Origin of the sequence: Streptosporangium sp. NPDC006930, from assembly GCF_040635605.1 — a bacterium.
Taxonomy (GTDB): Bacteria; Actinomycetota; Actinomycetes; order Streptosporangiales; family Streptosporangiaceae; genus Streptosporangium.
This window is the reverse complement of record NZ_JBEYID010000010.1, coordinates 211,180-307,159: the sequence shown is the minus strand read 5'-3', so window position 1 is coordinate 307,159 and position 95,980 is coordinate 211,180. Positions and strand designations below refer to the sequence as shown.

The window sequence follows — 95,980 nt, the reverse complement described above, 5'->3', positions numbered from 1 at the left end:
CGCCTCCTTCTCCGACACGCCCGCCGTCTGGGGGATGCTGTTGGACGCGGGGGGGCTGGCCCGGCGCGGCACCGTGTCCGCCGCGCGGCGGACGCCGGGCCTCGCCGTTTTTACGCCTTCTTGCGCCGTGGGTTGACTTACCCGCAGCCCGGCCCGGGGATGGATCGTCAGATGCCACCGGTCACGGGCCATACGCCTGCCGTCGGACAAACGCATCCAGACGTGGTGTCGCTTGCGAAGTCTCCTGTGGACGAGAAGGAGTGATGCCCATGGCCGCCGTCACACGTGGGACCGACCGGTCCCGTGAGCGGACGGACCCCCATCCGGGACGGAAGGCGACCCCGCCCACCCGTACACAGGCCGACGCGCCGCCGCAGGTCACCGGCGCGGGAGTGACGGGTCCGGCCGTACGGGCGGCCGGCGTACTCGTCGCGGGTGTGGACGGGCCGGCCGGTGAGGGAGACCTGGTGACGAGGAGGGGCGCGTGAGCCCGGTCGTGGTGATCGGCGCCGGTCTCGGAGGTCTCGCCGCCGCGGTCCGGCTCGCCGCCGCCGGGCGGGACGTCACGATCGTGGAGGCGAACGAGGTGCCGGGCGGCTGCTGCGGCACGGCCACCCTCGGCGAGTACCGCTTCGACACCGGCCCCTCGGTGCTGACCATGCCGGAGGTCCTGGCCGACGTCTTCGCCGCCGCCGGACAGGACATGGAGAGCATGCTTCCGCTGCGGCGCCTGGACCCGTACTACCGGCTGCGCTACCACGACGGCTCCCACCTGGACCTGGTGGCCGGGGAGGAGGCGATGACCGAGCGGGTGCGCGCGCTGAGCGGCGCCGCGGAGGCCGCGAGATACCGGCGTTTCCGCGCCAGGCTCGGCGAGCTCTTCGACATCGAGTGGCCCGCGTTCATCGACCGCGACATGACGAGGCTGCGCGACCTCGCCCAGCCCCGCGTCCTGGCGCGCCTCGCGGCCCTGGGCGGCTTCCGCAGCATGGACTCCCTCGTCAGGAGCCACCTCACCGACCACCGGCTGATCAAGGCGCACACCTTCCAGGCCCTGTACGTGGGCCTGCCGCCCCGCCAGGCGCTCGGGATCTACGCGGTCATCGCCCACATGGACACCGTCGGGGGCGTCTTCTTCCCGCGCGACGGCGGGATGCACGCCATCCCGGTCGCCCTGGCGACGCTCGCCGAGAAGGCGGGCGCGCGCATCCGGTACGGGGTCCGCGCCGTGAAGGTCGAGGCAGGATCCTCCGGCGTCCGTGGGGTGAGGCTCGACACCGGAGAGCGCCTCGCGGCCGGGAACGTCGTGGTCGCCTGCGACCTGTCCCGCGCCCACACCGGGCTGCTCCCGAAGGGCGCGGGCGACTGGCGGCTCCGCCGTCCCCGCTACTCGCCCTCCTGCCTGGTCATGCACTTCGGCCTGGACCGCCACCTGGCCGGGCAGGCGCACCACACCCTGCACTTCGGCAGGGAGTGGGAGGCCACCTTCGACGCGCTGCGCGCCGGGAGGCCACAGCCCGACCCGAACCTGCTCGTCACCTACCCCGAGTCCGACACCGGCGCCGCGCCGTCGGGCCACGCCACCCTCACCGTGCTGGAACCGACCGCGAACCTGCGTGGCGGCGCCGACTGGGAGCGGCTCACCCCGAAACTGGAGGACCGGCTGTTCGGCAGGCTCGCCGACCTCGGTTACGGCGATCTGTCCGCCGCGCCGAGGCTCACCATCGACCCGCCCGCCTGGGCGCGGCTCGGCCACTCGGCGGGCACCCCGTTCGCGCTGGACCACCGCTTCGCCCAGACGGCCTGGTTCCGGCCGGCCGGGGCGGCCAGGCGCGTCCCTGGACTGCACTTCGCCGGAATGTACACCGCGCCGGGGGTCGGGGTGCCACCGGTGCTGATCTCCGGCAGGCTCGCCGCGGAACGCGTACTGGAGACCCCCCGATGACCCTGACCGCCAGTTACGAACTCTGCCGCAGGCTCAACGCCCGGCACGGCCGCTCCTACTACCTGGCGACCCTGCTGCTGCCCAGCTGGAAACGCCCGCACGTGCACGCCCTGTACGGCTTCGCGCGCTACGCCGACGAGATCGTGGACTCCTTCACGATGACCGGCGACAGGGCGCGGGCACTCGACGACCTGTCCGCCCGGCTCACCGAGGCCCTGGCGGGCGAGACCACCGGCGACCCGGTGCTCCCCGCGTTCGCGCAGACCGTGCGCTCCTTCGACATCGACCACCGCGACATCGACGCGTTCCTGAGCTCGATGCGGGCCGATCTGACCGTCACCCGCTACCCGACCTACGACGACCTGCTCGTCTACATGGAGGGCTCGGCCGCGGTGATCGGCACCATGATGCTGCCCGTTCTCGAACCGCTGCCCGGCATGGAGGAGAAGGCCCGCGAACCGGCTCGCCAGCTGGGGCTGGCCTTCCAGCTGACCAACTTCCTGCGTGACGTCGCCGAGGACCTGGAACGCGGCCGGGTCTACCTTCCACTGGAGGACCTGGACCGGTTCGGGGTGAAGGTCGCCGATCTGGAGGGCGGCGTCACCACCCCCGAACTGCGCGAGCTGATCGCCTTCCAGGCTCGGCGGACCAGGGACCACTACGCGCGGGCCGAGGAGGGGTTCGCCATGCTGACCCCCTCCTCCCGGCCGTGCATCCGAGCGGCCTTCGAGCTGTACGGAGGCATCCTCGACCGGATCGAGGCCGCCCGCTACGACGTCCTCGGCGCGAGGATCGTCGTACCCCGGCGACGACGACTGTCGATCTTCGCGCGGTACCTGCTCGCGGCGTCCGCGGCCGACCGCGCCGAACGCCGCGTGATCGTCGAGATTCCTTGAACCGGCCGGGCGGACGTGTCGCGAGGTTTCGGGTCGTGAGGTCATTCGATGAGAGGCCGCCGAAGGCGAGGGGAGTGGGTGCGGGTGTGGGACCGCCGGGCGCGGGGTCGTCCGGTGAGAGACCGTTCGACACCGTCTTCTGTGTCGCTGTTGTCGTTGTCGTGGGGAGAGTGTGATGGCAGAGCCTGTGGTCGTTGACGCGATGGGCGGAGACCACGGACCGATCGAGACGGTCGCCGGGGCGGTGGCCGCCCATCGCGAGCTGGGGGTCCCCGTGCTGCTGGTGGGCAGGGCGGGGGTCATCCGTGCCGAGCTCGACCGCCACGGCGCCGTCTCCGAGATCGGCGTGGTGCACGCCGAGGACGTCGTCCCGATGGCCGAACGGGGCGCGGGAGCGGTCTCCTCCACCACGACGAGCCTCACGGTCGGCTGTGATCTCGTACGGCGAGGAGCGGCCTCGGCCTTCGTGTCGGCCGGATCCACGGGCGCGGTCGTCTCATGTGCCATCCGTGGCATCGGCCGTGCCCCGGGCGTCCTGCGGCCGGCCCTGGCGATCGCGCTGCCCTCGGTCACCGGTGGCGCCACCGTGCTGATCGACGCGGGAGCCACCTCCGACCCCACACCGGAGATGATCGCCCAGTTCGCGTTGCTCGGAGCCTCCTACGCGCAACTCGTGCTCGGCGTCGCCGACCCGTCGGTGGGCCTGCTGTCGATCGGCTCGGAGCCCGGCAAGGGCAACCGGCTGACTCGCAGGGCCGGTGAGCTGCTTCCCGAACTGCCGTTCCGCTTCCACGGCAACGTGGAGGGCCACGACGTGCTCGCGGGCACCGTCGACGTGATCGCCACCGACGGCTTCACCGGCAATGTGGTGCTCAAGAACGTGGAGGGTTCGGTACGGGCCGCGCTGACGCTGGTGGCGCGCTCGGGGATCGCCGGGGCCGAGGAACTGAAAACGGTGGCCGACCGCTACGATCCCGAGACCCACGGCGGGGCGGCGCTGCTCGGGCTGAGCGGTACCGTCGTCGTCGCGCACGGCTCCTCGCGGGCGGCGACGATCGCGCGTGCCTGCGCGGTGGCCCACGACCTCGCCGAGGGCGGGGTCGTCACCCGCTTCGGCGACCATCTCACCGCGGGACCCGCTCGGTGAACGGGGGCGGGCGGCCGGGTGCTCCCGCGTTCCCGGACGCGGGGCGGGCGTCTCACCACGGCGTCCGCCCGTTGGGCGGAGGTGCTCCCGTGCTCGCGGTGCGCGCGTTTCACGGTGGTATCCGCGTGTCGGGCGGGGGCGGGACCCCGGCCCCGGGACAGGACGGACCGGGGTGGGTCAGGCCAGGGGGTCGGCGCCGTCCCAGGTGCCCTCACTCGCGTAGGGGGAGAACCGGGCGAACAGCTCCTCGGAGTACCAGTTCTCCTCGCGTGTCCTGCCGATCACGCGCCGGTGTGCCGCCCCCTTGTGGGCGAAGTCCCGCACCGCCGCGGCGTCGCGCCACACCGAGAACGTGCCCTGCCTGGCCAGCGGCCACTCGCCGACGCCGACCGAGGCGAGGCAGCCGTCCTGCTCCGCCAGCAGGCGGTCCACCCCGGGAACCGAGCGATAGAACGCCACCAGCCGGGAGGGCCGGATCGACGCGCGGGTCAGCACGACGACGGGCCCGCCGGGATCGATCCCGGGCGTGCTCGCGGGAAGCGGGCCGAACGGCTCCACCCCGTTCCAGCTGCCACGTGAGGCGACGGGAGCGAGCCGCACCTGCCAGGACTCCCGCGCTTCACGCCGCCAGCGCGCCACCACCGGCGACTCGTCCAGGAAGCGGTCCAGGGCCCGCTCGTCGCGCCACACCGCGAGCAGGGCCCAGCGGCGCAGGTCCGCGCCCATGCCCGTCGACGCTCCGCGCCCTGAGCCGAGCAGCCGCCAGAACACCAGCCCCGGCGTGTTTCTCAGCACCGGCCGGTCGAACGCCATGTAGCGCATAGCCCTTAGATCCGCGTATCTCGTGAGATGGAAGGAAACGATGGTTCCGCTGCTCGTCTCGGTCATCGGCGGCTACCTTCTCGGGTCCGTACCGGTCGCCGTGCTGGTCGCCCGCGCGTACGGGTTCGACCCCCGAGAGGTCGGCGACCGCAACCCCGGCTTCTGGAACGTCAGGGAGCGGCTCGGCTGGCGGGCCGCCGTGCCGGTCTTCGCGGGCGACATGCTCAAGGGCACGTTCGCGGGGCTGCTCGCCCTGTGGGTCAGTGGCACGCACCTCACCTGGCCCGGCGGGGTGAGCGGCGACAGCACGGTGCCGGTGTATCTCGCGGTGGCCGCGGCCATGGCCGGGCACGCCTGGCCGGTCTTCGCCGGGTTCAGGGGCGGTCGCTCGATTCTCACCTTCGCGGGCGGCTTCGCCGTCATCTGCCCGCCGGGTTTCCTGCTCGGCGTGGCCGCCCTGATCGTGGCCGCCCTGGTGACGCGGTCGTTCGCGATCGGGGCGCGCGTCGGTGTCTTCGGCCTCCCGCTGCTGCAACTGCTCTTCGCGCCGGTCGCGTACGTGGCCGGGACAGGGCTGCTCATGTGCCTCATCGGGCTGCGCTTCGGTCAGGCGGCGCGGAACTCCCGCCCCTCGTGACCCGGCCCGGCCACGTGGTCGTCGGACCCGGCCGGGAACGCGTGGCCGTCGTGACCCGCTCCGGCGACATGGTCGTCGTGTCCGGTCCTGGACGTCCGCCCGTCGTGACCTGCCCCGGCGGCGTACCCGTCGTGACCTGGCCGAGGCGGGAGACCGTCGTGGTCGCCGGGTAGGTACGGCCCCGCCAGCTGCGCACCGGGCGCAACGTGGCCTGCGTCAGCCGCAGGGCCGCCAGCGGATCCAGCAGCGGGGAGAGCAGCACGCCCAGCCCCGGCCGCGTGTAGCTGCCGCGCAGCGCGCCGGCGAGCAGCGACCGTACGGTCAGCAGGGCCAGGTCGAGCCGGGTGGGACGGCCGGTCACCAGCCGCAGCACGGGCAGTGCGGCGGTGAGCCAGACCACGGCCAGGTCGGCGGCCTGCCAGCCGGGCGCGGTGACGTCGCGCAGCGACAGCGACCGCCCCCACTCCCGCCACACCTCGGCGGCGGAATCGTGCATGTCGACCTCCAGCAGTCCTCCCGCGTCCAGGAATCCCACGGACCATCCGTCCGCCGCGAGGGTCCTGGCCAGTGCCACGTCGTCGGCCATGTGCCCGCGTACCCGCGCGAATCCCCGGGCGTCCAGCATCGCCGTGCGGTGGAAGGCCGTGCACTGGCCGTTGGCCACCGTGCGGTGCGGGGCCGGGGGAGCCGAAGGACCGATCGGGCCGAAGCGGTAGACGAGCGTCGCGAGGAACGACGCGTGCAGCGCCTGCTCGGCCACCCCCTCGCACACGAACCTGGGTCCCGCGCTCACCAGGTCGTACTCTCCCAGGGTCGCGGTGAGCGCGCCGATGAGCCCCGGCGCGGGTCTGGCGTCGGCGTCCAGGGTCACCACGACGTCGCCTCCGGCGGCCTCGACCCCCTGCTTCAGCGCCCACTGCTTGCCCACCCAGCCCTCGGGCAGCGGCGCTCCCGCGATGACCTTCGCGCCGAGTTCGGCCGCGAGGAGCGCGGTGCCGTCGCGTGACTCGTCGTCGACGACGACGATCTCCGCGACGTCCGGATCGGCGAGCAGCGCCGACAGGCACGGGCCGATGCGGGCCTCCTCGTCGCGGGCGGGGATCACCACCGAGACGCGCGGCGGCGCCGTCCGGGCGGGAACCGGCACGGGCGGACGGTCTCGCGCCGTCCGGGCGGGAGTCGGCGCGGGCAGGTGGTGGTCTCGCGCGACGGTGAGCGGGGGCAGGCGGTTTCGCCCCCTGGCCAGCCGTACCGCCACGACGAGCGCGGCGGCGGCCTGCAGAGCGGTGAGGACTCTCATCGTCAGGCCTCCACGCCGGGATGTCCCGGAGAACCGGAGGGGAAGTCCTCCCGTACGAGCGAGGCGACGATGCGGGCGCCCATCGCGACCAGCGGCAGCCCGCCGCCGGGATGCGCCGAGCCGCCCACCAGGTACAGGCCGCGCAGGGGACCCCGGTTGCCCGGGCGGCGGAAGGGCGCGAGCCTGCCCGAGTAGGCGCCGCCGTAGATCGAGCCGCCCCACGAGCCGTACCGGTCGCGCAGGTCGGCGGGGGTGAACAGGTCCACGAAACGCAACCGCCCCGACAGGTCGTGACCCCTGCTCGCCAGGCGTTCGAGCACCAGGTCCCGGTACGCCTCGGGGGACATCGGCCACCGGCCGGGGTCGCGGGCGGGGACGTTGACCAGCATGACCCAGTTCTCCGTGCCCGGCGGGGCCTGCGAGGGGTCGTCCACGACCGAGCAGCCGATGTAGACGGTCGGGTCCTCCGGTGGCCTGCGCCGCCGGAAGATGTCACCGAACTCCCGCTCGTAGTCGCCGGAGAAGACGATCGAGTGGTGGCCGAGCCCTTCTGTCCTGCCCTCCACCCCGGCCAGCAGCAGGAACGCCGAGGAGGAGGTGCCGAGCGCGGCGATGCGCCGCAGCCGCCGCCGGTCGGGCAACAGCTGCCCGTACAGCGCGGCGGCGTCGGTGTTGGCGACCACGATGTCGGCGCGCTCACGCTCGCCCGAGGCGAGCCGCACCCCCGTGACCCGTTCGCCGTCGGTGAGCACCCGGGTCACCTCCGCGCCCAGGACGACCTCCACCCCGGCCTTCTCCAGCAGCGGGACCAGGGCGTCGGCGATGCGGGGAAGCCCTCCGGGGACGTACCAGCCGCCCTCGCCGTGCTCGATCGCCGGGACGCACCCCAGCGCGGCCGGGGCGCGGTACGGGTCGGAGCCCGCGTAGGTCGCGTAACGGCCGACGTACTGGCGCAGGCGCGGGTCGGTGAAGAAACGGCGGGCCAGGCCGTCGAGGGTCCGGCCAGGCGCCACCGCGAGCAGGTCCGACAGGCGGGCCTCGGTGGGCGGCCGGGTGAGCGGTCCGCTGAAGAAGGTGCGACGCGAGGCGTCGAAACAGCCCCGCGCCCAGTCGTGGAAGGCGAGCCAGGCGCGGCCCTCGCCGGGCGCGAGCCGGTCGACCTCGGCGGCCATCCGCACCGGGTCGCGGTACGCCGCGAGCGTCGAGCCGTCGGCGAAGCGGTAGCGGCACAGCTCGTCGAGCTCCACCAGGTCGAGCTGCAGCCCGAGGTCGGTGAAGACGCCGGGCAGGGTGAGCAGGGAGGGGCCGATGGAGAAGGTGAAGCCGTCCCTGGTGTGCTCGGCGAGCTTGCCGCCCAGCCGGGGGAGCCGCTCGTACAGGCGCACCCGATGCCCCTGCCCGGCCAGCAGCAGCGCGGAGACCATGCCACCGACGCCGCCGCCTATCACCGTTGTCTCAGGCATCCGCGCCCCCTTCCGACGAGTTCGACGAGTCTGGTGAATCCGATGGGTTCGATGGGTGAGGTGTCACGCCCGGCCCGCCTCGGGATCCGGCCGTCCACGGCGTCCGCGCCTCCAGGCGAGCAGGGTGAACAGGCCCATCGAGAGCCCTCCGGCCGTGGCCACCAGCGGGTCCGTCGGGTCGAAGACGAACGCGAAGCCGATGGTCTCCATGACCGCCATCACCGTGTAGACCGACACCAGCCCGGCGTTCCACGTCGCGGGCTCGGTGAGTACGCCCTCCAGCAGGGCCATGACCAGCAGGGAGACGACGAGCCAACCCGCGAAGTTGCCGAGGGGGACGTCCCGGTAGGGGCCGGGGTCGTGCCAGACCCACAGGTCCAGCCGCATCATCTGCGGGTCCAGGAACAGGTCCCAGGCGGTGAGGGCGAGCGCCCCCGTGACGATCCGCGCGGCCCTGCTCCCCGGCGCGATGGCGGCGGCCACGGCGTGGGCCGCGAGCCCCATGCCGCCCCACGCCACCGCCACGATCACCGGCACCCCGCCGAGCGCGGGCTGGAGAACATCGGTGTAGTGGTAGGCGCCGAACGGCACGCCCGTCCTGATCCCGATCCACTCGGCGGCGTACCCGGTCGCGACCACGGCCGCGAACGCCGCGAAGACCTTGGCGGGGGAGTGGGTCGCGCAGGCGAAGGCGAGCGCGCTCGCCGCGAGCAGCAGGACGACGACGCTGGTCAGCAGGATCGGCCGGGCCTGCAGTCCCGTGGCGACCTGCGCGACGACCATCGCGCCCAGCAGCACCGTGCCGAGCACGCTCGTCGCGCCCGCTCGCGCTCTCACCGGCGAAGGCCGCTCCCGCACCGCGTCGTGCCCGGATCGTCCGCTGCTCATCTGATGGCTGTGCCCCATGGACGGTCATTCGATCGGTCGGGCGCGGTCAGATTCACTTTGAGGTCACGATTCCGACCGGGTTTCCGAGAAGCCGGATTTCCGGGAGCTCGCCCGGGGCGCCCCCACCGGATGTCGACGACCGGCGGCCGGTGGGGCGGGATCTCTGATGATTCTCTGATCTGCGCTGTCTAGCTTCGTGATGGGCGGCATGCCGACCGTACACGGCATGCCGCCCAGGCGGGTCCCATAGCCGCCGCAGGGACCCACGAGGGTCCAGGAAACGCCCCCGGAAGAACCCCGGCGAAGACCCCGGAGAGATCCGGAATCGCGAAGACGCCGCGGTGACCCGAGTGAGACCAGAGGAGCCGAGCATGAGTGTTCCCGCCGAGCCGCCGTTCCCGCACCCCCTTCTCGAAGCGCTGCGGAACTCGCCCGGCGCCCCGGCCTTCGAGCAGGGGGACAGGGTCGTCTCGCGAGGTGAGCTACTGGAGATCATCTGGCGGCTGGCGGGGGCGATGCTCGACGCCGGGCTGGGCCCCGGCAGGGCCGTCGCCGTCAACACGGGCGTCACCCCCGAGGCGTTCGCCGCCCACATCGCCGCCTACACCCTGGGCTGCCGGGTCGTGGGAGTCCGGCCCGGCTACCCGGCGGCCCAGCTCGCCCATGTGCTCGGGATGGGAGTCGACGCCCTCCTCGTCGACCGGTCCACCGTGACGCCGGAGCTGCTCGGGGCCGCCGGCCCCATCACGCTGCTCTCGCTCGGGCCGTGCCCCCAGCCCGACGGCCGTTCTGTCCTCGCGGCGGTCGACCTGCTCGCCGACACCGGTGCCGACGAGCAGCGGCCCCTCGTCGCCGCGGCCCGTCCGGACGACGTGGCCGCCCTGAGTTTCACCAGCGGCAGCACCGGCCGCCCCAAAGGCTGCGCGATCACCTACCGCGCGCTCGGCGAGCACTGGTCGTGGCAGCCCCGCGTGTGGTCCCCGCTCACGAACGAGCTCGCGGGAGCCTTCGAGCGCTACATGCTGTTCGGCACCCTGTCCAGCATGGTGGTCCTGGACTTCCTGGGGCTGTGCCTGCTGGGAGGGGGCACCGCGGTGATCCCCGAGGAGGACGGTAAGCCCCTGTTCCCGTACGCGATCGAACGCCACCGGATCACCGGCTCCATCATTACCGTGCCCCGGCTGTACCAGATGCTCGACCTGCTCCGGGACGAGCCGGTCGACGTCGGCTGCCTGCGCGCGCTGGTGGTGGCCGGATCACCGATCGGTCCGGGGCGTCTGGCGGAGGCGGGGGACCGGCTCGGGCCCGTGGTCTACCAGGGGTACGGGCAGACCGAGGTGGGCCTGATCTCGGTGCTCACTCCCGCGGACATCGCCGCGTTCCCGGCCCACGCCCTGCCCTCGGTCGGCCGACCGTACTCGGGTGTCGAGATCAGCGTGCGCGACGAGGAGGACCATGAGGTGGCCGTAGGGCGCACCGGTGAGATCTACGTGCGCACCCCGTACCTGATGTCGGGTTACTGGGGGGATCCGAAGGAGACCGGCGAGACCCTGCGGGACGGCTGGGTGCGCACCCGGGACCTCGGCCACCTGGACGAGAAGGGTTTCCTGCACCTTGTCGGCCGCACCCGTGACGTGATCATGGTCAACGCGATGGTGGTGTACGCGGGGCCCATCGAGCGGGTGCTGGCCGGCCATCCCGACGTCGCCGAGGCGTACGTGGCCGGGGCACCGGACGAGCTGACGGGAGAGGCCGTCCACGCGTTCGTCGTACCGGCCGAGGGCAGGACCCTCGACTGCGACGCGCTGGCCGCGCTGGTGGGCGACGAACTCGGCGAGAGCAGCGTCCCCTGGACGATCACGACGCTGTCCTCCGTCCCGGTCGCCGCGAGCGGCAAGCCCGACAAGCGCGCTCTGCTGGACCTGCTCGACCGGCGGGCTCTCTGATCCTTCTCTGAGAATTGCCCGCCAACACTGATGGCGTCCGTTCGACCAGATCGCTGTGACGGAGGTTGTACGTGCCGGACAATGCCCTGGACTACGTGGTGATCGGTGCAGGACCCGCGGGTCTGCAACTGGGATACCTTCTCGCCAAGGCGGGACGGAGCTATCTGATCCTGGAGGCGGGCCCCGCGGCGGGCGCGTTCTTCCAGACCTTCCCGCGCCACCGCCAGCTCATCTCGATCAACAAGAAGTACACCGGTTCCGACGATCCCGAGCTCAACCTCCGGATGGACTGGAACTCGCTGCTGTCGGACGACCCCGACCTGCTGTTCACCCGCTACAGCGACCGCTACTTCCCCCACGCCGACGACATGGTCCGCTATCTCGCCGACTTCGCCGCCGCCTGCGACCTGCGCGTCACCTACGACGCCCGCGTCACCCAGGTCACCCGTGCCTCCGGCAACGGCCACTTCCTGGTGACCGACGAGCGCGGCCGGACCTACGAGGCGAGACGGCTGGTCGTCGCGACCGGGGTCAGCCGGCCCAACATCCCGCCGATACCGGGCATCGAGACGGCCGAACCCTACGGCACCGTCTCCACCGACCCGTCCGAATACGTGAACCAGCGGGTGCTCATCATCGGCAAGGGCAACTCGGCGTTCGAGACGGCCGACAGCCTGGTCGAGACGGCCGCGGTGATCCACGTCTCCGGGCCGAACTCCGTCCGGATGGCGTGGCGCACCCACTTCGTCGGAAACCTGCGCGCGGTCAACAACAACTTCCTCGACACCTACCAGCTCAAGTCCCAGAACGCGCTGCTCGACGGCGACGTCAAGCGGATCGAGCGCCAGGCCGACGGCTCGTACCTGGTGACGGTGAGCTTCGTCCGCGCCGACGAGGTCACCAAGGACATCCCCTACGACAGGGTCATCGTCTGCACCGGCTTCCGGATCGACGCCTCGATCTTCTCCGACGAGTGCCGCCCGGACCTGATGATCAACGACAGGTTCCCCGCGCTCACCCCCGCCTACGAGTCGGTCAACGTGCCCGACCTCTACTTCGCGGGAACCCTGACGCAGTCCCGCGACTTCAAGCGCGGCACCAGCGGGTTCATCCACGGTTTCCGGTACGGCACCCGGGCGCTGCACCGCGTCCTGGAGAACAGGTACCACGACGCCCCGTGGCCCGGCCGTGAGCTCCCGGCCGAGCCGGAGGCGCTCGCGGAGGCGGTGCTCGAACGGGTCAACCGCAGTTCGGCACTGTGGCAGCAGTTCGGGCTGCTGGGCGACGTCATCGTCCTCGACGGCCACGGCGGGGCGCGCTATATGGAGGAGCTGCCGGTCGACCTGGAAGGTCCGCCGATCGGCGACGGCGGCCACTTCACGATCACCTTGGAGTACGGACCCGAGCACGACAAGGTCGATCCGTTCGACATCGGGGTGGGCCGGATCCGGCAGAACGACGCCGAACGCGCCGCCGAGGGCCATTATCTGCACCCGGTCGTGCGCCACCACCGGGCCGGCGCGCCGCCGGCCGTCCACCACGTCACCGAGAACCTGGAGAACGAGTGGACCTCCCGGGAGGTCCACGTCGAACCGCTCCGCGCGTTCTTCGCCCGCCAGACCGCCTCGGTACCGGCGTGACGGACGTGAGGACGCCGGACATGGTCCCGCACCTGATGGGCGTGGGGAGGACGGGCGTGGCGGGTGATCCCTTCCCACACCTGGCGGACGTGCCGGACATGGTCCCGCACGCGGTGGACGCGAGGATGCCGGACGCGGCGGATGAGCGTCTCCCGCACCTGGCGGACGCGAGCACACGGGCGACTGTGACCCCGACGCCCCCGACGCCCCCGGCCGCGCAGCCGGCCCCGGCGGGCCCGTGGACCCCGCGCGAGTTCGAGGCCGCGGCCCGTGCGCGCCTCGCCCCCGAGCACTACGACTACTTCGCGGGCGGTGCGGGGGAGGAGGTCACCGTACGGGCGAACGAGGCCGCGTTCGAGAGGCTCTCCCTGGTGCCTCGGGTGCTGCGAGGCGCGGGGAGACCCCGGACCGACGTCACCCTGCCCGGCGGCCGGGCGGCGATGCCCGTGCTGGTGGCGCCGACCGCCTTCCACCGGCTCGCCGACCCCGAGGGCGAGCGGGCCACCGCGCGGGCGGCGGCCCGCGCGGGGACGATCATGATCGTGAGCATGGCGTCCACCGTCGCCGTCGGGGACGTGGCCGCAGCGGCGCCCGAGGCCACCCTGTGGTTCCAGCTCTACGTCCAGCCGGACATGGCCTTCACCGAGACGCTCGTGCGGCGCGCCGAGGCGGCCGGGTGCCGGGCGCTGGTCGTCACGGTGGACTCACCGGCCCATGGCCTGCGGGACCGGGAACGGCAGCACGGCTTCCACGACCTGCCGAAGGGGATGGCCTGCGAGAACCTGCGCGACGGCGGGCGGGTACGGCCGATCGTCATGTCGCCGGAGATCTCCTGGGAGCACATCGACCGGCTCAGGGAGACGACGGCGCTCCCGATCATCCTCAAGGGCGTCGCGCATCCCGCCGACGCGCGCCTCGCGCTCGACCACGGGGTCTCGGGGCTGATGGTGTCCAACCACGGCGGCCGCCAGCTCGACACGGTCCCGGCCGCCGTCGACCTGCTGCCGGAGATCGTGGCCGCCGTCGGCGGTGCCGTCCCGGTGCTGATGGACGGAGGCGTACGGCGCGGTACCGACGTGCTGAAGGCGATGGCGCTGGGCGCCGACGCGGTCGCGGTCGGCCGTCCGGTGATCTGGGGTCTGGCCGCGGACGGCGAGCGCGGCGTGACCCGCGTGCTCGACCTGCTCCGTGCGGAGGTCGAGCACGCGCTCACCCTGTGCGGCTGCGCGTCGGTCCACGACCTCGATCCGGGCATGGTGCGGCGGTCATGCCGGTGACCGCGCCGGTCAGGGCGGCGGTGATAGCGGCCGGTGCCGTCGCCGTGCTCAGCCTGCCTCGATGGCTCCCGGCCAAGGTCGTGGCGCTGCGGACGCGGGTCTTCGCCCGGATCAACGGGGAGGAGGGGATCACCGTCCCCGGAGACCTGATCGGCGTCGAGAGGTTCAGGGAGATCTACTCCCACCCGGCTGTGAACGGCCGCAGCCGGGGGGCCGCGCTGTCGGACCTGTTCTGGTACTGGCTCTCGCCCGGCGCCGAGCTGCACCAGGAACACCTCGAGGTGGGAGAGCGGTACGATGCGGTCGCCCGTGCCACGCGCGGCTTCCTCTCCGTACCGCGCGTGGAGGCCGAGGAGCTCACCCGCCGCTGCGTCGCCCGGACGCTGCGGGACGCGGGTGGGCTGGTCCGGCTGCGCGACCTGATGATGCCGGTCTGGGCGGAGTTCTACTACGAACTCGTCTTCGGCGAGCCGTGTCCGCCGACGGCGCGCGACCTGATCGTGGCCAACGCGGACGACGTCGTCACCGCGCTCAAGTGCTGCGGGCTGCGGCACATGGACCGGCGCGACCGGCTGACCCGGTATCTCGCCGGCCTGCTGCCCCGGGTGCGAGACCGGCTCCCCGCGGGGCTGTCGGCCAGGGAGCAGGCCCTCTATCTGCAGGGGACCTTCTTCAACACCGCGGTCGTCCAGATGTCGGAGGCGACGGCCCACCTGCTGATGGTCCTCGCCCAGCACCCGGAGACTCAGGCCGAGGTGCTCGCGGGCGACGATCGCCACCTCGACCGCGTCATCTCCGAGACGCTGCGGCTCTACCCGCTCTTCGGCATCGCCCACCGTGTCACCACCGGCGACATCTCCCTCGACGAGCACACGACGATCCCGGCCGGCTCGGTACTGTGCTTCGACTATCCCGCCTTCCACCGCGAGGGCTTCTCCGATCCCGGCCGTTTCGACCCCGGCCGTTTCGCCACGGACCGCTCGCACGCGAACTACTCGCACCTGGACCGCTCAAGCCAGGCCCCTCCGGAACCGGACCGCTCGGGCCGAGGAGGTCGGACGGGCCGCTCGGGGCGGGGCGACCGGCCGGACCACTCAGGCCAGAGCGGTCCCGCCCCGGACCGCCCGGCCCCCGGCTGTCCCGTCTCGGGCCGTCCTCGCCCGGACCGGCCCGCGGTCCGGGAACTCAACCACATCCCGTTCGGCATCGCCGCGAACCGTCCCTGCCCCGCCTGGCGGCTGGCGCCGATCACCATGCGGGTGGCGGTGCGGGAGGTCCTGCGCGCGTACGCCCTCGACACCTCCGCCTCCCACACCCGCTCGATGCCCAACCGGGGACCGTGCCTGCTCGTTCCGAGGGGCGCCCGAAGGGGGGCGGCCCATCGGGCGACGTTGGTGTTCGTGCGGTTCCGCGACCGCTGGGAGGACGTCTGGCGCAGCCTGGTGCAACTCGTCCTCGGCACCTACATGGTCTGGGACGCGCGCGAGCAACGGCTGTGTGAGCGCCATTTCGCGGAGGCCGATCGCCTGGCCGCCACAAAGAGCAGATGATCACCCGGACCACGAGCGGAGAAACGGTATGCCCACCCTGGCACAGGTCGCCGCCGGTGACCCGAACCTCGAACTGATCCTCAAGGTCCTGCCCGCCCTGGTCGTCATTCTGCTGGCCGCGGCGATATGCGGCCGGCTGGCGCTCATGATGATGCAGCCGCGCGTCCTCGGCGAGATGGTCGCCGGTGTCCTCCTCGGTCCGACGCTGTTCGGCCAACTGTTCCCCGAGGCGCAGGCGGCCGTGTTCCCCGCCGAGGTCAGGCCGGTCCTGTACGTGTTGAGCACCATCGGGCTGACGCTGTACATGTTCCTGGTGGGGGCCGGGCTCGGGCACGGCGTGGAGGAGCCCGGCCAGGGCCGTCGGGCGGCGACGCTGGCGCTCGCCGGCATCGTCCCCGCCCTCATCCTCGGCTCCTGCGTCGGCCTGCTCCTGTGGGAGATGCTCTCGCGCCCCGACGTCAGCCGGTGGGAGTTCGCCCTGTTCGTGGGGGGAGCGCTCTCGCTGACCGCGTTCCCCATGCTGGCCAGGATCCTGTACGAGCGAGGGCTGGAGAACTCCCCCCTCGGAAGACTCACCCTGGTGGCGGCCTCCATCGACGACGCCCTCGCCTGGTGCATCCTCGCCGTGCTGTCGGCGATGCACCTCAACGCGGGGACCGGCGACGCGGTGCGCACCATCGCCTTGGCGGCGCTGTTCGCGGTGGTGATGCTGAAGGTGGTCGCGCCGCTGCTGCGGCCCCTGGGCGAGAGCGTCGCGCGGACCGGAAAGATCGGCCCCGGCGCGATGTACGTCGTCGTCCTCGTCCCTCTCACCGCCGGCTGGCTCACCGACTGGATCGGGGTCTACGCGGTCTTCGGCGGTTTCATCGCCGGGCTGGCGATGCCCCGCGACCCGGCGTTCCGCCAGGCGCTGCACGGCCGCATGATGGACGTCGTCTCGACGTTGCTGCTGCCGGTCTTCTTCGCCTTCTCGGGGCTGAACACCCACCTCGACGGCATCGCCGGCGGTCCCATGCTCCTGGCGTTCGCCGCGATCCTCGCCGCGGGTTTCTGCGGGAAGTACTTCGGCTGCTCGTTGTCGATGAGGGCCCTGGGATTCGGCTGGCGCGAGTCCTACGCGGTGGGGGCGCTCATGAACGCGCGAGGGCTGATGATCCTCATCTTCATCAACATCGGCCTGGCGCAGGGCATGATCACCCAGGAGCTCTTCGCCATTCTCGTGCTGGTGGCCATCGTCACCACCGCGGGAGCCCTGCCGCTGTACAAACTGGCGCTGCCGGAGCGCCACGAACGCGCCCACGGATCCGTGTCCGCCGACCGGGGTCCGCGCTCCTCGGAGGAACAGGTCGAGAAATCTCTTTCCTCGTGACCGTCCGAATAGCTCAGATGCGTTGAATGCCCCAAATGCATGATAAATATCGCTTTGTGATCATCTGAACACGCTGTGGACATTGTCATGTAAGTTTCAACAATTTCGGGAAAACTGGTAATTCGGTGGGAGGAATGTCTACGGTTGCTTCGTGGCTGCGACATCGGCGATATCCAGCCCGTCCGCTGGCCGGTTGCTCCTCGTCGAGGACGACCGCGAGCTCGGGTCCATGCTGTTCGGATTGTTCACCGAGCAGGGATACAGGGTCGACCTGGCCCGGGAGGGACAGCGCGGCCTGCACCTGGGCCTGAGCCGTCCCTACGACGTGATGATCGTCGACCGGGGCCTGCCGGCGGTCGACGGCATCGAGTTGCTGACCCGGCTGCGACGGCGGGCCGTCACCGTGCCGGTGCTCGTGCTGAGCGCCTTCGGCACGGTCGCCGACCGGGTCACCGGGCTCGACGCGGGCGCCGAGGACTACCTGGTCAAACCATTCGAGATCGAGGAGCTGCTGGCGAGGGTGCGGGCACTGCATCGCAGGAACCTCGACCAGGCCAGGCTGCTGCCGCTCGGCGCGGGCTGGCTGGACCCCGAGTCCCACGTCGTGGAGCTGCCGACCGGTGAGCAGGTGACGCTGTCGGGGCAGGAGTGCCGGCTGCTGTGCGCGCTGGCGACCCGGCCGCGGCAGGTGCACACGCGCGCCTCGCTGCGCCATCGCGTCTTCGACGGCGCCCGGACGGAGTCGATCGTGGACACCTACGTCTACTATCTGCGCGCCAAGCTGGGGGCGGACGTCGTACGCACCGTGCGAGGTGTTGGATACCGCCTGGGCGGGCTGTGAGAAGGCGTCCGCCCCACGAGCCGGAGCGCCACCTGCTGGCCCGTGCCCGCCGCCGGATCACCACGCAGGTGGCGGGCGCGATCTCCGTGATGCTCGTGCTCGTCGGATGGCTGGCGTACTGCGTCATCGTGAGCGACCAGGAGGCCTCCGCGCGGCGTGATCTCACCGTCGCGGCCCAGCGCGCCCCCCTGTCGCAGCCCCCGCCCTGCGTCTGGCTGTTCGAACTGCGGGACGGCGCCGTGCTCAGCTCTCCCGGCGCACCCGTGGCGCTGCCGGTGCGCACCGCGCTGCGCCAGGTCGCGGCCGGACACGAGCCCCAGGTCGCCCAGGTCGAGATCGCCGGGCAGTCCTATCTCATCCGCACCCAGCGGCGTGGTGACGTGACGGTCCAGGCGGCGATGGACCTTCGCTACCAGGCCGCGGAGCGGCGCCGGTTGCTGCGCACGCTCGCCGTCGCCGAGCTCACCGGCCTGCTGGCCGCACTGATGATCGGTCAGGTCGTCGCCCGAAGGGCGATCGCGCCGCTGGGCGAGGCGCTGGCCCGCCAGCGCCGGTTCGCCGCGGACGTCAGTCACGAGCTGCGTACCCCGCTCACCCGCCTGCACGTCCGCGCCCAGATCGTCGCCCGCGGGTTGCGGCGGGAGACCGACCCGCTCCTCGCCGCGGCCGAGGTCGACCAGTTGGTGAACGGCACCCGGCAGCTGGGCGACGTGGTCGAGGACCTGCTGCTGACGGCCCAGTTCGGGCAGCTGCGCAAACCGTTCGGTCCGGTCGACCTCGCCGCGCTGGCCGAGGAGCTCGTCCTGGCCGAGACGGCCCGAGCCCAGGTACGCGGCGTGACGATCGAGGTACGGTGCCAGGGGCCGGGCGGCCACGTCGTGCGCGGGGCGCAGTCCGCGCTGCGCAGGGTGATCTCCGCGCTCCTCGAAAACGCGCTCACCCACACCCGGGTGGGCGGCCACATCTGGGTGGTCCTCTCCGGTGACCCGGAGACGGTCCGGCTCGACGTCCGCGACGACGGCGTGGGTCTCGACCCCCGCGACGCCGAACGTCTCTTCACCCGGTTCGTCGGCGGATCCCGCAGCGGGGGCCTGGGCCTCGGTCTCGCCCTCGTCCGCGAGGTGGTGGACGGCCACGGCGGGACCGTCACCGCGGACGGGTGTCCGGGAGCCGGGGCGGTGTTCACCGTCCGGCTTCCCGCGGACCCCGTACCGACCGACAAGGAGGTGGGGCTGGGGGGTCCGGGCACGTCACGCGTGGGCGTGTGATTGGCTGTGACCCCGTGGACATGGCCGAGATGCTGGGACTGTTGGGCGCCGGGACGCTGGCCGGGGTGGTCGGCACGGTGGTGAGCCTGGCGTCGATCGTCTCCTACCCGGCGCTGCTCGCGTTCGGCCTGCCGCCGCTGACCGCGAACGTCACGAACACGGTGGCGCTCACGTTCCACGGTGTGGGTGCGGCGTTCGGGTCGCGGCCCGAGCTCGCCGGGCAGGGCGGCAGGGTCCTGCGGCTCGGCGTGATGACCCTGATCGGCGGGGCAGTGGGGTCGGCGCTGCTGCTGATGACCCCTTCCGACACGTTCGAGGCGATCGCGCCGTGGCTGATCGCGGTCGCCTCGCTGCTGCTGGTCCGCCCGCCCAGAGCGGAGGGAGGCTTCGGAGACGAGAACGGGTGGACGGCGCGCGCCGCGCTCTTCGCCGTCGCGGTCTACATCGGCTACTTCGGTGCCGCGGGCGGGATCCTCATGTTCGCGGTGCTCTCGGCCGTGCTCGACCAGGCGCCCGTCAGGGTCAACGCGATCAAGTCCGTCGTGTCCTCGCTGGCGAACGCGGTGGCCTCGATCGGCTTCGCCCTCTTCGGCCCGGTGCAGTGGTCGGCGGTGGCGCCGCTCGCGCTGGGATTCTTCCTGGGCGGCCTGCTCGGACCGCCGCTCGCCCGCCGCCTGCCCGGCCGCGCGCTCCGGCTCGGCACCGCCACCTGCGGCCTGATCGTCGCGATCAAACTCGGCCTCGACGCCTACGCGTGAGCCCGCCGCGTGACGGCGGCGCGACGGGCCGGTCACCAGGGTGAACCCGTCGGCCGAAGCTCTCGGATGACCCTTGACATCGGGATTCCCTGAGGTCACGCTGTTGCGTATAGCGCTGCTTGTTCCGCCTTACGAAACCGGGGTTTGTTGCGATGATCCCTGTCTGTCCCCTCGCGGCTCTTCCACCGGGTGAGGCCCACCGGCTCGACGTCGACCCGCCGATCGCCGTCTTCCACACCGAGGACGGTGAGATCTACGCCGTGGACGACACCTGCACCCACCAGGACGCCTCCCTGTCCGACGGGTGGCTGGAGGGCTGCGAGATCGAGTGCCCCCTGCACTCGTCGAGTTTCGACCTGAGGACGGGACGGCCGAACTCTCCTCCCGCCAAGCTGCCCCTGCGCACCCACCGAGTGGTGGTCGAGGACGACACCGTCTACGTCATCCCATCCTCCGAGCCCCCGAACCTGCCGCCCGGCGTCCGCACGAGCACCGCGTAAAGACGTCCTCCGAGCGGCGCGTGAAAGCCGTGTGAGAACGCGAGCACCGCGCAGGCCAGGCGAGCACCGCGCAGGCCCGAGCACCGGGTAAGCCCGGCGAGCACCGCGCAGGCCCGGGTGCCGCGCAGAAGAAGCGAGCACCGTGAAGACGCGAGCACCGCGTGAAGAGGAGCGATCGTGACCGCGAGAAGCCTGCCCCCCAGCGTGATCGCCACCCTGCCGGGCGGCTACTACACCGACGAGAACATCTTCGCCTCAGAGCAGGCCCGCGTCTTCGAGAAGATGTGGTTCTGCGTCGCCCGCGCGTCCGACCTCGGCAAACCCGGAGCCTTCAGGACCGTCCAGGTGGGTCGCGAGAGCGTCCTCGTCACCCGGGCCAGGGACGGCTCGATCCGGGCCTTCCTCAACGTGTGCCGCCACCGGGGCGCCCGGATACGCACCGAGGAGTCCGGCGAGGTCAAACGGTCCTTCCAGTGCCCGTACCACGCGTGGACCTACGACCTCGAAGGCAAGCTGATCGCCGCGCCGAACCTCACCAAAATGCCCGACATCGACCGGGTGGAGTACGGGCTGATCAACGTGCACGTGCGCGAGTGGATCGGGTACGTGTGGGTGTGCCTGGCCGACGAGCCTCCGTCGTTCGAGGCGGACGTGATCGCCGAGGCGACGCACAGACTGGGCGACGAGAGGTCCATCGAGAACTACGACATCGCCAACCTCCGGGTGGGCCGCAGGATCGTCTACGACGTGAAGGCGAACTGGAAGCTCATCGTCGAGAACTTCATGGAGTGCTACCACTGCGCCACCATCCACCCCGAGCTCACCGAGGTGCTTCCGGAGTTCGCCGACGGGTACGCGGCGCAGTCCTTCGTCGGGCACGGCGCCGAGTTCGGCGAGGAGATCCGGGGGTTCACCGTCGACGGCTCCGAGGGCGTCGACCGCATCCCGGGGATCGGCGAGGACCAGGACCGCCGCTACTACGCGATCACCATCAAACCGCAGGTCTTCGTCAACCTCGTGCCCGACCACGTGATCCTGCACCGGATGTTCCCGCTGGCGGCCGACCGGACGATCGTGGAGTGCGACTGGCTCTTCCTCGGCGACGTCGTCGACTCGGGCAGGGATCTGGGCCCGTCCGTCGAGCTCTTCCACCGCGTCAACGTGCAGGACTTCGAGGCCTGCGAGCGCTGCCAGCCCGCGATGAACTCCCGGGCGTACGCTCAAGGTGGGGTCCTGGTGCCCAGCGAGCACCACATCGGGGCCTTCCACGACTGGGTGCTCGACAGACTGGGGACCCGGCCCGGCCAGGGGGCGGGCGAGCGCCTATAGTGTGCTGACCGGCCGGAAGGAGGCGCGAGGATGGCCAGGAAGGCTCCGCGCGACGACGTCAACGAGGACGCCATCGAGGTCGGCCCACCCAAGGAGTGGGCCGCCGGCATCCCAGGGGTGACCCGGTCACTGCGGGCCGCGAACGCCCAGATGGGCGTCGGCCGCACCCTGCGCACCCTCGCCGTGATCAACCAGAAGGACGGCTTCGACTGCCCCGGCTGCGCCTGGCCCGAGGGCGGGCACCGCAGCCCCGCCGAGTTCTGCGAGAACGGCGCCAAAGCGGTGGCCGAGGAGGCCACCGTCCGCAGGGTCACCCGCGACTTCTTCGCCAGGCACACCGTGGACGACCTGGCCCGGCACACCGACTACTGGCTCGGCCAGCAGGGACGGCTCACCGAGCCGATGCACCGCCCCGAGGGCTCCGACCACTACGTGCCGGTGACCTGGGATGACGCGTTCGCCATCGTCGCCCGCGAGCTGCGTGCCCTCGACAGTCCCGACGAGGCGCTGTTCTACACCTCGGGCCGCACCTCGAACGAGGCCGCGTTCGCCTACCAGCTCCTGGTGCGCAGGTTCGGCACCAACAACCTGCCCGACTGCTCCAACATGTGCCACGAGTCCAGCGGCTCGGCGCTCAACGAGACCCTCGGCATCGGCAAGGGCACGGTCTCGCTGGAGGACCTGCACCGGGCCGACCTCGTCTTCGTGGTGGGCCAGAACCCCGGCACCAACCACCCGCGCATGCTGTCGGCGCTGGAGCGGGCCAAGCGCGGCGGCGCCAGGATCATCGCGGTCAACCCGCTGCCCGAGGCCGGGCTGCTCCGCTTCAAGAACCCGCAGCGGGCCTCCGGGCTGGTGGGCAAGGGCACCACGCTGGCCGACCGGTTCCTGCAGATCCGCCTCAACGGCGACCTCGCGCTCTTCCAGGCGATGTCGCTGCTCCTGCTCGAAGCCGAGGACGCCGCCCCCGGCACCGTGGTCGACCGCGACTTCGTCGAGGCCCACACCCACGGCTTCGACAAGTGGGCCGAGGATCTGCGCTCCCTGGACTGGGCCGAGGTCGAGGAGGCGACCGGGCTGGACCGCCCGGCCGTCGAGGACGCCGTACGGGAGGTGCTCGGCGCGAAGTCGGTCATCGTCTGCTGGGCGATGGGGCTCACCCAGCACAAGAACTCCGTCGCCACCATCAGGGAGGTCGTCAACTTCCTGCTGCTGCGCGGCAACGTGGGCCGCCCGGGAGCGGGTGTGTGCCCGGTCCGGGGCCACTCCAACGTCCAGGGCGACCGCACCATGGGCATCAACGAGAAACCTCCGGCGTGGTTCCTCGACGCCCTGCGCGACGAGTTCGGCTTCGAGCCGCCCCGCGAGCACGGCTTCGACACCGTGGAGGCGATCCGCGCCCTGCGCTCCGAACAGGCGAAGGTCTTCGTCGCGATGGGCGGCAACTTCGTGGCCGCGACCCCCGACACGGCGGTGACCGAGGAGGCGATGCGCCGGGCCCGGCTCACGGTGCAGGTGTCGACCAAGCTCAACCGATCCCACGCGGTGTGCGGGCGGGAGGCGCTCATCCTGCCCACCCTGGGACGCACCGAACGCGACGCCGCGCCCGACGGCGGCGCCGGCCGCTTCGTCACGGTCGAGGACTCCATGGGCCTCGTCCACGCCTCGCGGGGCAACCTGCCGCCCGCCTCCGGCGACCTGCTCTCCGAGGTCGACATCGTCTGCCGCCTGGCGAAGGAGCTGTTCGGCGCCGACCCGCAGGTGCCCTGGGAGCGGTTCGCGGCCGACTACGACGTGATCCGCCAGCACATCTCCCGGGTGATCCCCGGCTTCGAGGACTTCAACGCGCGCGCCCGCCTCCCGGACGGCTTCGCCCTGCCCAACGCGCCCCGCGACGAGCGCCGCTTCCCGACCGCGACGGGAAAGGCGAACTTCACCGTCAACCCCCTGGAGGTGCTGCGGGTCCCGCCGGGGCGGCTGCTGCTGCAGACGGTCCGCAGCCACGACCAGTACAACACCACGATCTACGGCATGGACGACCGCTACCGGGGCATCCGCAACGGCCGCCGGGTCGTCTTCGTCCACGCCGACGACCTCGCCGAGCGGGGCCTGGCCGACGGCGACATGGTGGACCTGGTCAGCGAGTGGCCCGACGGCGAACGCAGGGCCGAAGGCTTCCGCGCCGTCGCCTACCCCACCGCCCGAGGCTGCTGCGCCGCCTACTTCCCCGAGACCAACGTCCTGGTGCCCCTGGACTCGGTCGCGGAGACCTCCAACACCCCCACCTCCAAAAGCGTCGTCATCAGACTTCTCCGCCGCTCCCCGTCCCCGGACGGCTCCTGACACACGACCTCAGCCGATGGTGAGCCTGTCGGCTTTCAGGTGGTTGAGGAAGGTGGTCCATGTGGTGGGGGTGAGGAGGAGTTTGGGGCCGTCGGGGTCTTTGGAGTCGCGTACGGCGATCAGGTGGGGGTGGTTGGCGTTGTCTTCGAGCCTCGCGACCTCGACGCAGTTTCCGCCGTTGTCTCCTGAGAGGCTTGATTTGACCCACGTGGCGTTGCTCAGGTCCATTTTTCCGACACCGCTTTCTGGAGGCCTCACTTTGATGTGAGGCACATGTGATCGGTGCAACAACGGAGGGCGTCTTCTCGCAGTCGCTCGTACGAGCGATGAAGGCCCACAGGCCTCGATGTCAGGCCCATCGTCGTGGCCTGGCCGAGGACCTCCGGTGCGTCGGACTCCCGATAGCGGCGGCCCGATCCGCTGACCTCTCGCATGAGCACTCGCTTGGGATCGGCCAGCCGTCCGGTGTCTTTGCCACGATGGCGGATGGGCACTGACCAGGCGCCGCAGACGGCGGTGAGCGCGTCAGGAAACAACAGCAGCCAGGACTCGATCTCCGCTACGGCCAGCGCGTAGTGCGCCGTCCCCAGGGCGGCCTCCAACGCCTTCTCCACCCGCAGACGAATGGCCGGATAACGCTCGTCGTCGACCGCGTCGAGATCCTCGTGTACGAACACGCACGCCACCGTCGTGTCATCACGTACGGCTCTCGCGCGGACCTTGCGTGCGAGAGTCTCCGCGCGGGCAGCGAGGTTCGCTCCCGTGGCTTGATGTAGTCGTACTGGATCGCCGATCTCCACGATCCGTCCACGCATCTCCGGGCAGAACTCTTCCAGGAGGATCCGAAGGCTGAGCCGGTCGTTTCGATCCTCACCGGCGACAACCACGATCGGTTTCCTGGTCGGCCGGATGCGGGTTCCCCCGCGTCTGTTCACAGATCGCCTCCCAGTGCGCCGGAGAACCACAGCTCTCCCAGGGGCATCCCCTCGCTGGCTCGTACGATCTTCTCGACCTGGGCGGTCGATACCGCCGGGATCGTGGAGGAACCGTCCTCCGCTCGTTCGCAAACGATGAGTTCCTCCGGCTTGAGCCGGTCGGCGAGGGCCGGCGAATGTGTGGCGATGATGAACTGTGTTCTGTCGCTCGCCTCCCGGACTCGCTCGACGAGGATCTCCAACGCCTGCGGATGCAGACCGTGGTCGATCTCTTCGACGCAGGTGAGCGCCGGCGGATTGGGGTCGTAGAGCATCGCGAGAAGACCCAGCAGGCGGATCGTGCCGTAGGAGGCGTCGAGCAGTGAAGTGGGTTCGCGCAGCCCGCGCTCCCTGAGGACCACGACGACGGAACGAGCGCCCCCGGACGGATAGTCGAAATCGAGTGCTTCGAGCTGGGGGAGGACCTCTATGGCGTCGGCCTGGAGTCGCTCCCACGCCTCTTCATCGGTATCGCGCAGAGTCAACAGGAACCTCGCCAGATTGGAGGCGTCGTCCGCGATGGCCTCATATCCGCTCCGGGAAACGCGCGAGGGCATGCGCGCACGGGGGACGTCTACGTCGAAGACGCGGAAGGTGGTGAGAAAGTCGGCCAGGGCCACCACCTCTCGCCCGCCGAAACTCTCTGACAGGCGGGGCAGAGTGGACAGGCCGGTGCTGAACGGCTGGATCCCGACCTCCATTACTGCGGTGCGCCGCTCGGACTCGTCATCCGATATCACCTCGTCGGCCCCGTACTGTGAACTCGCAGCTCTCTCACCGGACACTTCGATCCGGTTCCGCCACCCGCCGGCACGGCTGAGGTGGAAGATCTCCTCGCGCGCCGGAGGGCTACCGTTGATCTTCAAGCGGTACATGTCAAGCGGGCATCCGGATGTCTCGGGCACAGACCAGTGCCCCTTCAACCCGATCTGAATATGGTCTGGCCGCAGGTCGCCACCCCGGAACACCAGCTCGTCAAAGCCTCCCCGGTCCTCCAGCGCGGGCCCCAGATCGGTCCGTACGATGTCGGCCAAGAAGTCGAACACCCGTAGCACGTTCGTCTTGCCTGCACCGTTGGGCCCCACCAGCACGTTGACCGGTCCCAGTGGCAACGACACCTCCCGCAAGCTACGGAAGTTTTCCACTTCCAGCTCAACCAGCCGCCCAGCCATCATCCCCACCTCTTCCTGTTCCTGCCCGGTGCCCATGAGAGGCGTCCGGCGAGCAGCTTCTCCGAGCTCACGGGATCATCTTGCCTGTTCCGGGCGGTCGGTGCTCCGACGAATGGGGAGTAGCCCTCAGCCGATGTTGAGCCTGTTGGTTTTCAGGTGGTTGAGGAAGGTGGTCCATGTGGTGTGGGTGAGGAGGAGTTTGGGGCCGTGGGGGTCTTTGGAGTCGCGTACGGCGATCAGGTGGGGGCGGCCGGTGGTGTCTTCGACCGTGGCGACCTCGACACAGTTTCCACCGTTGCTGCCGGTAAGGCTTGACTTTTTCCACTTAGCGTCACTCAGGTCCATTTTTCCTCTGTTATTCTTCTGATGAGATCGATCGACATGCGCAAAGGCAGTGCCTCTATGCGAATCGCCTCGAATTTTTCTACGGCTGTCCTTACATCTTCCTGATCGCTGGTGACCAGTCCGCGAACAGCCGTATCGAAATAAGCTATCTCGCCTCCGTCTTCCAGAGTAGCGATTACGAACCCGGCTTCAAGGCCCGCCCGCATGCCGCCGAAAGGAACGACCTGCACGCTGAAGCGAGGAGTGATGATCGACGTCAGGTGTTCCAGTTGTTCACGCATGGTCTTGGGAGTGCCGATCAGGTGATGCAACACCGCCTCGTCGATCACGCAGCGAAGTAGTGGTGGCGCTGGATCTTCTCGTTCGAACACCTTCTGCCGCTCCAGGCGAGCCTGTACGGCTGTCTCGTCTCCGTAGAGGACCTCAAGGGCGTAATCAGAGGTTTGGAGCAGACCGGGAATCAGGATCGGTTCGTAGGTGCGCAGCACCGTCGCTGCCTGTTCCCTGTCCGGCCAACTCTCGAACCAGGAAGGGAAGACCTGTCCTTTGCGCCAGTCGAGGAGGCGGGACAGGAGGCCGCCTGTTTCGAGGAGTTCGTCGCAGCGCTCGGCGAAATCCGGGCAGGACGGGATCTGGCCTGTCTCGATTCCGCTGATCAGGGACTCGCTGTAGTGGATCCGCTCGGCGAGCTGGCTCTGGGTGAGGCCCGCGGCCTTGCGGTGGTGCCGCAGCTCTCTGCCCCAGATCGCCTGAGGCGTATAGAGATTGGGGATGATGCCCTCCTTGTCGGAGTTCAACAAAGGGCCGATGAACTCCAGCTCGCAGACTTGGTAACCGTTCGGCTACCAAGAGTAGTCACGTCTCGGCAGGCTGAACATACGAAATCCGAGACGGAGAGAGAAAATCATGGAAGAGGTCCTCAAGGCGAGTGCGGCGCTGACCGAATATCGCTACGCGATGAATCCCGGACTTTCTCCGCTGGGGGAGAAGTGGATACCGCGCGAACCGTCGAGTGTCGCGTCCGCCCGCCGGTTCGTGCGCGATGTCGCCACCGATTGGAAGGCGGCCGGAGAAATCCCGGAAATCGCCGAACTCCTCGCCTCGGAACTCGTCACCAACGCGCTGGCGTACGGCTCGTCGGACGTTTCTCCCATGAGTCCTGTACGCGTCACGGTCGGCAGGGAGAAAGAGTTGCTGACCGTGGACGTCTACGACGCGTGCATCGCGATTCCGCGCCTGAGGCGGGCCGGCGACCTGGAGGTCTCGGGCCGTGGTCTCGCCATCGTCCAGGACCTCTCCCACAACTGGGGCTGGACCCTCAACCCGTACGGCAAGTCGGTCTGGTTCCAGTTGGCCGCCTGGCCGTAGGGCGGAAGTGAGTCCGGTTTCGTGCGCGTTGTTCGACGGGCTGGCGGAACTCCAACCTGCCCGCGCCGTGGATTACCGCGATGAACCGTCGGTCGCCGATCGACCGGTCCCAACGGTGATGCCGCCGACGATCAGGTCGGTGAGTGCGGTGACAGCGTCGGTGGCGGTGGTCCGTCCCCGGTTCAGCTCCGCGGCGATCGCCTCGGCCGCGCCCAGCGCGCCGACGCAGCGCAACCAAAGGGCCTCCGGTGTGAGGTCGGAGTACGGCGTCAACGCCGAGGCCATCAGGTCGGTGAAGCTGTCGAACATCTCGCGCTCGATCGCCTCCATCCGCGGGTTCCCCCTCAGCGCGGCGGAGACGGCGTTCCACTCCGGCATGTCGGTGGAGCACACGAAGTACGCGTCGCTCAGGACGCGCGCCGTCTCGCGAAGGGTGGCCTCGGCCTCCCGCAACGCCTGCTCCGACGCGGTCCTGTGGCGTTCGTCGAGCCGCTGGTAGAGCGCGAGCAGCAGGCCGGGGCGGGTGCCGAAGTGGTCGTAGACGATCGGCCTGCTCACTCCGGCGGCCTCCGCGAGGGTGAGCAGGGTGAGGCCGTCGGCGCCCTGGTCGCGCACGATCGTCAGGGCGGTGTCGAGCAGCTGCTCCCGCCTGGCCTGCTTGGACAGGCGGGTCGATACCGGGGCCATCGTCCTCCCTTGCGTTGCCGCCCAGCCTAGGCTACAAAATGTAGGTTACAAAATGTAGGTTAGTGGGGACGTGAGAGGAGAACGCGATGGAACACGCGAAATCGGTACTGATCATGGGAGGGTCCGGTCAGACGGGCGCGGGGATCGCGGCCATCCTGCGCCGCTGGTATCCGACGCTGCCGCTCACGATCGCGGGCCGCGATCTGGAGCGCGCGCGGCGCGTCGCCGACGACCTCGGCGACGCGACAGCGGTGACCGTCGATCTGCGCCGCGACGACCTTGGCCTCCCCGCAGGCCATGAACACTCGGCGGTCGTCGCGGCACTGTGGGACAGCCACCTGAACGGACTGCGCTACGCCCAGGACCGAGGGCTGCCGTACGTCAGCCTCTCCAGCGGCCTGACGGACATCGCCCCCGAAGTCGTCGCGGGCGGCCGGCGGGCCGGTGCCGCGCCGATCCTGCTGGCCAGCCACTGGTACGCCGGTCTCGTCACCCTCGCGACACTGGAGCTCGCCAGGGAGTTCGGCCGGATCGACACCATCCGGGTCGGCGCCGTGCTGGACGAGCCGGACATCGGCGGGCCGGCGGCGGCGGCGGACATGGAACGCCTGACGGCCGCCACCTCGGCGGGTCTCGTCCGTCGCGACGGCGTCTTCAGTTGGGTCGACGGCCCCGACGCGCGGGTGGAGGTCTTCGGGGCCGACGGCGCCGTCCTGCCCGGTCAGCTCATGGCCGCCCTCGACGTTCCGAGCCTCGCCCTCGCGACGGGCGCACCAAACGTCCGCTTCGCGTTCGCGGTCGGTGTGTCCGCCGAGGACAGGCGCCGAGGTGAGCCCGCCTCCAGCGTGGTCGGGATCGATCTCGAAGGAGAGGATCACCGGGGTGCGCCGCTCAGGAGGAGACGCCACCTCCGCCACCCGGAGGGGCAGCGCGACCTGACCGCGCTCGCCGTCGCCCTCGGTGTCGAACGACTGCTCGGCCTGCGCGGCGAAACCGTGGCACCGGGCCTCCACACCCCCGAGGCGTTGATCGACCCCGCCTACGCGGTCGAGCGGATGACGGAGATCGGTGCCACGTTCGTCGAAGCGCCGGGTGATCGATGAAAAGCCTCTGCGCGTCCCGGCTCATCGGGGACCGGGCAACGGGGGAGCCCCTCCACCGGTGCCGGTGGAGGGGCTCCGTGTCAGGGATGCCGGGTCAGGGGGTCAGCCCGGTGGGAAGTTGCCGTTCTTGGCGACGGGCAGGGCGATCTGGCTGGCGCCGCTGAGCACCGCCTGCTCGGCCGGGAGACCGGCGAGGACGGGGTTGATGTGCCGCAGGGTCAGCGACACCGTGGGCAGGGCGGGGGTGACGAGGTCGAACTTCTCCAGGTCGATCCACCGGACGATGTTGAGCACTTCGCTCGGGATGTTGTCCCCGGCCTTCTGCACCGGGACGCACAGCTGGCGGGCGTTGAGGATCTGAGCGCCGTGTGTGGGGATGATCGGGGTCAGGACGGGGTTGAGCTGGCGCAGGGACAGCTGCTGGTTCAGCGAGACGTTGGGGGTGATGGCGTAGCACTTGAGGTCGATGTGACGGACGAGCGCCAGGATCTCCGCGGGTGGGACCACGTTGTTCTTGATGACCGGTACGCACAGCTGCTGTGGGGTGGTCATGGAGATCTGCGTGCGCGGCAGGCCCTGGAACAGCGGGTTGAGGTGACTGAGCACGAGGCCCGTGTTCACGGTGATGCCGGAGATCTTGTAGCAGGCCAGGTCGATGAACCTGATGAAGTCGAGCGCGGGCGACGGCGGCGCCTGGTTGTTCTTGGCGACCGGGACGCACAACTGCTCACGCTGGCCGAGGGTGACGGTCTCGGTCGGCAGGTTGCTGAGCACCGGGTTGAGGTGCCGCAGCGTGAGCGTGGTGGTGGGCGGCTGGTACGGGCTGGTCTTGAAGCATTCGAGGTCGAGGAAGGCGGTCAGATCCTTCGGTGTCGGCAGCGAGGCGGCGCTGGCGGACGGCACACAGAGGAACGCCACGGCGAGCGTCGCGACGACGGCGGATGTGAGGCGCCGGAGCGTCGTTTTTCTACGCCCGTGAATTCCGGTTACGGCTCGGTCCATTGAGGCTCCAAAAGCTGGGGGGTGGGCCTTCTCAACGCCGAGTGTGTGCCGTCGTGGACTGACTTTCAATATTAATGACACTTTTTATTGCATGTAAAATTCGGGTCGACGGGCCGAGGATTTGTCATCGACCATAAAAGCGTTGTGAGCTCTCCGTTAACCGGCGTGCGGTGGTTTTGTCGAGTCTCTGCCAACTTAATGGCATAGGTCACGAGAAATGCGCATTAGACGGGTTGACCTGGGGATGGGATCGCGGTAAAGGAGGCGGTCCGCCCACCCTGATGTCCTGGCCGGGGAAGCTCGTCTCTCACCGTGATCCCGCCTGCGAATAGCCGGAGTCGAGGGGGGACATGGGCGACCCTTTCCGGAATGTAACCCTTCCCGATGGAGTTCGTGGGCCGAGGTCGGCTCGGAAAGTCGGTAGTTGTTACTTCTTCCCCGGACTAAATCAGGATTTACGTCAGGTTCGAACTTCGGGGTGGCGTGCAGGGTTCTTTTTCGCCGCGGGGCCGGATAGGACGGGTGTTTCGCGTATCGTTTCCGGCCTCATATCCACCGCTCCTGACTTCCCGGGAAGCGAATCATTCGATCTGGGAAAGAGGGGGGTGCTCCGGCTCTCCGGCTCCCCGCGGGGAGCCGGAGAACGCGGGGGAGCCGGGCCTCCTGCCTGACACCTGCGAGGCGGGGTTCCGCGAAGTGCGCGCTCCGCCCCGGTGGGCTCACAGGTGCGTGTGCAGCTTTGTTGCAGGTTTCACCGTCGCCATTGACGCCTTTTGACGGCCGACGTTATCGTGCAAGCGATGGGAAAGCGCTTTCCGTATCGACCTGTATGGATTCGCGGGCCCCCTACCCGGCGACGAAAGTGAGACGAGGATGAGACGAGCAGTCGCGTTGCGACTCCAGGCGGCGCTGGCCGCGGCGGCCACCGTGGCCGCGGTCGGTGTGGTTCTGCCGACGTTCCAGGCGTCGGCGGCGGTCGGCAACGCCACCGGTTACGCGACCGCCAACGGCGGGACCACCGGAGGCGCGGGCGGGCAGACGGTGCGGGCCACCACGGGGACCGCGATCCACGCCGCCCTGTGCGGCCGGGCCAGCAGCAGCACCCCGATCACCATCCAGGTCGAGGGGACCATCAACCACGGCAACACCACCAAGGTGTCGGGTGGAAGCTGCAACACCGCCGCCGGTGTGATCGAGCTCAAGCAGATCAGCAACGTCACGATCATCGGGGTCGGCAACGGTGCCGTCTTCGACCAGCTGGGCATCCACATCCGCGAGGCCCGCAACATCATCATCCAGAACGTCACCATCCGGAACGTGAAGAAGTCGGGCTCGCCCACGTCCAACGGCGGTGACGCCATCGGCATGGAGAGCGGCGTACGCAACGTCTGGGTCGATCACGTCACCCTGGAGGCGTCGGGCGGGGAGTCGGAGGGCTTCGACGGCCTCTTCGACATGAAGGACGACACCCAGTACGTCACCCTGTCCTACAGCACCCTGCGCAACTCCGGCCGCGGCGGGCTCATCGGGTCCAGTGAGAGCGACCGTTCAAACGGTTTCATCACCTTCCATCACAATCTGTACGAGAACATCGACTCCCGCACGCCCCTGCTGCGTGGCGGCGTGGCCCACATCTACAACAACTCCTACGTGAACCTCCGTGAGTCCGGCATCAACTCCCGGGCCGGGGCCCGCGCGAAGGTGGAGAACAACTACTTCAGGAACTCCAAGGACGTCCTGGGCACCTTCTACACCAGCGAGGCCGGCTACTGGCAGGTCGCGGGCAACATCTTCGACAACGTGACCTGGTCCAGCCGCAGCGGCGACAACAACCCCGCGGGTCCCAACCCGCAGTCCAACACCACCGTCAGCGTCCCGTACTCCTACACCCTCGACGGGGCGAGCTGCGTGCCGAACATCGTCAGCCAGACGGCGGGCGCCAACAAGGGAATAAAGGTGTCGAACGGCAGCTGCTCACCGCAGACGCCGCCGCCGAGCACCAGCCCCACGCCCACCGTCACGCCGTCGACCCCTCCGTCCGGCGGGACCAACCTCAGCATCGGGGCCGATTCCGACGGCTCCAGCAAGGGCGGCGGGACCAGCTACGGCAACGTGCGCGATGGCAACCTGAGCACCTACTGGTCGCCGTCCGGATCGACCGGTGACATCTCGATCAAGTGGAGTTCCGCCAAGACGATCTCCAGGATCGTCATCCGTGAGGCGTCGGGCGCCACGGGCGCCATCGGGGCCTGGCAGGTCGTCAACCCCGCCAACGGCGCCGTCCTGAAGTCCGGCAGCGGGGCGGGCACCATCACCTTCACCGCCACCTCGCTGAGCAAGATCACCTTCAGGATCACCGGCGCGACCGCCACGCCGCAGGTCGCGGAGTTCGAGACCTACGCCGCGTAAAGAACCGCTCGCACCGCCCACCACCGATCACCCGAGCCGAGGAGCGGGGCCTTCAGATCGAAGGCCCCGCTTTTCGGCGCGATCATTTCGTGGGCCGGTGTGCCTGTCTTGCCTCGCGAGTGAGCGCCCAGGCATCTGCCACCGGGCCCATGTGTCCGAGCTTGTCGGGATTGATCACCGAACGGATCGTCTGAATACGCCCGTCGAGCATGTCGAGGACCAGGGTGTAGAGCACCTTGCCGTCCCGGTCGTGGAAGATCGCGCCAGGCTCGCCGTTGACCTCGTGCGGCTCGAACGTCACGTCGATCCGGACCAGCTTGAGGGAGAGGGAGGCGAGCAGCCGGGCCACGGACTCGGCGCCGATGACCGCCCTGGCCAGCTGCGGGGCCTTGCCGCCGCCGTCGCCGACCATCGAGACGTCGGCGGCGAGCAGTTCACGCAGACCGGCGACGTCACCTTCGCGGAAGGCGCCGAAGAACCGTGAAGCCAGCTCCTCCCGCTCCGCGCGGACCGCCTCGAAGCGCGGACGCCCGGCCTCCATGTGGCGTCGTGCCCGCACCAGCAGTTGCCGGCACGCCGCCTCCGAGCGGCCCACCGCCGTGGCGACCTCGTCGAACCCGAAGCCGAACACCTCCCGCAGCACGAAGACCGCCCGCTCCAGCGGGCTGAGCCGCTCCAGCAGCAGCAACGCCGCCATCGACACCGAGTCGGCCAGCTCCGCCGCCCGCGCCGGATCCTGATACGGGTCGCTCAGCAGCGGCTCGGGCAACCACGGGCCCACGTACTCCTCCCGCCGCACCCGCGCCGAGCGCAGCACGTCGATGGAGATCCGCGTGACCGTGGCCGACAGAAAGGCCTTGGCCGACGTGGGCCGGGTCGCCGAGCCGTCGAAGCGCAGCCACGTCTCCTGCACCGCGTCCTCGGCCTCGCCGACACTGCCCAGGATCCGATAGGCGATCGAGAACAGCAGCGGCCGCAGCTCCTCGAACTCCTCGACCTCGCTCACACCTGATCCCCGCCCTCTCAGTGGAACCGGCCGGGCTCGTAGTCGCCGGCCGGCTGCCGGCTGATGACGTTCAGCCGGTTCGCCGCGTTCATGAAGGAGACCATGAGCACCAGGGCGGTGAGCTGCTCACTGTCGTAGTGCTTGGCGGCGTACGCCCACACCTCGTCGCCGACCCCACCGGCCGCGTCCGCGATCCGGGTACCCTCCTCCGCCAGCTCCAGCGCGGCACGTTCGGCCTCGGTGAAGACCGTGGCCTCCCGCCACGCCGCGACCAGGTTCAGCCGGACCGAGGTCTCGCCTGCGGCGGTGGCGTCCTTGGTGTGCATGTCGACGCAGACGGCGCAGCCGTTGATCTGGCTCACGCGAAGCGCCACCAGCTCCTGCGTGGCGGCCGGCAGCGGCGATTCCTTGAGCGCCCTGCCCGCCGCCATGAAGTGCTTGAGGATCTTTCCTGCGGTCGGGTCGGCGAAGTAGTCGAGTCGCGCGTCCATGGTGTGCCCCTTCGTGGTCGTCGATGGCTACACCTCCTGAGACGAGGCAGGTCGACTCCCTGTGACATCGGACGAACGTGACCTGGGTCTCCCGGCGGCCCCGGCGTCGAGCCGCCGGGGCCGGTCACGCCGCCGGCGGGGGCGACACGCTGAACTCGTTGCCATCGGGGTCGGCCATCAGCACCTGGCCGGTCCCGCGGGGACCGCTCTCGATCAGGGTCGCGCCAAGGGAGACGAGACGCTCGACCTCCGCCTGATGATCACCGTTCGCGGGTGGGGCGAGGTCGAAGTGCAGCCTGTTCTTTCCGGTCTTCGGCGCCACCGGGGGACCGCCCCACGTGATCTTCGGTCCGCCGTGCGGCGAGCGGATCGCGGTCTCCTGGTCCTGGTCCCAGACCAGCGGCCAGCCCAGCGCCTCGCTCCAGAAGTATCCGACCTCCTGCGAACCGTCGCACGCGAGCGCTCCGACGAATCCGCAGTCGGCGAGGAAGCTGTTGCCCGGCCCGATGACGCAGAACTCGTTGCCCTCGGGGTCGGCGAGCACCACATGCCCCTCCTCGAGGCGTTGCCCGATGTCGATGTGCCGCGCGCCGAGTTCGAGTGATCTGGCCACCGTGCGCCGCTGGTCCTCAAGGGAGGTGCTCGTCAGATCGAAGTGCATCTGATTCTGGCGGGTCTTCTTCTCCGGGGTCGGCAGACATCGGATCCGGAACCCGGTGTCGTCGCTCGGCAGGAGGGTGATGTCGTCGTGGGCGTCGCCGGCCGTCTCCCAGCCCAGGACTCCGGCCCAGAAGCGCGCGAGACGGAGCGGGTCGTTCGCGTCGAAGCAGAGCGCTACGAGCTGAGCGGTCATGTGGCTTCTCCAGTTCGCCGGCTCGCGGGCGCGGGGCGGGGCGCGTCCTCCCGCGCGTGAGGGAGGCCAACGCTAGTCCGCCCAAGGAGCGCGAGGCGAACGCTTTTGGGCCGGGGGACGGCGCTTACGGCGCACGATCCGCGATCGGCGCGGGGCCGCCGGTCGCCGCGTACGAGGCCGGGGTCGTTGCGGCGAGGACTGTGGCGCTCAGGTCCGGTCGGTGTGGCCGAGGCGGTGGCTGATGTCCAGGGCTCCGGCGATCACTACCGGCGCCAGCTCGTGCAGTCGCTCCTCACCGAAGCGGTAGGCCGGGCCGGACGCGCTGACGGCGGCGACGATCTCGCCGTCGTGGGAGCGGATGGGCGCGGCGACGGCGTTCAGGCCGATCTCGTACTCCTCGACGGTGACGGCGTAACCTCGCTCGCGGGCCTGGAGAAGCTGTTTCTCCAGCGTGTCGGCCGAGGTGATCGTGTTCGGGGTGTACGTCTTCAGCCCGCTCGCGGCGACCAGCCGGACCCGGTGCAGGTCGTCGAGGTGGGCGAGCAGGATCTTGCCGCTGGAGGTGGCGTGCAGCGGGGTGAGCTCGCCGACCCAGTTGTGGGTGGTGACCGCCGCCGGGCCGCGTACCTGGTCGAGGTTGACCGCGTAGTGGGAGCGCAGGACGGCGATGTTGACCGTCTCGCCGATCTCCTCGGCGAGGCGGCGGCAGACGGGGCGGCTCTGCTGGGTGAGGTCGAGCCGGGAGGCGACCCCGCCCGCGAGGCGGATGATCCCGAAGCTGAGGCGGTACTTTCCCCGCTCTTCGGCCTGCTCGACCAGGCCGCGCGACTCCAGCGCCCCCAGCAACCGGAACGCCGTCGACTTGTGGACCGATATCTCCTGGGCTATCTCGCTCACCCCGGCCTCGCGGCGCTCGGAGAGGATCTCCAGGATGGTGATGGCCCGGTCGACGGACTGGACTCCGCCACTGCTGTCGGCGGTACGGCCGCCGAGGGGATCGTTGCCCATAGCCAGGGACTTTAGGCGCTGGGGGCAATGAATGCCATTGGCGGAACAATCGTCGTTGCGAATGGTGCAGCCCATTGCGCTATTCGCTACAATTTTGGGCATTACCTCCAGCTTGAGCGAGGCGAGGCAGACATGTACGACTTCGTCATCGTCGGGGGCGGTTCTGCGGGAAGCGCCCTCGCGAACCGGCTGTCGGCCGACCCCGCCAACCGGGTGCTGGTGCTGGAGGCGGGCCGCCCGGACTACCCGTGGGACGTCTTCATCCACATGCCCGCCGCGCTGCCCTTCCCCATCGGGAACCGCTTCTACGACTGGAAGTACGAGTCGGAGCCCGAGCCGCACATGAACGGCCGCCGGATCTACCACGCCAGAGGCAAGGTGCTCGGCGGCTCCAGCAGCATCAATGGGATGATCTTCCAGCGCGGCAACCCCATGGACTACGAGCGCTGGGGCGCCGACGAGGGCATGAAGACCTGGGACTTCGCCCACTGCCTGCCCTATTTCAAGCGCATGGAGAACTGCCTGGCCGCCGACCCCGCCGACTCCTGGCGGGGGAGGGGCGGCCCCCTGGTGCTGGAGCGCGGGCCGGTGCGCAACCCGCTGTTCGGCGCCTTCTTCGAGGCGGTGCAGCAGGCCGGATACCCGTTGACCGACGACGTCAACGGCTACCGCCAGGAGGGTTTCGCCCGCTTCGACCGCAACATCAGCAGGGGGCGCCGCCTGTCGGCCGCCCGCGCCTACCTGCACCCCGTCATGAACCGCCCCAACCTGGAGGTCAGGACGCGGGCGCACGTCACCCGGATCCTCTTCGAGGGCGGGCGCGCGGTCGGCGTCGAGTACGACGGCCGGACGGTCCACGCGGGCGAGGTGATCCTGTGCGGCGGCGCGATCAACTCCCCGCAACTGCTCCAGCTCTCCGGGGTGGGCAACGCCGCCGAGCTGGACGCCCTCGGTGTCGAGGTCGTGCACGACCTGCCGGGCGTCGGCGAGAACCTCCAGGACCACCTGGAGGTCTACATCCAGTACGGCTGCAAGCAGCCGGTGTCGATGCAGCCCGCGATGAAGTGGCGCAACCGGCCGCTCATCGGCGCGCGGTGGCTCTTCCTGCGCAGCGGGCCCGGTGCGACCAACCACTTCGAGGCGGGCGGCTTCACCCGGAGCAACGACGACGTCGACTACCCCAACCTGATGTTCCACTTCCTGCCCATCGCGGTCCGCTACGACGGCTCGGCGCCCGCGGGCGGGCACGGCTACCAGGTGCACATCGGGCCGATGTACTCCGACTCGCGCGGCTCGGTGAAGATCAAGAGCACCGATCCCCGGGTCCACCCGGCGCTGCGCTTCAACTACCTGTCCACCCAGCAGGACCGGCGCGAGTGGGTGGAGGCCGTCCGGGTCGCCCGCGACATCCTGAACCAGCCCGCGATGGACGCGTTCAACGCCGGTGAGCTGTCGCCGGGCCCCGGGGTCGAGACCGACGAGGAGATCCTCGACTGGGTGGCGAGGGACGGCGAGACCGCGCTGCACCCCTCCTGCACCGCCAGGATGGGCGTCGACGCCATGTCGGTGGTGGACCCGCTGTCCATGCGGGTCCACGGCCTCGACGGGTTGCGCGTGGTGGACGCCTCGGTGATGCCGTACGTGACCAACGGCAACATCTACGCGCCGGTCATGATGGTGGCGGAGAAGGCGGCCGACCTGATTCTGGACAACACCCCGCTCGCCGCAGAGCACGCCGACTTCTACCGGCACCGCGACGGCTCCCCTCGCTGATCGCGCGCCCGCCGGCCGTGCGCCGCTGACCGTGCCCGCCCGCTGACCGTGCCTGCCCGCTCACCGTGCCCGCCCGTCCGCCGCGTCTCGCGCGGTCTCCGGCATGGACGGAGGCCAACTTCGCCGAGGTCTTCTCCCGTGGACAGTGGGGTCTCTTGGAGGCCGGGTCTGTGCGTGATCCGCTTACAGTTGTGTCATGAGCAACGAGCTGGAGAGAGATGGCGCTGCGGTGCAGTCCGTCGACCGCGCGCTGTCCGTCCTGCGGCTGCTCGCCCGCCACGGTGACCTCGGCGTCAGCGAGATCGCCGCGGAGCTGGGGGTTCACCGCTCCACCGCGTTCCGTCTCGTCATGACGCTGGAGCTGCACGAGCTCGTCGAGCAGACCGCCGACCGGGGGAAGTACCGGCTGGGGGTGGGAATCGTCCGGCTCGCGGGCGCCGCGACCGTGAGGCTCGACGTGGTGCGGGAGAGCCGTGCCAGCGGCGAGCGGCTCGCGGCGGCGGTCGGCGAGACCGTGAACGTGGCGATCCTCGATCGCGACGAGGCCCTGTACGTCGACCAGATGGCGGGGCCCTCGGCCCTGCAGGCCTACAACTGGGCGGGGCGGCGGGTGGCGCTGCACGCGACGTCCAACGGCAAGGTGCTGCTCGCCCACGCTCCGGAAGAGCGGTTCGAGCGGCTCGTCGCCGGGCCGCTGCGCCCGTTCACCGACCTGACCGTGACCGACGCCGGGCTGCTGCGCGAGGAACTCGACACCGTACGCAGGCGCGGCTACGCCACCGCCGCCGACGAACTGGAGATCGGCCTGACCGCGGTGGCGGCGCCGATCTTCAACGTCGAAGGGGCGGTCGTCGCCTCGATGAGCGTGTCCGGGCCGACCTTCCGGCTGCCGCCCGAGCGCCTCCCCGAGGTGGCCGAGCAGGTGATGGCGGCCGTGGCCGAGGTCTCCTCACGATTGGGCTGGCACGGGAATGAAGACCGCAAGCCCTTGACTGGGTGAACAAAAAAGGACGATTCTGTTCCTCGTTAAGCATTCCGATGCGTCATACGCAACTGCGTTATGCGCAGCGGATCATGCGGTAGCGGAAGGACGGCCGTTCGTGCTGCTGCAGGCCTGGTGGAAGGTGAACGGGCGGCTCCGGCGCGGGATCGTCCGGATCGACTACCGTCCCTACATCCTCCAGGCGGAGCGGGGCGGTTTCAGGCGGTCGGGGATCGGCCGCGAGCCGGGCCAGGCGGACCCGGCCGAGTATCGGGAGACCAAGCACGTGTGGCGGAACGTCCGCCCCCGCCCGCAGCGGTGGTTCCGCGGCTGACGGACCGACCCTCGTCCCCAGACGACCCGTGAGGTGGTCACGACCATGACGTCACCGACCCAGCAGGTGCGGCCGGAGGCCGCCGCGCGACGCGAGGACCGGGCCGTCCTCGACGTGCGAGGTCTCTGGAAGGTCTTCGGCCCGCGTCCGGACCGGGTCGTCGGGACCCCGCTCGCGGAGCTCTCGCGAAGCGAGCTGAGGGCGAGGACGGGCTGCGTGACCGCCGTCCGCGACGTCTCCTTCACCGTGCGGTCCCAGGAGGTCTTCGTCGTGATGGGCCTGTCCGGCTCCGGCAAGTCCACCCTCGTCCGCTGCCTGACGCGGCTCGTCGAGCCGACGGCGGGACAGGTGCTGTTCGACGGCGAGGACATCCGCGAGGCGGGCGACAGGCGGTTGCGCGAGCTGCGCCGCCACCGTTTCGCGATGGTCTTCCAGAACTTCGGGTTGCTGCCGCACCGGCGGGTGCTGGACAACGTGGCCTACGGGCTGGAGATCCGCGGCATGAGGAAGGAGGCCCGCTACGAGCGGGCCAGGGAGATGGTCGAGCTCGTCGGCCTGTCGGGCTCGGAGGACTCCTACCCCGACCAGCTGTCAGGCGGTATGCAACAGCGCGTCGGGCTGGCCAGGGCACTCGCGGTGGACCCGGACGTGCTCTTCTTCGACGAGCCTTTCTCCGCTCTCGACCCGCTGATCAGGCGGGACATGCAGAACGAGGTCATCCGCCTGCACCGTGAGGTCGGGAAGACGATGATCTTCATCACGCACGACCTGAGCGAGGCGCTCAAGCTCGGCGACCGCATCCTGATCATGCGTGACGGCGAGCTCGTCCAGATGGGCACGCCGGACGAGGTCGTCGGGGCACCGGTGGACGACTACGTGCGCGAGTTCGTCAGCGACGTGCCCCGCTCGAACGTGCTCACCACCCGCTGGATCATGCGCCCGCCCCGGCCTGACGAACCGCTGGACGGCCCGGAGGCCGGCCCCGACGTCGTCGTACGCGATGTCGTGCACACGGTCCTGCGCGCGACACGCCCGGTCAAGGTCGTCGAGGACGGCGAGCTGCTGGGGGTCGTCACCGCCGAGGAGGTCCTCGGGGTGCTCGCCGAGCCGTCTCCCGAGGGAACCACCGCCAAACCGGCCACACCCGCAGAACCCGCCGGAGCCGCCGGGCCGCCTCCGGACAGAGTCTCCACCGAGCCGGCGGAGCCCGGTGAGCCCGTCGCCGGGCCAGGTAGGCCAGGGGAGCAGGGCTGATGGCCACCGGGGCCACCTCGGCCGGTGGCCTGCGGCTCCTGCCCGCCTGGCCCCGCCGCTATCTGATCGCCGCCGTCGTCGCGGCCTGGGTGCTGCTCTGGGTCTTCCTCCAGGGCCGCGACACCTTCCAGCTCGGCGGCGCGGAACTGACCCCGCTGCACGTACGGGTCAACGAGGCGAGCGAGGTCATCGACAACAGCAGGAACGAGAACCCGTTCTTCCTGTACTTCATCAACTACATCCGGCTCTTCCTCGATGAGTTCGTCACGTTCGTCCAGGCACTGATCAGTCAGCCGTCCTTCGGGCGCCCGCTGCCGGTCGTCGGCTGGCTGGGCGTGGTCGCCGTCGCCACGGCGATCGCGCTGCTGTGGGGCAACCTCAGGGTCGCCCTGCTGACCGCGATCGGTTTCGCCTCCTTCGGCCTGCTGGGGCTGTGGGAGGAGAGCATGGACACCCTCGCCCTCACCCTGGCCGCCGTCGCGATCTCGCTGCTCATCGGCATCCCGCTCGGTGTCTGGGCCGGGGTGAACGACCGGTTCAACCGCCTGGTCACCCCGCTGCTCGACTTCATGCAGACGATGCCGACGTTCGTCTACCTCGCGCCGCTCACCCTGTTCTTCCTCATCGGCCCGGCGAGCGCGACCGTGGCGACCGTCATCTACGCCGTCCCGCCCACGATCCGCATCACCGCGCACGGCATCCGCGAGGTGCGGCCCGCGACGCTGGAGGCGAGCACCTCCCTCGGCGCGACCGCCTGGCAGTCCCTGAGGAAGGTACGGATCCCGCTGGCCAAGCGGACCATCATCGTCGGTGTCAACCAGACCATCATGGCCGCATTGTGCATGGTCACCATCGCCGCGCTGATCGACGCCCCCGGCCTGGGCAAGACGGTCGTCAAGGCGCTGGAGACCCTCGACGTCGGCGGCGCCTTCAACGCGGGCCTGGCGATCGTCGTGATGGCCATCGTGCTCGACCGGGTCACCTCCGCCGCGGGACGCCGCGTCGAGACCCGCGACCGGGCCGGACTCTCGCGCGGGGCGGGCCGCCGCCGCGCGGAGATCGGCGCGGTCCTCGCGGTCACCGGCGTGCTGGTCTACCTCTCCCATATCTACGTGTGGGCCGCGGAGTTCCCGGGCGAGGCGAACGTAGGACGGTACGTCCGCCAGGGCGTCGACGCGGCCACCCTGTGGGCGCAGGACAACCTCGCGGTCTACACCGGCGCCTTCAGGAACGCTGTCTCCTACGGCCTGCTCAACCCGTTCGAGGCGTTGCTCACCGACTCGCCGTGGTGGCTGGTCGGCGCGGTGCTGATCGCGTTCGCCGCGATCCTGACGAATGTCAGGGTCGTGTTCGTCACCGCGGTCTGCGTCGCCCTGCTCGTCGTGCTCGGCCTGTGGCAGGACAGCATGGTGACACTCGCCTCGACGCTGGTGGCCACCGTCCTGGTGATGGGCCTCGGGGTGGTGTTCGGCGTCTGGATGGGACGCAGCGACCGCGTCGACCAACTGGTGCGGCCGGTCCTCGACGCGGGGCAGACCATGCCGCCGTTCGTCTACCTGGTGCCGATCCTCGGCCTGTTCGGCGCCACCAGGATCACCGCGATCATCGCCGCGGTCGTCTACGCGGCGCCGGTGGCGGTCAAGCTCACCGCGGACGGCATCCGCGGCGTGGCGCCGAGCGCGGTGGAGGCCGCCACGGCCGCGGGTTCCAGCACCTGGCAGCTCATCACCAAGGTGCAGCTGCCGATGGCGCGCGGCGCGCTCACCCTCGCCGCCGGCCAGGGGCTCATCTACGTGCTCGCCATGGTCGTCGTCGGCGGCCTCGTCGGCGCCGGAGCGCTCGGCTACGACGTGGTGGCGGGCTTCTCCCAGCTTCAGCTGCGGGGCAAGGGGCTCGCCGCGGGCGTGGCGATCGTCGTACTCGGGATCATGCTGGAGCGCATCACCAGGGCGGCGGCACGGCGGGCCGACGCCGAGGCGCACGGCCTCCGGTGAGGAGCGGGAAGAGACGAGACAGCGAGGGACCGGGCGCGGCCTGACACCACGAACACGGCACACGAAACCCAATACAGGAGGACCTGGTGACAGTTTCGAGGATCGGGCGACCGCGGGCGATGGCGCTCCTGGTCGCGACCGGCCTCCTCGTCTCCGCGTGCGGCGGGGCGAAGGTCGGCGAGAGCGACACAGGAGCCGCTCCGGCCGCCTCGGGCGCGGACGGCAGGAAGGCGTGCGGCGCGGTCAACATCGCGATCAACCCGTGGGTCGGGTACGAGGCGACCGCGGCGGTCATCGCCCACGTGGCGGAGAAGGATCTCGGCTGCTCGGTCACGAAGAAGGACCTCAAGGAGGAGGTCGCCTGGCAGGGCTTCGCCACCGGCCAGGTCGACGCGATCGTGGAGAACTGGGCTCACGACGACCTGAAGAAGAAGTACATCGACGACCAGAAGGTCGCCGTCTCGGCGGGGTCGACGGGTAACAAGGGTGTGATCGGCTGGTACGTGCCGCCGTGGATGGCCGAGAAGTACCCCGACATCACCGACTGGAAGAACCTCAACAAGTACGCCGACCTGTTCAAGACCTCCGAGTCGGGAGGCAAGGGGCAGCTGCTCGACGGCGACCCGTCCTTCGTGACCAACGACGCCGCCCTGGTGAAGAACCTGAAGCTGGACTACAAGGTCGTCTACGCGGGCAGCGAGGCGGCGCTCATCACCGGGTTCAGGCAGGCGGAGAAGCAGAAGACCCCGATGCTCGGCTACTTCTACGAGCCGCAGTGGTTCCTGTCGGAGGTCAAGCTCGTCAAGATCAAGCTACCCGAGTACACCGAGGGCTGCGACGCCGACGCAGAGAAGGTGGCCTGCGACTACCCGCTCTACGACCTCGACAAGATCGTGAGCAAGAAGTTCGCCGACTCCGGCAGTCCGGCGTACGACCTGATCAAGAACTTCACCTGGACGAACGAGGACCAGAACCTCGTGGCCAAGTACATCTCCGAGGACAAGATGACGGCCGAGGAGGCCGCGGAGAAGTGGGTCGGCGACAACCCCGACAAGGTGAAGGCCTGGCTTCCCGCCTCCTGAGAGCGATCCTCCCGCCGCACCGGAGGGCATCTTCCTCGTGCCCGGCGGCACGTCCCACGGGACGAGCCGCCGGGCATTCCGTGCCACGTCCGCGATGAGATCCCGTGCCGCGTCCGGCGCCGGGTCCGGCCACTTCTCCGCCAGGTCCGGCCACCTGCCCGGCGAGGCGGCCCGTCCTTGACAGCTCTCCCCGCAGGAGGACAATCTGTTGCGAGAAGCGCACCATGTTTCGGACTGCGCAACGACGGAGGTGGGTATGGCGGGCCGACGCGTCGTCATCATCGGAGCCGGGGTCGTCGGGGCGGCCCTCGCCGACGAGCTCTCGGCCAAGGGCTGGGACGCCATCACCGTCGTCGACCAGGGCACCGTGCCCGCCACCGGGGGATCGTCATCCCATGCTCCGGGCCTGGTCTTCCAGACCAACCCTTCCAAGACCATGGCGGAACTCGCCCGCTACACCGTAGAGAAGCTCGTCGACCTCGACTGCTTCCTGCAGGTGGGCGGCCTGGAGGTGGCCACCACGCCCGAGCGGCTCGCCGAGCTGCACCGGCGCCACGGCTGGGCGACCTCCTGGGGGATCGAGGCGAGCGTGCTCACTCCCGAGGAGTGCGTGGAGCGTCACTCCCTGCTGGACCGGGACAGGGTCCTCGGAGGGCTGTTCGTCCCCACCGACGGCCTGGCCAAAGCCGTGCGCGCCGTCGAGGTCCAGCTCGCGCGCGCCCGGGAACGCGGTGTCCGCGTCCTCGACCGGCACGAGGTGCTGGACATCCGCGTCGAGGACGACCGGGTCGCCGCCGTCGTCACCGACCGGGGTGAGATCCTCGCCGACCTCGTGGTCTGCTGCGCCGGGATCTGGGGTCCCAAAATCGCGGGCATGGTCGGCATGACGCTGCCGCTCACCCCCCTCGCCCACCAGCTCGCCTGGACCGGGCCCGTCCCCGCGCTCGCCGGACAGGCCGGCGAGGCCGTCCGGCCGATCCTGCGCCACCAGGACTCCGACCTGTACTACCGGGAGCGCTTCGACCGGATCGGCATCGGCTACTACGGCCACCGCCCGATGCCGATCACCGCCGAGGAGATCCTCCCGCTCGCCGACGCCGAGGTCATGCCCTCGGTGCTGGCGTTCACCGGCGACGACTTCGCCCCCGCCTGGGCCGAGACGAAGGCGCTGCTGCCCGCCACGAGGGAGGCCGAGCTCGAAGCGGGCATCAACGGCCTGTTCTCCTTCACCACCGACAACATGCCGCTGCTCGGACAGTCACGCGAGGTGGAGGGCTTCTGGGTGGCCGAGGCCGTGTGGGTCACCCACTCGGCGGGGGTGGGCCGCGCCATGGCCGAGTGGCTGGCCGACGGCCACTGCTCCTCCTTCGACCTGCACGAGTGCGACGTCAACCGGTTCGAGGCCCACCAGCTCGCCCCCGAGTACGTCCGCACCCGCGACTGCCAGAACTTCGTGGAGGTCTACGACATCATCCACCCGCTCCAACCGGCGGAGAACCTGCGCCCGCTGCGCACCAGTCCCTTCCACGCCCGCCAGCGCGAGCTGGACGCCTACTTCCTTGAGGCAGTCGGCTGGGAGCGCCCCCAGTGGTACGGGGCGAACGCGCCCCTGCTCGACGGCCGTGACATCCCCCGCCCCAACGACTGGGCCGCCCGCCACTGGTCGCCGATCGTCGGCGCGGAGGCCCAGGTCTCGCGCGAGGCCGTCGCCCTCTACGACATGAGCGCGCTCAAGCGGATCGAGGTCGCGGGCCGCGGTGCCGCCGCCTTCCTGCGGCGGATGTCCACGGGCGACGTCGACAAGTCCGTCGGCTCGGTCACGTACTGCCTGCTGCTCGACCACGACGGCGGCATCCGCAGCGACATCACCGTCGCCAGGCTGGGCCGCGACCTGTTCCAGATCGGCGCCAACGGCAACCTCGACCTCGACTGGCTGCACCGTCACCTTCCGGCCGACGGGTCGGTCACCGTCACCGACATCACACCGGGAACCTGCTGCGTCGGCGTCTGGGGCCCCCGGGCCCGCGAGGTCGTCGCCCCGCTCGCCGGACCCGCCTTCGGTCCCGGCGGTTTCCGCTACTTCCGCGCCGTGCGGGCGTACGTCGGCGCCGTGCCCGTCACCGCGCTGCGGCTCTCCTACATCGGGGAGCTGGGCTGGGAGCTCTACACGACGGCCGACATGGGCGCGAAGCTGTGGGACACCCTCTGGGAGGCGGGCCAGGAGCACGGGATCATCGCCGGAGGCCGCGGCGCCTTCAACAGCCTGCGGCTGGAGAAGGGCTACCGCTCCTTCGGCACCGACATGACCTACGAGCACGACCCGTACGAGGCGGGCCTCGGCTTCGCCGTGCGCAAGGCCGACCGGGGCGACTTCATCGGCCGCGCGGCCCTCGCCGAGCGCGGCACGACCCCCCGGCGCAGGCTGACCTGCCTCACCGTCGACGACCCCGCCGCCGTCGTGATGGGCAAGGAGCCGGTGTACGACGGTGAGTCCCGCGCCGGATACGTCACCAGCGCCGCCTACGGTCACACGATCGGCAAGAACATCGCCTACGCCTGGCTGCCCGCCGAGCTGTCCGTGCCAGGGCGAAAGCTGCACATCGGCTACTTCGACGAGCGGGTGGCCGCCGTCGTCGCCGAGGAGCCGCTCTACGACCCGGCGATGGAGCGCCTGCGTGGCTAGCCGGGCGCCGGGGACGAAGAGGATGCCCGTGAACTCCGCGAGGCCCGAACCCGCCCGCGTGTGGGCTCGCCCACGGGACCGAGAAGGGACGACGTCGACTTCCTTCCCACATCTGAAGGCCGAGGTCTCCACGCCGAAAGGAAAACGATGAGCACCGAGGAGCTCCCCGAGCATCCCGACCGGCTGTGGAGTGCTCCCGAACCGAAGTCCTCCTACGACGTGGTGATCGTCGGCGGCGGAGGCCACGGCCTGGCCACCGCCTACTACCTGGCCAGGAACCACGGGATCACGAACGTGGCCGTGCTGGAGAAGGGCTGGCTGGCCGGCGGCAACATGGCCCGCAACACCACCATCATCCGGTCCAACTACCTGTGGGACGAGAGCGCGGGCATCTACGAGCACTCGCTCAAGCTGTGGGAAGGGCTGGAGGAGGACCTCGGCTACCCCCTCCTGTTCAGCCAGCGCGGCGTGCTCAACCTCGCGCACAGCCTGCAGGACGTCAGGGAGGGCGTCCGCCGGGTCAACGCCAACCGTCTCAACGGCGTCGACGCCGAATGGCTCGGCCCCGAGGAGGTGAAGGAGGTCTGCCCGATCGTCGACGTCTCGCCCGACACCCGCTACCCGGTCCTCGGCGCCACCTACCAGCCGCGCGCGGGAATCGCCAAGCACGACTACGTGGCCTGGGGGTTCGCCCGCGCCGCCGCCGCGATGGGCGTCGACCTGATCGAGCACTGCGAGGTCACCGGCATCGACGTCGTGAACGGGCGCGTGGAGGCCGTACGCACCACCAGGGGCCGCATCGCCGCGGGCAGGGTCGCGATGTGCGCGGCGGGGCACTCCTCGGTCGTCGGCAGGATGGCGGGGGTGGAGCTGCCGGTGCAGAGCCATCCGCTGCAGGCACTGGTCTCGGAACTGCTGGAGCCCGTACACCCCACGGTGGTCATGTCCAACGCGGTGCACGTCTACGTCAGCCAGGCGCACAAGGGCGAGCTGGTCATGGGGGCGGGCATCGACGCCTACAACTCCTACCGGCAGCGCGGCGCGTTCCACATCATCGAGCGGCAGATGGCGGCGGCGCTCGAGCTGTTCCCCGTCTTCGCGCGGGCCCACGTGCTGCGTACCTGGGGAGGGATCGTCGACGTCACCCCCGACGCCTCGCCCGTCGTCGGGCTCACCCCCGTCGACCGTCTCTACGTCAACTGCGGATGGGGGACCGGCGGTTTCAAGGCCACCCCGGGCGTCGGATGGTGCTACGCGCACACGATCGCCCACGACGAGCCGCACCCCCTCAACGCCGCCTTCACGCTCGAACGATTCACCACCGGCGCGCTCGTGGACGAGCACGGCGCCGCCGCGGTGGCCCACTGAAGGAGCCCGACCGATGCTGCTGATCCCCTGTCCGTGGTGCGGACCACGGGACGAGGCCGAGTTCCACTACGGCGGGCAGGCCCACGTCGTCTACCCCGACGACCCCGCCGCGCTCTCCGACGAGGAGTGGGCGAGGTACCTGTTCTTCCGCGACAACCCCAAGGGGCCCTTCGCCGAGCGCTGGTACCACGTGGCCGGATGCCGCCGCTGGTTCAACGCGGTCCGCGACACCGCCACCAACGAGTTCCACGCCGTCTACCGGGTGGGCGAGCCGGGGCCGGTGAGCCGGTGAGCGAGCAGCCGTTCCGCCGGGCGGGCCATCGCGGGGAGACACTGCCGTTCCGGTTCGACGGCCGCGACTACGAGGGGTACCGGGGCGACACGCTCGCCTCCGCGCTGCTCGCCAACGGCGTCCGTACGGTCGCGACGAGCGTCGCGCTCGGCCGTCCCCGCGGGATCTTCGCCGCCTGGACCGAGGAGCCCAACGCCGTCGTCCAGATCGAGCATCCCTTCCCCGAGCCGATGCTCCAGGCCACCGTCGTCGAGCTGTACGCGGGACTGGTGGCCACCGGCCTGCCGGGCAGGGGCAGGCTCGCCGCCGAACCCGACCCGGCGCGCTACGACGGCGTGTACGCGCACTGTGACGTCATGGTGGTCGGCGCGGGACCGGCGGGCCTCGCGGCGGCGACCGCGGCGGCCACCTCGGGCGCCCGGGTGATCCTCGCCGACGACCGTCCCTCGCCGGGTGGAAGCCTGCCCGACACCGGCGAGAGCGTCGACGGCCTCCCCGGCTCGACCTGGGCCGCCACCGCGCTGGCCGCGCTGGAGACCCGTCCCGAGGTGCGGGTGCTCACCCGTACCAGCGTGTTCGGCTACTACGACGACAACTACCTGGTCGCCGTGGAACGCAGGGGGGAGAACGCCTCCTCCAGGACGCGCGTCTGGCGCGTCCGGGCACACCGCGTCGTGCTCGCCACGGGCGCGCACGAGCGTTCGATCGCCTTCGCGGGCAACGACCTGCCGGGTGTCATGCTCGCCGGTTCGGCGCGCGCCTACGTCAACCGGTACGGGGTCCTGCCCGGCCGCCGCGCGGTGGTGTTCACCACCGGGGACAGCGCCTACGCCGCGGCCCGCGACCTGGCCGCCGCGGGCGTCGAGATCGCCGCCGTCGTGGACACGCGCCTCGCCGCCGACCTGAGCCGGAACGGCCCCGGCGGGGCGGCGGGCCGGGAGGGCCCGGATGGTCCGGGCGGCCCAGGTGACGTGAACGGCACGGACGACACGGAGGGCCTCGCCGGGGGCCTCGCCGGGGGCCTCGGAGGTGCCGAGGTGCTCACCGGTCACGTCGTCACCCGCGTGAACGGCGAACACGGCGTCACCTCCGTGACCGTCTCGAAAAGACCCGCCGAGGACGGCACACCTTCCGGAGCCGCTTCCGGGACGAACACGTCGGGGGCCGTCGCCTCAGGGATCGCCGCACCCGGGTCCGTCGCCTCAGAGGCGGCCGCTTCCGGGACGCCCGTTTCCGAGACGAACGCGTCTGGGACGAATGCGTCCGGGACGAACGCCTCCGAGGCGGACACCTCCGGCGGACGCGAGATCGAAGCCGACCTGTTGCTCGTCTCTGGCGGATGGAACCCCGCCGTCCACCTGTTCAGCCAGGCATCAGGGACACTTCGCTACGACGAGGCGCTCGGCTCCTTCGTCCCCGGGACCTGCCGTCAGGCCGTCGAGGTCGCCGGAGCCGCCCGAGGGCTCCGCACCCTCGCCTCCTGCCTGGAGGACGGCGCCGCCGCCGGAGCGCGGGCCGCCGAGGCGGCCGGTTTCGGTGCCCTCCCGACCGCCCCCCACTCGTCCGTCCAGGAGGCGACGGAGACCTCGGGGGCCGGGGGAGCGGACACGGAGGCGGTCTCGAACCTCCGGGAGACAGCTGACGAAACCATGGGCGGAGCCCTTTCCGAGCACGTGTGGCTCGTCCCCGCCGACGACTACCGGACTCACTTCGTCGACCTGCAGCGCGACGTCACCGTCGCCGACATCATGCGCGCCACCGGGGCCGGGCTCCGTTCGGTCGAGCACGTCAAGCGTTACACCACCGCGGGGACCGCACACGACCAGGGAAAGACCTCCGGGGTGCTCACCAGCGGCGTCGTCGCCCACCTCCTCGGCGTGGACGTCTCCGAACTGGGCACCACCACCTTCCGCGCACCCTATGTGCCCGTCTCCTTCGCGACCCTCGCCGGGCGCGACAGGGGAGCGCTGCACGATCCCGTCCGGGTCACCGCGCTGCACGAGTGGCACGTGGCCCACGGAGCGCCGTTCGAGAACGTCGGCCAGTGGAAGCGGCCCTGGTACTACCCCCGCGAGGGCGAGGACATGGAGGCCGCCGTCCTGCGCGAGTGCCGGGCCGTGCGGGAGACGGCCGGAGCGATGGACGCCTCCACACTCGGCAAGATCGACATTCAGGGGCCGGACGCCGCGCAGTTGCTCGACCGGCTCTACACCAACATGATGAGCACCCTCAAGGTCGGCTCGATCCGCTACGGCGTGATGTGCCGCCCCGACGGGATGGTCTTCGACGACGGCACGGTGATCCGCCTGGCCGAGAACCGTTTCCTGGTGACGATCACCACCGGCAACGCCGCGGCCGTCCTCGACTGGATGGAGGAGTGGCTGCAGACGGAATGGCCCTCGCTGCGGGTCTACTGCACCTCGGTCACCGAGCAGTGGGCGACGGTCGCGCTCGCCGGGCCGCGCTCCCGCGAGGTGCTCGCCGCACTCGCCCCCGACCTGGCCGTGGACAACGCGAGCTTTCCGTTCATGACGTGGCGTGACGGCCGGGTGGCGGGCCTGGACGCGCGGGTGTGCCGGATCAGCTTCTCGGGTGAGCTGGCGTACGAGATCAATGTCAGCGCCTGGGACGGGCTCGCCCTGTGGGAGGCACTCCAGGCCACCGGGGCGGTCACCCCGTACGGGACCGAGACGATGCACGTGCTGCGGGCCGAGAAGGGCTACCCCATCGTGGGACAGGACACCGACGGCACGGTCACCCCCGCCGACCTCGGCATGGAGTGGGTGGTGTCCAAGAAGAAGGCCGACTTCATCGGGAAGCGTTCCTTCTCCCGCGCCGACACCGCCAGGCCCGACCGCAAGCACCTGGTCGGCCTGCTGCCGATCGACCGGGACCTCCTGCTGCCCGAGGGCTCCCACCTGGTGGCCTTCGACCGGCTGCCCGAGCCGCCGGTGCCCACGCTCGGCCACGTCACCTCCAGTTACCGCAGTGCCGCGCTCGGCAGGACCTTCGCCCTCGCCCTCGTCAGCGGGGGGCGCGAACGCGTCGGCGAGCGGCTGTACGTGCCCGTCGCAGGGGAACTGCTGCCCGTCACCGTCACCCACCACGTCCTCTACGACCCCGAGGGAGCGCGCCGCGATGGCTGAGCCGCCGACCGGGCGGTTGAGCCCGCTCGCCCGGCTGGAACCGGTGTCGAGCCAGAACCTCCGCATCGCGGAGCTGCCTTTCCTCACCCAGATCGGCCTGCGGGTGGAGCCGGGGAGCGGCACCGCGACCGACGTCGCCGGCGCCCTCGGCGTCCCGCTCCCCGTCGAGCCGGGCACCTTCGCGAGCACCGGCCACGATGTGCCGCAGTCCGGTAGGGCCGAGAGCGACACCCTGGTGTTGTGGCTCGGTCCCGACGAGTGGCTCGTCGTCGGGCCCGCGGGCGACACGGGACTGGAGACCCGCCTGCGAGCCGCGGCCGGGACCGGTCACGCCGCGGTCACCGACGTCTCCGCCCAGCGGACCGTACTGCTCGTGGCCGGTCCCAGGGCCCGCGACCTGCTCTCCCACGGCTGCGCCCTCGACCTGCACCCTCGCGTGTTCGGCCCCGGCCGCTGTGCCCAGACCATGCTCGCCCGAGCCCAGGTCGTCCTCGCCGCACGCGGAGGCGACGAGTTCCACATCTTCGTACGCCCGTCCTTCGCGGCCTACCTCGCGGCGTGGCTCCTTGATGCGGCGGGGGAGTACCTGGGCGACTGAGGCGGTCGCGGGGAGCCCGAGCGGACATGGGGAGAGGGCCGGTCCCGGTGTGTGCCGGGACCGGCCCTCTCTCCGTGAAGGCCCGCTGAAGACCCGCCGAAGACTAGGCGCCGGCCACGGAGGCGGACCTGGCCTCCGGGACGGAAGCCGCAGGAGCGGCGGGAGCCGGCTTGCGTACCGCCGGAAGAACGGTCGCGGAGATGATCACGATCACCACGGAGAGCGCGGTGGAGAGCCAGAACGCCGTCTGGATCCCGTCGATGGTGATGCCCTGTCCCGTCCCACCGACGAGCGAGGCCACCGCCACCGCGACGCCGAGGCACAGCCCGACCCCGAGCTGGCGGTTCGAGTTGTAGAGACCCGACGCGAGGCCCATCTGGGCACCGGCCACACCGGACGTGGCCGCCACCGCGGTGCTGATCATCATGACCGTCACACCGACGCCGAGCAGGACGCCTCCGGGCAGCACGTTCAGCAGGAACGAGCCGTTGGCGGGCGCGAGCGCCAGCACCAGCGAGCCGACGACCAGGAAGAGGGCGCCGACGACCAGCACCGGACGGGCCCCGATCCGCGCGGTCGTCTTCGCCACCGGCAGCGACGCCAGCACGACCACGAGGGCCTGCGGGAAGAACGCGAGCCCGGTGAGGATGGCCGAGAAGCCCAGGACCTGCTGCATGTAGAGCGTGATGAAGAACGTCGAGATGGACATGACGCCACCCGACAGGAACGCGACCAGGTTGCCGCCCGTCACCCCGCGGTTACGGAAGATCGAGAGCGGCACCAGCGGGGCGGACACGCGGGTCTGCACGAACAGGAACACGACGAGCAGCGCGGCTCCCGCGATCAGCGGGGTCAGCACACCGGCGCTGCCCCAGCCCTCGTCGGAGGCGATCGTGAGGGCGTAGGCGATCGAGCACATGCTCGCGGTCACCAGGATGGCGCCGGGGACGTCGATGCGCGAGGAGCGCCTCGACACGCTGTCGTCGTCGAGGCGGATCGCGGCGCGCACGACCATCACGATGCCGACCGGGACGTTGATGAACATGACGGCACGCCAGCCGAAGATCTCGGTCAGCACGCCGCCGGCGAGCACGCCACCGGCGAAGCCCACCGAGGACACGGCGCCGAACACGCCCATGGCCTTGGCCCGCGCCTCCCCCTCGGGGAAGCCCGCACCGATCATCGCCAGCACGGCCGGAGCCACCGCCGCGGCCGAGAAGCCCTGCAGGGCACGGGCGACGATGAGCACGACGGAGGAGGTCGCGAAGCCGCCCACCAGGGAGGCGATCGTGAAGATCGCGAGGCCCCACACGAACATGCGCTTGCGGCCGATGATGTCGCCCACGCGCCCGCCGAGCAGCAGGAAGCCGCCGTAGAACAGCGCGTACGCTCCGACGACCCAGGGCAGGGCGCCGGAGGTGAAGGACAGGTCGGTCTTGATCCATGGCAGAGCGACGTTCACGATCGCGAAATCGAGCGTCAGCATGAACTGGGCGAGGCACAACAGAAGCAGTGGTGGTGGCTTCTTAACCTGAGAGTCCATGGTTTCTTTCTCCTGTCTCCTGGCACGGATTAAGCTATTCTCGGCGTCGATTTAAGCCCGGATGTTCTGGTGACGACCGATGACCCGAGTGGCTGTTTCTGGCACAACCGTCTCAATGGCGTGCGGCCGGGCCAACCGCTGTTGGCGCTCAGCAGCCGTCCGTGGATCGTGGGCGAATACGAACGCCTGTCGACAGGAGAAGCATGGTCTTGGCCGACAATTTTCACTCCCCTTGGCGTCGACATAATCGTTCCTGGTGTAAATCAATTATGTGGTCGCAGGCCAAGGGCGGCCAGAGCGTCAATCATCAAAAGCGCGTGCATCTTTCATGCCGGTCAAGATGAATAATTCAGCAATCGGACGCCGCGGTATGAACTGCCTGCCGAGTGCGGGCGGGGCGACGAGGTCGGCGGGTGGGACGACCCCGTGCGGCACGGGGTCGTCCGGTGAGAGGGCGGGTCCTTGTCGTGCGGCGAAGGTCCGCCCGGAGAGGCGGTCAGCCGTTCAGGGGAGTGTGACAAACCTCTTGAGGAAACTCCGGGCCGCCGGGGTGTCCAGACGGTAGTCGTAGTTGATCTTCTTGCACGCCTCGTCCTCCCCGCTGATGGTCGTGGCCACGAGCAGGTCCGAGGTGGGTCCCCCCAGGAAGTTCGGGCCGCCCGAGTCGCCGAAGCAGGTGCTGCCGTCGCCCTTGGAGGGGTCCAGCGACAGTTTGAGCCAGTCGCGGGTGAGAGCCTCGAAGGAGATGGACGCCTGGTGGCGGGTGTCGGTATAGGTCAGCCGCGTCCTGTGCTTGACCTTGACCGAGGCCATGGCGCCGTACCCGACCGGGGTGAATCTCGCCGTCTTGAGGGTCTTGTCGGCCTTAAGGCGGTCGAGCAGGCCCTCGGTGGGCAACCTGGCGGGCGTGATGCCGGGGATCGCCGCGTCGAAGAGGACGACGGCCATGTCATGAAGATCGGACTCGTCCCTGTAGCGCGAGTCGCGGACGTAGCGACCGGTGTAGATCTTGTCTCCCGGCCGGTAGCGGCTGGAGAAGGAGACCTGGGCGGTCTTCTGCCCCGGTTCCGCGCAGTGGGCGGCGGTGAGGAAGACGGTCGGCGAGATGAGCGTGCCGGTGCAGTAGGACCATGTGCCGTCATCGTTGGGCGTGTCGCCGATGATCGCTCCCACCTGCGGGTGAACGGTCAGGTCGGGCGAACCATTCATGATCGCCTGTGCCGGGGAGGCGGTGATCGTCGCGAGGGTGGCAGAAATCATGACAAAAGGGATGAAACGCACGCGGGAACTGTAGCCGTCCGAGGGTTACATTTGGCATACGGCGCAGAAAGATCTACTCGTTGCTTGCCGGGTCCGCAGGCGAAGGGCTCAAGGGAAGGCGCCGGTCACGGTGGCCGGGCCGATCGGAGTCGCGTCGCGACTCTCCGGGCTCGGCGGCGTTCCGGCCGGATCCTTCGGCGCGCACCGGGGCGGGCTTCGCCGCGACCGGCGGACGGTCGCGGCGAAGCGCACGGGAATCAGGCCGGCGACCGTCACACGTTCGTGATGGTCCACTGGTTGTTGGTGCTGTTGTTGGGGGCCCACATGGCCACGGTGGAGCCGGCGGTGCTGTTGCCCATGCCGTCGAGGGCGGTGTTGGTGCCGCGGTTGATGATCTGCTGGCGGCCGTTGCCCACGCTGTTGAGACGCCACTGCTGGTTGTTGCCACCGCTCCAGGCGGCCTGTCTGGCGTTGGCGCCGTTGGCGGTGTTGCCCCAGCTGTCGATGACCATGCCGTTGGTGCGGTTGACGATGCGGTACCAGCCGCCGCCCAGGTCGACCAGCTGCCACTGCAGGTTGGTGCTGCCGTCGGAGGCGTTCCACTGCTTGAGGTTCGATCCGGAGGCGACGTTGCCGCCGCTGTCCAGTGCCAGGCCGGTGGTGCCGTTGGTGATCCGCACATAGCCCGTCGGCTGCTGCGGCGTGCCTGACGCCGTCACCCGGTAGGTGCGACCGGCCTGGCCGGTCAGCCTGATGACGCCGGCCTCCGGGCTGGTGACGGTGACGGCACCGTTGGTCGCGGTGTCGACCACCTGGTAGGTCCCGGTGAGCGACTGGCTGCGCACGTTCACCGTGCCGTCGCGGTCGAACTTGACGAGGATCTCGCCGGCCAGGCCGGAGGCCCAGGTGATGTCCACGGTGTAGCCGCCGCGCCCCCGAAGCCCCTGCACCTTCCCGCTCGGCCAGGCCGAGGGCAGTGCCGGCAGCACGTGCAGCTCGCCGTTGTGGCTCTGCAGCAGCATCTCGGCGATGCCGGAGGTGGCGCCGAAGTTGCCGTCGATCTGGAACGGCGGGTGCAGGTCGAACATGTTCGGCGCGAGCCTGGCCGGCGTCACCAGCAGGCGGATCAGGTTCTGCGCCCGGTTGCCCTCCTCCATCCGCGCCCAGTAGTTGATCTTCCAGGCGAGCGACCAGCCGGTCCCGTCGTCACCGCGCAGTTCGAGGGTCCGCCGCGCGGCGGTGTACAGGGAAGGGGTGCCGCGCTTGGTGATCTGGTTGCTGGGGTGCAGGCCGTACAGGTGGGAGACGTGCCGGTGGTTGGGCTCGGTCTCGACCCAGTCGTACAGCCACTCCTGGATGTTGCCGCGCGAGCCGACCTTCATCGGAGGGAGCCGGTCCCTGGTCGCCAGGACCCGCGTACGGAAGTCGGCGTCGACGCCCAGCACCTGGCTCGCCTTGGCACAGCCGTCGAACAGGTCACGCAGGATCTGGTTGTCCATCGTGGGGCCCGCGCACACGCTGACGCCCGAGTGGTGGGCCAGTTCCGGGGAGTTCGACGGGTTGGTGACCAGATACCTGAGGGCCGGCTCCTCCACGAGGGTGTCGAGGAAGAACTGGGCGGCCCCCTTCATCGCCGGGTAGTACTCCCGCAGGAAGTCGACGTCGCCGGTGAAGTTGTAGTGGTCCCAGATCATGGTGGCCAGCCACGCGCCGCCGGTCTGCCACATGCCCCAGAACGCGCCGTCGACCACCGACGCGCCCCGCCACCCGTCGGTGTTGTGGTGGGTCACCCAGCCGCCGGCGTTGTACTGCACCCGGGCCGTGCGGGCGCCGGTGACCGTGAGGTCGTTGATCATCTTGAACACCGGCTCGTAGCACTCCGACAGGTTCGTGCTGTCGGCCGGCCAGTAGTTCATCGGCAGGTTGGCGTTGATGGTGTACTTGGAATCCCATGACGGGCTCAGCGAGTCGTTCCAGATGCCCTGCAGGTTGGCCGGCTGGGTGCCCGGACGCGAGGAGGAGATCAGCAGATATCGGCCGAACTGGAACAGCAGGGCCGACAGCTGCGGGTCGTTGGTGTTCGCGTGCTGCGAGATCCGCACGTCGGTCGGCTGGTCGGCCGCCGAGGTGCGGCCGAGGTCGAGCGTCGTGCGCGAGAACAGCCGCTGGTAGTCGGCGACGTGCCGGCTGCGCAGGTCGCTGTAGGACCTGGGGACGGCCGCGTCGAGGTGCCGCCGTGCGATGCCCTGGTAGTCGCCGCCGACGTTCTGGTAGTTGACGTAGCTGGTGCCGATGGAGATCAGCACCGTCACGCTGTTGGCCCCGGTCACCTGCAGCGTGCCGCCGCTGCTGGTGACGGTGCCGCCTTCGGCGACGGCGCGGGCCAGCCCGAGGAACCGGACCGCGCCGGTCTTGCCCTCCATGTTGCCCGAGATGCCGTCGAGCCCCACGGACGTGCCGTCCGGGCTGGTGCGCGTCGTGCGCTGAGGGCTGTCGAACGTCGCGGAGAACGTGATCGAGCCGGGCCTGTCGGCGGTGAGGCGCAGGGCGATGACCTGGTCGGGTGCGCTCGCGAACGTCTCGCGCTGGTAGCGGATGCCGCCTTTCAGGTACGACACCATGGTGGTGGCCGTGGTCAGGTCCAGGTAGCGGTTGTACTCGGAGACCCCGCTCGTGTTGCCGAAGGTGAGCCGCAGGTTGCCGGCGAGCTGGTAGGCGAGCTGACCCGCGGGGCTGCCCAGCATGTTCTGGTCGATCAGGGTCTGCGCCTGGCTCCACTGGTTCTGGAAGACCAGCTGCCTGATCTGCGCCAGCGCCGCCGCGCCTCTGGTGTTGCTCTGGTCGTAGGGGCCACCGGCCCAGATGGTGTCCTCGTTGAGCTGCAGACGCTCGACGTCGACGTTGCCGAACACCATCGCGCCCAGGCGCCCGTTGCCGATCGGGAGCGCGCGGAGCCAGTCGGTGCCGGCGCTCTGGTTGTACCAGAGCGCCATGTCGTTCGCGGCGACCACCGCCGGGGGCGGGGCCGAGGCGGCTTGGGCGGCCGCCGTCCACGGCATCGGTAACAGCATGGAGCCTGCTCCGACCGTTCCGATCTGCATCAGTCGTCTGCGTGTCAGGGGGTGCTCGGACATTTCGTTCCAATCGGTAGGGGGTGTGGCGCCCGGGAGGGCGCCGTGGCGGAGGAACGTGAAAGAGGTACCTGAGACGAGCTAGTCCTGGACTTTGCCTCCCGTGAGACGGGAGAGGATGAGGGCGATGAGGATGATGGCGCCGTTGAGAGCCTGGATCCACTGGGCCGGCACGCCGGCCAGGGTGAGGACGTTCTGGATCATGTAGAGCAGGAGGATGCCGGTGAAGGCGCCGAACATCGTGCCCTTGCCGCCGTTGAGGCTGACGCCGCCGATCACGGCCGCGGCGAACACGGTGAAGATGGCGCCGTCGCCCTGCGCGGCGGCCACCGAGGCGAGGCGCCCCGACAGCAGCAGGCCTCCGAGCGCGGCGAGCAGGCTGGCGCCCACCAGGGCGGTCCACAGCACCCGGTCGGTGCGGATGCCGGCCGCCTTGGCCGCGTCCACGTTCCCGCCGAGGGCGTACAGGGCGCGGCCGTAGCGGGTGAAGCCGAGCAGCACGATGCCGACGGCGAACAACAGCAGGCACAGCCAGATCGAGGCGGGCACCCCGAACCACAGGGCCGAGCCGAGGTAGAGCATCGACGGCGGCAGGTTGAAGAAGGTCTGGCCGCCGGAGATGCCGGTGAGCAGGCCGCGCAGCACGATCAGCATGCCGAGGGTGACGATGAAGCCGTTGAGCCCGAACCGCACGATGAGCAGGGCGTTGATCGCGCCGATCAGCACACCGACGGCGAGGGTGATCGGGATCGACCAGGCGCCCGACAGCACGCCGAGCCCGGCGCCCGAGCCGACCGCGACGGTGAGCCAGGCGGCCACGCCCGGCGCGAGACCGAACGTCGACTCCAGCGAGAGGTCCATCTTGCCGGCGACCAGGACGAGTGTCTGCGCCATGACCAGCAGCGAGATCTCCGACATGGTCTGCAGGATGTTGATCAGGTTGTCGCCCTGCAGGAAGATCGGGTGAACGATCTGGCCGACAACGGCGATCACGATGATCGCGGGGATCAGCGCGAGGTCGCGCAGCCTGGCGAGCCGCACCCGGGGGCGTTCCCGCTGGGGGGCGGCGCTCTCCGGTGCGGGCGTGCGGGTTTTCTCAGGCGTCGAGGGCATCGAGCCGGACTCCTTCCATGGCCGCCACCACGTCGTGGTCGTGCCATCCGGAGGCCATCTCCGCGACGAGACGGCCCTGGAACATCACCAGCAGCCGGTCGCACAGCCGCAGGTCGTCGAGTTCGTCGGAGGCGATCACCACACCGCTCCCTTTCTCGGCGGTCTCCTCGACCTTGCCGAGCAGGAACTCCTTGGACTTCACGTCCACCCCCGCGGTAGGGGTGATCAGCACGAGCACCCGGGGGTCGGAGGCGAGCGCCCTGGCCATCACGACCTTCTGCTGGTTGCCGCCCGACAGGCCCATCACGGGCAGGTCGGGGCCGGGCGTCTTGATCGCCAAGTTGTCGATCAGGACCCTGGCGAGCCGGTCGCGCCGCCTGCCGCTGATCAGACCGGCCTCGCCGAGCTGTTCGGGGACGGTCATGGTGGCGTTGTCGGCGATCGACATCATCGCGACGAACCCCTGGTGATGCCGGTCACGGGGGACGAAGCCGACGCCCGCGGCGAGCGCGTCGGGCACGCTGCCGGGACGGGGACGACGTCCGGCGATCTCGATCGTGCCCGAATCGGCCGCGCGCAGCCCGGCGACGGTCTCGGCCAGTTCGGTCCGGCCGCTGCCGGCCGCGCCGGCCAGGCCGACGATCTCGCCGGCCCGGACCTGGAAGTCGATCTCCCGGTAGGCGTCGCCGTAGGACAGGTCGTGCACGTCGAGCGCGACACCGGCGTCGGCGGGCACGGCCGCCCTGGGCGCTGCCGTGGTCAGGCCGGTCGCCTCTCCCGCCATCGCCGCCACCAGTTCGGTGTGCGTCAGGTCGGCCACCGTGGTGGTCAGGATGTGCCGGGCGTCGCGGAAGACCGTGACCGTGTCGCAGATCTCGTAGATCTCCTGCAGGTGGTGGCTGATGAACAGGAAGGTCACCCCCTGTTCCTGCAGGGCGCGGATACGGGTGAACAACCGGGCGATGGCGGCGGCGTCGAGCTGGGCGGTCGGTTCGTCCAGAATGATGAACCGGGCGCCGAAGGACAGCGCACGGGCGATCTCCACGAACTGCCGCTGCTCGACGTCCAGCTCGCCGGCCGGCAGGCGCACGTCGACGTCCACCGACCAGGTGGCGAGCAGCGTGGCCGCCTTACGCCGCAGCGCGTCCCAGCGGACCAGCCCGAACCTGTTCAGGTCATGACGGTTCAGGTAGAGGTTCTCCGCCACGGTCAGCTCGGGGATGATCGTGGACTTCTGGTAGACGCAGGCCACCCGCTGCCGCCAGGCGTCACGGTCGGCGAGGCGCGGGGCGGGTTCGCCGCCGAACCGTACCTCGCCCTCGTCGGGGGGCTGGAGTCCGGTGAGGATCGAGACCAGGGTGGACTTCCCGGCCCCGTTGCGGCCGACCAGCGCGTGGGTCCGGCCGGGCATGATCCGGATCCCGGCACGGTCGAGCGCGACGGTCTCGCCGTACCTCTTGGTGACGCCCACCGCCTCGACGAGGGGTGTGGTCGTCTGGTCAGCCGCCAAGGTTGTTGCCCCATAGCGAGGAGTCGTCCGACTTGACGCTCGGGACGTCTCCGTAGGTGCCGCCGTCGGCGGTGACCAGGGGTGCCGACAGCTGGTCCTCCAGCAGGCCGGGGCGCACCTGGATGATGTTGCTGTCGTGGTCGGTCGGGCCGGGCTGGAAGGTCTTGCCCTCGATTGCGGCCTTGGTGTACTCCAGCGCGTACTTGGCGTACTGGTCGGCCGGCTGTGAGACGGTCGCGTCGATGTTGCCGGCGGCGATCTCCTTCAGCTCCTGGGGGATGCCGTCGTTGGAGACGACGAAGACGTGCTTGGGGTCGCTCGGGGGGACGAGCAGGTTGCGCTGCTTGAGCAGCTGGAGGGTGCCCGCCAGGGCGAAGCTCGACTGCATGTAGACGCCCCTGATGTCGGGGTTGGCGGTGAGCTGCGTCTGGAGCTTCTGCGAGGCGATGGCGCCGTCCCAGTTGGTGGCCTCACCGAACACCGTGATGCCGGGGTAGTCGGCCTTCATGCAGTCGTTGAACGCCTCGGTGCGGTCGCGGCCGTTGATGGAGGCGAGGTCGCCCTGGAGCATCACGACCTTGCCCTTGCCCGACAGCTTCTCGCCGAGGAACTTGCACGCCTTCTCCCCGTACGCCCGGTTGTCGGCACGCACCACCATGTAGGCGTCACCCTGCTCGGGGCGGGTGTCGACCATGACGACGGGGATCTTCTTGGCGGTGAGCTGCTGGAGGGTGGGGGCCACGGCCGCGGTGTCCTGCGGCGCGAGCACCAGGCCCTTGACGCCCTGGCTGACGAGGCTCTGCACGTTGGAGGTGAGCTTGGCGATGTCGTTCTGCGAGTTGGAGGTCTTCAGGTCGAGGCCGTTCTCGGCGCCGAACTGGGGGACGTACTTGATGAAGGAGTTCCAGAAGTCGGTGTCGGAGCGAGGGTAGTCCACCCCGACGACCGGCTTGCTCTCTCCCGGGGCGGCCGCTGTCGTGCCGGTGCCCGCGTCGCCCCCGCACGCGCCGGTCAGGCCGGCCGCGAGGGCGATGGCCGTTCCCAGAGCGAGTCCTCGTCTCATGGTTGTTCCTTTCCTGTGCTGGGTCGCGGCCGGAGTTCGTCCATGTCGTCCGCGACCAGGTCGGTGCCGGTGGCCGAAGCCGTGAAAAAGTCGAAGGCACCCATTACGCCGTCCCCGTGGCGTCGGCCGCCCACTGGGGGCCGTGCGGGTAGGCGTACTCGGCGCGGGAGGCCGGACGCATCTCGGCGCCCCCGCCCGGCTTGACGGGGACGACGTATCGGCCCTCTTTGATCACCACCGGGTCGGTGAAGTGCTCGTGGAGGTGGTCGATGTACTCGATGACGCGGTCCCCGATGGCGCCGCTGACGGCTACGTAGTCGAACATCGACAGGTGCTGGACCATCTCGCACAGGCCGACGCCGCCCGCGTGCGGGCACACCGGCACCCCGAACTTGGCGGCGAGCAGCAGGATGGCGATGTTCTCGTTGACCCCGGCGACCCTGGCCGCGTCGAGCTGCAGGATGTCGATCGCGCCCGCCTGCAGGAACTGCTTGAACATCACCCGGTTGTGGCCGTGCTCGCCGGTGGCGACCTTGACGGGCGCGACCCGCTCCCGGATGGCGGCGTGGCCGAGCACGTCGTCGGGGGAGGTGGGCTCCTCGATCCAGTACAGGTCGAACTCGGCGAGGGCGGCCATGCGCTCGATCGCCTGGCCGACGTTCCACGCCTGGTTGGCGTCCACGGCGATGCGCACGTCGGGGCCGACCGCCTCGCGGGCCAGCCGTACGCGCCGGACGTCCTCGGCGGGGTCGGCGCCGACCTTCAGCTTGATCAGGCCGAACCCGTCGGCGACCGCCTCCTTGGACAGCCGGACCAGCTTGTCGTCGGTGTAGCCGAGCCAGCCCGGAGTGGTGGTGTAGGCCGGGTAGCCCTCGGCGAGCAGGTGCGCCTGGCGCTCGGCGCGGCCGGGCTCGGCGGCGCGCAGGATGGCCAGCGCCTCCTCGCGGGTGAGCGCGTCCTCCAGGTAGCGGAAGTCGACGACGTCGACGATCTCCTCGGGGGACAGTTCCGCCAGCAGCCGCCACAGCGGCTTGCCCTCCCTGCGCGCCCGAAGGTCCCACAGAGCGTTGAGCACGGCCCCGGCCGCCATGTGGATGACGCCCTTCTCCGGGCCGAGCCAGCGCAGCTGGCTGTCGCCGGTGAGCCGGCGCGACACCCCGCCGAGATCGCCGAGCACCTCGGAGACCGGCCGTCCGGTGACCAGTGGCGCCAGCGACTCCACGGAGGCGACGGCGATCTCGTTGCCGCGTCCGACGGTGAAGGCGAGCGCGTGCCCCTCCTGCCCGCCGTCGGTCCGCACGATCACGTAGGCGGCGGAGTAGTCGGGCTCGGGGTTCATGGCGTCGGAACCGTCGAGGTGCCGAGAGGTGGGGAAGCGGATGTCGTGGGCCTCGACCGCGGTGATCAGCTCCGTCACAGGGTCCCACTCCGGTGATGCGTGCGCACGAAGGTCTACCTCCAGTGGATGTTTCCGGAAGATGAAGAGATCTTCACCACATGGACATGGGATGTCTTTGTAATCCTCCTGACGTGATGTGTCTAGACCCTCCGACGAAATACTATGAAAGTTGCACAGAAGTCGGATATTTAGCGTCTTTATCGCGCGCCATACAGCCCATGTTTACTCCCCGGCGAGTCGGGCTCTCGCGCGGACATGGGATGTCTGTTATGTTCCGGCGGTGACCCGCGTATCGATCGTGCGACTCCACAACCGGAGGTCGAGGCCGTGTCCCTGACCGACGAGGCGATCTCCCGCATCCGGGCGCTCGTCCAGTCGGGGGAGCTGCCCCCTGGGTCGCGGCTCCCCCCAGAACACCAGCTCGCCGCCCACCTCGGCGTCTCCCGCAACCCGTTGCGCGAGGCGGTCAAGGCACTCGTCGTGGCCAGGGTGCTCGACGTGCGGCGCGGCGACGGCACCTACGTCACCAGCCTGGAGCCGAGGCTGCTGCTGGAAGGGCTGGGACTCGCCGTCGAGTTGCTGCGCGACGACACCCTGCTGGAGATCGTCCAGGTGCGGCGAATGCTGGAGCCCGCGGCGACCGCACTGGCCGCGTCCAGGATCTCCGCCGCCCAGCTCGCCGAGATCGGCGAGCACCTGGCCGCGATGCGCGAGGCGAGCGACGACGTGGAGAAGCTGATCCACCACGACGCCGCCTTCCACCGCGCCGTGGTGCGGGCGACAGGCAACGAGACGCTCTCCACCCTGCTCGACGGGATCTCCGGCCACACCCTGCGGATGCGGGTGTGGCGCGGCACGGTCGAGGCCGGCAGCTCGCACAAGACCATCGCCGAGCACGAGGCGATCTACAACGCCCTCGCCGCCGGCGACGCGACGCTCGCCCAGGCGGCGGCGCTGATGCACATCGGCACGACCGAGACGTGGATCCGCTCGGTGCTCGAAGACGTCGAGAACTCCCCGAGCGAGGCCGACGGTGATCAGACCCCGCCCGGCACCGGCCTCGCCGACGGGCTCTGGCAGGATCTCGGGGGAGACTCGGGGGAGAGGGAGACGAGGGAGACACGGTGAAGATACGCCTGGCCTACGGGGAGACCGGCCTCACGGTCGAGCTGCCGGACACGGCCACCACGGTGGTCACCCCCGTACACCACGAGGCCGCGCCCGACCAGATGGGCGTGCTGCGGGCGGCCCTGCGCGACCCGGTGTCCGGGCCGCCGCTGCGCGAGAGGGTACGGCCCGGACAGACCGTCGCCATCTCGGCCTGCGACGGCACCCGCCCCCAGCCGCGGCACCTGATGATCCCGGCGATCCTCGACGAACTCGACGGCGTCGTCGACCTCGACGACGTGACCATCCTCGTCGCGACCGGCACCCATCGCGGCAACACCGAGGCCGAACTGCGCGCGATGTTCGGCGACGCGGTCGTGGACTCCGTGCGGATCGTCAACCACGACGCCCGCGACCCGGGCTCGCTCACCTACCTCGGCCGCTTCGGCAAGGACGTACCGGTATGGCTGAACACCGCCTGGGTCGAGGCCGATGTGCGGATCACCACCGGTTTCGTGGAACCACACTTCTTCGCGGGCTTCTCCGGCGGCCCCAAACTCGTCGCCCCCGGCCTGGCCGCGCTGGAGACCGTCCTCACCCTGCACGACGCCGCGCGCATCGGCGACCCCCGGGCCACCTGGGGGGTGATCGAGGGCAATCCCGTGCACGACGACGTGCGGGCGATCGCCGAGGCCACCGGGGTGACCTTCGCCCTCGACGTGATCCTCAACCGGGACAAGGACATCGCGGCGGCGTTCGGCGGCGACATCCTGCCCATGCACGCCGCCGCCACCGCGGCCGCCCGCCGGGTCGCGATGCGAGAGGTCGAGGCGCCCTTCGACGTGGTGGTCACCACCAACTCCGGCTACCCCCTCGACCAGAACCTCTACCAGGCGGTCAAGGGCATGTCGGCGGCGTTCCAGGTGGTCAGGCCGGGCGGCGTGATCGTCTGCGCGGCCGAGTGCCGCGACGGCTTCCCCGACCACGGCTCCTACCGCGAGGTGCTCGCCTCCGAGCCCTCCCCGCAGGCGCTGCTCGACGCGATCGCCGCCAGGCCGGTGACCGTCCCCGACCAGTGGCAGGTGCAGATCCAGGCGCGCATCCAGGCCGGCGCCCGGGTGGTGATGCACACCTCCTACCTCGGCGACGCCGACCTGGCGACCGCCCACCTGGAACAGACCGACGACATCGCGGCCACGGTGAACGAGGCGCTGGCCGCCGCCGGCCCCGGCGCCCGCGTGTGCGTGCTGCCGGAGGGGCCGCAGACCATCCCGTACCTGTCCGGTGGCCGGGCGTGAGCGAACGCGTGGTGGACCTGGGGTTCGCCAGGGTCGACGTGGACCGGGAGGCCCGCCAGGGGGCGCCGGAGGTCGTCTACGGGCCCGGCAAGACCGCCGGGGAGATCGCCGCCATCGCGTCCGCCCTGCTCGCCCGCAACACCGGCCCGGTGCTGGCCACCCGGGTCGAGGAGGCCGACGCCCAGAGCGTCCTCGCGGCCGTGCCCGGCGGGTCCTACGACCAGGCGGCGCGGCTGCTGGCATGGCGGCCGGCCGCGAGTGGACCCTTCGCGGTCGCGGTCGTCACGGCGGGCACCTCCGACGGTCCGGTGGCGGCCGAGGCCGCGGCCGTGGCCCGGGCGCTCGGGCTCGCCGTCACCGTGATCCGCGACGTGGGCGTCGCGGGAATCCACCGGCTGCTGGCCGAGACCGAGCGGCTCCGCGCGGCCGACGCGGTGATCGTCGTGGCGGGCATGGAGGGCGCGCTGGCCAGCGCCGTCGGAGGTCTCGTGGCGGCGCCGGTGATCGCCGTGCCCACCTCCGTCGGGTACGGCGCGGCCTTGGAGGGCGTCACCGCCCTGCTGGCGATGCTGTCCTCGTGCGCCGCCGGCCTCACCGTGGTCAACATCGACTCCGGCTTCGGCGCCGCCATGGCGGCCCACCGCCTCGCCCACACCGCCACCCGCCGCACCCTCTCACCACCCCCGCCCACCCCGGCCGGCGCGGAGGCGGCGCGGCCCGGAGGACGGCCGTGATCTGCTGGGTCAACCCGTTCACGGGGCTCGCCGGGGACATGCTGCTGGCGGCGCTCATCGACGCCGGGGCACCGCTGGAGGGCATCCGCGCGGCGGTGGGATCGACCGGCCTCACCGGCTGGGAGCTGACGGCCGAGCGGGCACTCAGCCACGGCCTGGCGGTGACCCGGGTACGAGTCGCGGTCACCGACACGGCGACCGAGCGGCGGGCCGCCGAGCTGATCGCGATGGCCGGGGCCGCCCGGCCCGAACCGGTCGCCGCCCTCGCCGTCGACGCGCTGCGGGCGATCGCGGAGGCGGAGGGCCGTATCCACGGCACCGACCCCGGCCAGGTGCACCTGCACGAGCTGGGCGGCCACGACGCGCTCGTGGACATCGTCGGCGTGGCCGCCGCGCTGCACCTGCTCGGCGTCGGTGCCGTGCACTGCGCCCCGATCCCGCTGGGCACCGGTACGGTGACCACCCGCCACGGCGTACTGCCCGTACCGGCCCCCGCGACCGCCGCCCTGCTGCGAGGGGCGCTGGTGACCGGCAGCGACCTGCCGGGCGAGACCGTGACCCCCACGGGGGCGGCGCTGCTGCGCGCCATGCGAGCGCGATACACCCCGCCGCCGGCGATGACCCCGGTGGCGACCGGCTACGGCGCGGGTACCAGGGAGCTCCCCGACCGCCCCAATGTTGTCGCCGTCACCGTCGCCGAGCCCGCCCGCGACGCCGGCACCGAACCCCTCGTCGTCCTGGAGACCAACCTGGACGACGTCACCGGCGAGGTGCTCGGGCACACGATCGCGCGAGCCCTCGACGCCGGCGCCCTGGACGCCTGGGCCACCCCGGCCACGATGAAGAAGGGACGACCGGCGCACGTACTGCACCTACTGTGCCGCCGTCCCGCCGTCCCCGCCCTGCGCGAACTGATCCTCGCCGAGACCGGCGCGCTCGGTGTGCGCGAGGTCGCGGTCGAGCGCACGGCCCTGCCCCGGCACATCACCGAGGTCGACCTGGAGGGCCATCGCGTACGGGTCAAGCACGGACCCCACTCGGCCAAACCCGAACACGACGACGTGGCCGCGGCCTCGGCCGCCCTCGGCCTGTCCCTGCGCGAGACGGCCGCCAGGGCGCTGCGGCTGACCCACGAGCGGCCCCCCACGCACGAGAGCCCAGGTTGACCTCCGCACCGCACCTCAAGGCGGGGGTCTCCACGCGGAAAGGAACACGATGACGGCCCTCGACGCCAAGATCACCGCACTGCTCGACCGGCTGGCGGCCCTGCCCTCGCTCGCCGTCGCCTTCTCCGGCGGGGTCGACTCCGCGCTGGTGCTGGCGGCGGCGGTCCGCTCGGTCGGGGCCGGCCGGGTCCTGGCGGTGACGGCGGTCTCCGACAGCCTCGCGGCCGAGGAACTCGACGCGGCACGGCGGTTCGCGCTCTCGCTCGGCGTGCGGCACCTGCTGCCCGGCACCGCCGAGACGGCGAACCCCGGCTACCGGGCGAACGGCCGCGACCGCTGCTACTTCTGCAAGTCGGAGGTGCTCGACGTGATCGGCCGGGTGGCGGCCGATCACGGCTTCGCGCACGTCGCCACCGGCACCAACGCCGACGACGCCGCCGACCCGTTCCGGCCGGGGATCAGGGCCGCCGACGAGCGCGGGGTGCTCGCCCCGCTGCGGGACGCCGGCCTGACCAAGGCCGAGGTACGGCGGGCCGGCAAGGCGTGGGACCTGACCGTCTGGGACAAGCCGGCCGCGCCCTGCCTGGCCAGCCGGGTGGCCTACGGGGTGGAGGTGACGCCGGCCAGGCTGCACCGCGTCGAGACGGCCGAGCGGGCGGTGCGCCGCCTGCTGGCCGGAGCCGGCCTGACGGTCACCGACCTGCGGGTGCGCGACCTCGGCGACCGGGCGCGGGTGGAGCTGGACGCCGACCTGTTGCCCCGGGCCTCCGGCCTGCCGGGCCTGGTTCCCGCCGTACGCGAGGCGGGTTTCCACGGCGCCCAGGTCGACGTGGCGGTCTTCCGCTCCGGAGTGTTGAACATCGAGCCGCTCCACCCCTGAGCGGCCACGCGGGCGCCCTGTGCGGGCGGGGGCGCCCGCGCGTGGCCCCGGCCGGAAAGACCTCACCTCGGGCCCGAGGTTCACCGAACCCGGGCCCGTCAACGGTGGGCCGCCGAACCCCGGATCGGTCCGGCCCGGCGACGTCAGGCCGGCGTTTCGTCTCCTCGCGATGGGGCGGGCACGCTCAGCGTGAGCGACCTGTCCAGGGCGTACTCGGCTTCGTCGGCCCGGAAGGTCACCGACGCCCTGACCCGCGCGCGGTCGAACGGGGGCGCGAACGACTCGGGCGCCGTGACCTTCCAGGTCTCGGCGGCCGAGGCGCCGGGGGCGAGCACGTCCCTCACCGGTTCGCCGGCGCGTTCGGCCCTCCAGCCCCGGGGGGCGGCGACCGAGACGGCCAGGCCGGTGGCCGGACGCTCGCCCAGGTTCTTCACCGTGACGGTGACGAGGGTCGAATCACCGGCACCCACGGTGACCGGATCGGCCGAGAGGAAGGCGCCGGCCGGGGGGCGCCGCGGGTCGGGGGCGCCGCGGTACGGCCCGGCGGGACCCGCCTCGTAGATCACCCGGCTGGCCTCGATCGGGAGGTTGCCACCGGTGACGACGACGTTCCCGCGGACGACGTTGCCGCGGCCGCCGTCGGCGATGCCGGTGATGGCGGGGTTGGTGGTGTAGTTCCCGGTCAGGGTGAGGTCGCCGGTGTGGTTGCCGACGCCGTTGTTGGCGTGCGCCCACTGCTCCGCGGTGTCGACGAACACGTTGCGGCGCACACTCAGGTACCGGGCACCCTCGTCGAAGTACAGGCCGAACTGACCGCTGTTCTCGCAGAAGTTCTCCTCGACGCGGCTGCGGGGTATCGCCGAGAGCGTGTAGATGCAGCCGGCCGCGTACATCGTCCGCACGACGTCGCGCACGTGGTTGCCCACGACGTGGACGTCGCTCAGAGTCGTCGGCGTGTCGTGGATCGGCTGGAAGTCGTAAAGCCCGCGATCGACGTAGTCGGGGCTGCCTCCCGCGTCGTTGGCGCCCCAGCCGTAACCGACGCCGATGCCTATGTAGGGCATGTCGGAGACGTGGTTGTGCTCGATGGTCAGCCGCGTGACGTAGGTGGCGAGAATCGCGGCCTGGTCCAGGTATTCGAGCGCGGTCGCGTAGACGCGGTTGTCGCTGAGCACGATGTCGCTGTTGACCATACGGGGATCGGACGGATGGTGCGCGTCGGGGCGCACGCCGCCGACCACGATCCCGCCGCCGGAACTCGCGGTGAACGTGCTCCCCACGACCGAGACCCGGTGTGCGCCCAGCCCCACGCCGGTGGCATGGGCGCCCGCGTCGTTGCCGATGCCGAGCCCGACGGAACCGAGGTTGACAAAGGTGCTGTCGAGGAATCCGATGTCGTCCGCCGCCGACACCTGCACCGCCGCGGGCGCCTGCGCCCAGTCGTTACGAGACGCCTCAAGCCCTGTGCAGCCGACGGAGCACGAGGTGAACGCGTCGGCCGGTCGACGGGGCTGGACGCCGCTGATGAACACGCCGGTCTGCTGGTTGGCGTATCCGTCGGACGAACCGGGGTGCAGCCACGTGGTGCCGGTGAAGGTGAGGCCCTCGAATCGCAGGTTGCGGGCGGGCTCGTCGTAGGTACCGCCGACCTGGAGCAGCGATTCCAACCGCGGTAGCTCCACCCGCGCGCGCGAGATGTCCTGCCCCGGGAGCGGTTTGTAGTAGAGCGTCCCCGACGCCGGGTCCAGATACCACTCGCCGGGCTCGGTCAGGAAACTCCTGGAGTTGAGCAGGAAGAACGTCGGGGTGCGGAACGGAGCCTGGACGGTGTCGTAGCCGTAGGTGTTGTTGTCCCAGGCCGGCTGTTGCATGACGACCGTCGATCCGGAGACGCTCCGCAGCGGCGCGAACCGGTTGGTGAACGTCAACATCGCCTGCAGTTCGATGCGTCCCTGGTCGGGCAGGGTGGCCAGGTAGGCGAGATCGGGGTTGTCGATGGTGAAACCGGTCGCGGTCGGCGTGATGTCGCCGGGTGCCAGCCTGATCCGCGCGCGTCGCGCGGGAACTCCGTCGACGTAGAGCTGCCGGGTGTCGAATCCGGTGCCGACTCGGGCCCGGTAGACGCCCGTGGCGGCGTCGTCGGGTTCCCAGCCGGTGACGGGCCGGGCGCCGCTCAGTACGGGTCTGGCCCCGCGCGCCGCCTTCCAGGTCACGGTGTGCCCGTCGCGCCCGGAGTCGGCGGCGTCGAGGCGCAGCGGTGAGAGCAGCCGGTGGATCCCGTCCAGGAGCAGGACGACGACGTCGCGGTCGCCCTCGGCAGCCGCCTCGCGTGCCCGCCGCCGTGCCTCCCACAGGGTCGCCAGTGGCCGACCCGTGGTGCCGGGGCCGCTGTCGTCGGCGTTCTCGGCCCCGGTGGGCGCGACCACGATCGTGTGGCCCGCCCGGGAGGCTTCCGCCGGGGCCGTGGCCGGTGTGCGTCTGTGCGGCACGAACGACGAACGCACGCGCGTTCCTTTCTTCCGGCCCGGGACGCTCATCCGGCCCGGGGATACGGCGTGGGCTGTCGGTGTCGAACGGTGAGGGCTACCTCGGCGCTCGGTCGCGCAGTTCCACGGCCAGGGGGGCGAGCAGGCGCTGCTGCGCGACCTGATCGTGATCGATCACCGAGAGCAGTCGGCGTCCGGCCTGCTCAGGACGGACGCCGGGGCCGTCGGCCGTCAGGGTGCCCGGCCGGCGGGTGAACCCCCTGATGACGTCCTCGTCGACCGTGACGCCCAGGCCGGGCGAGTCCCCGAGGTGGAACGCGCCGTCCTCGACGTGCAGGTCGACGGACACCCCCAGTGGCGGACGCAGGTCCTGCAACTCGCTGGCGATGTGGTTCGGCACCGAGGTCGCGGCGTGCAGCAGGCCGATCGGGATGTTGCCGATCGGGCTGACCGGCAGATCGTGGGCGTGAGCCAGGGCCGACACCCGCAGGAAATGGGAGACACCCCAGACCGCGGCCATCTGGACGATGTCGACGGCCCCCGCGGCCAGCAGCGGACGATACTGCTCAAGGCCGGTGAGGTTCTCCCCGGTGGCGACCGACGCGCGGATCCCGCGGCCGACGGCGGCGTGGCCTTCGGCGTCCCACCGCCGGACGGGCTCCTCGATCCAGGTGAGATCCAGGGTGCGCTCCAGTTCGCAGATGTGCCGGATCGCCTGCTTGCGCGACCACGACTCGTTCACGTCGAGCATCAGGCCCGGCCGCCTCCCGTGCCCGGCCGCGGTCAGGACCTCCTGCACCAGCGTCAGGCGCTGCATGTCCCGCTCGATGTCGAGGCCGCCCTTGATCTTGGCCGCCCGCAGGCCGTACCGGGCGTAGACCTCGTAGGCCGAGACGAGTTCGTCGTCGGTCAGGCCGATGTCCAGGCCGGAGGCGTAGGCGGGGACCCGCCTGTCACGCCCGCCCAGCAGACGCCAGAGCGGTTCACCGGCGATCTTCGCCTTGATGTCCCACAGGGCGGTGTCCAGGGCGCCGATGGTCCCGAACACCGCGCCCGCGTGGCCCGCCTTGAAGGTCTGCCGCAGCATGCGGTCGTACAGCGCCGCCACGCCGCGCGGATCCTCGCCCTCGATGGCGGCGAAGACGCCGTCGATCTCCACGTGGGGCCCGATGCCGACACCGGTGATCCCCTCGTCGGTGTCCACCATGACGATGGACACCGGAACGACCCCGTCGGCGTAGACGCCGTTGGAATCACCGACAGGACGGTCCCATTCCTGGACCGTCGTCAAAGTGCGATACCCCGAAATACGCATGTCAGCCCTTCGTGGAACCGGCGGTGACCCCGTCGGCGATCTGGCGCTGGAGAAAGAGATAGATCATCAACATGGGTACGGCGGCGATCAGCACCCCGGAGGCGAAGGTGGGGATGTTGTCGGAGTACTGTCCACGCAGCGAGGTGACCCCGACCATGAGGGTGCGGTGGTCGGCCGACGGCATCATCAGCAGGGCGATGAGCACGTCGTTCCAGCAGAACAGCGTGTTGAGAATGCCGACCGACAGCAGCGCCGGAGTGCCCATCGGCAGCATGATCCGCCGGTAGACGCCGTACGTGGTGTTCCCGTCGATCCTCGCCGCGTCGACGATCTCCGCCGGGATGGTCTTGTAGTAACTCGTCATCAGGAAGATGGTGAACGGCAGGAACTGCGCGACGTAGGCCAGGATCAGCCCCGGGTAGGTGTCGATGAGGCCGCTGTCGGCCATGACCCGCGCGAGCGGCACCATGATCACCTGAAACGGGATGAGCAGCGCCGCGAGACAGCCGAGGAAAAGCACCTTGGAACCGCGAAACCGCAGCTGGCTCAGCGCGAAGCCCGCCATCGACCCGAAGAGGAGCAGCAGGACCACCGAGATCGTCACCACGATGAGCGAGTTGGCGAAGTATCGGGCCATGCCGACGCTGGTCCACGCCGTGAGGATGTTCTCCCACTGCAGGGAGGTCGTCAGGGCGAAGCGGTCGAGGACGTACTCGCGCCGGGTCTTCAGGGCGACGTTGACGGTGAATATGAGGGGGTAGATCGTCGCCAGCGCGAGGAGCGCCATCGGGACGGCGAGCACCCACCTGAGCAGTCTCTTGCCGAGCATCAGTCCTGCCTCCCCGCGCGGCGGAGCACGCTGATCTGCAGGAGCCCCACCACGAGCATGATGAGGAAGAGGACCGTCGACGCGGCCGAGGCGAGCGCGGGGCGGTTCATCTGTCCCTGCTGGATCCAGACGTAGTACTCCGGCAGGTAGGTGGACCCCTCCGGGCCGCCGCTGGTCATGACGTACAGCAGGCCGAACATGGATGTCAGCATCCCGATCATCGTGGTCACGAAGACGAACTGAATGGTGCGGGTCAGGCCCGGGATGATCACGTGCCAGATGGTCTGGGGGAGCGACGCGCCGTCCATCCTGGCCGCGTCCAGGAGCGCGGAGTCCAGGGTGGCGAATCCGGCGAGGAACACCACCAGGGCCATCCCGAACGTCGCCCAGATCTGCACGCCGACCACCGCGAACATGGCGACATCCGGATCACCGAGCCAGTCGACGGGACCGAGGCCGATCGTCGCGAGGACGGAGTTCAACGGGCCGTCGAAGGCGAGCATCAGGTTGAAGATCGCACCGACGATCACCGGCGAGAGCACGGCCGGGAAGAAGTAGACGCTGCGGAAGACCCGGTGCCCGGGAACACGCAGGTAGATGAACGTCGCGAGCAGCCCGGGGATGGCCACCGCCAGCGGAAGCAGCAGCACCAGCAGCAAGACGTTGCGCAGCGCGCTCTGGAACGTCGCGTCCTGGAACATCTCCAGGTAGTTGTCGAAGCCGACCATCGCCCCGTTGCGCTCACCGTCGCCGGTGAAGGAGAAGTTGACGCCCAGCAGCAGCGGCCACAGCCGCAGGACCACGATGATCAGTAGGGCCGGAGCCACCAGAACGTAAGGCGCGAGGCGCTCGGAACGCAAGGAGCGGGAGGGCGGCCGGGAAACGATCCCGGTGTCGGCACGGCGTACCCGCTGCCCTGCTTCCTTCGTTCCTCCCGCACCGCCTGCACCGCCTGCCCGCCCGGAACCGACCGGGCGGGCAGACGGTGACGAATCTCTGACCGGCACGAGATCAGCTCGCCCGATCCGAGGCGGCCAGCTGCTCCACTACCTCGTCGACGGTCGCCGAGCCGCTCAGGAGCTGCTGGGAAAGCCTTCCCATCAGGTCCAGGGTCTTGGAGGACAACGCGACATGCAGTGCGGGCTTGCCTTCCTTGAGCTGGGAGACGAGCGTGCCGACGGCCGCGGGGGCCTGCGAGACATCGATCGTGGTGTCGGACGCGATCGCGCCGGCGTCGGAGTAGAAGGCGGTGAGGGCGTCGGTGGTGGTCAGTGACCGCACCAGGTCGGCGGCGAGCTTGGGGTCCTTCGCCCACTTCGCGACGCCGTAGCCGATGCCGCCGTCGTAGGCGAGGCTCGGGGTCACCCCGTCGGTGACGACCGGAGCCGGCATGACGCCGAGCTTGTCGGCCCCCAGGAACTCGCTGAAGTCCTTCCAGTGGCCGATGTCGGACATCAGTCCGATGATGTGGGCGGCCTTACCGGAGTTGAAGATCGTGAAGGCGTCGTTGAACATCGCGGTCGAGTTGGCCCCGTCGTTGTTCAGCTTCGCGTCGCCGGTGTCCTTCCACAACTTGAAGATCTTCTTCACGTTGGGGGAGTCCCAGACGCGCTTCCCGGCGATCCAGTCGTCGTACTCCTGTGCCGTCAGGATGCCCGAGCCGAGGCCCGACATGAAGAACTGGATGCCGGCGCCCTCCTTGTTGCCGAGCGCGAAGCACTTGGCCCCGGTCGCCTTCTTGATGGTGGCGCAGTCTTCGAGGAACTTGTCCCAGGTGGTGGCGGGGCTCGCCGGGTCGAGTCCCGCCTTCTCGTACAGCGTCTTGTTGTAGTAGATCGGGTGGCCCTGCAACGTCAACGGAGCGGCGTAGATCTTGCCGCCCTCGCTGAACGCGTCCCAGCCCGCCAGGCGCTGCTTGTCCTCGGCCATGTACTGGTCGAGTGGGAGGAGCGCGTCCACGCGGTCGCGGATCTGGCCGCCTCCGTTGAAGAGCATGACGTCGGGCCCCGCGCTGGACTGGATCGCCGAGCCCAGCAGGGTGTAGTACTGGTCGAAGGGCTGGGCCACGAACTCGACCGTGACGTCCGGATGCTTCTTGGCGAAGTCGTCCTTCGCCTTCTGGATGTAGTTGGCGGCGGACGCCTCACCCGATTTCCAGTCCCAGACCACGAGTTTCGTGACCTTGCCGGAGTCGCTCGGCGACGACGTGGGTCGCGTGGCGCTTCCGCAGCCGGTCAAGACCAGCCCCGCGGCCAGGACGGCCGACCAGAGTGCTCGCTGCTTCATTGCTGTTCACTCTCCAGAGGGTGGCCGGGCTCGCCCGGCCTTCGTTTGAGGCGAAACGTAATTCGTATGACGTCTGACGTCAATATGCGTGACATATACTGATGTTGAAATGTGGCGCCGCCCGCGGCACCGGAGGAGATATGACGGCATCACAGGAGTCGCCCCTGAGCTTGGCGTCCCCTCCGGCGTGGGTGCGACGGCCGACGAACCTCGCCAGGGCGGTCACGGCGGAGCTGGTGGAGCGCATCGTTCGCGGAGCGCACCCGCCCGGCACACCGCTGCCCGCCGAGCCGGTCCTCTGCGAGACCTTCTCGGTGAGCCGGACCGTCATCCGTGAGGCAGTGAAGATCCTTCAGGAGAAGGGGCTGGTGCAGGTCCGCCAGGGCAGCGGCACCATAGTCACCTCGCCGACGATGTGGGACATGCTCGATGAGCTCGTCCTCGCGGCGACCATCGCCGAGGACGAGAGCCTGGCGATCCTCGACGACCTCGTCGTCACGCGGCGCGTGCTGGAGTCCGACATGGCGAATCTCGCCGCCCGCCTCGCGGACCAGGAGACCATCGATCGGCTGCGTGCGCTGGTCGACCGGATGGACGAGCTCGTGGACGATCACGTCACGTACGCCGACCACGACCGCGCCTTCCACGACACGATCATGCAGGCGTCCGGAAACCGCATCGCCCGCGGCGTGGTGCGGGCACTGGAGAGCCAGGTCATCAACACCGCCCGCTACCTGGGCCAGCCCCAGCGGGCCCTGTGCGTGGCGTCCAACCTCGGTCATCGCCGTATTTACGAGCACATCGCCGCCCACGACCCCGGCGGTGCCGCCGGGGCGATGTTCACGCACATCACCGAAGCCTGGCTCGTTCGTCGCGGCGGGCCGAGCGATCCCGTGCGCCTGGAGCGCTGAGGGCCGGCGGCGGCCTACGGACACGCGTTCCCTCGCGCGGGGCCGCCGGGAAGGTCCGAGGGCTCGTTGGAGGGAGCCGGCCCGGTCAGGCCCAGGGCGGTGACGCGCCGTACCAGGGACTCGCGCCGCACCCGAATCTGCCGGCCGTTGTCGTGGCCGGCGAGGGTCGCGGCGCGCACCTCGGCGATGACGTGGGAGTGCGGGACGTTGAGCACCGCGGCCGCCGTGGCGACGCTCACCAGGGGCTCGTCGGGCAGCATCGCGAGCCGTTCGGCGATCATGCGCTCGCGGAACTCGGCGGCGAACCACACGGTGGCGTCACCGATGCCGTGATGAAGGACGAGACCTTCGCGTTCCAGATACCGCAGGAGGTCGTCGATGTCGCCCGGCGTGCTCATGTGGTGCTTTCCCTCGTGTTCGGTGGTGTGGGCGGGATGGGGGCCTGCGTTCCGGCGACGGTGCCCCCCGGAGCGTCCCGGGCGGGTGGGTCCGTCCGCGCCCGCCCCCGGCCACGCCTTCGCCGGGGCGGTGGGCCGCCCCGGCGAAGGCGTGAGACGGCCGGATCAGTTGCGCAGGCTCCAGCGCTGGTTGGCGCCGCCGTTACAGGCCCAGAGGTTGAGCTTGGTGCCGTTGGCGGTGGCGTTGCTGGGCGCGTCCAGGCACAGCCCCGACTGCACGCCCGTGATGGTGCCGTTGGCGTTGACGTTCCACTGCTGGTTGGTGCCGCCGTTGCAGTCCCAGATGATCACCTGGGTGCCGTTGGCGGTCCCCTGGCCGTAGGCGTCCAGGCACTTGTTGCCGTACACCTGCAGCTGCTTGCCCGCGGTGTGGGTCCAGCGCTGGCTGGTGGCGCTGCCGCAGTCCCAGAGATGTGCCTGGGCTCCGTTGGCGGTGCTGTTGCCGGTCACGTCGACGCAGCGGTTCGACTGGGCTCCGACGATCTGCGCGCTCTGCTGTGGGTTACCGCCTGTCTGGGGGCCGGCGGCGGCCATCACGGCCTGGGCTCCCGAGGGCCAGTTGCCGTTGGTGACCGTGACGTTGCCGTTGACGACGTTGCCCCGGTCGCCGTTGGTCACGTTGGTGCTGCCGTTGGTCGACCAGTTGTTGGTGACGGTGAAGTTCCCCATGTTCTCGGCGTACCAGTAGTTGGCGGTGGCCCAGGTGCCGGTGGAGGAGAAGACGTTGTTGCGAGCGGTGTAGTAGCGCGAGCCCTCGTCGAAGTAGAGCCCGAAGTAGCCGTTGGTCCGCAGGCAGTAGTTGTCGCTGATCACCGCGTTCGGGTTCGCCGACAGCGTGTAGATGCATCCGCCGTCGTTCATCTGCTGCATGACGTCGTGCACGTAGTTGCCGGTGAGCCGGTTGTTGGACGCGGTGGTGGCCGTGGTGTACCTCGGCTGGTAGTTGTACAGGCCGCGACCGGCGTAGTGCTCACTGCCGCCGGCGTCGTTGGCGCCCCAGCCGTACCCGATCGACATGCCGGTGTACGGCATGTTGTAGACCTCGTTGTTGGAGACGGTGGTGGTGTTGACGTAGGTGGTCAGGACCGACACGATGCCCCGGTACTCCACGCCGAGGTCGTGGATGCGGTTGTTGCTGACGGTGATGTTCCGGTTCACCATCCGCTGGTCGCCGGGGTGGTGCGCGTCGGCGCGCACGCCGCCGACCACGATGCCGCCGGCCGAGGTGCGGGCGATCTCGGACCGGGTGACGGTGATGTTGCTCGCGCCCAGGCCGACACCGCTGGTGTGGCCGTTGGCGTCGTTGCCGATGCCCACGGCCGTCTGGCCGAGGTTGAAGAACTGCGAGTCGCTGAAGGTGATGTTGTTGGCGGCGGACACCTGCACCGCGGCGGGCATCTGGTACCAGTTCGGCCGGGTGGCCTCGAACTGCGGGCAGCCGTTGTGGCAGGAGGAGAAGCCGGGCCAGCTCCAGTTGCCGGCCATGTAGACGCCGGTCTGCTGGTCCACGTAGCCCTGGTTGCTGCTGGGGCCCATCCAGGTCGTGCCGGTGAAGGTGATTCCGGTGAACGCGATGTGGTGGGCGGGCGCGTCGTAGGTGCCCCCGATGTTCACCAGGGACTGCAGCACCGGCAGCTCCACGCTGACGTTGCTCATGTTCTGCCCGGCGAGCGGGATGTAGGAGAGCTGGCCGGTCCCGGGGTTGAGGTGCCACTCGCCCGGTGAGTCGAGGAACTCGTAGGCGTTGGCCAGGTAGAGCGGACCCGCCCGGTGCGGGCTGGTGAAGGTGTCGTACCCGAAGTTGTTGTTGCTCCAGCCGGGCTGCTGCATCGTGATGAAGTTCCCGGTGATGTTCTGCACCCTCACGTACCGGTCGGTGAACGAGCCGACGCTCTCCATCTCGACCTGGTTCTTGTTGGCGAGGTTGTTCAGATAGCTCAGGGCGCCGTTGGTGAAGGAGAGACCACTGCTGTTGGCGGTGAAGTCCGACCGGTTCACGGTGGTACGCGCACGCGTGGCGATGGCACCGTTGACGTAGAGCTGCCGGGAGTCGACCCCGGTGCCGACGTTGGCCCGCCAGATGTTCTTCCCGGAGTCGGCGAGCGACCAGCCGGTGACCGCCCTCGCGCCGCTGATCACGGGGCGTGCCGACGGGGCGGCCCGCCATATCACCTGGTACCCGTTGTTGCCGGAGTCGGCGGCGGTGAGCCGTAGCGGCGCGGAGAGCCGGTACACCCCGTCGGCCAGTTCCACGACGATGTCACCGGACATCGCGCCGGTGAGCGCCCGCACCGCGGTCTGCGCGGCCGGCAACGAGCACGGCTGGGCGCTGGAGCAGCTGCTGCCGCTGCCGGAGGGGGAGGCGTAGAGAGTCGTGGTGGCCGCGAGGGCGGGGGAGACCGGCGCCACCAGAGCGGCCGCGGCGGTCAATCCGATCGCGGCCGCTCCGGCCAGCATCAGTCTCCGTATCGCGGAGTACGAGAGTTCGAACACGGCACTTCCTTACGTGGGGGGGTGGTGGGAGGGCGGTTGGCGTGCCGCTCTCCCACGGCGGGCACCCGAAGGTGCCCCGCCGTGGGCGGAATCCCCCGCCGGGAGGTCGTTCTTCCCGGCGGGGGATTCCGAAGGTGTCTCAGAGATGGTCAGGCAAGAGGATCAGATCCGGGTCCAGCGCTGGTTGCCTCCGCCGTTGCAGGACCAGATGACGAGCTTGGTGCCGTTGGCGCTGGCGTTGTTGGGCACGTCCAGGCACTTGTTCGAGCCGAGGGCGGTGATGCTGCCGTCGGAGTTGAGGCGCCACTTCTGGTTGTTCTGGCCGTTGCAGTCCCAGATCTGCACCGCGGCGCCGTCGGCGCTGCTCTGGTTGCTCACGTCCAGGCACTTGTTACCGTAGACCCGCAGCTCATTCGCGCCGTTCGACGTCCACTGCTGGTTGCTCTGGCCGTTGCAGTCCCAGATCTGCGCCAGAGCGCCGTTGGCCTGGGAGGCGCCGGTCACGTCGAGGCACTTGCCCGAGGCCGTGCCCCGGAGCGGGCTCGTCTGCGTTCCCGGGTTCGCGGTCGGGGTCGGGGTCGGGGTGGGGTTGGGGTTGGGGTCGCTTCCGAACTGCGAGAAGAACCTCCACACCTCGCCCTTGGTCCAGGTGGTGATGCCGCTCTCGGCGTAGGTCCCGTCCACCGGACCCGGCATGTGACCGTTGTCGAAGGCGGCCCACACGACCGGGTAGCCCGCGCGGCAGCCCGAGTAGGTGGTGGTGATGTGCGTCCTGCTGCCAGAGCCCGGCTCGGGCGGGTTCTGGGCGGTGCAGCCGTTGTTCCTGACGAACCTGTCACGCAGTGACCGGCCCTGGGAGATGTTCAGCACCGAGTCGCCGATGCCGTGCAGTCCCATGTACGCGATGGGCTGGCTGCCGTCGCTGCATCCGCTGAGCTGGGCGCCGGCGTAGACCGCGACCGCGCGGAAGACATTCGCCCGGCTGCAGGCGAGCGAGTAGCTCATACCGCCGCCGTAGCTGAAGCCCATGGCGAAGCGCTGCGAGGTGTCGACGCACAGGGCCGCGTCGATCCGCCTGATCAGGTCGTCGACGAGGACCACGTCCTCGTTGCCGGAGTTGGCCCAGCCGTTGCCGATGCCCTGGGGTGCGACGAAGATCGCGTTGTTGTTCGACATCTGCCGCATGCCGTAGAAGGACCACGGGTAACCGCTGGTGCCGCCGGAGTCGACGTCGTTCATGGTGCCGCCCCGCCAGTGGAATCCGAAGAACAACCGGTAGGGGGTGTTGTTGTTGTAGTTGTCGGGGAGTCTCAGGATGAAGGAGCGGGTCTTGCCGCCGCTCTGGATCGTCTGCGTACCGCTGTTCAGCGCCGGGGCCTTGCCGCACCCGGCGGTCGGCGCGAGGGCGCGGGCCCCCGCCACCGACGACGCGGTAGCGCTGGAGCTGCTGCTCAGTGCCGCATGTGCCGAGGACACGACGAGAAGGGCCGCGACCGCGATCGCTCCGAAGAGGGATTTCCGCTTCACCATCAGGTGACCTCCCCCGCGGTTCGAATCTCGACATGTCTTGGTGGGCAGACCACTTGCTTCTCCTTCATGTGGGGGGTGAGGAGTTTCAGCCGGCCGGTGTGGCGGCTCGACGCCGTTTTGTTTTCGCCCGCGCCGAACAGCACGCCTGGCCGGTTCTTGCAGGTGTCGCCGAACAACCGCGCCCTGGTCCGAGGTGGTTGGAACCGTTCGCGTTGCCGTCGTGGACGGCGATGTCCGTCCTTGTCGCCGGTGGCTTCCCCTCCGCTCCAGATGTGGTCCGGCCAAAGGGGGGCCCTCCGACAGGAGGCGTCCCGGAGACTTAGCTACTAATTACGTTCCTCGCGCTGAGTCGCGTCAAGACCTTAAGCCCACTTATTTCTGACTCCTCACAGGGGTTCCTTTGTCAAAGTTGGCGCTCTTTTCAAGATAAGTGCAGGTAGATGGCTTACTTCTTCCTTCCTCTCCGTCGTGGATCCGAGCTCGAGCAGGATGTGTAGCACTTAATCTCAGGTAGGTTGAGAGGGATTGATGCTGATCCGTGCCTCAGTTGGTCGTACTCTTGAGGAGGTGGTGGCAGGGAGAGGGCGGGTAGCGTGATCGATAATCCGCGCGTGGAAGGCGCATACCGGCCGGGCTACGAGGTGGCCGCGGAGCAGGTGCTGGAGTTGATCACCAGGCTGCACCTGCGGCCGGGTGACCGCATGCCCACCGAGAACGAGCTGGCCCAGCAACTGGGCACGAGCCGGACCGTGGTCCGCGAGGCGGTGAAGATACTCTCCGCGCTCGGCAGGATACGCGCCCAGAAAGGGCGCGGCCTCTACGTGGCCGACGACGAGGGGATGCTCGGCACCGGACGATGGGCGTCCTTCTTCCTGCCCACCGACCTGGACCACATCTACATGCTGTTCGAGTTCCGCCGGGCCCAGGAGATGGAGACCAGCCGGCTGGCCGCCCGCCGCGCCACCCCGGCGGAACTGGGAGACATCGAGAAGTGGGCCGGGGTGTGCCGCTACGGGTTCGACACCGGACGCGAGGATCTGTTCAACGAGGGCGACGACGCCTTCCACACCGCCATCGCGACGGCCTCGCACAACATGTTCCTCCAGATAGCGGTGCGGGAGGCCCGCCGGCTGCAGGCGCAGTCCAACCTCATCGGACTGCGAGGCTCGGTGGGCGGGCACGCGGCGAAGGCCGTCGAGGAACACGACGCCATCTACCAGGCCATCCGCGCCGGTGATCCCGAGGCGGCGGCCCAGGCGGCGGCGACACACATCGACAACACGCTGGACGACTACCGCAGGGAGATCCAGCAACGCATCTTCTCGCCGACCGACTGACTCCCCGCGGGCGGGCGACGCGGACGGCAGGTGCGCGGCGCCGTCGGAACCCGCCCGGCCCGGTCGCGCCGGGCGGGTCGGCCGTGAGGTCAGGTCCGGGTCCGGCGCTGGTTGTTCTGGCCGTTGCAGTCCCAGATCTGTACCGCGGCGCCGTTGGCCTGGGAGGCGCCGGTCACGTCGAGGCGCCTGCCCGAGCCGCCCCCCCTGATCGCGCTCCCGGTCGCGGGAGTGGGCGTGATCGTGGGGGTGGGCGTGGGGGTCGTGCCGCCGTCGAGGCCGAGGAAGGTGATGGCGTGGGGGAACACGCCGTCCAGCGGCAGGGAGTGGCCGTAACCGGCGAAGCTGAACGCCTCCACGGGAGGCTGGGTCGTGGTGGCGCCGTACCTCGTCCGGGTCACGCCCGATCGAGGGCGGTGTTGGTGCCGCGGTCGATGATCTGCTGGCGGCCGTTGCCCACGCTGTTGAGACGCCACTGCTGGTTGTTGCCGCCGCTCCAGGCGGCCTGTCTGGCGTTGGCGTCGTTGGCGGTGTTGCCCCAGCTGTCGATGACCATGCCGTTGGTGCGGTTGACCATGCGGTACCAGCCGCCGCCCATCTGCGTGGGGCCTTCGCCGAAGGCCGTCCAGACCCGGGTGGAGTAGATCGACTCGCCGAAGCGTCGCAGGTGGTCCCCGATGCCCAGCAGGATCGTCCGCTGCCCGGACGGGATGGTGCCGTCAGCCATCGGGGCGATGTTCCAGGCGATGGCCTGGTTGTAGTAGGCGAGGAAGTTCAGCCGTTGCGCCTCGGTGATCTGGGGGAGGTTGAAGTCCTGCCAGATGACGTCGGGCTGGTAGCCGTCGATGACCTCCTTGAGCTTGTCGTACCAGAGCTGGTTCTCCGCGGTCCTGTCCAGCTGGCCGTACAGCTTTCCGAGGGAGGCGGTGGACTGCTCGGGGCGTTGGCCGCCCACGCGGGACGTGATCCCAGCAGGCCGGCCGCGGCGCCTCCGGCTCCGGTGAGCAGCGCGCGGCGGCTGAACGGTGACGAGGAGGATGAGGACATGAGCGGAAACCTCTCGGAGTGGGGGATTCTCCTGGCCGTTCCGCAGGTGGGATGAACTCCGTGGTCGACGGCCCCCGCCGCGCACCACCGACTTGGCATAGGGGCCGTCTCGGGGACTCAGTGTGGAAAGTATTACAAAATGTGTCAAGCTCGTGCGGTAAGGCTCTGTCTCACCGCGTACCGCACACGTGATGGACCCGCTTCGACGTCTGCCGGTCCTTGCGGGGCGTGGTGCCCTCCTCCGGGACGAGACGCTGGCGGTGAAATTTTCATCACATCACCACGGCCCGTTCGGTGCGGTGACCTGTGAAACGCCAGATGGAGCCGTCTCCGGCTTCCGCTCCTGTTCGTCTCGCCGTGTTTCCGGCTCTTGACAGCCTCTCCTCGCCTCGTGTTTGCTCCGCTGCACCACCACAATCATTCGACGCTGGAAGAGGCCGCGACCGGCAGAAAAATGTTAGCGCTCACATCTCCCCACCCCCCAAAAGACACACTCGGCGACCGTGAATCCCGGCCACACACCACATCCGCGATTCTCTCCCACGGTCACCGATTTCTCGACAGGAGGATTCTCCGCACGGCGAAAGCCGGACCGACCCGATCCATCGGACCTCGCAGCCCTGTGACCGGCGGGCACCCGCGAGGTGCCCCGAGCCGCCGCTCCCGCCGCCACATGACATTCGTTGGAAAGTGCTTCGAATACAGACCGTCAGCGCTACACGAGCTGTCAGCAGTAACTGCTCTCGGCTTTCGGAAAGAGGTTGAGCATGCGTAGGTGGAGACGGTGGTTCACCGCGGCGCTTCTGGCTGTGGTCGTGGTCGCGATGGGCGCGGTGACGCGGACGAGCGTCGCCGGCGCGGAGTCCAACGGCGGCGTACGGGTCATGCCACTGGGCGACTCGATCACCGAGGGTACGCAGGTGCCGGGCGGATACCGCATCGGCCTGTGGCAGCGGCTGGTCTCCGGCCGGTACACGGTGGATTTCGTCGGGTCACAGTTCAACGGGCCGGCCTCCCTGGGGGACCACGACCACCAGGGGCACCCCGGCTGGCGCATCGACCAGATCGACGCGAACATCACGAACTGGGCGCGCACCCAGAATCCGCGCACGGTGCTGCTGCACATCGGCACCAACGACATCCTGCAGAACTACAACGTGGGCGGTGCGCCCCAGCGGCTCTCCACCCTGATCGACCGCATCACCGCGACCGTGCCTGACGCGGACGTGTTCGTCGCCACCATCATCCCGCTGTCCAACTCCGGGCAGGAGTCCGCCGCCCGCACCTTCAACGCGGCCATCCCCGGCATCGTGCAGAACAAGGTGAACAGCGGCAAGCGCGTCCACCTGGTCGACATGCACAGCAAGCTGACCACCTCCGACCTGATCGACGGCATCCACCCCACCGCCGGCGGCTACGACAAGATGGCCGCCGCCTGGTACGCGGCCCTCCAGTCGGTCTCCGGCAGCATCGGTCAGCCCGGCGACCCCGGTTCGACGCCCTCGCCCTCGCCGACGAGCGCGATCAGGGGGGTCGGCTCGGGCAGGTGCCTGGACGTCGCCAACGTCTCGCAGGCCAACGGTGCCGCGGTGCAGATCTGGGACTGCAACGGCCAGAACAACCAGCGCTGGGCGCTGACCGGCGCGAGTGAGTTGCGGGTCTACGGCAACAAGTGCCTGGACGTGAGCAACCAGAGCAACGCCAACGGCGCGCAGCTCCAGATCTGGGACTGCAACGGCCAGAACAACCAGAAGTGGCGTTTCAACTCCGACGGCAGCATCACCGCCATCGGCGCGAACAAGTGCCTGGACGTGTCCAACAACTCCACCGCCAACGGTGCCAGACTCCAGATCTGGGACTGCAACGGACAGGGCAACCAGCGCTGGACCCGCGTCTGATCCGCACCCCCCAAACGGCGCGTGGGCCTGTACCCCCCAGGCAGGCCCACCCCGCCGACCGGTCCGGCTACCGGCGCGTGGGCCTGATCGTTCAGGTCCACCCGCCCCGCCGGACCGGCCCGGTGCTCCCGCCCCACGGCGGGAGCACCGGGCGGCGCGTGGTCATGGGAGCGGCCCCGCGTCGCTCTCGGCCACGGAGGCGTTCACCCCGTCGATGGTGAGTTCGAGGACCGGCGCGTTCGTCCCGCCGAAACCGGCCCTCGCCTCCGTGGCCGGGATCCGCATCGGATCCTCGCCGCCCGTGGACGGGTAGTTGAGGAAGCTCACCACCCGGAGATCGGGCAGCACCAACCAGGCGTACGCCTGATCGGGCTCGCTCTCGGGGTTGCGGACCACCAGCCCGGAGCCGTTCAGCGGCTCGTACGGTCCGGTGAGGCTCGGGGCCACGAAGCCGTACAGGCCGGTGGGCGCCGACCTCGGGGGGTGGAACGAATGCCGGTGCGTGCAGAAGAAAAGGTAGTACGAGGACCCGTACGCGACGATGTGCGGTCGTTCGATCTCGTGATTGATCCCGTCGGCCACCAGCAGTGGCGGCTGGAGCGACCAGCCGTCAGGCTCCGCGCCGGCGAGGGCCACCGCGCCCGTGAAGCGATCCTCCCAGGCGACGGAGGCGGCGACGAGAAGGTGCTCACGCCCGTCGGCGGGATCACGGAACCAGCCCGGATCGCGAAAGGCCCGAATCTTCCCCGGGCCACCCTCGACATCGTCGGCGGGCAGATACGTCCGGCCGTCCGAGCTCAGGATCTCGCGGTGCTCGGCGTGCGGTTCCAGCACGATCCGGTCGCCGTCGGCGACCAGCCTGGCACGTGCCTCCACGACACGCTGGACGAACGTCGGGCGCGCCTCGCCTCGCCTGCCGGCGGCCGTGTAGAACACCGACACCGTGCCGTCGGGCCTGCGGACCGCCGACCCCGACCACTCGCGGCTGCCCGGCGAGGCACCGTCGGCGAACGCGTGCCCCAAGTCCTTCCAGTCGTCGCCGTCCTTCGCGAGCAACCGGACGCGAGCGTGGTCATGACGGTCCTCGGGGTGACCGGTGGCGGGTGCCGACAGGCCCATCCACAGCTCGTGGCCGAGAACCGTGGAGGTCGAGCCGTCCTCCTCCTGGATCGGCCACAGGTCCCAGACGTCGTCGTGCGGCAGCACGCGCGGCAGGGCCACGGGACCGACGGCCGGCGCCGTCGTCGCGGGGGTGTCGGTGAGCAGGGCGAGATGGCGCCGGTCCCACCGCGCCGGCCGGCCGCCGTGTCCAGGCGATCCCGTCTCGGTATCCGTGCCGAGCAACGACATGACGTGTGTCATCCCTTCAGGGAGCCCTGGAGCAGAGCCGTGACGAACCGGCGCTGGAAGATGAGAAAGATCAGCAGCGTGGGAGCCAGGATGAGCAGCGACCCCGCGCACAGCAGCGGGATGTCGGTGCCCCACTGTCCCTGGAAGGCGCCCAGCGCGCCGGACATGGTGCGCTGCAGTGGGTCGTCGACCAGGACGATGGCGAGCAGGAACTGGTTCCAGGTCCACAGGAACAACAGGATGGCGAGCGACGAGATCGCCGGCATGGCGAGCGGGACGTGGACGCGCCAGAACAGCTGCCACACGTTCGCCCCGTCGATCCGCGCGCTCTCCGACAGTTCCGCGGGCATGTTCACGAAGTGCGCGCGCATCCAGTAGACGGAGAACGGCATGAACAGCCCGATGAGCGGAAGGATGATCGCCCACCTGGTGTTCAGCAGGCCCATGTCGCGCACCTGGTAGTACAGCGGGGTGATGATGCCCTCGAAAGGCAGCGTCAGCCCGAACACGAACGCGAGGAACACGACGTGCTGTCCGGGGATCCGCAGGTGGCCGATGGCGAATCCCGCCATCGTCGCGATGATGAGCGCGAGGGGGACCACTCCGAGCACGATGAGCGTGCTCGACTTCAGCAGCTCGCCCATCCGCGCCACCTGGAAGGCCTGGACGAAGTTGCCCCACTGCGGGTCGCTCGGCCAGGAGAGTCCGAGCGGGTAGGTGCCCGACGGGTGCAGCGCCGTGACGAACAGGCTGACGAACGGCAGAAGGGTGACCGTCATCAGCAGGACGAGCAGCACCCTTCCCGTCCACGCCTCTCGGTATCCGGTGATCATGTGGACCTGTTCCTGGTGAGCCACTGGATGGGAAGGGCGAAGACGAGCACGAGCAGCATCAGCACGACGGCGAGTGCCGAGGCCGTTCCCACCTGCCGGTCGGAGAAGGCCAGGTAGTAGATCTCCAGGCCGGGGACCATGGTGGCGTTCCCCGGCCCGCCCTGGGTCGAGATGTAGATGATGTCGAAGCTGGCGAGGGCGGCGATCACGGTCACCGTGACGCAGACGCCGATCTCCTGCCGCAGGCTGGGCACCGTGATCGAGAGGAACTCCCGAAGCGGCCCTGCCCCGTCCAGCCGGGCGGCCTCGTACAGCGCTATGTCGATCTTGCTCATGCCCGCCAGGAACAGCAGGGTGCACAGGCCGAGGAGCACCCACGCGCCGATCACCCCGACCGCGGGCAGCGCGGTGGAGAAGTCACCCAGCCAGGCGCGGGTCACGCCGCCGAGACCGGCGTAGGTGAGGAGCTGGTTGATCAGACCGGTCGACGACAGCAGCCAGCTCCAGGCGATGCCGGCGGCGACGAGCGGGATGACCTGCGGCAGGAAGATCACCGTTCTCGCCACGAGCGCGAGCCGGCTCGTGGCGATCCGCCGGATCGTCGAGGCGATCACCAGGCCCAGTACGACCGGGATCGCGCTGAAGAACACGATCAGCTCGAAGGCGTTCACGATGGAGGCGAACAGGTCGGGATCGAGGAAGACCTTCGCGTAGTTGTTCAGGCCCGCCCAGGTGGACGAGCCGATGCCGTCCCAGGTGTACAGCGAGTACTGGAACGTCAGGAGGATCGGCCGCAGGACGAAGACCACGTAGAAGGCGAGCGCTGGAACGACGAACAGCCAGCCGATCCAGTGCGGCGTGCGGAGCCCCGCCGATCGGGCGGGGCTCCTCCTCCTCGTCACGGCCTTCGGCCCGGACCGGGTCGCGGCGAGATCGACCGCCGCGTCGGGAGTCGGCCGTGCCATGGCGTGCTCAGCTCCCCTCGACCTGACTCTGGTAGTCGCTCTGCACCGACTTCAGCAGGCCTTCGGGGGTCTGCTGCCCGCCGACCAGCTTCTGCAGCTGCGGGGTCCAGCTCTTGGCGTAGATCGCACCGGTGGCGTTGGCGATGAAGTCCATCGCGCCGTTGTCCTCACCGATCTTCGCTCCGGCCGCGAGCGTGCTCGCCGTCACCGTGTCCTGGGCGAGGGGCGGCATATGAGCGTCGGCGGGACCCATGGGGTGCGATCCTCCGACCTCAACGGCGATGTCGCGCGCCTTCTGATCGCTCGCCACCCAGTTGAGGAAGAACGCGGCGCAGTCGGCGTTCTTGGCCTGGGCGCCGATGCCGAAGGTGAGGGGAGCCGACATCGCGGCCAGCTTGCCGCCCTCCTGCGCGGACGGCATCAGGAAGAAGCCCACGTCGCCCGGCATCTGCTTGTCGAGGTTGCCGGACTCCCAGTCACCGTTGAACATGAACAGGCCGTCACCGCCGATGAAGCGGCTCATCATCGTCGCGTAGTCGACGGCGTTGACGTCCTTCCAGAAGGTTCCGGCCTTGATCCAGCGCTCCAGGTGCTGCGCGGCCTGGAGGTTCGTCGGCGTGTCGATCGTGGCGTTCGGCTTCTGGAAGATCCAGTCGTTGATCGGCCCGGCCGTGCCGTAGGCGGCCATCAGACCTTGCAGGGGGAACGCCAGCCCGCCGGTGGCTCCTCCGTTGAACTGGGCGATCGGGGTGACGCCGGCCTTCTTGGCCTTCGAGATCGCGTCGTCGAGCTCGGCCAGGGTGGTCGGCGGGGACGACATCCCGATCTTCTCGGCGAGCTTCTTGTTGTAGAAGACGCCGGTCATGCTGAAGTTGAGCCCCATCGCGTACAGCGACCCCTCGCCTCGGGTCTTGCCCCCGGGGCCGAGGCGCAGCTGCGCGAGCTGGGACTCGGGCCAGGCGTCCCAGCCGAAGACCTTCGCGTAGTCGTCGAGGTTCTTCAGCAGGTTGTTCTTGACGAGTTCGGAGACCTGGGGGAGTCGCATGAGGTCCGGCGGGTCGTCCGCGAGGACACGCGGGGCGTTCTGCGTGATCACCGCGAACTGGTCCTCGCGGATGTTCCACGTGACGTTCTTGTGCTGCGCGGAGAACTCGGTGGTGAGCGCCTTCGGCAGGGGGAAACCGGTCTCGAAGTAGGCGTTGAGCGTGATCGGGTCGGTCCCGCAGGTCGGTGCGGCCGACAGCGGGGTGCTGCTGCCGGCGGCCTCCGGCTGCGGTGCGTTGTTGTTGCCCGGTGCGGCGCAACCGGCGGCCAGCGTCCCCCCCAGGACGACCATGAGCACCGCCCGGCGATGAGGGCTGAATCGACGCGACATCTGCGTCTCCTTGGTTGATCGGGAACTCGCCGGCGAGTAGCCGGATGTCCTGGGAACTCATTTGCTAAATCGGATTAGCAATGCGGTAGTCTCACCATACGTATAGCTGGCTGTCAACCCTCACAACGTGGGAGGTCTCTCGGTGAGCCCAAAGCGGGTCACGCTGGCCGATGTCGCCAAGATAGCCGCTGTCTCCACCACCACGGCATCGCTCGTCCTGTCCGGCCGAGGCCGTGAGCTGCGCATTTCCCAGGACGTCGAGCAACGAGTCCTGAAGGCCGCCGAGGAGTTGCAGTATCGGCCCAACATCGTTTCCGTGGGACTGCGCACGGGCACCACGCGGACCATCGCCTTCGTGTCCGACACGATCGCCACCTCACGGCTCGCCGGCGACATGATCAAGGGATCTCTCGAGGCCGCCCGGGAACGCGGTGTGATGCTGTTCATCGGTGAGACGGAGGGAGACCCCGAGCTCGAACGCGCCCTGCTGCAGGCCATGCAGGACCGTCAGGTCGACGGGATCATCCTGGCCTCGATGTTCACGAGGACCATCAAGGTGCCGAAAACGATAACGGCCGTTCCCGCGGTCCTGCTCAACGCGCTTCCCAGGCAGCCCTCCCCGCTTTCCTCGATCGTCCCCGACGAGGTCGAGGCCGGCCGCACCGCCGCCCGCCTGCTGCTCAAGGCCAGCCATCGCGAAGGCATCCACCTGGTCGGCGCCGGCCCCGGGATGCGCAATGTGCCCGCGGGAAGTGTCGCGGCCGTGGAACGGCTCGCCGGCATCCGAGAGGTGCTGGGCGAGGCGGGCGTCAAGATCGCGAGTGGGCGGGTCTGCCCTGACTGGCAGCCGGAGTACGGCCTCGACGCCACCCGCGCGATCCTGGAGAAGGGGCGCCCGCGCGCGTTGATCTGTTTCAACGACAGGATCGCGCTCGGCGCGTACCAGGCGCTCAGCGACCACGGGCTGAGAATCCCGCAGGACGTCTCGGTGATCTCGTTCGACGACCACCCCCTCGCCTCGTGGATGCGGCCCAAACTCACCACGGTGGCCCTCCCGCACTACGATCTCGGCCGCAGGGCGGTGGACGTGCTGTTCGCGGAGATCGGCCACCACCGTGACGGCGGGGCCGGCAGGGAGAGCGAGACGCACCGGGTCCCGATGCCGCTGCGCGACCGCGAGTCCGTCGCGCCACCGGCGGTCTGAATCGCGCGAACCCGCGGTGCCGCGTCCTCGAGGTGCGGGCGAGGTGAGGCCCGTGACACGCCGGGATGACGCGTCACGGGCCCCGGGCGATGGCGAGTCGTCCGGGCGCGTGTTCCTAGACGGCGCGGGCGACGGCGATCGTCGAACCGCCGCGCCGGCCGGCCTCGTAGAACATGTAGGCCACGCCGCCGTCGGTGCCGAAGGAGGGCGCGGCGCTACGGCCGTTGTCGGGGGCCCCGGTCAGGGGACGGTGGAAGACGCCGAGGTGCACCTCACGGTCGAAGGCGTTGCCCACCTCGGTGAGGAACACGTTTCCGCTGTTGCCGTGATAGGCGACATAGGTGGTGTTGTTCCGCTTGAGCAGGGACGGTCCGGACAGGTCGCTCTGCCCGTCGGGGCCGGGCGACACCAGCGGGGTCGGGTCGAACCGCCAGTCCATGCCGTTGGACGACCAGCCCCAGAAGATCTTGCGGGAGCCGCCGGTGACGCCCATGAAGACCATGACGTACTTGTTGCCCAGCCCCGGGACCGCGTGCTCGAAGACCCGGGCGTAGGAGGTCTCCGTCGAGCCGGGGATCATCGCGGTGGTCAGCACCGTGCCGTGGTAGGTGAAGCGCACGCCGTCGGTCGACCAGGCCATCCGGGTGGTGTTGTTCTCGCCGTGGAAGTACATGTAGAACCGCCGGTCGGCGGCGTTCCAGATGATGTGCGGCGAGGAGATGTGGCTCACCGAGTAGTGCGGTGACCAGGTCCTGGGGATGATCGGGTTGCTCGGATACTCGGTGAACGGGCCGCCGAGCGAGTTGCCGTAGGCGAGGCAGATGCCGCCGGGCGCGTCGTGGGGGGCGTAGTAGAGGTAGTAGCGCCCCAGCGGGCTCGCGATCTTGTCGTACATGCCCCGGATGCAGGGGAAGATCAGCTCGTTGGTCGGGTTGTAGCGCAGGCTCGCCTTGTTGAACGCCGTGCCGATGTAGCGGTACGTGGGAAATCCGGCGGGCCCCAGCGCCGCGGTCGTACCGGCCCGTACGGGCGCCTGCGCGATCGCCGCCGTGGCCGTCCCGGGAAGGGCGAGCCCGAGACCGCCGGCCACGCCGGCGCCGACCGCCGCGCGCAGGAGTCCGCGGCGGTCCAGGAGGGGTTCAGACATGGAACGTCCCTTCGCGACAACTTTCACCGTGAGTGATGGTGAGAAACTTCTCCCTGATCGCAAAGATTCGGCCAGGCGTGCCCGCCCGTCAAGGTGCTAATACGGATTATCACCGGCGAAATTTCCAGGACAAGATCCTGGAGCCCGGCTCTTGACAGGATCCGCCGCTGATTGCAGGATGACGTCCCAACTTCGCTAATGCGCATTATCAGCAGATGGGACGCTACGAATCGTGACCGCCCCCGGCCGCCGGCTCACCCAGCAGGACATCGCCCGCATCGCGGGGGTGAGCCAGACGACGGTCTCGCTCGTCCTCAACAACCGGATCGACGCCGAGGTGCGCATCGCCCCGGAGACGCGCGAGCGGGTGCTGAGGGTGATCAGGGAGACCGGATACGTCGCGGACCCGGTCGCCCGGCGGCTCGCCGAGCGGCGCAACCGCATCCTGGGCGTCTTCACCTACGAGGCGGTCTTCCCGACCGCGAGCGCGGACTTCTACCACCCCTTCCTGCTCGGCATCGAGGAGTGCGCCGAGGAGATGGGCTGCGACCTGCTGCTGTTCACCAGTGCCAGGGCCGCGGGGGAGCGGCGCCGCATCTTCAACGAGGACAGCCGGGTACGGCTGGCGGACGGCTGCGTGCTCCTCGGGCGCGCCGTCGACCGCGACGACCTGGCCCGGCTGCTGACCGAGGGGATCCCCTTCGTCTCCATCGGCCGCCGCGACGACGCGGGAGCCCCGGTGCCGTACGTGGGCGCCGACTACTCGCCCGCGGTACGCGCCCTGGTCGACCGGGCGGCGGGACTCGGCCACCGGCGGCTCGCCTACGTCGGCACCGGGGCCGGTGCCGAGTCGCCGGCCGACCGCATGCGCGGTTTCCGCGAGGCGGTGGCCGCCGTCGGAGCCGAGGGAGTGCACGTGCCGGTCGTCGGCAGGACCCCCGAGGAGATGCTGGACGAGCTGTCGGCCGCGGGAGTGACGGCGGTCTTCGCCGAGGAGCCCGCCGACGCCGTGGCGATCATGCACGCGGCGGGCGAGCGGGGTCTTGAGATCCCCGGTGACCTGTCGTTCATCGCGCTGGGCGCCCCGACCAGGCCCGTCCGCGTCGATGTGGACCTCACCGGGTTCCGCATCCCGCGGCGGGAGATGGGCCGCAGGGCCGTCGAGCTGCTGGCGCGGCTGCTGGAGCGCGGCGGGGGAACGCCACAGGAACTACTGGCCTGCGAGCTGGTCGAGGGATCCACGCTCGCGCCGGTCCGGAGCTGACCGGACGGTGCGGAGCGCCGGGAACGCCAGGAGCGCCGAGAAGGCGAAGAACGCCGGGAACGGCGAGAAGGCGGAGAGAACGACGATGATGGGAGAGAACCCCGACGTGGTTGAGATATCGGCGGACGCGGTGGTCGTCGGCGGAGGACTGGGCGGCGTCGCCGCCGCCCTGGCGCTGCTGCGAGCCGGGCGCACCGTGATCCTGACCGAGGAGTACGACTGGCTCGGCGGCCAGCTGACCAGCCAGGCCGTGCCGCCCGACGAGCACTCCTGGGTGGAGCGGTTCGGTGTCACGGCCTCCTACCGGGCGCTGCGCGACGGCATCCGCCGCTACTACCGCGACCACTACCCGCTCACCGCGCGGTCGCGGGCCTGGCGGGAGCTGAACCCGGGCGCCGGGCACGTGAGCCGCCTGTGCCACGAGCCGCGCGTCGCGGTCGCGGTGATCGAGGCCATGCTCGCGCCGTACCGGGGCTCCGGCCGGCTGCGCGTGCTGCAGCCGTACCGGCCGGTCGGCGCCGAGGTCGACGGCGACCGGGTGCGGGCCGTGCGCCTGGAGCACCGCGACGGGAAAGGTGAGGTCACGGCCGTCGCGCCGTACGTGCTGGACGCCACGGAGACGGGTGAGCTGCTGCCGCTGACCGGCACCGAGTACGTGACGGGGTTCGAGTCGCAGGGCGACACCGGAGAGCCGAGCGCGCCCGCGGAGGCCCAGCCGATGAACATGCAGGCCGTCTCGGTGTGCTTCGCGATCGACCACGTCGACGGCGACCACACCATCGACAAACCCGCCGCCTACGAGTTCTGGAGAAGCTACCGGCCCGACTTCTGGGGCGACCGGCTGCTGTCCTGGCGCTGCCCGCACCCCAGGACCCTGGAGATCGTGGAACGCTCCTTCACTCCCAACCCCGACGACGACCCGCTGCTGGTGGAGGCCGACCAACGCCTCAACCCCGGTGACGCGAACCTGTGGACGTTCCGCAGGATCGCCGCGCGGCGCAACTTCGTCGACGGCGCCTACGACAGCGACATCACCCTGGTCAACTGGCCGATGATCGACTACCTGGAGGGCCCGGTCATCGACGTGCCGGACGCCGCCGCGCACGTGGCCGCCGCCCGCGAGCTGTCGCGCTCGGTGCTGTACTGGATGCAGACCGAGGCGCCCCGCGCCGACGGCGGGACCGGCTTTCCCGGCCTGCGCCTGCGCGGCGACGTCACCGGCGGCGGCGAGGACGGGCTGGCCCAGGCCCCCTACATCCGCGAGTCGCGTCGCGTCCGCGCCCTGTACACCGTGGCCGAGCAGGATCTGTCGTTCGCGGTGCGCGGAGACAAGGGCGCGGTGAGCTACGCCGACTCCGTCGGGGTGGGGATGTACCGCATCGACCTGCACCCCTCCACCGGGGGCGACAACTACATCGACGTGGCGAGCTCGCCGTTCGAGATCCCCCTCGGCGCGCTCGTGCCGCAGCGGATGACCAACCTGCTGCCCGCGTCCAAGAACATCGGCACCACCCACATCACCAACGGCGCCTACCGGCTGCACCCGGTGGAGTGGAACGTCGGCGAGGCCGCGGGGGCCCTCGCGGCCTTCTGTCTGGACAACGCCACCACCCCGCACGCCGTACGCGAGGACGAGGGACTGCTCGCCGACTTCCAGCGGCGGCTCACCCGAGACGGCGTCGAGCTGCGCTGGCCGCAGGTGACCGGCTACTGACCGGACGAGCGGCACCGGCCGGGCGACCGGTCACCCACCACGACCGCCGGGGGATTCCCAGCAAGGAGATCGGACCATGAGAACATTCGCGAAGCCCGCGGCCGTCGCGCTGGCGGCGCTGCTCACCCTGACGGCGTGCGGCGGGGGAGGCGAGGCCGCCCCCGCCGCGCAGGGCCCGCAGCCGCTGCGCATGACGATCTGGACCTCCAACGAGGCCCACCTGAAGCTGTTCGACGAGATCGCCGCCGAATACCGGAAGACGCGCCCCGACGTCGGCGAGATCAAGTTCGACCCCCTCCCCTTCGAGAACTACACCACGACCCTGACCACCCAGATCGCCGGGGGCAACGCCCCCGACCTGGCCTGGATCCTGGAGAACTCCGCGCCCGACTTCGTCTCCTCCGGCGCGCTGACGCCGCTCGACGACACGCTGCGCAAGGCCGAGGGCTACGAGTTCGACGACCTCACCCCCTCGGCGGTCAAGCTCTGGCAGGCCGAGGGCAAGTTGTACGCCTACCCGTTCTCCACCTCGCCGTTCGGCGTGTTCGTCAACACCGACCTGCTCAAGAAGGCGGGCCAGAAGCCTCCCGCGGAGATGATCGAGGACGGCACGTGGACCTGGGAGAAGGTCGCCGCCCAGAACGCCGCGGTCGCCGCCGAGACCGGCAAGGCGGGCATGGTCGTCCGCGACTTCGACTACAAGGGCTGGGACAACCTCTCCACGGTGTGGGGCGGCTGGGGCGCCCAGGCCTGGAGCGAGGACGGTAAGAGCTGCGGGTTCGACAGCCCCGAGATGGTCGAGGCGATGACGTTCCTGCACAAGTCGATCTTCACCGACAAGGCCTTCCCCGGCCCCGGCACCACGGCCGACTTCTTCGCGGGCGACGCGGCGATGACCATCACCCAGATCTCCCGCGCCTCGCTCCTGCAGGACGCGAAGTTCGGCTGGGACCTCGTGCCGCTGCCCGCCGGGCCCAAGGGCGAGTACTCGGTGATCGGCCAGGCGGGCCTGGGCGTCTTCAAGCAGTCCGCCAACGCGGAGCTGGCGGCAGACTTCCTCGCCTTCTTCACCAACCCCGGCAACTCGGCCAAGCTCGCCGCCTACTTCCCGCCGCCCCGGGCCTCCCAGCTCACCGCCGACACCCTCGCCAAGAGCAACCCGCTGCTCAAGCCCGGCCAGCTGCAGGAGGTCGTGATCGGCGGCATCGAGAAGGGCGTGGTCAAGCCCAACCACACCGGCCAGGCGGAGCTGTCGCAGACCGTACGGGCCGCGCTCGACCCGCTCTGGCAGCCCGGCGCCGACGTCAAGGCCGTGCTGGGCGGCGTGTGCGCCAAGATCCAGCCGATGCTGGGTGCGTGACGTGGCCGCGTCACACCCCCGATCCGCGGTGACCGGCCGGGCCCCCCGCCCGGGGGGCGCCCGCCGGCCGACCCCCCCCCCCGCGGGGGGGGGCCCCGGCGCCCAACGCCCCCCCGGCGGCCCCCCCCCGGCCC

At 70.0% G+C, this 95,980-nt stretch carries 79 protein-coding genes and 1 pseudogene; 42 read left to right on the top strand and 38 right to left on the bottom strand.

What is annotated here, in order from left to right; genetic code table 11:
• Positions 1-269 precede the first annotated feature (269 nt).
• From ABZ664_RS20205 to plsX, 4 genes are all read left to right on the top strand, one after another.
• Entirely contained in the window at positions 270-488 is a 219-nt protein-coding gene (locus tag ABZ664_RS20205; protein WP_362511661.1) for a hypothetical protein, read from the top strand.
• Complete coding sequence (gene crtI, locus ABZ664_RS20200; RefSeq protein WP_362511658.1) at positions 485-1,945, top strand: phytoene desaturase family protein; 1,461 nt, start codon at positions 485-487, stop codon at positions 1,943-1,945. The genes ABZ664_RS20205 and crtI (ABZ664_RS20200) overlap by 4 nt, the downstream gene beginning before the upstream one ends.
• The gene (locus tag ABZ664_RS20195) at positions 1,942-2,841 is read left to right on the top strand and encodes a phytoene/squalene synthase family protein (RefSeq protein ID WP_362511655.1); all 900 of its coding nucleotides are present in this window, start codon (positions 1,942-1,944) and stop codon (positions 2,839-2,841) included. Before crtI (ABZ664_RS20200) ends, ABZ664_RS20195 begins: the two co-directional genes overlap by 4 nt.
• Positions 2,842-3,016: 175 nt before the next feature.
• Positions 3,017-3,988 carry a phosphate acyltransferase PlsX gene (plsX, locus tag ABZ664_RS20190; protein ID WP_362511652.1) on the top strand — a complete coding sequence of 324 codons (972 nt, stop codon included), beginning with the start codon at positions 3,017-3,019 and terminating at the stop codon, positions 3,986-3,988.
• A gap of 177 nt (positions 3,989-4,165) precedes the next feature.
• On the opposite strand, the gene ABZ664_RS20185 is transcribed toward plsX, so the two are convergent.
• Positions 4,166-4,810: a spheroidene monooxygenase gene (locus tag ABZ664_RS20185; protein ID WP_362511649.1), complete on the bottom strand. Its 645-nt coding sequence runs from the start codon at positions 4,808-4,810 to the stop codon at positions 4,166-4,168.
• 40 nt (positions 4,811-4,850) lie between these two features.
• On the opposite strand from ABZ664_RS20185, the gene ABZ664_RS20180 reads away from it, so the two are divergent.
• Positions 4,851-5,447 carry a glycerol-3-phosphate acyltransferase gene (locus ABZ664_RS20180; protein ID WP_362511646.1) on the top strand — a complete coding sequence of 199 codons (597 nt, stop codon included), beginning with the start codon at positions 4,851-4,853 and terminating at the stop codon, positions 5,445-5,447.
• Here the strand turns inward: ABZ664_RS20180 and ABZ664_RS20175 are convergent.
• From ABZ664_RS20175 to ABZ664_RS20165, 3 genes are all read right to left on the bottom strand, one after another.
• Positions 5,398-6,747 carry a glycosyltransferase family 2 protein gene (locus ABZ664_RS20175; RefSeq protein ID WP_362511643.1) on the bottom strand — a complete coding sequence of 450 codons (1,350 nt, stop codon included), beginning with the start codon at positions 6,745-6,747 and terminating at the stop codon, positions 5,398-5,400. The genes ABZ664_RS20180 and ABZ664_RS20175 overlap by 50 nt on opposite strands.
• 2 nt (positions 6,748-6,749) lie before the next feature.
• A complete protein-coding gene (crtI, locus tag ABZ664_RS20170) occupies positions 6,750-8,210 on the bottom strand; it encodes a phytoene desaturase family protein (protein WP_362511640.1) in 1,461 nt (486 codons plus the stop codon).
• Positions 8,211-8,273: 63 nt separating this feature from the next.
• Positions 8,274-9,098, bottom strand: coding sequence for a carotenoid biosynthesis protein (locus tag ABZ664_RS20165; protein WP_362511637.1), 825 nt, complete (start codon positions 9,096-9,098; stop codon positions 8,274-8,276).
• A 371-nt stretch (positions 9,099-9,469) separates the two neighbouring features.
• On the opposite strand from ABZ664_RS20165, the gene ABZ664_RS20160 reads away from it, so the two are divergent.
• The 11 genes from ABZ664_RS20160 (at position 9,470) to ABZ664_RS20110 (ending at position 23,919) form a co-directional block, all read left to right on the top strand.
• Positions 9,470-11,044: an AMP-binding protein gene (locus ABZ664_RS20160; RefSeq protein WP_362511634.1), complete on the top strand. Its 1,575-nt coding sequence runs from the start codon at positions 9,470-9,472 to the stop codon at positions 11,042-11,044.
• 71 nt (positions 11,045-11,115) lie between these two features.
• Positions 11,116-12,684 carry an NAD(P)-binding domain-containing protein gene (locus ABZ664_RS20155; protein WP_362511631.1) on the top strand — a complete coding sequence of 523 codons (1,569 nt, stop codon included), beginning with the start codon at positions 11,116-11,118 and terminating at the stop codon, positions 12,682-12,684.
• Entirely contained in the window at positions 12,681-13,961 is a 1,281-nt protein-coding gene (locus tag ABZ664_RS20150) for an alpha-hydroxy acid oxidase (protein ID WP_362511628.1), read from the top strand. Before ABZ664_RS20155 ends, ABZ664_RS20150 begins: the two co-directional genes overlap by 4 nt.
• On the top strand, positions 13,952-15,511 hold the full coding sequence (locus ABZ664_RS20145) for a cytochrome P450 (RefSeq protein WP_362511626.1): 1,560 nt from the start codon (positions 13,952-13,954) through the stop codon (positions 15,509-15,511). Before ABZ664_RS20150 ends, ABZ664_RS20145 begins: the two co-directional genes overlap by 10 nt.
• 28 nt (positions 15,512-15,539) lie before the next feature.
• Positions 15,540-16,880, top strand: a complete 1,341-nt coding sequence (locus tag ABZ664_RS20140) for a cation:proton antiporter (protein WP_362511623.1) — start codon at positions 15,540-15,542, stop codon at positions 16,878-16,880.
• A 151-nt stretch (positions 16,881-17,031) separates the two neighbouring features.
• Positions 17,032-17,721 carry a response regulator transcription factor gene (locus ABZ664_RS20135; protein WP_362511621.1) on the top strand — a complete coding sequence of 230 codons (690 nt, stop codon included), beginning with the start codon at positions 17,032-17,034 and terminating at the stop codon, positions 17,719-17,721.
• A complete protein-coding gene (locus ABZ664_RS20130; RefSeq protein WP_362511618.1) occupies positions 17,718-18,989 on the top strand; it encodes a HAMP domain-containing sensor histidine kinase in 1,272 nt (423 codons plus the stop codon). The genes ABZ664_RS20135 and ABZ664_RS20130 overlap by 4 nt, the downstream gene beginning before the upstream one ends.
• Before the next feature lie 20 nt (positions 18,990-19,009).
• Positions 19,010-19,747 carry a sulfite exporter TauE/SafE family protein gene (locus ABZ664_RS20125; protein ID WP_362511615.1) on the top strand — a complete coding sequence of 246 codons (738 nt, stop codon included), beginning with the start codon at positions 19,010-19,012 and terminating at the stop codon, positions 19,745-19,747.
• Positions 19,748-19,899: 152 nt separating this feature from the next.
• Entirely contained in the window at positions 19,900-20,247 is a 348-nt protein-coding gene (locus tag ABZ664_RS20120; protein WP_362511612.1) for a bifunctional 3-phenylpropionate/cinnamic acid dioxygenase ferredoxin subunit, read from the top strand.
• 177 nt (positions 20,248-20,424) lie between these two features.
• Positions 20,425-21,576 (top strand): aromatic ring-hydroxylating dioxygenase subunit alpha, encoded by a 1,152-nt coding sequence (locus ABZ664_RS20115; RefSeq protein WP_362511609.1) that lies wholly within the window; start codon positions 20,425-20,427, stop codon positions 21,574-21,576.
• A gap of 30 nt (positions 21,577-21,606) precedes the next feature.
• The gene (locus ABZ664_RS20110; RefSeq protein WP_362511606.1) at positions 21,607-23,919 is read left to right on the top strand and encodes an FdhF/YdeP family oxidoreductase; all 2,313 of its coding nucleotides are present in this window, start codon (positions 21,607-21,609) and stop codon (positions 23,917-23,919) included.
• A 9-nt stretch (positions 23,920-23,928) separates the two neighbouring features.
• On the opposite strand, the gene ABZ664_RS20105 is transcribed toward ABZ664_RS20110, so the two are convergent.
• From ABZ664_RS20105 to ABZ664_RS20085, 5 genes are all read right to left on the bottom strand, one after another.
• Complete coding sequence (locus ABZ664_RS20105; RefSeq protein WP_362511603.1) at positions 23,929-24,147, bottom strand: DUF397 domain-containing protein; 219 nt, start codon at positions 24,145-24,147, stop codon at positions 23,929-23,931.
• Between the two features lie 26 nt (positions 24,148-24,173).
• A complete protein-coding gene (locus ABZ664_RS20100) occupies positions 24,174-24,854 on the bottom strand; it encodes a hypothetical protein (RefSeq protein ID WP_362511600.1) in 681 nt (226 codons plus the stop codon).
• The gene (locus tag ABZ664_RS20095; RefSeq protein WP_362511597.1) at positions 24,851-26,101 is read right to left on the bottom strand and encodes an AAA family ATPase; all 1,251 of its coding nucleotides are present in this window, start codon (positions 26,099-26,101) and stop codon (positions 24,851-24,853) included. Before ABZ664_RS20095 ends, ABZ664_RS20100 begins: the two co-directional genes overlap by 4 nt.
• Before the next feature lie 90 nt (positions 26,102-26,191).
• Positions 26,192-26,410 carry a DUF397 domain-containing protein gene (locus ABZ664_RS20090; RefSeq protein WP_362511594.1) on the bottom strand — a complete coding sequence of 73 codons (219 nt, stop codon included), beginning with the start codon at positions 26,408-26,410 and terminating at the stop codon, positions 26,192-26,194.
• The gene (locus ABZ664_RS20085) at positions 26,401-27,207 is read right to left on the bottom strand and encodes a helix-turn-helix transcriptional regulator (protein ID WP_362511591.1); all 807 of its coding nucleotides are present in this window, start codon (positions 27,205-27,207) and stop codon (positions 26,401-26,403) included. The genes ABZ664_RS20090 and ABZ664_RS20085 overlap by 10 nt, the downstream gene beginning before the upstream one ends.
• Before the next feature lie 109 nt (positions 27,208-27,316).
• Here ABZ664_RS20085 and ABZ664_RS20080 point away from each other — a divergent pair, with 109 nt between their 5' ends.
• Positions 27,317-27,778 carry an ATP-binding protein gene (locus ABZ664_RS20080; protein ID WP_362511588.1) on the top strand — a complete coding sequence of 154 codons (462 nt, stop codon included), beginning with the start codon at positions 27,317-27,319 and terminating at the stop codon, positions 27,776-27,778.
• A 72-nt stretch (positions 27,779-27,850) separates the two neighbouring features.
• Here the strand turns inward: ABZ664_RS20080 and ABZ664_RS20075 are convergent, their stop codons facing one another.
• Positions 27,851-28,465, bottom strand: a complete 615-nt coding sequence (locus ABZ664_RS20075) for a TetR/AcrR family transcriptional regulator (RefSeq protein ID WP_362511585.1) — start codon at positions 28,463-28,465, stop codon at positions 27,851-27,853.
• Positions 28,466-28,551: 86 nt separating this feature from the next.
• On the opposite strand from ABZ664_RS20075, the gene ABZ664_RS20070 reads away from it, so the two are divergent.
• The gene (locus ABZ664_RS20070) at positions 28,552-29,568 is read left to right on the top strand and encodes a hypothetical protein (protein WP_362511582.1); all 1,017 of its coding nucleotides are present in this window, start codon (positions 28,552-28,554) and stop codon (positions 29,566-29,568) included.
• 102 nt (positions 29,569-29,670) lie between these two features.
• Here ABZ664_RS20070 and ABZ664_RS20065 read toward each other — a convergent pair whose 3' ends face one another.
• Entirely contained in the window at positions 29,671-30,570 is a 900-nt protein-coding gene (locus tag ABZ664_RS20065) for a hypothetical protein (protein WP_362511579.1), read from the bottom strand.
• Positions 30,571-31,443: 873 nt separating this feature from the next.
• On the opposite strand from ABZ664_RS20065, the gene ABZ664_RS20060 reads away from it, so the two are divergent.
• Positions 31,444-32,979, top strand: coding sequence for a pectate lyase (locus tag ABZ664_RS20060; RefSeq protein WP_362511576.1), 1,536 nt, complete (start codon positions 31,444-31,446; stop codon positions 32,977-32,979).
• Positions 32,980-33,061: 82 nt separating this feature from the next.
• On the opposite strand, the gene ABZ664_RS20055 is transcribed toward ABZ664_RS20060, so the two are convergent.
• The 4 genes from ABZ664_RS20055 to ABZ664_RS20040 all read right to left on the bottom strand — a co-directional run bounded on the left by ABZ664_RS20055 (position 33,062) and on the right by ABZ664_RS20040 (position 36,337).
• Positions 33,062-33,985 carry an RNA polymerase sigma-70 factor gene (locus ABZ664_RS20055; protein WP_362511573.1) on the bottom strand — a complete coding sequence of 308 codons (924 nt, stop codon included), beginning with the start codon at positions 33,983-33,985 and terminating at the stop codon, positions 33,062-33,064.
• Positions 33,986-34,002: 17 nt separating this feature from the next.
• Entirely contained in the window at positions 34,003-34,476 is a 474-nt protein-coding gene (locus tag ABZ664_RS20050) for a carboxymuconolactone decarboxylase family protein (protein WP_362511570.1), read from the bottom strand.
• Between the two features lie 124 nt (positions 34,477-34,600).
• Positions 34,601-35,329 (bottom strand): VOC family protein, encoded by a 729-nt coding sequence (locus ABZ664_RS20045; RefSeq protein WP_362511567.1) that lies wholly within the window; start codon positions 35,327-35,329, stop codon positions 34,601-34,603.
• 207 nt (positions 35,330-35,536) lie between these two features.
• Positions 35,537-36,337 (bottom strand): IclR family transcriptional regulator, encoded by an 801-nt coding sequence (locus ABZ664_RS20040; RefSeq protein WP_362511564.1) that lies wholly within the window; start codon positions 36,335-36,337, stop codon positions 35,537-35,539.
• Positions 36,338-36,469: 132 nt separating this feature from the next.
• Between ABZ664_RS20040 and betA the strand changes: the two genes are divergently transcribed.
• The 11 genes and pseudogenes from betA (at position 36,470) to ABZ664_RS19985 (ending at position 51,843) form a co-directional block, all read left to right on the top strand.
• Positions 36,470-38,110, top strand: a complete 1,641-nt coding sequence (gene betA / locus ABZ664_RS20035) for a choline dehydrogenase (protein ID WP_362511561.1) — start codon at positions 36,470-36,472, stop codon at positions 38,108-38,110.
• Between the two features lie 196 nt (positions 38,111-38,306).
• Complete coding sequence (locus ABZ664_RS20030; RefSeq protein WP_362511558.1) at positions 38,307-39,110, top strand: IclR family transcriptional regulator; 804 nt, start codon at positions 38,307-38,309, stop codon at positions 39,108-39,110.
• 136 nt (positions 39,111-39,246) lie between these two features.
• Positions 39,247-39,426: pseudogene (locus ABZ664_RS20025) on the top strand (betaine-aldehyde dehydrogenase); the annotation flags it as partial.
• 45 nt (positions 39,427-39,471) lie between these two features.
• Positions 39,472-40,680, top strand: a complete 1,209-nt coding sequence (locus ABZ664_RS20020) for a betaine/proline/choline family ABC transporter ATP-binding protein (RefSeq protein WP_362511555.1) — start codon at positions 39,472-39,474, stop codon at positions 40,678-40,680.
• Positions 40,680-42,674, top strand: a complete 1,995-nt coding sequence (locus ABZ664_RS20015; RefSeq protein WP_362511552.1) for an ABC transporter permease subunit — start codon at positions 40,680-40,682, stop codon at positions 42,672-42,674. Before ABZ664_RS20020 ends, ABZ664_RS20015 begins: the two co-directional genes overlap by 1 nt.
• 86 nt (positions 42,675-42,760) lie before the next feature.
• Positions 42,761-43,756, top strand: coding sequence for an ABC transporter substrate-binding protein (locus tag ABZ664_RS20010; RefSeq protein WP_362511549.1), 996 nt, complete (start codon positions 42,761-42,763; stop codon positions 43,754-43,756).
• A gap of 256 nt (positions 43,757-44,012) precedes the next feature.
• Positions 44,013-46,439, top strand: coding sequence for an FAD-dependent oxidoreductase (locus tag ABZ664_RS20005; protein WP_362511546.1), 2,427 nt, complete (start codon positions 44,013-44,015; stop codon positions 46,437-46,439).
• Between the two features lie 147 nt (positions 46,440-46,586).
• Positions 46,587-47,807 carry a sarcosine oxidase subunit beta family protein gene (locus tag ABZ664_RS20000; protein ID WP_362511543.1) on the top strand — a complete coding sequence of 407 codons (1,221 nt, stop codon included), beginning with the start codon at positions 46,587-46,589 and terminating at the stop codon, positions 47,805-47,807.
• A 13-nt stretch (positions 47,808-47,820) separates the two neighbouring features.
• A complete protein-coding gene (locus tag ABZ664_RS19995) occupies positions 47,821-48,099 on the top strand; it encodes a sarcosine oxidase subunit delta (RefSeq protein WP_350946323.1) in 279 nt (92 codons plus the stop codon).
• A complete protein-coding gene (locus tag ABZ664_RS19990) occupies positions 48,096-51,245 on the top strand; it encodes a 2Fe-2S iron-sulfur cluster-binding protein (RefSeq protein WP_362511539.1) in 3,150 nt (1,049 codons plus the stop codon). The genes ABZ664_RS19995 and ABZ664_RS19990 overlap by 4 nt, the downstream gene beginning before the upstream one ends.
• Positions 51,238-51,843, top strand: coding sequence for a sarcosine oxidase subunit gamma family protein (locus ABZ664_RS19985; RefSeq protein WP_362511536.1), 606 nt, complete (start codon positions 51,238-51,240; stop codon positions 51,841-51,843). The genes ABZ664_RS19990 and ABZ664_RS19985 overlap by 8 nt, the downstream gene beginning before the upstream one ends.
• Positions 51,844-51,946: 103 nt before the next feature.
• Here the strand turns inward: ABZ664_RS19985 and ABZ664_RS19980 are convergent, their stop codons facing one another.
• The 7 genes from ABZ664_RS19980 to ABZ664_RS19950 all read right to left on the bottom strand — a co-directional run bounded on the left by ABZ664_RS19980 (position 51,947) and on the right by ABZ664_RS19950 (position 62,880).
• A complete protein-coding gene (locus ABZ664_RS19980; protein ID WP_362511533.1) occupies positions 51,947-53,386 on the bottom strand; it encodes an MFS transporter in 1,440 nt (479 codons plus the stop codon).
• A gap of 504 nt (positions 53,387-53,890) precedes the next feature.
• On the bottom strand, positions 53,891-54,646 hold the full coding sequence (locus tag ABZ664_RS19975) for a trypsin-like serine protease (protein WP_362511530.1): 756 nt from the start codon (positions 54,644-54,646) through the stop codon (positions 53,891-53,893).
• A gap of 272 nt (positions 54,647-54,918) precedes the next feature.
• Entirely contained in the window at positions 54,919-57,705 is a 2,787-nt protein-coding gene (locus tag ABZ664_RS19970; protein WP_362511527.1) for a glycoside hydrolase N-terminal domain-containing protein, read from the bottom strand.
• Between the two features lie 153 nt (positions 57,706-57,858).
• Positions 57,859-58,890 carry an ABC transporter permease gene (locus ABZ664_RS19965; protein ID WP_350946317.1) on the bottom strand — a complete coding sequence of 344 codons (1,032 nt, stop codon included), beginning with the start codon at positions 58,888-58,890 and terminating at the stop codon, positions 57,859-57,861.
• Positions 58,874-60,400 carry a sugar ABC transporter ATP-binding protein gene (locus ABZ664_RS19960; protein WP_362511523.1) on the bottom strand — a complete coding sequence of 509 codons (1,527 nt, stop codon included), beginning with the start codon at positions 60,398-60,400 and terminating at the stop codon, positions 58,874-58,876. Before ABZ664_RS19960 ends, ABZ664_RS19965 begins: the two co-directional genes overlap by 17 nt.
• Positions 60,390-61,463: a sugar ABC transporter substrate-binding protein gene (locus ABZ664_RS19955; protein WP_362511520.1), complete on the bottom strand. Its 1,074-nt coding sequence runs from the start codon at positions 61,461-61,463 to the stop codon at positions 60,390-60,392. Before ABZ664_RS19955 ends, ABZ664_RS19960 begins: the two co-directional genes overlap by 11 nt.
• Positions 61,464-61,566: 103 nt before the next feature.
• On the bottom strand, positions 61,567-62,880 hold the full coding sequence (locus tag ABZ664_RS19950; RefSeq protein ID WP_362511517.1) for an enolase C-terminal domain-like protein: 1,314 nt from the start codon (positions 62,878-62,880) through the stop codon (positions 61,567-61,569).
• Positions 62,881-63,189: 309 nt separating this feature from the next.
• Between ABZ664_RS19950 and ABZ664_RS19945 the strand changes: the two genes are divergently transcribed.
• From ABZ664_RS19945 to larE, 5 genes are read left to right on the top strand one after another with little or no spacing between them, the layout of a single operon-like run.
• Positions 63,190-63,990, top strand: coding sequence for a FadR/GntR family transcriptional regulator (locus ABZ664_RS19945; protein ID WP_362511514.1), 801 nt, complete (start codon positions 63,190-63,192; stop codon positions 63,988-63,990).
• The gene (gene larA, locus ABZ664_RS19940; RefSeq protein WP_362511511.1) at positions 63,987-65,267 is read left to right on the top strand and encodes a nickel-dependent lactate racemase; all 1,281 of its coding nucleotides are present in this window, start codon (positions 63,987-63,989) and stop codon (positions 65,265-65,267) included. The genes ABZ664_RS19945 and larA overlap by 4 nt, the downstream gene beginning before the upstream one ends.
• The gene (gene larB / locus ABZ664_RS19935; protein WP_362511508.1) at positions 65,264-66,001 is read left to right on the top strand and encodes a nickel pincer cofactor biosynthesis protein LarB; all 738 of its coding nucleotides are present in this window, start codon (positions 65,264-65,266) and stop codon (positions 65,999-66,001) included. Before larA ends, larB begins: the two co-directional genes overlap by 4 nt.
• Positions 65,998-67,167: a nickel pincer cofactor biosynthesis protein LarC gene (larC, locus tag ABZ664_RS19930; RefSeq protein WP_362511504.1), complete on the top strand. Its 1,170-nt coding sequence runs from the start codon at positions 65,998-66,000 to the stop codon at positions 67,165-67,167. Before larB ends, larC begins: the two co-directional genes overlap by 4 nt.
• Positions 67,168-67,216: 49 nt before the next feature.
• Entirely contained in the window at positions 67,217-68,047 is an 831-nt protein-coding gene (larE, locus tag ABZ664_RS19925) for an ATP-dependent sacrificial sulfur transferase LarE (RefSeq protein WP_362511501.1), read from the top strand.
• Positions 68,048-68,190: 143 nt separating this feature from the next.
• Here the strand turns inward: larE and ABZ664_RS19920 are convergent, their stop codons facing one another.
• From ABZ664_RS19920 to ABZ664_RS19900, 5 genes are all read right to left on the bottom strand, one after another.
• Positions 68,191-70,551: an NEW3 domain-containing protein gene (locus ABZ664_RS19920; RefSeq protein ID WP_362511498.1), complete on the bottom strand. Its 2,361-nt coding sequence runs from the start codon at positions 70,549-70,551 to the stop codon at positions 68,191-68,193.
• Between the two features lie 79 nt (positions 70,552-70,630).
• Positions 70,631-71,824 (bottom strand): mandelate racemase/muconate lactonizing enzyme family protein, encoded by a 1,194-nt coding sequence (locus ABZ664_RS19915; protein ID WP_362511495.1) that lies wholly within the window; start codon positions 71,822-71,824, stop codon positions 70,631-70,633.
• 25 nt (positions 71,825-71,849) lie between these two features.
• The gene (locus tag ABZ664_RS19910) at positions 71,850-72,677 is read right to left on the bottom strand and encodes a carbohydrate ABC transporter permease (RefSeq protein WP_362511492.1); all 828 of its coding nucleotides are present in this window, start codon (positions 72,675-72,677) and stop codon (positions 71,850-71,852) included.
• Positions 72,677-73,504, bottom strand: coding sequence for a sugar ABC transporter permease (locus ABZ664_RS19905; protein WP_362511489.1), 828 nt, complete (start codon positions 73,502-73,504; stop codon positions 72,677-72,679). Before ABZ664_RS19905 ends, ABZ664_RS19910 begins: the two co-directional genes overlap by 1 nt.
• A 184-nt stretch (positions 73,505-73,688) precedes the next feature.
• Positions 73,689-74,963: an extracellular solute-binding protein gene (locus ABZ664_RS19900; protein WP_362511486.1), complete on the bottom strand. Its 1,275-nt coding sequence runs from the start codon at positions 74,961-74,963 to the stop codon at positions 73,689-73,691.
• A 140-nt stretch (positions 74,964-75,103) separates the two neighbouring features.
• On the opposite strand from ABZ664_RS19900, the gene ABZ664_RS19895 reads away from it, so the two are divergent.
• On the top strand, positions 75,104-75,874 hold the full coding sequence (locus ABZ664_RS19895; RefSeq protein WP_362511483.1) for a FadR/GntR family transcriptional regulator: 771 nt from the start codon (positions 75,104-75,106) through the stop codon (positions 75,872-75,874).
• A gap of 14 nt (positions 75,875-75,888) precedes the next feature.
• Here ABZ664_RS19895 and ABZ664_RS19890 read toward each other — a convergent pair whose 3' ends face one another.
• The 4 genes from ABZ664_RS19890 to ABZ664_RS19875 all read right to left on the bottom strand — a co-directional run bounded on the left by ABZ664_RS19890 (position 75,889) and on the right by ABZ664_RS19875 (position 80,531).
• Positions 75,889-76,272, bottom strand: coding sequence for a hypothetical protein (locus ABZ664_RS19890; RefSeq protein ID WP_362511480.1), 384 nt, complete (start codon positions 76,270-76,272; stop codon positions 75,889-75,891).
• 165 nt (positions 76,273-76,437) lie between these two features.
• Positions 76,438-78,825 carry a ricin-type beta-trefoil lectin domain protein gene (locus ABZ664_RS19885; RefSeq protein ID WP_362511476.1) on the bottom strand — a complete coding sequence of 796 codons (2,388 nt, stop codon included), beginning with the start codon at positions 78,823-78,825 and terminating at the stop codon, positions 76,438-76,440.
• Between the two features lie 162 nt (positions 78,826-78,987).
• Entirely contained in the window at positions 78,988-80,355 is a 1,368-nt protein-coding gene (locus ABZ664_RS19880; protein WP_362511473.1) for a lectin, read from the bottom strand.
• Positions 80,355-80,531 (bottom strand): hypothetical protein, encoded by a 177-nt coding sequence (locus tag ABZ664_RS19875; RefSeq protein WP_362511470.1) that lies wholly within the window; start codon positions 80,529-80,531, stop codon positions 80,355-80,357. The genes ABZ664_RS19880 and ABZ664_RS19875 overlap by 1 nt, the downstream gene beginning before the upstream one ends.
• Before the next feature lie 435 nt (positions 80,532-80,966).
• Here ABZ664_RS19875 and ABZ664_RS19870 point away from each other — a divergent pair, with 435 nt between their 5' ends.
• On the top strand, positions 80,967-81,692 hold the full coding sequence (locus ABZ664_RS19870) for a FadR/GntR family transcriptional regulator (RefSeq protein ID WP_362511467.1): 726 nt from the start codon (positions 80,967-80,969) through the stop codon (positions 81,690-81,692).
• A gap of 89 nt (positions 81,693-81,781) precedes the next feature.
• Here ABZ664_RS19870 and ABZ664_RS19865 read toward each other — a convergent pair whose 3' ends face one another.
• Positions 81,782-82,090, bottom strand: coding sequence for an RICIN domain-containing protein (locus ABZ664_RS19865; protein ID WP_362511465.1), 309 nt, complete (start codon positions 82,088-82,090; stop codon positions 81,782-81,784).
• Positions 82,087-82,644 carry an RICIN domain-containing protein gene (locus ABZ664_RS19860; protein ID WP_362511462.1) on the bottom strand — a complete coding sequence of 186 codons (558 nt, stop codon included), beginning with the start codon at positions 82,642-82,644 and terminating at the stop codon, positions 82,087-82,089. The genes ABZ664_RS19865 and ABZ664_RS19860 overlap by 4 nt, the downstream gene beginning before the upstream one ends.
• A gap of 859 nt (positions 82,645-83,503) precedes the next feature.
• Between ABZ664_RS19860 and ABZ664_RS19855 the strand changes: the two genes are divergently transcribed.
• Positions 83,504-84,634: a ricin-type beta-trefoil lectin domain protein gene (locus ABZ664_RS19855; RefSeq protein WP_362511459.1), complete on the top strand. Its 1,131-nt coding sequence runs from the start codon at positions 83,504-83,506 to the stop codon at positions 84,632-84,634.
• Between the two features lie 162 nt (positions 84,635-84,796).
• Here the strand turns inward: ABZ664_RS19855 and ABZ664_RS19850 are convergent, their stop codons facing one another.
• Genes ABZ664_RS19850 through ABZ664_RS19835 form a run of 4 tightly spaced genes read right to left on the bottom strand, consistent with a single transcriptional unit; the run spans position 84,797 to position 89,157 of the window.
• Positions 84,797-85,996, bottom strand: coding sequence for a glycoside hydrolase family 68 protein (locus ABZ664_RS19850; protein ID WP_362511456.1), 1,200 nt, complete (start codon positions 85,994-85,996; stop codon positions 84,797-84,799).
• Positions 85,993-86,817, bottom strand: coding sequence for a carbohydrate ABC transporter permease (locus tag ABZ664_RS19845; RefSeq protein ID WP_362511452.1), 825 nt, complete (start codon positions 86,815-86,817; stop codon positions 85,993-85,995). Before ABZ664_RS19845 ends, ABZ664_RS19850 begins: the two co-directional genes overlap by 4 nt.
• Complete coding sequence (locus ABZ664_RS19840; protein WP_362511449.1) at positions 86,814-87,782, bottom strand: sugar ABC transporter permease; 969 nt, start codon at positions 87,780-87,782, stop codon at positions 86,814-86,816. The genes ABZ664_RS19845 and ABZ664_RS19840 overlap by 4 nt, the downstream gene beginning before the upstream one ends.
• 7 nt (positions 87,783-87,789) lie before the next feature.
• Positions 87,790-89,157: a hypothetical protein gene (locus ABZ664_RS19835; RefSeq protein WP_362511446.1), complete on the bottom strand. Its 1,368-nt coding sequence runs from the start codon at positions 89,155-89,157 to the stop codon at positions 87,790-87,792.
• Between the two features lie 142 nt (positions 89,158-89,299).
• Here ABZ664_RS19835 and ABZ664_RS19830 point away from each other — a divergent pair, with 142 nt between their 5' ends.
• A complete protein-coding gene (locus ABZ664_RS19830; RefSeq protein ID WP_362511443.1) occupies positions 89,300-90,361 on the top strand; it encodes a LacI family DNA-binding transcriptional regulator in 1,062 nt (353 codons plus the stop codon).
• A gap of 115 nt (positions 90,362-90,476) precedes the next feature.
• On the opposite strand, the gene ABZ664_RS19825 is transcribed toward ABZ664_RS19830, so the two are convergent.
• Positions 90,477-91,508, bottom strand: a complete 1,032-nt coding sequence (locus ABZ664_RS19825; protein WP_362511440.1) for a hypothetical protein — start codon at positions 91,506-91,508, stop codon at positions 90,477-90,479.
• A gap of 232 nt (positions 91,509-91,740) precedes the next feature.
• Here ABZ664_RS19825 and ABZ664_RS19820 point away from each other — a divergent pair, with 232 nt between their 5' ends.
• The 3 genes from ABZ664_RS19820 to ABZ664_RS19810 all read left to right on the top strand — a co-directional run bounded on the left by ABZ664_RS19820 (position 91,741) and on the right by ABZ664_RS19810 (position 95,846).
• Positions 91,741-92,772: a LacI family DNA-binding transcriptional regulator gene (locus tag ABZ664_RS19820; RefSeq protein WP_362511437.1), complete on the top strand. Its 1,032-nt coding sequence runs from the start codon at positions 91,741-91,743 to the stop codon at positions 92,770-92,772.
• Positions 92,773-92,779: 7 nt separating this feature from the next.
• Positions 92,780-94,486, top strand: a complete 1,707-nt coding sequence (locus ABZ664_RS19815) for an FAD-dependent oxidoreductase (RefSeq protein ID WP_362511434.1) — start codon at positions 92,780-92,782, stop codon at positions 94,484-94,486.
• Positions 94,487-94,562: 76 nt separating this feature from the next.
• Positions 94,563-95,846 (top strand): sugar ABC transporter substrate-binding protein, encoded by a 1,284-nt coding sequence (locus ABZ664_RS19810; RefSeq protein WP_362511431.1) that lies wholly within the window; start codon positions 94,563-94,565, stop codon positions 95,844-95,846.
• Positions 95,847-95,980 lie beyond the last annotated feature (134 nt).

Coding starts and splice junctions, on each gene's coding strand:
- ABZ664_RS19895 (WP_362511483.1), top strand. CDS start 75,104: ATGACGGCATCACAGGAGTCGCCCCTGAGCTTGGCGTCCCCTCCGGCG.
- ABZ664_RS19955 (WP_362511520.1), bottom strand. CDS start 61,463: ATGAGACGAGGACTCGCTCTGGGAACGGCCATCGCCCTCGCGGCCGGC.
- ABZ664_RS20140 (WP_362511623.1), top strand. CDS start 15,540: ATGCCCACCCTGGCACAGGTCGCCGCCGGTGACCCGAACCTCGAACTG.
- ABZ664_RS19985 (WP_362511536.1), top strand. CDS start 51,238: ATGGCTGAGCCGCCGACCGGGCGGTTGAGCCCGCTCGCCCGGCTGGAA.
- ABZ664_RS19810 (WP_362511431.1), top strand. CDS start 94,563: ATGAGAACATTCGCGAAGCCCGCGGCCGTCGCGCTGGCGGCGCTGCTC.
- ABZ664_RS19980 (WP_362511533.1), bottom strand. CDS start 53,386: ATGGACTCTCAGGTTAAGAAGCCACCACCACTGCTTCTGTTGTGCCTC.
- ABZ664_RS20125 (WP_362511615.1), top strand. CDS start 19,010: ATGGCCGAGATGCTGGGACTGTTGGGCGCCGGGACGCTGGCCGGGGTG.
- ABZ664_RS20110 (WP_362511606.1), top strand. CDS start 21,607: ATGGCCAGGAAGGCTCCGCGCGACGACGTCAACGAGGACGCCATCGAG.
- plsX (WP_362511652.1), top strand. CDS start 3,017: ATGGCAGAGCCTGTGGTCGTTGACGCGATGGGCGGAGACCACGGACCG.
- ABZ664_RS20205 (WP_362511661.1), top strand. CDS start 270: ATGGCCGCCGTCACACGTGGGACCGACCGGTCCCGTGAGCGGACGGAC.
- ABZ664_RS20080 (WP_362511588.1), top strand. CDS start 27,317: ATGGAAGAGGTCCTCAAGGCGAGTGCGGCGCTGACCGAATATCGCTAC.
- ABZ664_RS20105 (WP_362511603.1), bottom strand. CDS start 24,147: ATGGACCTGAGCAACGCCACGTGGGTCAAATCAAGCCTCTCAGGAGAC.
- ABZ664_RS19995 (WP_350946323.1), top strand. CDS start 47,821: ATGCTGCTGATCCCCTGTCCGTGGTGCGGACCACGGGACGAGGCCGAG.
- ABZ664_RS20015 (WP_362511552.1), top strand. CDS start 40,680: ATGGCCACCGGGGCCACCTCGGCCGGTGGCCTGCGGCTCCTGCCCGCC.
- larE (WP_362511501.1), top strand. CDS start 67,217: ATGACGGCCCTCGACGCCAAGATCACCGCACTGCTCGACCGGCTGGCG.
- ABZ664_RS20195 (WP_362511655.1), top strand. CDS start 1,942: ATGACCCTGACCGCCAGTTACGAACTCTGCCGCAGGCTCAACGCCCGG.
- ABZ664_RS20070 (WP_362511582.1), top strand. CDS start 28,552: ATGGAACACGCGAAATCGGTACTGATCATGGGAGGGTCCGGTCAGACG.
- ABZ664_RS20165 (WP_362511637.1), bottom strand. CDS start 9,098: ATGAGCAGCGGACGATCCGGGCACGACGCGGTGCGGGAGCGGCCTTCG.
- ABZ664_RS20095 (WP_362511597.1), bottom strand. CDS start 26,101: ATGGGCACCGGGCAGGAACAGGAAGAGGTGGGGATGATGGCTGGGCGG.
- ABZ664_RS20160 (WP_362511634.1), top strand. CDS start 9,470: ATGAGTGTTCCCGCCGAGCCGCCGTTCCCGCACCCCCTTCTCGAAGCG.
- ABZ664_RS19835 (WP_362511446.1), bottom strand. CDS start 89,157: ATGTCGCGTCGATTCAGCCCTCATCGCCGGGCGGTGCTCATGGTCGTC.
- ABZ664_RS20020 (WP_362511555.1), top strand. CDS start 39,472: ATGACGTCACCGACCCAGCAGGTGCGGCCGGAGGCCGCCGCGCGACGC.
- ABZ664_RS20005 (WP_362511546.1), top strand. CDS start 44,013: ATGGCGGGCCGACGCGTCGTCATCATCGGAGCCGGGGTCGTCGGGGCG.
- ABZ664_RS19825 (WP_362511440.1), bottom strand. CDS start 91,508: ATGTCTGAACCCCTCCTGGACCGCCGCGGACTCCTGCGCGCGGCGGTC.
- ABZ664_RS20145 (WP_362511626.1), top strand. CDS start 13,952: ATGCCGGTGACCGCGCCGGTCAGGGCGGCGGTGATAGCGGCCGGTGCC.
- ABZ664_RS19855 (WP_362511459.1), top strand. CDS start 83,504: ATGCGTAGGTGGAGACGGTGGTTCACCGCGGCGCTTCTGGCTGTGGTC.
- ABZ664_RS20040 (WP_362511564.1), bottom strand. CDS start 36,337: ATGGGCAACGATCCCCTCGGCGGCCGTACCGCCGACAGCAGTGGCGGA.
- crtI (WP_362511640.1), bottom strand. CDS start 8,210: ATGCCTGAGACAACGGTGATAGGCGGCGGCGTCGGTGGCATGGTCTCC.
- ABZ664_RS20050 (WP_362511570.1), bottom strand. CDS start 34,476: ATGGACGCGCGACTCGACTACTTCGCCGACCCGACCGCAGGAAAGATC.
- ABZ664_RS20185 (WP_362511649.1), bottom strand. CDS start 4,810: ATGCGCTACATGGCGTTCGACCGGCCGGTGCTGAGAAACACGCCGGGG.
- ABZ664_RS19975 (WP_362511530.1), bottom strand. CDS start 54,646: ATGATTTCTGCCACCCTCGCGACGATCACCGCCTCCCCGGCACAGGCG.
- ABZ664_RS20120 (WP_362511612.1), top strand. CDS start 19,900: ATGATCCCTGTCTGTCCCCTCGCGGCTCTTCCACCGGGTGAGGCCCAC.
- ABZ664_RS20090 (WP_362511594.1), bottom strand. CDS start 26,410: ATGGACCTGAGTGACGCTAAGTGGAAAAAGTCAAGCCTTACCGGCAGC.
- ABZ664_RS20045 (WP_362511567.1), bottom strand. CDS start 35,329: ATGACCGCTCAGCTCGTAGCGCTCTGCTTCGACGCGAACGACCCGCTC.
- ABZ664_RS20060 (WP_362511576.1), top strand. CDS start 31,444: ATGAGACGAGCAGTCGCGTTGCGACTCCAGGCGGCGCTGGCCGCGGCG.
- ABZ664_RS19890 (WP_362511480.1), bottom strand. CDS start 76,272: ATGAGCACGCCGGGCGACATCGACGACCTCCTGCGGTATCTGGAACGC.
- ABZ664_RS20075 (WP_362511585.1), bottom strand. CDS start 28,465: ATGGCCCCGGTATCGACCCGCCTGTCCAAGCAGGCCAGGCGGGAGCAG.
- ABZ664_RS20180 (WP_362511646.1), top strand. CDS start 4,851: ATGGTTCCGCTGCTCGTCTCGGTCATCGGCGGCTACCTTCTCGGGTCC.
- ABZ664_RS19850 (WP_362511456.1), bottom strand. CDS start 85,996: ATGACACACGTCATGTCGTTGCTCGGCACGGATACCGAGACGGGATCG.
- ABZ664_RS19965 (WP_350946317.1), bottom strand. CDS start 58,890: ATGCCCTCGACGCCTGAGAAAACCCGCACGCCCGCACCGGAGAGCGCC.
- ABZ664_RS19880 (WP_362511473.1), bottom strand. CDS start 80,355: ATGGTGAAGCGGAAATCCCTCTTCGGAGCGATCGCGGTCGCGGCCCTT.
- ABZ664_RS20175 (WP_362511643.1), bottom strand. CDS start 6,747: ATGAGAGTCCTCACCGCTCTGCAGGCCGCCGCCGCGCTCGTCGTGGCG.
- ABZ664_RS19970 (WP_362511527.1), bottom strand. CDS start 57,705: ATGCCGTGGACGGCGGCCGCCCAAGCCGCCTCGGCCCCGCCCCCGGCG.
- ABZ664_RS20000 (WP_362511543.1), top strand. CDS start 46,587: ATGAGCACCGAGGAGCTCCCCGAGCATCCCGACCGGCTGTGGAGTGCT.
- ABZ664_RS19840 (WP_362511449.1), bottom strand. CDS start 87,782: ATGGCACGGCCGACTCCCGACGCGGCGGTCGATCTCGCCGCGACCCGG.
- betA (WP_362511561.1), top strand. CDS start 36,470: ATGTACGACTTCGTCATCGTCGGGGGCGGTTCTGCGGGAAGCGCCCTC.
- ABZ664_RS19910 (WP_362511492.1), bottom strand. CDS start 72,677: ATGCTCGGCAAGAGACTGCTCAGGTGGGTGCTCGCCGTCCCGATGGCG.
- ABZ664_RS19900 (WP_362511486.1), bottom strand. CDS start 74,963: ATGAAGCAGCGAGCACTCTGGTCGGCCGTCCTGGCCGCGGGGCTGGTC.
- ABZ664_RS20065 (WP_362511579.1), bottom strand. CDS start 30,570: ATGGACCGAGCCGTAACCGGAATTCACGGGCGTAGAAAAACGACGCTC.
- ABZ664_RS19845 (WP_362511452.1), bottom strand. CDS start 86,817: ATGATCACCGGATACCGAGAGGCGTGGACGGGAAGGGTGCTGCTCGTC.
- ABZ664_RS20030 (WP_362511558.1), top strand. CDS start 38,307: ATGAGCAACGAGCTGGAGAGAGATGGCGCTGCGGTGCAGTCCGTCGAC.